This is a genomic window from Serratia plymuthica (assembly GCF_018336935.1).
GTDB lineage: Bacteria > Pseudomonadota > Gammaproteobacteria > Enterobacterales > Enterobacteriaceae > Serratia > Serratia plymuthica_B.
The window spans coordinates 5238337-5353171 of record NZ_CP068771.1 but is presented as its reverse complement, the minus strand read 5'-3'; the positions used below and the strand labels follow the sequence as shown (position 1 = coordinate 5353171).

Below are 114835 nucleotides of genomic sequence, written 5' to 3'. Positions count from 1 at the left end.
ACGATTACAAGAAGTATTCCCAGGCCGATTTCGAGTTCCATCTCGCAATCGCCAAAGCGTCGCAGAACAAGGTGTTCTACAACGTGATGCACTCGATCAAAGACACCTATTATTACTATCTGGAAGAACTGAATCGGGCACTGGGCATTTCGCTGGAAAGCGTCGAGGCGCACATCAAGGTGTTTATGGCGATTAAAAACCGCGACTCTTCTACCGCCGTTGCGGTGCTCAATGAGGCGATGGCGGAGAACGTCATCGCCATCGAAAAACTCAAGCAGACCGCAGCGGGCAGCGAATGACTCGCTTTTAAAGGGCGCAATAAATGCGCCCCCAAGCAAGGTTAAGGCCGGGATGCCGTGCCGTCCGGCGTACGCGCCAGCGTCCAGGACGGGATCCCGCCGATGCACGGATACTGCGCCGCTTTTTTCTCATCGATATCGATGCCCAACCCCGGGCGATCGCTCAGGTAGGCGTAACCCCGCTCAATCTCCGGGCAGCCGGCGAACACCTCGCGCAGCGCGTCATTCATCGGCGTGTACTCTTGAATACCGAAATTGGTGAGGCTCATGTCCAGGTGCAGGTTAGCCGCTACGCCAACCGGAGAAATATCCCCCGGCCCGTGCCATGCGGTGCGTACCCCGTGGATTTCACTCAGCGTCGCCAGCTTTTTCGCCGGGGTTATGCCGCCGATGGTGCTGACGTGACAGCGGATGTAATCGATCAGATTGTGGGTAATCAGCGTCCGCCAGTCATTGACGTTGGTAAACAACTCCCCCATTGAGATCGGCGTAGAAGACTGCTGACGCAGCATTTTCAACCAATCGATATTTTCCGGCGCCACCGGATCTTCCAGATAAAACAGCTGGTACTGTTCCAGCGTTTTCGCCAGTTGAATGGCCGCGATCGGCGTCACCCGCTCATGCACATCGTGGATAAACTCGATGCCGAATCCCAGCTTGTCGCGCAAGTGTTCAAACAGACGCGGCACGCTTCTCACGTAGGCGTCCGGATCGAAATAAATGCCCGGCGTGCTGCTGCGCGGCGAACGTTTGGGTTGAATGTTTTTTGCCCGCGCCAACTGAGTGGCGATCAGCTTCAGGTCATCCGTCCCCGCCCCGCCGTACATCCCCATCTGGCAACGCACGTATTGATAACCCTCTTCCATACGCGCACGAATGTTGTCTTCCACCTCGAACTCATCGCTGCCGTCGGTGTGGCAATACAGCGGAATGCCATCGCGACACTGGCCCCCCAGCAGTTCATACACCGGTAAACCGGCGACCTTGCCCTTGATATCCCACAACGCCATGTCGACGCCGGACAGCGCATTATTCATGATCGGCCCGCTGCGCCAGTAACCGCTTACGCAGGCGGATTGCCAGATATCCTCGATCCGCGCCGGATCCTTACCGATTAAAAACGGTGCCATGTAGTCATCAATTGCTGTTTTCACCGCATGTATGCGTTGCGTGAAAGTCGCGCACCCCAACCCATACAGCCCCGGTTGGTTGGTCTCTACCTTCACGACCGCCAGATCGATGCCGCCCGGGGCGGTGAGAATGGTTTTCACGCCGGTGATTTTTAGATTGCCCACTGGAAACTCCTTTGATCGCAAACTTATAAGTTGTCCTACAAGATAAGGGAACTTATATCACCGATGACGCAAGCCCTGAAGCGCCAATTAAAAATTATGTGCGCTGTGTCATACTGTAAAACAGAACTCATTTATCTCATTGTTTTATATTAAATTTAAAAACATCGATTCTCATATGGAAATTTTCTTTTGTGATCGAAGTTTCAAAAACCGTTTAACCGCATTGATTTCCATCAAGGCTTACCGCAATTTTAATATGAATGATGTCATACAAGCTGTTGGCGCTGAATCTCGCATGATGCCCCTAACGGCCCGTCAGGCATCAGCATCATTTAACCAACCATAAGGGGTTGATATGTCTGCTCTGTTTGATTTAACGGGGAAAACGGCGCTGGTGACCGGTTCTACCCGCGGATTAGGTTTTTCCTACGCCGAGGGGCTGGCGGCAGCCGGTGCCGCCGTTATCCTTAACGGCACCCAACCCGCGACGGTACAGGCCGCGGTCGAACGCTTGCAATCGCAAGGCCATCGGGCACGCGGTTTTGCTTTTGACGTGACCGATGAGCAAGCCATTGAAGCGGTATTCAACCAGCTCGATCGGGAGCAGGTCGCCGTCGACATCGTGATCAACAATGCCGGCATTCAATATCGTAAACCGCTGGTCGATCTGGAATTGGCGCAGTGGCAACGCGTGCTCGATACCAACCTGACCAGCGCCTTTATCGTTGCCCGTGCCGCCGCAAAGCGGATGATCGCCCGCGGCAAGGGCGGAAAAATCATTAATATCGGCTCGCTGACCAGCCAGGCGGCCCGCGCGACGGTAGCGCCTTATACCGCCGCCAAAGGCGGCATCAAGATGCTGACCTGCTCAATGGCGGCCGAATGGGCCGAATTTAACATTCAGTCCAATGCCATTGGCCCAGGTTATATTCTGACCGATATGAACGCCGCGCTGGTCGACAACCCCGCCTTCGACAGCTGGGTGAAAGCCAGCAATCCCTCGAAGCGCTGGGGCAAGCCGGAGGAGTTGATCGGCACCGCCGTCTATCTGGCTTCCGACGCATCCAATTACGTTAACGGGCAAATCATTTACGTCGATGGCGGTTGGCTTGCCGTGTTGTAATTTCCCCACAGCCTCTGAATGCGTATTTGCCCATGGCGGGTATACCGCCCCTGTACCCCAAAAACCTATAAAAACAAGTCACTCACCAGGACAAAAAAAATGAAAGCAACAAAGTCGCGATTCTTTATTCTGTCGCTGTTGTTTATCGTCACGGCAATAAATTATATGGACCGGGCCAACCTGTCCGTCGCCGGCAGTAAGATTCAATCCGAATTCGATCTCAGCGCCACCCAGTTGGGATTGCTGTTTTCCATGTTTACCTGGTTTTACGCCGCCAGCCAGATCCCGGTCGGTTACGTGCTGGATCGCATCGGTTCGCGGATCCTGTACGGCAGCGCCATTATTTTATGGAGCCTGTTTACCTTCATGATGGGGTTTGCCTCGCACCATTTATTCGCCACCGCAACCGCGTCATTCCTGATGCTGCTGGCCTGCCGGGCGCTGATTGGCGTTGCCGAAGCCCCTTCCTTCCCGTCCAACACCAAGATCATCGCCAGTTGGTTTCCCGACCATGAGCGTGCGCGCGCCACGGCCATTTACTCCAGTGCGCAGTATATCGGTCTGGCGCTGTTAACCCCGGCGCTGTCCTACATAGTGGCGGAGTACGGTTGGGAGATGTCGTTCTATCTGTCCGGCGGCGTCGGCATTCTGTTCGGCATCTATTGGTTGATCGCCTACCGCGATCCGCAGCACAGCAGCAAAACCAATCGGCAGGAGCTGGATTATATTCGCGAAGGCGGCGGCTACGGCTCCAAAAACCAGGCTAACGTCAGCGAAAAAGTACGCTGGAGCGATATCGCCTTTTTCCTCAAGCAGCGCACCGTCTGGGGATTGTTCATCGCCCAGTTCGCCTGTTCCTCCACGCTCTATTTCTTCCTGACCTGGTTTATCGTGTACCTGGAAAAAGGGCTGCACCTGCCGATAGCCAAAGCCGGGCTGGGCGCGTCCTTCCCCTATCTGATGGCGATGGCCGGCGTGCTGTGCGGCGGCACGCTGAGCGATATGCTGCTGAAAAAGGGCAAATCCCGCACCTTTGCCCGCAAACTGCCGGTCATGTCGGGCCTGTTCCTGACCATGATTATCTGCCTGGTCAACTTTTTCGAAGACCAACCGGTGATCGCCATCGCCATTTTGTCCATCGCCTTCTTCGCCAACGCCTTCTCCAATTTGGGTTGGGTGGTCTGGAGCGATGTGATCCCGCGCAATTTCATCGGCACCATGGGCGGCTGCCTGAACATCTGCGGCAACCTTTCCGGCATCGTCAGCCCTATCGTCATTGGCGTCATTTTGCAACGCACCAATAACTTCCACTACGCGATGTGGTATATCGCCGCCGTCGCGTTAATGGGCCTGCTGGCGTACACCTTCCTGGTCGGCAAGATTGAGGTGATCGTTCCCCCGAAACCGGAGACACCTTTACCGCCGCACTCCAGCGCGGACCTCCACAACATTGAGGCAAAATAATGAGCAAAAAAACCCTAAGCTGCAAAGCCTGCTTCGCCTACGGTGAAAAAGACGTGCGCGTTGAGCTGCGCGAACTGGAATACGATGAGAATGACGTGTTGGTGAAGGTGGAGCGCGGCGGCATCTGCGGCTCCGATATCCATTATTACCAGCACGGCCGCGCCGGCATGTCGGTCCTCAAACACCCTATGGTAGTCGGGCATGAATTCGTCGGCACCGTCAGCCAGGCCCCCACCGGATCGGCACTGCGGGTGGGGCAGCGGGTGGCGGTCAATCCATCTCAACCCTGCAATCATTGCGAATACTGTCTGGCGGGCAAACAAAACCTGTGCGCCACCATGCGCTTTATGGGCAGCGCGCAGTTTAATCCGCACGTTAACGGCGGTTTTTCCGAATACGTGGTGGCAACGGAGCAACAATGCATTCCCTACCGCGATAACGTCGCGCCGCAGGTGATGGCCTTTGCCGAACCGCTGGCGGTTGCCATTCATGCAGTCAATGTTGCCGGCACGCTGGTGGGGAAACGCGTGCTGGTGATAGGCGCAGGCCCCATCGGCTGCCTGATCCTGGCCGCCGCACGCAGCGCCGGCGCGTCCGAACTGGTCGCCTCCGATGTCAGCGACCGTTGCCTGACGCTGGCCCGGCAAATGGGCGCCACCGCCACCTTCAATCCGCTGAATGAGGGCAGCGCTGCGCCTTATCAGGAAAATAAAGGCTATTTCGACGTGGTGTTTGAAGCCTCCGGCAGCCCGGCGGCCATAGCCTCAACCGTGGCCCTGGCCCGGCCCGCCGGCACCGTGGTGCAAGTTGGCATGGGCGCCAACAGCGTCGATTATCCGGTCATGCCGATGCTGGTGAAGGAGATCCGTTGGGTCGGTTCGTTCCGCTTTGTCGACGAGTTTACTACCGCCGTTAAATGGTTGCAGGACGGCCGCATCGACCCGCTGCCCCTGCTCAGCGGTGAATATCCACCGGAAGCGATTGAAAATGCGCTGATCGCCGCCGCCGACAAAAACCTGTCTTCCAAGGTGCAAATTCGATTCTGATCGATTTACCGCCAGGGCTGAGCCTGCTCAGCCCATTTCATACTGCACAATCAACTGCCCTTTTTTCATCTTCACCGCCGTGATGGTCACCGCGCCCAACTCGCTCAGCGAAGCCACGTGGGTGCCGCCGCAGCCGTAAACCGGCAGATCGCCGAAACCCACCTGACGCACGCCTTCAACGTCCAACTGCCTGCGCGGTAAATTGGCCGCGATCAGCCGTTGCAGCTCTGCCTGCAAGGCATCTTGCTCCAGCGTTTGCGGGTCTGCGCCCGGCGCAAAAGTAATGCGCCCTTCGCCCGGCCAATGGTGCGCCTTCACCGGTTGCCAGCCGTGGTTTTCCCCTACCCAGCCAATCAGGTGGCCGGCGGAATGCCAGCGGGCGTGCAACCGGCGCCGCTCGCCATCCACTTGCAGGCTCACCGGCCCGGCGTTCACGGGTTCGGCAGTGAAATGCAGCACCTTATCGCCTTGCTGCGCCACACGCAGTACCGGGATGGCGCCGAGAGCGCCGGTATCGGCCGGTTGCCCGCCGCCCTGCGGGTGGAACAGCGTCGCGCTCAGTTCCACGGCATAGCCGCCGTCTTCGACCGGGGTGCAGGCCAGCACCTGCGCTTCGCCCTGCAGCGCGTCGCTGTAATAATAAAGTCGTTCGGTCATCGCTTTCTCCTGGTTACGAAACTCTGCCTAGTATATTCATGCCATAATCAAAGGATAATCCGTCTTCTTTACAATGGACCTTTGCGCTGTGAGCACAAATCTATCCCATTCGCTGTTGGCCGAAATGGCCGTTTTCGTTCAAGTGGTGGAGAGCGGCAGTTTCTCCGCCGCCGCCCGCCTGCTGGGCACCTCGCCCTCGGCCACCAGCCGCAGCGTGGCGAAACTCGAACAGGCGCTGGCGCTGCAACTGCTGCACCGCACTACCCGCAAGCTGCGCCTGAGCGAACAGGGCGAAGAAGCCTTCCTGCGCTGCCGCAGCATGCTGGACGCCGCGCATTCGGTGATGGAAATCAGCGGCCAGGGCGCCGTAGAACCGGAAGGCCTGATCAGCGTCAGCGTCCCCAAAGCGGTAGGCCGCTTCGTGCTGCACCCGCATATCCCGGCATTTTTGCGCCGCTACCCCAAGGTGGACGTGCGTCTGCGGCTGGAAGACCGCTATATGGACCTGATTGACGATCGGGTCGATCTGGCGTTACGCATTACCGATCGCCCGTCGCCCGGGCTTATCGGCCGCCAACTGATGACGATAGAACATCTGTTGTGCGCCACGCCGGAGTATCTGGCGCAGCACGGCACGCCACAGCAGCCGCAGGATTTGGCACAACACAGCTGCATTTATCTGGGGGAAACGCCCAACGACGCCCGCTGGAAATTCCGCCGCGCCGGCAAAACGATCGCGGTGAACGTGCGCGGCCGCTATGCCGCCAACCATACCGGCGTACGGCTGGATGCGGTGAAACAGCACCTCGGCATTGGCAGCCTGCCCTATTTTACCGCCCGGCAGGCGCTGGACAGCGGTGAAGTGGTGCAGGTGCTGCCGGAATGGGATTTCCTCAGCAGCTATCACGGCGGCCTATGGTTACTATATGCGCCCAACCAGCATCTGCCGCCCAAACTGCGGGTGTTTATCGATTATCTGGTCGCCTGTCTGGCCAAAGAACCGCAGCTAAAGCGCCTTGCGTAAGGTGATGTTGATCCTGTGCGGCCCCACCAGCGAATGGTAGCCCTCTTTGACCGGCATAATGCCGTGAAAGCACAGCCGTGACGGGCCGCCCCACACGACCACGTCGCCGTGCGCCAAAGGAATGCGCTGGGCCCGGTCACTGCGCTGCATGCCGCCGAACTGGAACACCGCCGGTAACCCCAGTGAGACCGACACGATCGGTGAGCCGAAATCGTGCTCGTCTTTATCCTGATGCAGCGACAGCTTGCTGCCGGGATCGTAGCGGTTAATCAGGCACGAATCCGGCACGAACGGCGCAAAGCCCGCCTGCTGTGCCGCTTCGTCCGCCAGCGCCATAAAAATAACCGGGATGGGCGGCCAACGTTTGCCGCTGCGCGAATCGCGCTCGGAGTAACGGTAACCGCGGCTATCGCTGCTCCAGCCGTTGCCGCACCAGCTCATCGCCACCGACATCACATGGCCACCCGGCGTAATCATATGCCGCCACGGCACCTGCGCGATCACCCCCTTTACCGCCGCCAACAGCTCCGGCCCGTGATCGCGCACAAAACCGTGCATCACCACCGCGCCCGGAGCGATCTGCTCGCGCCACGGCGGCGGCACGGCGTCTTCGAAAAGATCGAGAGTCATTGCTTAATGCCTGTATGAATACCCAGTATTTATTTTAACTCGCCGCCGAGGATTGTCCAGTGTGATGCTCGCCATTGTTGTGCGCGCCAAACTTCTCTAGAGTACCCGCAATAAAATCAATAACCTTTCGGGATCGCACGTGATTAAAGGGATCGTTCTTTCGGTTGTCGCCTCGGTATTGTTCGCCGTGATGTATTACTACACCTCCACGCTGGCCCCGCTCGACGGCGAACAGGTCTTCGGTTGGCGCACCCTGCTGACGGTGCCGTTCCTGACGCTGTTTATGATTTTTTCCGCCGACTGGCGCCGGGTCAGCGAGACGCTGCGCTGGATCAAACAGCGGCCGCGCCGCCTGCTGTTTCTGCCGCTGAGCTCCGCGCTGCTGGGGGTTCAGCTGTGGCTGTTTCTGTGGGCGCCGCTGCACGGCAAGGCGTTGGAGGTGTCGCTCGGTTATTTTCTGCTGCCGCTGACCATGGTGCTGGCGGGACGCGTGATTTTCCGCGATCGTCTTTCGCTGCTGCAAAAGCTGGCGGTGGGTTGCGCCATTATCGGCGTCGGCAATGAGCTGTATCAGGTCGGCGGCGTCTCCTGGGCGACGCTGGTAGTGGCGCTGGGTTATCCGGTTTACTTTATTCTTCGTCGGCATTTCGGTACCGATAACCTTGGCGGGCTGTGGTGCGAACTGGCGCTGATGCTGCCGGTCGCCGGCGGGTTCGCCTTTGGCGGAGATGGGCCGCAGGCCGCATTGGCCACTCATCCGCTGCTGTACGTGCAGATCCCGCTGTTGGGCATTCTCAGCGCCTCCGCGCTGGTGTGTTATATCCTGGCCAGCCGCCTGTTGCCGTTCAGCCTGTTTGGCCTGCTGAGCTACGTGGAACCGGTGCTGTTGGTGGTGGTGGCGCTGTTGCTGGGCGAGAGTATCGGCCGCGACGAATGGCTGACCTATATTCCGATCTGGCTGGCGGTGCTGTTGTTGGTGGCGGAAGGTACGCGTCATCTGTTGCGCCGCCGACAGATGCAGTGACAGCGTAACGAGATTTACTTAATTGATTTATAAATAAATAAACGTAGTTACGGCGTCACCTCGGTGCCAGTAACGCCCGGTAAACCGGCGGCCGGCGTGGCAATGCGCGGTGAGTGGCTTAAGCAGTTCCAGTTCAAAGATCTGTTGCCGCGTATCTATCGCCACTGTGCGCGCATCGAGAAAATCAAAGTAGCGCCCCACCTGCGGGTACAGCGTTTTGAACAGGCTCTCTTTGGCGGAAAAGGCTATCGTCAGCAGTTGGTTAAACGCCTGCGGCTGCCGGCGCAGCGTTGCGCACTCTTCCTCGCCGACAATGACGGTCCACAGTTCTTCGGCTCGCTCGGTCGGGATCAGCGTTTCAACGTCCAGCCCCACGCCCCCCAGCCCGCTTTCCCAATGTACCGCACACAGCGCGGTATCCACATTATGGCTGAGCGCGCCGGCAATCCCCTGCGGCCACTGCGGCGCGCGGTCTTCTCCCCGCGGCAAGGTAAAATCGGCAAACCCCAACGGCGCCAGCAATGCCCGCGCCAGATAACGCCCGGCCAGGTACTCCGCCCGCCGCTTTGGCACCGCGCGCGCCAGATGATCGGGGAGCACCATGCCTATGGCATCGAAGCAACTATCCTGGTAGTTGGCCAGCGAAAAGCGGCAACGGGCGACCTGCCCCGGATAGCCGTCCAGGTTCAACCATTCGATGCCGGGGATAAAAGAAGAGAACACGGGTTGTCCATTGTGGGTGTGCAAGCCGCTAATTTTAGACGCCGGATCGACCGGCCACAACGATTATTCCTCTCCCCCGCAACGAGGGAGAGGAGCGGCAGAATTACAGAATGCCTTTCATGGTTTTTTCGAAATCGCTCCAGGCGCAGAAGCCCTGTTTATCCACCGGGCAGCCTTCCAGCGCCAGCGTCACGCGCTGCGGCGGCGTTTTCAGCGTCAGCGGGGTGGCATTGCGCAGTTGCTCCGCGGATTGGTAAACGTACTCAATCTTCAGCAGGTCGCGATCGTTTTTCTTATCGTGCCAGCGCTGGAACACCAGTTTGCCGCCAATCGGCGTTTTCTCATACTGGTGCGGCAACTGATAAGGCTTGAAGCGCATCGCCGACAGCAGCGAAGCGATGTTGGAATCATGGCCCACCAGCACCGTCAGCTTAGGCGCATCCGGTTTGCGTTCGCCAATCAAGGCACCGTTGATGTAGGTCAGCAGCGGTTTGGCGACGTTCTGCGCCACCACCGGCGAGGTGAACAGCGAGTCCTGGTAACCGTCTTTCAACTGTGCCAGCTGTTTCCACTGCTGCGGCGTGGTGATTTTGCCCCAGGCCACGTCCTTCATCGGGAAGCCTTCGTAATATTGCAGCATGAAGGCGTCCACCAGCGAGTTGCCCACCCGCAGCGGGCCGGCGACGCCCGGCTCTTTGCCCGGCACCGCGCTCATCTTGCTGGCCTCTTTGGTCAGATCGCAGTGCTTGTCGGTTTTACAGGCGCTGGACGCTTTGTAATCGATGATTTTCGCCAGTTGTTTGTAGGCCGCATCCAGCTTCAGCGAAGCCAGCTCGGTGTTCATCGCCCCCAGCGCCTGTTGATTGAAGGCTTCGCTGTTGTCGGTGATGATCGGGTTAAAGGTGGGATCCATCTCCCCCATTTTGTCCTGGTGGTGCACGCTGATGTCGCAGCCGGGGAATGCGCCGTTGGTAAAGAACTGCGCGGTCGCGACCGTGCGTTGCAGGCTGTTGGCATAAACATAAACGCTGCCGGCGGTCGGGCAGCCTTCCTGCGGCAATACGCCAGTCTGCCTGAGCCACTGGTTGAAATAGTGGCCCATATACACTTCCAGCACCCCGCCCTTGGTGGTCAGCAGGCCCCCCGGCGTGTCCCAGGCCGGCCAGGCTTTGGGGGTAGATTGCGCCAACACGCTGCCGTTATTGGCCAGCGGCGCACGCAGGTTGTGGCGGCTCATCATCAGCACCTGTTCCAACTGATAGTCGTTGGTTTCCGCCAGGGCATTCCCGGTCAATAATAAGGGCAAGCACAGCAATAACGTTTTTCTTCTCATCCGCAGAGGCTCCAGGAAAGTGATTATTTTGAATATGTTAGCTTTCGCCTCGCTATGATGGAGAGGTTATCCGCTGAAGTGTGTGATGGGTATCACGACTAGCGGCCATCGAGAGATGGCCGCGGACAACTCAGTACCACAAACGCAGGATAGGCCAGCCGATCAACAGCAACGCGGCGATATACACCACGCCGAGAATGCCGCCCATCCGCCAGTAATCTTTCGATTTCACGTAGCCGCAGCCGTAGATAATCACCCCCGGCCCGGTGGCGTACGGCGTCAACACGCCCATGATGCCGATCGACAACACCAGCAGCATCGCGAGTTGCTCCATCGGCACGCCAGGCAGCCCTTTGCCGACCGCCAGGATCACCGGCAGCAAAGTGGCGGTATGCGCCGACAGGCTGGCGAACAGGTAGTGGGCGAAGTAGAACACCAGTACCAGCGCCACCACCGTCATGTTCGGCGAGAAGCCGTCCAGGTGGGTGCTCATGGTCTGGGCGAACCAGTCGATAAAGCCGGAGCGCGTCAGGCCGTTGGCCATCACCACCAGCGTCGCCAGGTTAACCAGCGTGTTCCAGGCGCTGGAGTATTTGGTGATGTCCTTCCACGACACCACGTGCAGTGCCAGCATCAGCGAGACCGCCAACAGGCAGACCGTGGTGGCGTCCAGCACATTGCCGCCGAACACCCACAGGCTCAGGCTGAACAATACCAGGCCAATCAGAGTCCACTCCTTGCGCGTCAGCTTGCCCATTTCACCCAGCGCGGTGTTGGCCCAGGCAGCCACTTCGCTGCTGTGGGTCACGCCCGGTTTGTACAGGTAATAGGAAATCAACGGCGCGACAATCAGCAGCAACAGCCCGACCGGCAGGAAGGCCAGGAACCACTGCATCCAGCTGATGTGCACCCCGGCGATTTTGCCGACGAACTCAATCCCCAACACGTTGGGCGCCGCGCCGGTGACGAACATCGACGAGCTGATGCTGGTGCCGACCACCATCATCCACATCAGGTAGCCGCCAATACGCCGCGATGAAGGGTCGTTGGGGAACGAGTCAAACAGCGGCGGCAGATTTTTCACCACCGGGAACACCGTGCCGCCGGTGCGTGCGGTGTTGGACGGGGTAAACGGCGCCAGCAGGATATCGATGATCACCACCGCGTAGCCGAGCGTCAGGGTGCGCTTGCCCATAAACTTCACCAGGAACAGCGCGATACGCCGCCCCAGCCCGGTGGCCTCGTAGCCCAGCGCAAAGATGAACGCGCCGAATACCAGCCAGACGGTGGTGCTGGAGAAGCCCGCCAGCCCCCATTTCAGCGCCTCTTTACCGGCCTTGAAGCCCGGTTCCGCCAGTTCCTGCGCGCCAAACAGCACCCAGTTGGCGCTGAGCACGCTGAGAGTCACGGCGATAAAGCTGATGGCGGTAGCCGGGATCGGCTCCAGGATCATACCGACAATCATCGCCACAAAGATGGCGAAATAGCGCCAGGCCTGCGGCGGCATGTCGCCGGGCGTGGGTATCAACAGCAGGATCGCGAGCACCAGCAGCGGCGCTATCGCTTTCCAGATTTTTTCCTGGGTTTGAGACATAAGGCTCTCCTGAAAACGGGTTATTTTTTTGGCTATACCCTGTGGATTTCACGTTGCCGCCTGAATGGCCACGGGGATATCGGAATGCGGTAATTGCGCCAGCAGCCAGGTGACGATCAACAGATCGGCGCTGCCGCCAGGGCTGAGGTGGCGACGGATGCAGTCGGCGTCGAACTGCCGCAGGCGCTGCCTGCCCCGCGCGCCCTGTGCCCCGCCCTGCGCCAGCAGCTCGCCGGCACGCTGCTGCAACCAGCGCAGCCCGGCCAGGCCACCGCGCGCGGCGACGTTGGTGTCCTGGTTGTGCGCCATCAGCCACAGCAGGCTGTCCATCAGTGCCGTCTGCTCATCGCAGCCCGCCTTCAGCCGTTGTCGGTAGAACGGCAGCGCGCCGTTGATCACCCGCTCAAAGCCGGACTCAGCCTCGCCGCGTGCGCCGCTCAGGCCATGCTCGGCAAACAGGCGCTGGCCGGCGGTCTGCAATGCATTGCGGGTTTGCAGCTCGCGCGCCACCAGCCCACGACACATGGCCGCCACGTCGGCGCACAGCGTTGCGGCATCGATCCTCTTTTGCTGCCGATAACGGCGACCAAAAGCGGCGCACAGCAGGCCGAGGGAAAACACGCTGCCTTTATGGGTGTTGACGCCGCCGGTGGCCTGGAACATATGGTTTTCACAGGCCAGGCCCAGCGGGCGCAGCCGCAGCAGCCGTTCGTCGGCCGGGCGTGCGGCATCGTCGCAACCCTGCTGGATAAAACGCGGCAGCCAAATGCCGATGGCGCGGGCGCTGCGATAAAAGTGGCCGAGGTTCATATCCCGGTGAGCGCCGTTGTTATGGCGATCCACCAGCCCCGGTTTGGGCGTGAGGTTCACTTCCACCAGTAGCGCGCGGTAGGCGGTGCGGGCGAAATCCTGTACCGCCGTTTGCGGCGCACGCCCGACAGGCTTAACGGGCTGAGAGCGCATCATTGAGCATCCTCTCCATTTGCTGCAGCAGCTGTTCGCTGCCGTGCCGCCGTTGGCGGGCGCACAGTTTGGCCGGCTGGCCGCACAACAGGCAGCGACGTTCCGCCAGCCCCAGATCGCGCCGCGACAAAATACGCCCCTGGGCGTCCAGCACGTCGATATCCCACAGCCGGCCAATCGGCTGTTGCACCTCTAACTGCATGGCGCAGTCTTTCACCCGTTGGGCATCGGCCTGCAACGCCAGAAAACCTTCGCAGCCGGTGGCGAGCGCCAGCGTTTCGGCCTGCAGACAGCGCCAACCTTGCTCGCGCCATAGCTGTTGCAGCGCCTGCCAGCCGAGGTTGAAGATATTGCGCGTCAGCGCGCTGTCTTTTAGCGCGCCGGGCACCACCAGCGTCAGTACCAGCAGCGTGGATTGATGGCGCGCCAGCCATGCCCGTTGGCGCGCCTGGCGGCAATCGCGGCTGGTGAGCAGCTCCGGCAGGCTTACGGCGCGGTTGGCGGCCAGTTCGGGGGCAACGTAAGCCATAGGGTTACTCCGCCACCTGATGCACCACGTCGATCACCGAACCGTCGCGGTAACGCACCACCGCCACCACCTTATCGGTAAAGGCGATAGGCTCGGGTTCGCCGGTCAGCAACAAAGCGCGGCGGCGCAGCCAGTCGATATCGACCACCGGCAAACCGGCTTCCTGCAACCGCAGCGCCAGCTCCGGGCGTATCGGGTTGACGGCAATACCGTGATCGGTAACCAAAATGTCGATGCTGAAGCCAGGGGTCACGCAGGTGGTCACCTGCTCCACCAGCGTCGGAATGCGCCCGCGCACCAGCGGCGCCACGATGATCGCCAGCCGCGCCGCCGCGGCGGTGTCGCAGTGGCCGCCGGAAGCGCCGCGCAGCACGCCGTCGGAGCCGGTCAGCACGTTGACGTTAAAATCGGTGTCGATTTCCAGCGCGCTCAGCACCACCACGTCGAGCCTGTCGACCGTGGCCCCCTTCGAGCTGAAGTTGGCGTACTGGTTGGCGCTGATCTCAATATGGTTGGGATTGCGCGCCAAAGACATCGCCGCCACGCGGTCAAAGCTCTGCACGTCCATCAGCCGGCCGATCAGCCCTTTTTCATGCAGATCCACCATGGTCGAGGTGATGCCGCCAAGGGCGAAACCGGCGCGAATGCCGCGTGCGCGCATTTTGTCTTCCAGAAAACGCGTCACCGCCAACGAAGCGCCGCCGGTGCCGGTTTGCAGCGAGAAACCTTCGGTAAAGTAGCCGGACCCGGCAATCACCTCGGCGGCGCGGCGGGCAATCAGCAGCTCACGCGGGTTGGAGGTCATGCGCGTGGCGTCGGCACCGATCTTGTCGGCGTCCCCCACCCGCGGCAGTTGTACGATCAGATCCACCCGATCCTGCGCCAGGCTGGCCGGATGGTGCGGATAAGGCACTATCGATTCGGTTAACAGCACCACGGTGCGCGCCGTGTCGGCGTCCACTTTGGCATAGCCGAGCGAACCGCAGCAGGCTTCGCCGCTGTAACCGTTGGCATTGCCGAAATCATCGCAGGCCGGCACGCCGAGGAAGGCGACGTCAATATTCAGCTCGCCGGACTCGATCAGGTTGACCCTGCCACCGTGGGAATGAATCTGAACCGGTTCGGCCAGCAGGCCGCGTGAGACAGCTTCCGCCAAGGGGCCGCGCAGGCCCGAGGTATAGAGCCGGCTCACGACCCCGTGACGAATATGCTCGACCAGCGGCGCATGGCATTCGCTCAGCGAGCTTGAGGCCAGCGTCAGGTTGCGGAACCCCATCGCCGCCAGCGTCTCCATCACCTGATTCAGCGCCAGGTCACCGCCGCGAAACGCATGGTGGAAGGAGATGGTCATGCCGTCTTGTAACCCGCTGCGGCGCACCGCCTGCTCCAGCGTGTCGCAGCATTTACCGTCACGCGGTTTGCGTGCCTGTTGACGGGTCTTGGAGGCATCCTGATAGCAACGCAGGTCCGCCAGGACGTTCAGGGGCATCAGTCGTTGTTGACGTTTCATTATGCTTCTTCTCCCTGCTGAACCGACTCTTCGCGCATGCCGGAAAGCGCCGCGCGTTGCAATACCAGCCGCGCGCGTTCAATCACCGGGCTGTCGACCATTTTGCCGTTGAGCGACACCACCCCACGCCCTTCCTGCTCTGCCGCTGCGGCGGCGTCCACCACGCGCTGGGCATGGGCCACCTCTTTGGCGGTCGGTGCATACAGGTTGTGCAGCAGTTCGATCTGCCGGGGATTGATCAGGGATTTGCCGTCGAAACCGAGCTGTTTGATCAGCGCCGCTTCCTGGAGGAATCCGGCTTCGTTGTTGGCGTCGGAATACACGGTGTCGAATGCCTGAATGCCGGCGGCCCGTGCCGCCTGCAACAGCGAGCAGCGTGCAAACAGCAGTTCGATGCCCTCCGGCGAACGCTCGGTGCGCAGGTTGCGCACGTAGTCCTCCGCGCCCAGAGCAATGCCGATCAGGCGCGGCGAGGCATGGGCAATCGCCACCGCGTGGGTGATGCCCGCCGCCGATTCAATCGCCGCCAGCAGGCCGGTACTGCCGACCGGGCGGCCGCAGTCGGCTTCGATGGCGGCTATCTCGCGTTCCATCTCCACGACGTCCTGCGCGCTGTCGGTTTTCGGCAGGCGCACGATATCCGCCCCGCCGCGCACCACCGCCTGGAGATCCGCCAGCCCGTAGGCGGAGTCCAGCGCGTTGACCCGCACTATGGTTTCCACTTCCCGGTACAGCGGATGCTGCAGCGCGTGGTACACCAACCGCCGCGCCGCGTCTTTTTCACGCAGGATCACCGAGTCTTCCAGATCGAACATCAGCGCATCGGCCTGATAGATAAAGGCGTTGCTCACCATGGCCGCATTGGCGCCGGGAACGAACAGCATGCTGCGGCGCAGGCGGTGTTTATTCAGCGTTTTCATCACTGGCCCCCCACGGCAGTTGGCCATTGTCGCTGGCGCGCATCAGTGCGGTTTCCAGCCGGGCGCGCAGCACGCAGTCGAGCGCGCCTTTGTCGTCCACCATCACCTGCACCGGCTCCACCCGATAACGCTGCAGCACCTCGAGCAACGTGTGGCGGATGGCCTGGCCGAACTGTTTCTCCACGCTGCTGGCGATCAGCAGATCGTGCTCCGGCCCCTCGGCGGGTGCGATGCGCACCATGACATCGCTGGATTCCAGCGTGCCGGCCATTGCTTCTCGAATAATTTTCATCGTTCACCTGATTGTGCGGATACAAAGGGTTTGGCCGCCGGTTTGGCCCGGCGCTGCGTTTGCAAATCTTGCAGGTAATAAAGGGTGTCTGGCGGTACCAGCGGCGCGGCGGCGTGGAAATCCCCCGCAGCCAGCAGCTTGCGCACCCAGGAGGCGGAGATCGCCGTGCCCTGATATTGCAAACGCTCAATTTCCACCAGGGCGATCGGCGGGCTGGGCAGTTCCGGCGTTTCCAGCCAATAGCGCATATCGCGGTTGTACTTCGCCGTTACCGCGCAGAACGGCTCGTTGCCGACAAAACGGTGGGTAATGCCGAGTGCAGGCGCCAGATACTGCCGAAAGATCTTCAGATCGATTTCGGTGTAACAGTCATCGGCAATACCCTGATCTTTAATGAAATAACAAGGAAAAGTGGCGCGGGATATGACGTATTGCGACCCTTCGTGCACACTCAGGTTGGCGATATCGGCAGTGCCCGCCAGCACCAGCCGCCGCCGGTCCTCATAGCTGAAACGCGAGGTGTCTTCTTTCACCAGAAACAGGTGCAGCCAGTCGCATTTCGCCGCCGCCTGACGCACCAGGTATTGATGGCCGCGGGTAAAAGGATTGGCATTCATCACGATGCTGCCGATGCGCTCGCCTGGCCGCCTCTGGCCCGCCAACTGGGCCGCGTAGCGTTTCAGCCGGCATGGGCTGTTTTCCATCAGCACCACGATGCCCGGCACGCGGGCTATCGGGTAGAAGCCGCACTGGCGGAACAACGGCTCATTTTGCAGTTTGGTGTAGATAAACAGTTGGGTGTAGTGACGTTCATAGGCCAGGTTCACCAGTTCGGTCGCCAGCGTCAGCGCCAACCCTTCGCCACGCATTTGCGGGCTGATGGCGACGCACTTGATAATATTCTCCGCGATGCCGCCGCAGGCGACCAACTTATCGTCCTGGGTCACGGTAATAAAAACTTCTACCGTAGTATCAATATTCAGATCGTTACTGCGCAGAAAAGCATTAATCTGTGCAATGTCTTTATGATCTGATCTCTTCACCCGATTAAATACAGCACCGCCCAACATAATTGTCTCTCTGGAATAACCAATGAATAACAAAAAACCATTTTAATTAACATTAACGCCCGGAGATAAAACCTTTAAAACCATAAAGTTGAAATTAAACGTGGCGACAGACCTATTTAATGAAACTATGGTAAACAGAAAAAAAACGCGAATTATTGACCTATTTCACAAACACTCACCCGGGAATAAGTTATTTAATGTTTTTTATTTACTTAATTATTTTTATGGTGTTTATTCATAAAGCGACGTTTATTTTGAGACGCGATTAACTTACATTCACTTTGCATGTTTATTGCAAGTATGGGTTTAATTATGGAATGGCTAAATATTCTTATCGTCGAAGATGAAACGCCACTGGCGGAGATGCATGCGGAGTTCATCAAGCAGAACGGTGGCGGCCGGCAAATCTGGCTGGCCGGCACGCTGGGGCAGGCGCGCATGATGATGGAGAGATTCAAACCGGATCTGATCCTGCTGGACAACTTCCTGCCCGACGGCCAGGGCATTGAACTGTTGCGCGAGTTGACCCTGAGCGGCTACGCGGGCGGTATCGTGTTTATCACCGCCGCCAGCGATATGGATACGGTAGCCGAAGCGCTGCGTTGCGGGGTGTTCGATTACCTGATCAAACCCCTGGCCTATGACCGGTTGGCCGCTACCCTGCTGCGGTTCAGCCAGCGGCGCCAGGCGCTGAAAGATAACGCGCGCCTTAACCAGCGCCGTATTGACGAGATGTTCAATACCTATTCGCGCGGTGAACAACAGGCGGCCTTGCCGGCGGGGATTGATGAACTCACGCTGGAAAAAATACGCGCCCTGTTCGATCACCCTTCGGCCAGCCACACCGCCGAAAGCGTGGCGAAAAACATGGGGCTAAGCCGCACCACCGCGCGCCGTTATCTGGAGTTTTCCACCGCCGCCCAGCAGCTTCGCGCCGAGATCATTTACGGCAAGGTTGGCCGCCCACAGCGGGTTTACCGCGCCAAAACCGAGGATTAAGCGGTTATTCGCCTCGTCGTGCAGGATTGAAGGCAACCGATTCATTTCCCGGCACCTGCCACCGATTCGGGCATAAACGCAGACACAGCCTGAGCTATGACGAGGAAATCTGCAAAAAGCTCAACGGGTTGCGCATTCTGTAAGCAAACAGTCACAGAATGTGTAATCCGCCTTTGACATGCCGCCGACACCCCGTTAAGATTGCGGCCGTTCACACAATTCCTCTGTAGTTCAGTCGGTAGAACGGCGGACTGTTAATCCGTATGTCACTGGTTCGAGTCCAGTCAGAGGAGCCATATTAGAAAAGCCCGCTCAGGGAAACCCGAGCGGGCTTTTTGCTTTTCATGCGCCGGTGCCCATGCCTGTATGGCTTTGATGGAATCAGTGAGCGTGAAAATCTTCCCGATGCATTTTCAGTTTTCCCTCCGCGCCGGGAAAATTTGGTGGTCAGATTTGGGGTCAGGTGAGTTCGATGACGGAATGCCCCCCCAATGTCACTTAACGACTCAAAAATCCGCAAATTAAAACCACCCGCAAGACCCTTTAAAGTTTCCGACTCTCATGGCCTGTACCTTTTAGTCAATCCAGGCGGTTCGCGTCTCTGGTATCTCAAATATCGTATCAATGGTAAAGAATCCCGCCCTGTACACTCGCTGGCGTCCCCGGACCAGCTCCCCCCTGTATCCGCGCAGAAGATGGTCAAGCGTTGAGTTGCTTAGAAACTTCTGCAGCCAGCTCGGTAAAAACCCGGGCTGCAAAGCTTTGATAGGCATCCCTGCGGCGCATAAGAACTGCTGTGCGCGTCAGGCGCTCGGGTTCGAGCGCGATCGCCACCAGGTTGTCCCGGGCAAGGGCTGTCTTTTCGGGCAATAGCGTTGAGAGTGATGTGCTGCGCACAATTTCAATTACCGCACCTAGAGCATTTGCTTCCATCAGCACCTTGGGGTGAATGCCGTGTTGACGGCAATAGCCGTCAATCTGCTCTCGGGTCGCGAATTCCTTACTGAGCAGAACGAGCGACTCGGCGTTCAGGGTCTGTAAACCGACGGATTTCTCATTAGCCAGTGGATGCCCGGTGCTGACTACCAGTGCGAGAGTCTCATCCAGTAACGGGATCACATCAATGTCCGGACTGCTCACTTTCCCGAAGGCGATCCCCATATCCAGCTCTCCCGCCAGGAGCTGCTCCTCAATGCTTTCCTGTGAGATTTCACGCACGTTGAGGGTAATTTCCGGATACCGGGAGTGAAACGCCCTGACCAGCGGCCCGACAAGATAAGTGGTAAAGGTCGGCGTCACGGCTAAGCGCAGTGACCCTCGGCTCAGATCGCTCACGTCATGAATGGCGCGCGTAGCTTCCTGTAATTCCTGAGCAGCACGGCACACATACTGAAGATAAGCATCTCCGACATCAGTCAGGCGCGTAGTCCGTCCTGTCCGGTCAAACAACCGGGCGCCAAGTTCTTCTTCCAGTTGCTTTACCAACTGCGAGAGGGCCGGCTGGGATACGTGGAGGGCCGCCGCAGCTTTTGTGAAGCTGAGATGTTCCGCAACCGCCTGAAAATACCGAATGTGCCTGGCGAGCATAGCTTGCCCCATTAGATTATCTGATTAGTCGCATAATAAATGAGACTTTTACCTTATGCTATAGGCCGCTTACTCTCAGCTACACACAAACGATACTGAGATAGCAACCATGAAAGAGATTATTGAAGGTTTTCTGAAGTTCCAGAAAAACGCCTTTCCCGAGCGGGTCAATCTTTTCAAAAATTTAGCTAACCAGCAGAGCCCGAGAGCACTGTTCATCTCCTGCTCTGACAGCCGGCTGGTGCCTGAACTGATCACCCAGCGTGAACCGGGCGATTTGTTCGTGATCCGCAACGCCGGCAACATTGTGCCGTCATATGGCCCTGAGCCGGGTGGTGTTTCGGCTTCTGTTGAATATGCAGTGGCCGCGCTCAAGGTGAATGACATCGTGATCTGCGGGCACTCCGACTGCGGCGCAATGACAGCTATTGCTACCTGTAAGTGTCTTGATCATATGCCTGCAGTGTCCAGCTGGTTACGTTACGCCGACTCGGCCCGGGTGGTGAACGAGGCCCGCCATCATGTGGACCAACCGGCCAAAGTCACGGCCATGGTACGTGAAAACGTCATCGCTCAGTTGGCTAATATTCAGACTCACCCTTCCGTTCGTCTGGCTCTTGAAGAAGGGCGAGTGACTCTGCATGGCTGGATCTATGACATTGAGAGTGGTCGTATCGACGCCTTTGATGGCAGCACCGGTTCATTTGTGTCCCTTGCAGAAAACCCCGGCGTTCAGGCCGTTTCATCCCAGACCAGGCATGTTGCCTGAAACCCGAATCTATTTAGGAGTAAAGATCATGATCCAGACTCAAGTAACTCAGACTGCACGCCAGGTACTCACCGAAACCATTATCCTGGCAAAGGCCCGTAAGAACCTTTCCTTCGCCGAAATCGTTGACGGCACCGGCTTATCCGAAGCATTCGTAACCGCAGCCCTGCTGGGTCAGCACCCGCTGCCCGCCGATGCCGCTGAAGTGGTGGGTAAAAAGCTCGACCTCAATGCTGATGAGGTCACTTTGCTGCAGTCGATTCCGGTTCGCGGAAGCTTTGCGGACGGCATACCGACCGACCCTACCATTTATCGCTTTTACGAGATGATGTCAGTTTACGGCCCCACCCTTAAAGCGCTGGTTCATGAGAAGTTCGGCGACGGCATTATCAGTGCCATCAACTTTAAACTGGACATCAAAAAAGTCGAAGATCCGGACGGTGGCCATCGCGCCGTGATTACCCTTGATGGTAAGTATCTGCCGACTAAACCGTTCTGACCCCGCAGCGAATAACCCCGGCGCCCGACGGCGACCGGGTTAACGTGCTTTATGCGTCCGCGCCTTTTACGTCGCGCATCCCTTCAAAATCATCCGTGCCGCCGCTGAAGTCCGGGCGTGTCCGACAGTATCGAAACGTTATTTTCTACCGGTCCCGCCAGACTCAGTCAGCGGACGCATTGCGAGGCAATGATTACACTGAAATGAACCGTGTTTTATGCACCTTTCTCGACAAACTCGAATATCGCTGCCGTCAGTCAGGGGTATGACTTTCCTGACAGTAACGGACAGCATTATGGTCTGAGCAAATACAGATAAAAAAAGCCCCCGATCAAGCGAAGGTCGTATGCATGATGGGGGGAAGTTGGAAGCGCTAAATGGCCCGGTTCCGGGGAACTCGCACTCCGGTCCGGACGACGGCCAAAAGCCAGCCGCCAGGCAGTTACTTCAGGTGTTCTTTCAGTTCATAAGCGGCCTGGCCGAGTGCAGTCCGCACGGCAGGGACGTCGCTCAGCGCGTTCAGCAGACCATAATCATGGATCAGGCCGTTGTAACGAGTAACCGTCACGTCAACGCCGGCAGCGTCAAGCTTGCGACCATAGGCCTCGCCTTCGTCGCGCAGCACATCAAGTTCGGCAGTCTGGATCAGTGTTGGCGGCAGGCCCTTCAGCTGCTCAGGCGTAGCACGCAGCGGCGAGGCCAGGACGTTGCTACGATCGCTTTCCTTAGTGGCGTAAGCATCCCAGAACCACTTCATCATGTTACGTGACAGGAAATACCCGTTCTCGTACTGGTTATATGAACCGGTGTTGAAATGCGCATCTGTTACTGGCCATAGCATGACCTCATAACGGATTGCGGGCGCTTTATGTTGCTTAGCCTGAAGCGCAACGGCCGCAACCATGTTTCCGCCGACGCTGTTACCCACCAGAGCCAGGCGCTTGCCGTCAACGCCGATTTCGCTGCCGTGTTCAGCAACCCAGCGTGTTGCCGCATAAGCCTGATTAATTGCAACAGGGAAATGCACTTCTGGCGACGGTGTATAGTTGACAAAGACGGCCGCTGCACCGGACCCGGTCACGAGGTCACGAACGAGACGTTCGTGCGTGGCGAAATCACCCAGGATCCAGCCGCCACCGTGGAAGAACATGAATACCGGCAGGGTTCCCTGGGCATTATGGGGTTTCACGATGTTAAGTTTGATGGTGCCACCATCAACGCTGATCGTTTTTTCAGTGACGTCAGCCGCAGGCAGCTTCGCACCTTTCTGAGCGTCGATCAGTACCTGGCGTGCATCCTGAGGAGACAGCTGCTCAATGGGCTTGCCACCGCCGCCGTTCAGCGCCTTTAGGAACTCCTGAACGTGACGTTCTGGATGAGGTGCATCGGCAAAGCTGTTAGTTGAAACGGCCGCCATGGCGGCCGTCAGTAATACAGATTTCATATTCATAATACGACCCATTAATATTGAACACTATTATATAGTGCACTATTGAATTGAGCGGAATACTCACGTAATTCGCCGGGTTAGGCTGCGCACTCTCAAAAAAGAAGATTGTCCCCGCCTCAGCCAGCTCGCTTTTTTTACATCGACTGGTTGAGAAAAGCCCCGGCCGGGACAGCAGCCGTGGGCCTCACGCGGGACAATCGACTGGCTTACAGACCCAGGTCTGACAGGCTTGGGTGATCATCCGGACGACGTCCCAGCGGCCAGAAATACTTACGCTCGCTCTCTTTGATCGGCATGTCGTTAATACATGCGAAGCGACGCTCCATCAGGCCATCAGCCCCGAACTCCCAGTTTTCGTTGCCGTAAGAACGGAACCAGTTGCCTGAGTCATCGTGCCATTCGTAAGCGTAGCGGACGGCGATGCGGTTACCACCGAAAGCCCACAGCTCTTTGATCAGGCGGTATTCATGCTCTTTTTTCCACTTACGGTCCAGGAAGCCCTGAGCTTCTTCACGGTTATTGGCGAACTCGGCACGGTTACGCCACTTGGTATCCAGTGAGTAAGCCAGCGCAACCTTTGCAGCATCACGGCTGTTCCAGCCATCTTCGGCCAGGCGCACTTTTTCAATCGCCGTTTCCAGAGTGAAAGGAGGAAGCGGTGGGCGTACTTGTGAATCAGTCATGGTAAAACCCCTGTAAATTTCGGTTTAGGTTAGAAATCGTTCTTGTTACACAGGACTCAGTGAGAGGCCCGTTCCAGCAAATTCTCCTCTTCGCAACTGCACTCACCACTTTCGAGGTCTTAATCAGCAGATCCGCATCGGAGGCATGAATCCCGTTCTGATAAGTAAGCCGTCCGGCAGATCCCATGATTCCCTCCCGGTATCGCCTGGCGCCTTGTCTATGGTTTAAAGGTAGAACGATCGTTCTCCATGGTCAACGTTTTTTTTCAAAAAGAATGCCCAGCTCAGTAAGTACCAGTTTTTTTATTTACGTAATGTCTTGTATTAAAATTATAAATTTTTATTTAAATTCGCCTGTTTAAGTCATCAAGAGAGAAGGAAGAGGCAATGAAATGTCGGTTGTTAGCGAGGAATGGAAGTGCACGATTAATTTAAACGTCGACGATAACTTTGCAGGATCGGCGCTGGTTCAGCCGGACTAACCTGATTTGGTTCCCTCCATTGCCTGTTTTGGTACTTGCATGTTCATGGAACATCGTGCGGGTTATCAGTCGTTAAGCGTATCACTCGCCCTTTCTGCTGATGCTGACGGACTACTCTGGTTTGGAGATCAGCGTCTAGCCGAACCTTATGTCGACATCCATAAGCATCAGGGGTGCCGCATCTCCGCCGCAAAGCAGGCATTTATGCTAGTAGGTGGGTTACTGATTATTCTGGTGAAACGGGTTTAAGCCGTCTGGAGTTACTACGTATTCCACGGGAAAGTCAAAGCCGGCGAGGGTTGTCACTGATAGGCAAACCGGGATCCCCGTGATGAATCCTGGCATACCCGAAGGCACTCTGATCCAGAGTGCAGCCTGTCGGTAAAACTCCGGCAAATTTGGTGCAGGTTTAAAATCGTTTACGATACTCAGGTCTCGGATGAGCCTCGTTCCAACATGAGTTTCGCGATTTCCCGTGCGTTGTCGGCGGCGCTCCAGTCGCCCATCACGTATGACATTGTAATAGCGCCCTCCAACAGGATCAGCAACTGCCTGGCCAGAACTGCCGGATGCTCAACGCCCAGTTGCACGGAAAGTTCGAGGACGTAATCCAGCAGCTTTTGCTTATGCATCTTCGCTATCTGCCGTACAGGGTCTTCAGGATCGCCAACCTCTCCGGCGGTGTTGATAAAAGCGCAGCCCCGGAAGCCTTCAGACTCGAACCAGCTTTTCAGAACGGTGAACATGTTCAGAATGCGATCCTGAGGCGTCTCACCTTTGTCAGACTCTGTTCTGAACCATTGCATCCACCGTTCGTCGCGTTCAGTCAGCGCGGCCGAGGCCACATCCTCCTTGTTCGCAAAATGGCGATAAATGCTCTTCCTTGCGACACCCGAGGTCTTGACCAGAAGGTCCATGCCCATGGCGTGGATCCCGTTTTGGTAAATAAGGTGCTCAGCCGTTTTCAGGATTTTTTCCCGCGTATCAGTTGTTTTCTTGTTCATCCGTTAAAAGTAGAACTATCGTTCTCCTCAGTCAACGATTTTTTGGGAAAGAGCTTTAAGAATTAAAGAAATCCACTCCTGATGCGGGATGTAAGGGATCTCTTTTATGTACCGAAAGTGATCCGAATATTTTTGCAGACGGGAAGCGGGACGGATGGGGACAAAGGGAGGATTTATAATGCCGGAATTCTGTTTCTGAATGGCGCAGGATTTTGGGTCAGGGTCAATAAAAAACTGCACCTTACTAAGTTGGTGTCCAACTTTTGGGGTGCAGTCCACCGAGCGGGCTTTTTGCTTTTCGGCTCTATTTATCCTTTCGCAAAGTTCGCCTGAATGCGCTGTTGCAGATAGTCTTCGGCGCTGATGGCCGGATATTTCGCCTGCGGCCCCAGAATTTCGACGTCTTTGTTAGCCTGGCAGAAAAATGCCAGGCTGTAGCGCGCGCCCTGATATTCGCCGGGCAGCGGGCTTCTGACACGATGGAAATTTGACGGCAGTTGATCGTCGCTCCAGCGCATCAGCATGTCGCCGATATTGCAGGTGATCACGTCTTCACGCGGTTCGATGCTGGTCCACTGCTGGCTTTCGCGATCCTTACCCGGGCAAACCTGCAATCCACCCTGACCGGGACGCTGGAAAAGCAGCGTCAGGCAGTCGAAATCCGTATGCGCGCCCGCGCGCCACATCCCCTGCTCCGACTGTTCAGTGGCATAGTAGTGCAGCATGCGCAGCGTGCTTTGGTAGGTTTGCCGGTCCGGATTATGCGCCTGTTCGAAAAAGTGCTCAGGGAAGCCCAGTTTGAGCGCAAAACAGGAAAGCACTTTCATGCCCAATTGCCAGCACTGGGATTCAAAGCCCAGCATGGTCTGTTTAAACGCCGGCAATTCCTGTTCACTCGGCCACAGCAGCTGCATCAGCGGACGGGTGATCTGGTAAGACTCTTTCTGATCCGGCGTTCTGGTTGACGGGCGCACCTGAGACTTATTCTCCCAGCCGGCGTTACGAGCCAGCGGATATTGCGCCTTTACCGCCTCGGGCAGCGAGAAGAAATCCTCCGTCATGCTGAAAGCCTGACGGATATCGCTCAGCGCAATGCCGTGATTGCTGACCTGGAAAAAGCCAATTTCCACGGCGGCATTCCAGAGCTCATCGGCGATCTCACTTTTACGGTTTTCGAAATCCGACAGGTCTATGCAACGAACTTCACGGGCAAACGTCTCTTCACCCATTGCGCCCATTCCCGCTTCTTTTTCCAGTTCCTGCAGTGCATAGCCTTCTGTTTGAGTAGATTGCGTCATTGTTCTTATCCTTCTTGACCAATAGGGTTAGCGTGCAGCCCGCTGTTGCAGGGTGCGGACGGCGGACATCGCCTCATGGCGCATGGCGTCCAGGTCGAGGCCGGGGATGACATCGTTTTCGACGATCACGCGGCCGTTGAGCATCAGCGCCTTCAACGATGCGCGCCCCCCGCAGGCCACCGGGCCGATTGCCATGTCATGCAGGCCGAAGTAGCGCGGGTCATCCAGCCGGTAAATGGCGATATCTGCCAGCATGCCCACCTGCAGGGTGCCGCTTTGTTGCAGGCCGAGGATCTGCGCCCCGCCGGCGCTGCCCCAACGCACCACGTCTTCGATGGAGGCGGCATCGCCGCCGCCCTCAAAAGTACCGCCGTCATAGCGCGGCTTCGCCAGCATGCCTTTTCGGGCGCGTTGCAAAAGCCAGGTGGCATGCGCTTCACTTTGCATGTCGGCGGCTTCGTTCGATGCCGCACCGTCTACGCCCAGTGAAACCGGCACACCGGCCTGTTCCAGCGCCAGCAAATCGGCGATACCGCTGCCCAGACGCCCGTTACTTTGCGGGCAGTGCGCAATGCCGGTGCGGGTTTGGCCCAGCATCGTGATTTCCTGCGGCAGCAGTTTCACCAGATGCGCAAACCAGACGTCGTCGCCCAGCCAGTCGTGTTCCGCGCAAAACTGCACCGGCGTCATGTTGAATTTGGCGCGCGCCGCATCGAGATAATCCACGGTTTCCGACAGATGGCTGTGCAGCCGGATCCCCAGACTGCGCGCCAGTTTCGCCATTTCGCGCAGCTGCGCACCGGGCGCAGAATGCAGCAAGGTGGTCGGCGCCATCACCACGCGGCGCAGCGACGTCGGTTTCGGATCCTGATAACGGCCCACCAGCCGCTCCATATCCGCCATGTAATCCTCGAAGCTTTCCGGGCGCAGCGCCTGCGGCAAATCTTTCTCAATCGTCCGCCCCTGCGTTGCGCCGCCCCGGCACAGCACAATGCGCATTCCCAGCGCGTCCCCTTCGCTGAACAGGATTTCCGAGGTATCGAACGGCATATCCGGCCAGTAAAGGTAGTTGTGATCCGCCACCGTCGCGCAGCCGGAACGCAGCAGTTCGGTCAGGCCGATACGCACCGCGAGGCGAAAGGTGGATTCATCGAACGTGGCGCGAAAGCGATAAGGCGTGGCGCTTAACCACGCGGTCAGGCTTTGGTTCAGCCCCTGAGGTTCACCTTTTAACAATGACTGAAACAGGTGATGGTGCGTATTAACCCAGGCGGGATAAACCACACAATCGCGGGCGTCGATCAGCCGCTCGTCGGGCATTGCCGTCAGCGAACCGATCGCCTCGATCACGCCATTGCGCACACGAATATCCGGCCCGGCGTGGCGCGCCGCGTCTCCCGGCAAGCCGGTCAGGATCGCGTGCGCATGTTTAATCAGTAAAGAGTCAGATGACATCGCAACGCTCCTCAGGGTTTAACCTGCATTTGGTCGACAAATTCGGTGGTATACGCCTGCTTCCAGTCGGTATCCGCGTTCAGCAGTTTGGCGTTCACCATGAAATCACGGGTTTTCTGCCAGCGGGCTTCCGTCATCGCGCCCCAGCCCTTCGTCGCCGCATCGCCGCCGTCAATCAGATGATGCTCTTTGATTTGCTGCACGCCCCAGGCCAGCAGGTCGTCGGTCATCTTCGGATTATCCTTTTTGATCAGCGCGTTGCCCGCCGCCGGATTTTGCAGATAGCTCACCCAGCCTTCCATCGACGCCTGTACAAACTTCGCCATCGCCTCTTTCCGGCTGCTGATAAGCTCCGGACGGGTGATCAGAATTCCGCCGTAAGGGGGGTAGCCGTGCTCCGAAAAGAGGAAGAAATTCGATTTCACTCCGGCCTTTTGCGCCTGAAAAACCTCAGAACTGACATAGGCTTGCTGCGCCACGTTTTCGTCAGCCACAAAAGGCTGGATGTTGAAGGTGTAAGGACGAGCCTGCGAATCGCTGAGCTGATAGCGTGCCTTCAGCCACGGCCACCAGGTCGATTGCCCGGAGCTGGAGACTAAAATGGTTTTGTCTTTCAGACCGTCGAGGGAAGTGACCGAAGCGTGCGTCAGCAAACCCTGAGGATCGAACTGGAAAGGGGCTGCGATGGCTTTGGCCTGAAAACCGCGCTGCACTGATTCGAGTAGCTGGAGATCATAACCGATAATCACGTCGGCGCGTTTTGCCAGCAGCAACTGCATGCCGTTGACCTGCGGGCCGCCGGACTGAATGCTGACATCCAGCCCGTAACGCTTGTAAATGCCTGTCGCCAGCGCCTGATAATAGCCGCCCTGCTCCGCCTGCGCGTACCAGGATGTCAGCAGTGCTATTTTCTCATCGGCATGTGCCGCCAGCGAAAATGCGGCAGGGATCAGCGCGCTCAGCACGCAGCAAGACAGGGGAATGCGGGAAATCGACTTCATTGCTCCTCTCCTAATCATCGCCGGAGGGAAGATGAGCGAATGCGGCTCAGCTCCCCTGACCGGCTCAAAATGAACCGCGAAATGGTTGCTGAGCAATGTCCCGCGCAGTTGCCTGCACTGACCGCTTCTACTCACTCTTGGTTATACAAGAAAGATGCCAACTTCACGGATGCGCTTTCCCGGCGCTTTGTCGTGGGATTTATCGTCCAGGCTCTGCAACCTTTGATTCATTGCAGAGCATCAAGCACCAGAACAGTGCAAATCAGTGCCGGGCACGTCCCGGCGTCTGGATCTGGCTGAACAACATCTCCAGCTGTTTGAGCATCATCGAGGCGGCCAGTGAAAGCTGTCTTGCCGGGGCGACGCACAACGAAAGGGTGAACGTTTTTAACTGCGGATCGGTCAGCGGAATAAATTGCAGTTCATCGCTTTCCACCTCATCCATGATGTCCAGCCAGCACAGAATACCTATGCCTATTTTCTCTTTAATCAGCGAGCGGATCATGTGGATGTTATTGGATACCGCGACTTCGTTAATCATGTCGCCGTTGATATTCATCAGCGCCTGGACGGGTTCGGCCAGCATCAGCGGCGCGGCAGGCAAGATAAACGGATATTCCATGCACTGGTTAAAACGCACGCCGCTTCTGCCGCCGAGCGGATGCCCTTTCGGCACCACAATCCCCAGCTCGATTTCTGCAAAAGCGCGCACCTGCAACTCACGCGAACTTTGCGGATTAAGCATCAGCCCGAAGTCGGCATCGCCGGACATCAGCGCCTGCTGAATATCCACGTTGTTCATGGTGGTCAGCGTGAAGGAGATATTCGGGTAGTCGACATGCACCTTCCTGAGCATCGCCGAGAAAAACTGCCGGTTGATGGCGTCGATGGTGGCAATCCGCACGTGCCCGCGCCGCAAACCGCGCAGGTCGTCGAGCTGCTCGCAGACGCGGGTGAAATCCTTTTTCCAGTTGTTGGCCGAGTGCAATAACAGCTCGCCCGCGGCGGTCAGCCGCAGCCCGGTGGGGTGCCGTTCAAACAGCGGCATCGCCAGCTCTTTTTCCACCCGCAGGATCTGCCGGTCAATCGACGAAGCGGCGACATGCAAGGTTTCGGACGCCTTGCGAAACGATCCCTGGCGGGCAACCTCAGTGAAGTACAGCAGAAATCGGGAGAATGCGAACATGATGGAGTGCTCTCTTTTATGCAACGGGATGTGCGAATCAAAGCGCTGGACGCAACAGTTTTATAACAATAACGTAGCTTTCATTGCAACGGGAACAATCGTTTCATCGCTCTTAAAGCCCGCCCTGCGCTGTTTCAGGCCGGATGGCAGCATGTTATGCGGTGAATAGGTTGCTCCCCTTTTTATGAATGACTCATCAAAATGAATACGGTAAATGACGATGAAAGATGCCGGATTAATTCCTGTCACGATCAAGGCGATCGGTGAAAACGGTAAAGGGAATATTTCACTGCAACTTATTGCGCAGCAAGGAGGATTATTACCTGCCTATTTACCCGGTGCGCACATTGACGTTTTCATTCCTGAATTTGGCCCGCGCCAATATTCGCTCTGCACCGAAAGTCACGGCGGGGAATATTATGAGGTCTGCGTAAAACTGGCGGAAAACTCCACCGGCGGATCGCACTTTATTCATCATCGTTTCAATGCTGGCGACACGCTGAGCATCTCGATGCCGCGCAACCATTTTCCGCTGCCCTCTGCCGGTCGTTATCTGCTGTTTGCCGGGGGGATTGGCATCACGCCGCTGCTGACGATGGCGGAACACATGGCGCAGCAACAAATTGAATTTGAACTGCATTACTACATTGCAGGCCTGGATAAAGCGGCGTTTATACCTCGTCTGAATGCGCCCGCGCTGGCAAAACACGTCTTTTTGCATGACAGCGGCGCCAACGACTCCCTGCGGCACAATACGCCGCTGAGTTTGCGTCAGCCGGATGAAAATACGCGGGTGATGGCCTGTGGTCCGGACGGATTTATTGAGCGTCTTGAAGACATTATGCAAACGCACCACTGGCAGAAAAATCAATTATCTTTTGAGCGGTTCAGCAATGCGAATATAAACCATGACACCGACAACCAGGAATTTCACATTCAGTTGAACTCCAGCGGGAAGCGTTATTTAGTCGGTCCAAACCAAAGCATTGCGGAAGTCTTATTAAATGCCAAGGTCGATATTATGTTGTCGTGCGAACAGGGTATTTGCGGCTCCTGTATTACTGATGTCATCGACGGTATTCCCGACCACCGGGATTGCGTGCTGACAGAAGAAGAGAAAGCGGAGAACACGCAGATTACGCTGTGCTGTTCGCGCTCCAAAAGTCCCGTTCTGGTCCTCGACCTGTAATGCCAACGCGGAGCCTCAAGATGAACTTACCTCCTCCCGCCTCACCGCTTAACGGCATTGCCAACGTTCGCCTCCCCGCGTGGTTGCTTCCTGCCGGGTGGCCTGAGCATGCAGGCGAGCCGGTGACGGCAGATCTGCGCTTTGATGCAGGCAAAATTGCCTCAGTGACGCCTTGCCAGTCAGGACAAGATGATTTGTGGGACGCACAGGGCGCGCCGGCGCTGCCGGGGCTGATCGAACCTCATGCGCATCTCGATAAAACCTTCACCATCGGCCGCAGCCGTCCGTCAAAACCCGGTCTGCTGGCCGCTATCGACACCATGCATCAGGATCGCCGGCACTGGACCACGGCAGATCTTCAACAGCGCGCCAGACAGGGAATGGCATGGGCCGCCGCCAACGGCGTGACCCGCTTGCGCACCCATATTGACTGGTTCGATGTCACGCCGCCGCTGGCCTGGACGGAGCTGGCCAATATCGCGCAACCGGGCGTCCGGCTTGAGCGGGTGGCGCTGGTCCCGCTGAGTCTTTTTGCCGACGGCGAGGCGGCTGACCGCATCGCCCGTACGGTGGCGCAAAGCGGAAACCACTGCCTGCTGGGCGGATTTATCCACTCGTCCAACTGGGATCCGGCAGCGATGACCCACCTGATGCGCAGCGCCTCGCGCTGGCAACTGAATCTGGATTTGCATATCGACGAGGAGCTTTCGCCGGTGGCGCACGGCCTGAGCTGGCTGGCGCATTACCTGTCAGAAAACAAATTCAGCGGCCACATCTGTTGCAGCCACGGCTGCGCGCTGGCCTCCGGCAGTGAACGACAGGCGCAGGAGGTGCTGGGTTTGCTGGCGGCGCAGCGCGTCACGCTGATTGCGCTGCCGATGACCAACCTGCTGTTGCAGGACGCCGTCACCCACCGCACGCCGCGCCAGCGGGGGATCACCCTGCTGAAAGAGGCGCAAGCGGCAGGCATTCCGGTGCTGCTCGGTTGCGACAACGTGCAGGACGCTTTTTGTCCGGCCGGCAGTTATGACCCGCTGGATACCTTGGCCTGCGCCCTGTTCGCCCTTCAGCTGGATAACGTTTTTGATCGGCAGTCGCGACTTATCTGCGATGTCGCCGCACTGAGCGGTGAGGCGCAGCCCGGCCTGCCGCTCGTAGCCGGCAGCGATGCCAGCCTGATTCTCTTTCCGGGCAGCGACAGCCTGACCTGGCCTTTAAACAGCGCAGCCCGCCTGGTTTTCCACCACGGCAGGCTGATCCACCAACGCACCTGGAATCAGGAGTTAGCCCATGAGTCTTGAAGCCGGAGCGGGTAAACCGCTCGCCAAATACGCCGCGTGGCGTCGCGCCGGTGATTTCGTTTTTCTCTCCGGCATTATTCCCGTCAATCCGCACAGCGCGACCATCGTGCGCGGTTTTCAGGATATCCCCGCCGAAGCGCGCCTGCTGCTGGGCGAAACCGGCGAATTCTCGACCGACGCCAAACAGGGGCCGATCCTCGCCCAAAGCTGGTATGTGCTCGAAAGTATCCGCCACACCATCGAAGAGGCCGGCGGGCAGATGAGCGATGTGATCAAGCTGGTGCAGTACTTTCGCAATCTCGATCACTTCCCGTATTACAGCCGGGTCAGAAAGCTGTTTTATGCCGGGCAACCGCCGGTTTCCACCGTGGTTCAGGTCAGTGAAATGTTGCCCTGCGCCGAGGTGCTGATTGAAGTGGAAGCTACCGCCTGGTTACCCCTGTCCCGCTTAACCCAATAATGTCCGACCACGAGGCACAGCATGATTAACGGCTATATTCCCGCAGAACGTTTTCTTCCTTTCCTGAGCTGGACGGCCATCGCCGCCCTGCCCGACAAGGCCAACACCGTGATCGTATTGCCGACCGGCGCGATTGAGCAACACGGCCCGCATCTGCCGTGTTCGGTGGACAGCGTGATCTCCTCCGGCGTGGCGGGGCACGCGCTGGCGCGGCTTTCAAAAGACATTCCGGCCTTCGGTATTGCGCCTATCACCTACGGCAAATCCGACGAGCATCTGAATTTCCCCGGCACGCTGACCTTGACCGGCGACACGCTGTTGCAAACCGTTTTGGAAATTGCCGAATCCCTGTACCGCGCCGGGTTCCGCAAACTGCTGATGATCAACGGGCACGGCGGACAACCGCAGGTGCTGCAAATGGCGTCGCGGGAAATGCGTCTGCGTCATGGCGACATGATCATGATCCCGCACGACGTGTTCCGCGTGCCCAATGTCGAAAACCAGTTCCTGAGCGCGCAAGAGCAAAAAATGGCAATGCACGCCGGTCACAGCGAAACGGCGGTGATGCTGGCGCTGGCGCCGGAATGCGTTCACATCGAGCACGCGGTCGCCAATTACCCGCCGGAATTCCCGTGCCCGACGCTGTCATCAGGCCGCCCTGCCGCGGCCTGGGCTTCCTATGATTTTGGTCCGAGCGGCGTCATCGGCGATCCGACCGGTGCGACCGCCGAACAGGGCCACGCGATCCTCGATTCGCTGGCGGCAAGCTGGGCACAGGCCATCACCGAAATCCACCTGATGGAATGGAAAGTCCGCAGCGAACCGACCTGGGGCAAACACCACTGGAACGGTTTTGTGCAAACCAGCTTCACTCCTCCTTCGTCTTCTTTTGCCTCTAAATAGGAATTCTTACGATGAAACTACGGCGTTCACCGACTTACACCCTGCTGGCCCTGCTGCTGGCCGGCGTTTCTGCCCATTCTATGGCAGAAGAGAAATTTACCTTCCTGACCAACTGGTACGCGCAGGCGGAGCATGGCGGATTTTATGAAGCGCAGGCCAAAGGGTTGTACAAAACCGCCGGTCTGGATGTCAGCATCAAAATGGGCGGCCCGCAGGTTAACGTGATGCAACTGATGGCCGCCGGTCAGGCGGACTGTACGCTCGGCGACAACGGTCAGGCGCTGGAAACCTGGCAGGCCGGCGTGCATGCGGTGACCGTGGCGACGGTGTTCCAGCATTCGCCGACGGTGTTTATCAGCCACGACAAAGTAGAGGCAGGACAGCAACTGAAAGACAAAACCTTCCTGCTGGCGACCGAGGCTTACACCTCTTTCTGGCCGTGGGCGAAGAGCGAACTGGGGCTGGGGAGCGCCAAAATCCGTCCGTACACCTTCAGCGTGCAGCCGTTCCTCGCGGACAATAATCTGGTGCAGCAGGGTTATGTGACCTCCGAGCCGTTCTCCATCGAAAAAGGCGGCAAACCTTTCTACGTCTACATGCTCAGCGACTGGGGCTACCCGCCGTACGGCAACTCGATTATCTGCATGGCCGACACCGTCAAAAAACGCCCGACGGCGGTGGCGGCGTTCGTGAAAGCCTCCATGCAGGGCTGGAAAGCGTATTTGCAGGATCCGACCGCAGGCAATCAGCTTATCGCCAAAGACAATCCGCAGATGGGCGCCGACCAGATTGCCTTCGGCATCGCGCAGATGAAGAAGTATGAGCTGGTGACCGGCGGCGACGCGCAAACAGGCGGTATCGGCATCATCACTGAACCGCGTCTGAAAAAGACCTGGGACATGCTGGTGAAAAACAAACTGATCGACGCGGAGAAAGTGCCGTTTGAGCAGACTTATACCCTCGATATGATCAAAGACGCGAAGGTCATGCCATGAATTCAGCCCCGAAACTGACCGTGATGAGCGATGTCCGCTCAGTCAATCCTCCGCCGGTTCCGGCTATCGAAGTGTTGTCGGCGGAGAAAATTTACAGCAACGGCACCCGCGCCCTTCTGCCGGTCAATCTGACCATCAATCAGGGCGAATTCGTCACCCTGCTCGGCCCGTCGGGCTGCGGCAAAAGTACGCTGTTAAAAATGGTCGCCGGTCTGGTGGAACCCAGCGACGGCAAGCTGGTGCTGTGGCGGCGCGACAGTCGCGAAAAGGCGCAGGTGCCGCTGTCTTTCGTGTTTCAGGAAGCCACGCTGATGCCGTGGAGCACTGTGCGCAATAACGTCCGTCTGCCGCTGGATCTGGCGGGCGTACCCCGTGCCGAAGCCAATACCCGCGTCAGTGAAGCGCTGGAACTGGTGGGGCTTGGCAAATTTGCCGACGTCCTGCCGCGCGAACTGTCAGGCGGCATGCAGATGCGCGTTTCGATTGCCCGCGGGCTGGTGACGCGCCCGAAGCTGTTGCTGATGGATGAACCTTTCGGCGCGCTCGACGAAATCACCCGCAACAAACTCGACAGCGACCTGCTGCGCCTGTGGCGGGAACAGGGGCTGACGGTGGTGTTCGTCACCCACTCGATCCACGAAGCGGTATTTCTGTCGCAGCGGGTGATCATGATGGCCGCGCGTCCGGGGCGGGTGGTGGAAGATATCGCCATCACCGAACCCTTCCCGCGCAGCGAAGATTTCCGCGTCAGTCCGGCGTTTTCACGCTATGCGAAGCAGTTGCAAGACAGCCTGCTGCAAGCCAGCCAATCGGGTATGGAGTAACGGTATGCAAACTCAAAAAGCTTCTCCGTGGATCAATAACCCCACGTTTCGCAAAGTGCTTTATCCGGCCGTGGTCGCGGTGGTGGTGATCCTGCTATGGCAGGGATGGGTGAGCTATTTCAAAATCCCCCAGTTTCTGGTGCCGTCGCCGGTGGTGATGCTGCAAAGTCTGTGGACCCATTGCGGTTCGCTGGTGATGTCGCTGCTGTTCACGCTGAAAATCACCCTGATCTCATTTTTACTGTCGATTGTCATCGGTGCAGTCGTGGCGTTCGTGCTGGTGCAGAATCGCTTTATTGAAACCGCGCTGTTCCCGTACATCGTGTTCCTGCAAGTGACGCCGATTGTCGCCATCGCGCCGCTGATCATCATCTGGGTCAAAGACACCACGCTGTCGCTGGTGGTGTGTTCCACGCTGATGGCGGTGTTCCCTATTATTTCCAATACCACGCAGGGGCTTCGCAGCGTGTCACCTGGCCTGCTGAGCTATTTTCAGCTGAACCACGCCAGCCGCCTGCAGATTCTCATCCGCCTGCGCATTCCTTCTGCTCTGCCGTATTTTTTCGGCGCGCTGCGCATTTCCAGCGGCCTGTCGCTGATAGGTGCCGTGGTCGCTGAATTTGTGGCCGGTACCGGCGGCAATAATACCGGCCTGGCCTACCAGATATTGCAGGCAGGATACCAGCTGGACATCCCTTTGATGTTCGCCGCTCTGCTGCTCATTTCACTCACCGGTATTGCGCTGTTTGGCGTGATGTCGTGGATTTCGAGACGCGTCCTGAGCGCCTGGCATGAAAGCGAAGCCGTGCAATCTCATTAACTTCATTCATCTTTAGGCAGGAAGAATATGGACAGTGAACAACGTCAGCACGCGCTTGCCCTGATACGGCAGGCGCTTCCCGACCTCGACTGGACTTTGCAGGCAACCAAGGTCAAACGCCTTTCACGCGATTTTCACTGGTTCAGCCCGGTGCTCAAACAGCAGTTGGAAGATAAACAGGCTGATGCCGTGGTCAGGCCGCGCAACGAAGAAGAGCTGCGTCTGGTGGTTAAAGCCTGCGTTCAGCACCGGTTGCCGCTGATCCTGCGCGGCGGCGCGACCGGCAACTACGGCCAGTTGGTGCCGCTGGAGGGCGGCATTCTGGTCGATATGACCGGATTCAATCAGGTATGTGAACTGGGTAACGGCGTGGTACGCGCGCAGGCGGGGATCCGGCTGGCCGAAATCGAAACGCTGACCCGCCCCGCAGGATGGGAACTGCGCTGCATGCCTTCCACCTACCGGCTCGCCAGTCTGGGCGGCCTTTACGGCGGCGGCTTTGGCGGTATTGGTTCCATCAACTACGGTCCGCTGGGCGCGCCGGGCAATGTGCTCGGCGTCAAAGTCATGACCATGGAGGCCGAGCCGCGCGTTTTGCAGGTTCCTGCCCCGCAGGCGTTGCTGCTGCATCACGCCTATGGCAGCAACGGCATTGTGCTCGAGGTTGAGCTGGCGCTGGCACCGGTCCATCAGTGGATTGAACGGCTGGACGTGTTCGATGATTTCACCGACGCGCTGGATTACGCCAACGCCTTTGCCCGGTCGCCAGGGCTGGTAAAACGCCAGCTGGCGCTGTTCGCCGCGCCGATCCCATCCTGGTTCAGCCATCTGAACGGGCATTATCAGGCCAGCCGGCACGCGGTGATAAGCGTGATTGCGCAGGAAAGCGAAGGGTTTTGTCCCCATCTGCTGGAAAAATATCGCGGGCACAGCGCCATACGTCAACCGGCCGACGAAGCGCGCGAAGCTAACGCGTCACTGATGGAATATTGCTGGAATCACACCACGCTGCATGCGCTGAAAATCGACAGCTCCCTGACTTATTTACAGACGGCGTTTAATTATACCAATTATCGTCAGCAGATTATCGACATGGCCAATTTATTCGGCGACGAAGTTATTTCGCATATTGAATTCCTGCGTGACAATGACGGAAATATCACCGCCAGCGGTTTACAATTAGTCCGTTACTCCACCGAAGAAAGATTGAAAGAAATAATGGCCACCTTCCGCGATAATGACGTGAAAATAAATAACCCTCATGTCTTTCAGATTGAAGATGGCAAACAAGAGGAAATTAAACCTGAGGTGGTTGCGGTTAAAAAACACCTTGATCCCCACGGGTTGCTGAACCCCGGCAAGCTACGCGGCTGGGAAGTGCGTGACAGCCTGGCATTGGATAACGATCCTCTTTTATTGGCTGAAAAATAAAAATAACTATTATCCTCCCCGCTTCTTGGTGACAGAAAAACAGGCGGGGCGGCATCCGTTTACCTGCGCCCTCATAAAAACAATTACCGGCAGTTTTGCTGCCGGACAGAACCTATTACACTTCAACAGGATGGCATTAATGAAAAATAACACATTCAGCTTTGCGCTGAAGTTGAGCGCTATTGTCGTTTCAAATGCATTATTCATAAACCACGCACTGGCGGCCACTCCGGCGGCGACCGGTTGCTCCGCTGGCGTGGCAGATTCCCTCACCGAAATGTTCACCTGCGGGTCGGTCAGCGGCAGCCTGCGCACCCTGTATTATTCCACCCATAATGCGTATTTCGTACCGGGCTATTCTCAGGACACGGTCAGTTATGGCGGCAGCGTGAAATATGCCACGGCAGAATATTACGGCCTGAGCCTGGGCGTCAGCGGCATTCTCCAGCGCGGTATTTCACACAACGACGACCACCTGATTACCGAGCTGGGCCCGAACCAGACCGGCGTGGGCGAAGCCTATGCAAGCTGGCATTATCAGGACTTCCGCATCACGGCCGGCGATCAGCGCATTAATATTCCGTTCATCGGCGACTATGACTGGCGCATCACCCCCATTCTGTTCCGTGGTATCGACGCGAACTATGGCGACGGCGATAACTTCCTGCACGCCACCAAAATCACCCGTTACAAACCCTGGGGCGACGACCGGTTCCTCAACACCACGGCCTATACCGACGCCGACGGCACGACCAACGGCATGTGGAGTGTCGGTGGCGGGCGCGCCATCAAGCTGGATAATAAAAAACTGAACGGCCAGCTGTGGTATGAGGATTACGACAACTACACCAAGATGGTGTACGCCGACAGCTTCCTGTCGTGGACAGACAGCCCTTCCCAGCCGAAGATCGGCATTCAGTTTATTCGCGGCGTGAGCGATGGCAAAGCGCTGGCAGGCAATGTGAACAGCACCAGTTACGGCGCGCAGTTTGCGATGAACCTCACACAGGCATTGAAATGGTCGTTAAACTACAACCATATCACCGCCAACCGTGATGCTTACGGCAACGGTGCGCTGGTGACGCCTTACGCGCACAACACCTCCTCCGGCCCGTACTTTGCCCAGCCGTTCTTCACCAGTACGCAGGATCTGGGCAGCGGCAACGCCTACTCCACCGACCTGAACTGGAACGCGACCGAAAGCATCTCACTGGGCAGCCGTTACTCGTTTATGGATTTAACGCCGAGCAAAGGGGCATCCAGCAGCAACCAATCCGAATATCTGGTGTACGGCACCTACAAATTTGGCGGCGTACTCAAAGGCCTGAGCATCACCGACTTTGCCGGCGTGCAGACCACCTCGACGTCTAACAAAGACTTCTGGCAGAACCGCCTGGCGCTGGAATATGATTTCTAAATAAACATCCGCTTTCGCATAAAAAAAAGCCCGTCTGAGTTTCCTCAAGCGGGCTTTTTGCTTTCGAACCGTCGGTTCAGAGTGAGACGCTGTCCAGATTCATCACGTTGGTTCACGCCGCAACACATCCAACCTTCCTCCCAGACAACTCAGATGCCAGCGTTTTCCGTTACTGCGCAGCGTCGTTACACTTAATGGCAGGATATCGATCAGTTGAAAGGCGCTAACGGGCGCATCGAGCAATTGAATCACTATCGCCCGAATAACCGCAGAGGAAACAATTGCGCACTGACATTCCCGATCCGCCACTCTCTGCGGCAACCATGTTCCCGCGCGCACCATAACCTGCGCCATGCTTTCTCCCCCCGGCGGGGCCTCTCCCGAAAGCCAGCGCTGAAATGCCCCTTCATCCTGTTCGATAACCGTTTTAATCGGAATGCCCGCCCAACGGCCGTATCCGGGTTCGGCCAGTTCCGCAACGGACTCGCCGCGCAGGCCCAACTCAAATTGCGTCTGCCTTGCTGCCAACGCCGGGGCGGTCCAGATTTTATTGAATGGACCGACGCATTCCTTTAGCTGATGAACCTGCTTCAGGGAAGCTTCGCTAAGGGGATCGTCAGAAGGGAAGCGCGACTGTCTGTTTGCCAGGGTTTCCCCCTGGCAAATCAGTTGCATGATGGCGGTCATGCCTTCAGCACCCTTCCGTCTGGTAGCTGTGCCCCGGTTTGCGCAGCGTTCTTTCCGCAAATGCCCCAAACAGCAGCCCCGTTGCGCACCACATTGTCAGTTGAGTACCGAAAGCGCTCAGGCGAAAACGCCACAGAACATCGGCAGAAAATCCGTCCGGGATCTCATTCACTTCAGGCATCAGTGCGCAGACGGCAATCAGCATCGCCAGCCCCGCCAACCCTCCCCACAGCGCAGCATTCCAGCCGCCCAGTCTCGGTCTGAGCTGATGAGCGCTCCAGGCGGCGGCCACCACAATCACCGCTGCAACCAACAGCATGACGAAGTAGAGCGCAGTCCGGTAGCCTATCGTTGAAGGATCGCCCACCGCAGGCGGATTAGGCGGATATTTAAGCGCCGGTATCATGCTCATTATCAAGAATCCGCCCAGCGACAGCGCCAATGCCAGCGCTCTGGCGCCGCCCGGCCCGGTACGTTGCCAGCACAGCGACCAGACCAGCGCCAGAGCGCCGCCCATAGCCGCACTGAACAGGATCATGCCGCTCAGCAGACCTGCGCCGGACTGCGTCTTCCGGCTAAACACTTCGCCATCGGCCTCATGATCGTGATGATGAGCGCCCTCTTCACTCACCTGCTTTTGGGAAAGGATCTCTTCAAATGCAATCGCACGCTCGACCTGCGGCTCACCGAAAACATGGGCAAAGCCGAAGGCGATAATGCCCGCGAGGATCCCGGCCAGCATCCCCTGTAACAGAAGTTTTCCCGTCATGGCGTTCTCCTCAGTGGCAAGGGAATCCCAGCAGATGCCGGGCATCATGGAAATATTCGTGTATCTGGCTGCCGGAAAAAACGGCGGTTGCCCCCTGTTCTGCCCCGATAAAATAGACGGACAACAGCACCATCAGCGTGACGAATGCAAGCCATGGCAATACGGCATTAAGCGGGATGGGCGCCGGTGCGACTTCAACTTCATTAAGGGTATGGTCCATTTTTCTTCCTCATCTCTGGCTGCGGATAATATTCAGGGTTTCAGGCTGGCGAATGCCGGGCTGACCGCCACCGGGACACGAAGCGCCGGGTGGTGGTGATCATCGGCCGGTGGGCAGGTCGCGCTGTTCAGCACAACCGGCATCCCATGTGGGGTATTCAGATAAGCCTGCCGCCATTCATCGGTACGGCGGGCAATATCCTGCTCTCCAGTCAGCTCCAGCGAGAGGAGCATTTTTTCTGCGGCGGATACCCACTGCCGGTAATAGGCATCGTTGATGCTTTCATTCTCCTGTATCGGGCCGGCTTTTATTTCATCGCTGAAAACATCAACCCACGCCTTCCAGCTGAACTGCCCGGCCTGATGAAGGTAAACGATCAACGAAAAAACCTGCGCCTGCCACGGATGTTCGAATGGGGCGTTGTCCGCGGCGGGAACATCGGAGGTCATTCGGATTTCTGTACTCATAGCGCCTCCAGATAGTCATCCCACAGATCGATTCGCACCGTATCTTTAGGCGGCGCTTTATCGCCCCATAGCTCAGTCGCGGCAAAGCTGACGCTGTAAACGTGCTGAGGATGTTCGCCCTGATCATGAGCAGCCGTATCCGGGGTGATAAATACCCCATGATCAATCACAATAGTGCCGGTCTTCCCGCGAGCATAACGCGGCAGGCGGGTATGCCCTGCCGGATTGATATTTTTTGCTCTGACGCGGTCTCCGGGCCGGAAGCTGGCCGGAACATCGCTATCCACCCGTGCAGACCCCCCTGTACTGATGACCGCCTGCACCATCTCCTGCCGCAGCACCGGCGTTTCCGGCGGGGCTGACAGCGCCTCGGTCGCACCGGAAAGCTCATCGGCGGTAATAACGCCCCTCTCAAGCAGAAGCGTCTCGAAAGCATGCATCCAGTGTTCGTAGTAGCTTTCTTCGAGGTAATGCGCCGGGTTCATGCGCTCAATGGCATGCCGGAACATATCGACATTGAAGTGACCGCCGACAAACAGAGAGGCAAAAAGCGAGAATGCGCGCCGCTCCCATTCATGATGAAAAGGCGGTTCGTTTTCTTCAGTAATGACGGCGCCCATACCCTGCATGCCGCCCAGATCGTGTATCCCGTTCATTGGATTCTCCAAAAAAGTTGAATGAAATACCGGTGGTTAGTTATCGCCCGGCTGAAGCGCCACGCCGGTGCCAATCATGGCATCGCGGGTTACCAGCGCGACCAGTTGCTCTTCACTCCAGCCCTCGGTCCCGGCGGGTCTTTCCGGCAGCACCAGATAACGCAACTCGGCGCTGCTGTCCCACACCCGAATTTCCCGCTCCTCGCCGATGTTCAGACCAAACTCGGCCAGCACGCTGCGCGGCTCGATAACAATGCGCGATCGGTAAGGCGCCGATTTATACCAGGCGGGCGGAAGGCCGAGCGTGGGCCAGGGATAACAGGAGCAAAGCGTACAGACCGTCACGTTGTGAACCTCGGGGGTGTTTTCGACCACCATCATGTCTTCCCCCTGCACGCCGGAAAAACCCAGCTCGGCAATCGCCTCGGTGCCATGGGCCAGAAGACGGGCCTTGTAATCCGGGTCGCTCCAGGCTTTCGCCACGACAAGAGCGCCGTTCCGGGGGCCAATTCGGTGTTCATAGCTGTCGATAAGTTCATCCAGCGCGGCGGGGTCTACCAGCCCTTTTTCCGTCAGCAGGGACTCCAGCGCTTTCACGCGCAGTGCGATCTCCTCTGGCGGTTCGGTATGGTCATGGTGGTGTTCGTGGTCGTGAGCCATGGTATCTCTCCGAAAAATTGAATGTCATTGCCGGGCTTTTCGTCCGGCGGTATCACCCTGAACGACGGGCAGCCAACGGTTACATCTGCTCCCAGTTTCCGCTCGCTTCAAACGCGGCGGCGGCCTGATAAATCGTGCTTTCGGCGTAGTGGCGCCCAATCAGCATCATGCCGACCGGCAGCCCGTCAACCAGCCCGCAGGGCACGGACATGGCTGGATGACCGGTCACGTCCTGCGCGGCCGTATTGCCAATCATCTCGAATGCCCGGGAGATAAACTCGGTGACCGAACAATCGGGTTGCGGCAGCGGCTGAGCGGTCATCGGAACGGTTGGCATCACCAGCAGATCAAAATCGCCGAAGGCGCGGTCATAGTCTGCCCGAGCGCGGCGGGCCAGATTCTGCGCCTTGGCGTAATAACGGCCGTTGTAGCGCGTCAGGCCATACTGGCCGATGAGCATGCAGATTTTCAGCGAGGGCGAAAGGGTGTCCGCGCCGTCACGCCAGGCGGCATGTTTGTCCAGCAAGGCGACGTCGTAGAGCCCTTCCCAGTTAAACCCCATACCGTTGCCATGCATCATCTGCATGGTGAGGCCTTCACAGCCGATGGGCGACCACAACGCCGCGGCCAGCTGATGGCCGGGAACCGAGACTTCGCCGACGAGTGCGCCAAGACTTTCCAGCCGGGCAACAGCGCTACGGACCTTTTCGGCCAGTAAAGGCTGGATATTGGGCAACTGGAATCCTTCCGTTACCACCCCGATCCTCAGGCCCCTGACCCCTTTATCGAGCGCAGAGGTATAGTTTCCGCCGCGAGATGCGTACTGCCGCGGGTCAAGGCCGTCCGGCCCGGCCAGCACCTCCAGCATCAGGGCGTTGTCCCTCACGTTCGCGGTAATCGGCCCGGTATGATCGAGGGTGGCTTCAATCGGCATAATGCCGGTATAGGGAACGAGTCCGTGGGTGGGTTTCATGCCGTACGTGCCGCAAAAAGCGGACGGAATGCGGATGGAACCGCCCTGGTCGCAGCCCATCGCCATATCCGCTTCCCCGGCCGCAACCAGCGCTGCGCTGCCCGATGAAGAGCCACCGGCGCTGTAACCCTGACGCCAGGGGTTATGTACCGGAGCCGGGTCTGACGTATGGCTGCCACCGGAGAGGCAGAAATGCTCGCAGGTCGCTTTACCCAGAATGGTTGCGCCGGCATCAAGGAGGCGCGTTACCACGGTGGCGTCGAATGCCGGCACATGCCCTTCCAGCGAAGCCGCACCGTTCATCATCGGGACGCCGGCCAGAGCAATATTGTCCTTGAGCACCACGGTTTTCCCTGCGAGCTTGCCCTTTGCCGCCCCCGGTACCCGGCTTTTGTAATACCAGGCGTTCAAGGCATTCTCTTCGCTCCCAGGGCGATATCCTTTTTCGCGCGGATATTTAATCGGTGGGATTTCATCCTGTAACCCGTCAATCAGATCGTAGGCGTCAAGGTTTGGCTGCATAAGGGCAAGATATTCTGCCGCTTCGCTCTCGGAAATCTGTAGGTGAAGCTGGCGGGCAAGTTGCTGAAGTTGACCGGCATCGGGGCGTTCAATAGCCATAATGATTCCTTATAGGGAAAACGATTGATTGGATCCTGACCTGAACATAACGCGACGGCGCAACGATGACCTGGCTTAGCCGGACAGTTATTTGGTCAGGAAAGACAGCGTCAGAAAACGCGTGCATAACGGAGATTCAACCGGAAATTCTCTTCGGCGCCGTTTTCAACGCGCAGATCCCTGCCCAGCTGTATCTGGAACTGATCGCGGGGCGTCACAAATTTGGTTGCGGTAATACGCACGTTGGTGGTCTGTGTCTGGTTATCCTGCTTTTCGCCGTCAACGGTGGTTTCACCGCCCCAGCTCTGCCCGAAACCCAGCCCGAGCGCCAGGGTAGGATCGGGCATGTAACGCCCCATAATCTGGGCCGTCCAGGCATTATCCTGCTGGAGCCGGGATGAGGTGGTTCCATAATCGTTATTTTCACCGTACCAGATGGCATCGCCGACCACGTCCAGCGCCCATTTTTCAGTAAAATACTTGACCCAGGCGGCCTGCAGGTCGACCTTCCAGCGGTTCTCCCCCAAATTCAGCGCATCGTTGTGGTCATAGTTGCCGCTGGGCACGTAGAGATAAGGCGCGAAGCCAAAAATGTCGCCGCCGCTGTTGAGCTTCACTTTTAAAGGCACGGTCAGGATTAAGTCGCCGGTACCGCTGGCAGCGCCGAGCCCTGAGGCATCGCCGCCACCGGATATCCGCCCGAAAGGCAACAGAAACTGCGGGTCCAGCGTTGCCGACTCGGAAATCTGTACGGTATGCAGCAAACGCAACATGCCGATATCGGAAGTCAGATTGTAATCACGGCTGACTTTGTCGCCGCGCGAATACGCTGCGCCGGTTGAGGCGTGCTGATAATAAAGCAGCCCCACAGTGGTGCCGTCAGGAAATTGGCTATAGTCGCCGGGTGCAACCTCGACGGCGAGTGCGGGCACAGAGCAAAGCAGCATGGCAGGCAGAAAAACGCGTAATGCGTGCATAATGTAATCCCCGGAGAAATGATGGATGAATAAGTTATCGTCGTTTCGTTCAGCGCTGAGCGTCACGCAGCATCCCGGTCATGGGATGGCAGTTGATGTACTCAAATGTTTGAAAGCGGGCGTCCGAGACGGAAACTTCGTGGTAGAGCCGCAGTTTCTGCAGACCGGTCACCACCCGGAAAAAGGTGGTGAATATGCGAAGGTGTGTGGGGTGTGATTCCGCCCAGCGCTCCAGTTTGTCAAGCGAACGCCAGAAACCGATATCGTAGGCAATATCCAGCAGGTTTCCGTTGATATCCACGTTGCGGACAAAGCGGTTGCTGTAGCAGCCGAGCGCCTGCCCTTCATCCCGAAGAAAATCCATACCGGCCTGCAACGGGGGGAGCATTTCCGTGAAGTAAAGCTGGCGCTCTTCCTCTTCCGCCTCCATCCAGTCCTGCCCGGAACGGATAAGCGCGATGTTGTCATGGCCCTGCACCACCACCCTGCCCCCGGCATCAGGATCGCCTGAAATAATGCGCAGTTCATCGCCAGGCTGCAGCCAGTCATTCTGGGAAGCGGGAATACGATCGCGCACGGATCCCCAGTAGCCATGCTCCTGGATCTCGCCGCTGATATTGTCCATCACCGCGCCGACGCCCGGCAGGTCTTCTTTAAAGGCATACAGCGTCTCGAACTGTTCGGCGCGCGGGGCAATAATTTCGCGGAAATAACCGATGCCATCCTGCAGACGTTCATCGGAAGTCCACCAATTGTCGATCTCTGGCTGACGGAGCCAATGGCAGTAAGCCGCCGGATCCCGCCAGTACCCCACCACAATAAAGTTACCGTAGCCCTGGTTGTCGGTATGGAAAGAGATGTCGTGGTTGCCCGGCCCGTTGCTCAGGCTGAAGGTCGACACAATGTGCTGCATGGCTCGGACGGCGTCCTCACGATGTTCTTCACGAAACTGAACGCCCAGATAGGCCATAACGACCTGCGTCAGATCATCGCTGGCCCGCCCGGCAAACATCGGGAACGGTGGCTGGTAGTCGTCGTGAATCCGACGGGAAAGCGTGCGGGGGCATTTCAGATGTTTATCGATTGCAGATTCCATAAGGACTCCCAGGTTTATAGTTTTCAGCGATGGTTAACTCACCACTGATACTAAGGAGAAATCTGCCGAATACCTGGCTCAGTCGGACAATCGTCTGGCTGGAAAGGACACCCCCGAGATCGGTAAATCAGAGAGTGAAATGATGAAATCGCACAGTGCAGCACTGCCCTGAAATAGTGCGTATCTTCCCACTTAATGCCGCCAAAAACTTAAAATAGCCGTGAAATGCCTCGTAATGCGGTCATGGCGCAAATATTGCTTTCGGTTTGAAACAATCCATCCTGAATTGCAGTTACTGCTATGAGGTGCCGCTGTGAACAGTCATTCAACGCCACGGGAGATTCGCTATTCCACCGAACATGTTTCAGCGCCTCGCCGTTTCGAATACTGGAATGATGTCATTCTTCGTCACTGCATTCCTTCGGATGGCAAACCGCTTGCTGACGGCGGGTTTGACGGAGAACTTGCCGTGCGTGAAGTGGGACTGTTGGATGTGTGCACTCTCACTTCAACCCTTCACCACTGGGAGCGAAAATCACGACATCTGAGAACAGGGCCGGACGACGATTTGTGGCTCGGTTATATCCAGGGTGGATACGGGCAGTTGGAACAGGGAGGACGAAAGGCCTGTCTGTCATCCAATAATCTGGTTCTTTACGATGCTGCACAGACGTTTCGCTTCAGCCTCGGCGGCAGCAATAACCACCTCATTCGCATTCCCCGGCATCTGCTCACCGGAAACGTGTCGGCCAGCGATGTCCTGACCGCCACCGTCCTTGACGATACTCGTCCAGGCGTTATTCCGCTGCGCGAGATGATTTGCCAGGCGGTTCAGACGCCCATTCTGATCAGCAATCCGGATGTTGCCAGCCGCTTTTCAAAAACGATGCTGGATCTGCTAATGCTGAGTCTGGAGCTACAGGACCACAATACAGCGGCTTCAGAACGCGATTTATATGGAAGAATGAGAAACTACATCAGCAGAAATCTTACCAATCCCGAACTCAGCGTAGAGAGTATCGCTCTGGCTCATCACGTATCAGTACGCACCGTGACCCGGACTTTTGCCCGGCATCAGAAAACGCCGGCGGCCGTTATCTGGCAAGAACGGCTTCAGGCCAGCCGCGACGCACTTGAACAGGGCCGCGTGTGCAGCGTATCCGAGGCGGCACTTGACTATGGGTTTTCTGATTTTACTCACTTCAGCCATGCATTCCGTAAAGCCTTTGGCGTCACGCCGAGCTCGGTCATGAAGCAGCAACGTCAGTTTTTTATACAACCCTGATGCGTAAGGCTGTTGTCGGCATATCCGTCGCCCGGATAACAACCAGGCATGCTGAAATAAAGGGTTTTTGTTTCTATTTAAAATAATCGAAAAACACTGCCCTGGATTTTATCTGACATACTGATTATGTTCCCGCCAGATCCGCAGGAGCAAAAAACGATTTAGTCAGCGCTCTGAAGAGGGTAGTGAATCACAAACATCAAAACGCTGGGATAACCTGTTTACCGACCCTTTCAAAACAGGAGACGATCATTAGCGACTTAGTTTCCTTTGCCGTAATGCTTGCAACATTACTGATCTTTAGCTTTCACGATACGGCGTACGCAGCGGACAAGAGCGCCGTGGCATCTGTTTTTTCGCAGAATTCAACAACGACCGACCCCATCACTCTCGCGCTGCAACATTTCGAACAAATTCAATCCTACCAGGTTATGGTGCGTTCCTTGTCACCTCCTGATGACGCTAAAATCATCCGCTATAGCTATCGTAAACCGGGCTATGTACGGATGGACTTTACCAAACCACACTCAGGTGCCGTCCTAATCTATGACCCGGCCAATGGCAAAGTTAAGTTGTGGCCATTTGGCGTAGGCAACTTTCCTGTTTTGAGCCTGTCGCCCACAGATTCACTGATACAAGATGCTAACGGTCATCGGGTGGATCGATCGGACTTCAGCGTTTTGCTGAATAATATTCGTAGCCTGCAAAATGGGGGGACAACAACGCCCCTCGGGGAAGATTTCATCGCGGGGAAGCCGACATTGCATTTATCCGTGGTCGGCCCCGAAGGAAAAGCTGTCGATGCCGTTCATCGTTATGACATTTGGTTAGATAAGAAATATGGATTTCCTGCAAAGGTGGTCAGTTACGCACTGGATGGAAAAATGTTGGAAACCGTATTCATGGATGCAATGGTTATCAACATCCATTTCCCCCCTGATTTTTTCGCACCTTAATGGGAGCCTGGTTATATGGCTGACTATAAGTTCTCCACCATCTGGCGGGTTAAGGCTTCTATACAGGAAGTCTGGGATATTCTATGCCATCCGGATCTGTGGCCCGAATGGTGGGGAAGTCTGGAGCAGATCACCGAGTTAAAGAAAGGCGATATTCAGGGAATTGGCGCCTTGCATCGTTATACCTGGAAAGGCGTACTCCCTTATCGATTAACCTTTGATATCCATGTATTAAATATTAAACCTTTTTGCCTTTTAGAAGGGGAAGCCAGTGGCGACGTCGAAGGCCGAGGAGTGTGGGCGTTTTCTGACATAGAGGGGGATACTATCGTTAGGTATGATTGGAATATCCGCACTAACACCCGCTGGATGAACTACCTCGCTCCGCTGGCAACGCCCGTTTTCCGTTGGAACCACCATATGGTGATGCGCGATGGAGCAAAAGGTTTGGCCCGCAAATTAGGGACACATGTCGACGTGTATTTTAACTAAAGAGAAAGCTCTTTCCGGCCGGCAAAATCTTGCAGAGGGAGCGTCTGTGCTCTTATGCCGCCTGTCTGGAACCCTGTTGCAATTTCAGTACGTTAACCACGTCGATTACGACTTCCGCCTGATGAGCAATGCTGTAATCATAATCACGAGATTTATCACTAAAACCATATCCTGGAAGGTCAATCAGTATGGCGATGGTGCGTCCCCCGCCAAATGCCGGATCGGCACAATTCGTGGAAAAAGCGCACTCAATCCCGTGAACAAACACAATCGGGACACCCTTCCCCGGCAAATCATGCCAACGCACACAAGCACCTGCGGTTAACGAATACAAACTCTGCATACTCTATTTCTCTGCTAATTTTCTGAGCAGTCGAATTGCTCAAAACGGACCTACTGGCAGACTGCGCATTGTATCAGTATAAAATTCAATCTAACCTGGCTATGACCTGGAAGGTACTTTGCAGAAATCCAAAATGGAGCGCCATGCTATTGCATTATTTGCAACAAACGTTGACGATCAACCTTGTCTTGAGGATGATAAATGTTCAATCTGCTACTAGAGTCGCCAGTAAAATTCCACCACAACTGTTTATCTAAGGATATTTTACCCAGTTCAGCATGGTTATATACATATAACACCCCCTCAGGTTGTAGTACGGTATTATCTGTCCAGGCCTTATCAAAGAGTTGCGATAACTCTCTAAAATCATCAATTTTTTTCTTCAGTATTTCGTCGTCAGGAAGTCGGGCTAAGGTGTCTCTAAGGAAACCGGCCATTCTCGTTATTTGCAGCTCCAACTTGTCATCATCATCGATACATAATAATTTTTGCCAAGCAGAGTTTCCAATTGTCAGACAAAGGTAATTTTTTTCAGTAAGAGGAAGAGAGTCAATACTAAAACCGACCATAAGATCAAATGCGGAATTACAGGTAATAATGTCCAGGTAATCATTCATTAGTAATGAAGGCAATGGATTTAATTGCAATAGCAACTGAGACGCATGCTCAGAAACAGTACAGCAGGGATCTTTTTGAGTTATTTTTCGCGGTGACATTAAATTGCATAAATATTCATATTCCGATTTAGTCAGTCGCAAAGTTTTCGAAATAGATACAAGCACTTGCGGTGAGATCCCCGCGACTTGACCACGCTCTATTTTACTGTACCAAATCGTACTAATACCTGAAAGATAAGCCACATCATCTCTTCTTAGCCCTCTGGTTCTGGTTCTGGATGGTTTTGTCAGCCCAATCGTTTCAGGAGAAATATTTTCTCTTTTTGCCCGTAAGAAATCGCCCATCAACTTCAGGTTATCTTGCTTCATTAATTACCCTATACAATTTATACATGTCTAACCTGTTACTTGTACGGTATAAAACAAAGTTCATAATATCCATACAGAGGATAACCAGCAGGACACGACTCTGCAATCTGTATACTAAATTTTACCATAGCTCATTAAAAACAACCAACATGGGTCTAAAAATAATGTTAAGCAAGAAGAAAACCAAAGAGCTTTCTGCATTCGGGGTACTGCTCCTTGTCGTGGGGCAAGTATTACCTCAAATAGACTTCTCAATAGTTAATGTTGCACTTGACGTAATCGGCAAGGCACTAAAAACCGATGAGACAGGGCTCATTTTTATTGTTGCACTATATGGATTAAGTTTCGCTTCTCTAATTGCCACCGGGGGACGATTAGGAGATAAGTACGGAAGAAAGCGTCTGTTTTTGATTGGCATTACCGGGTTTTGTCTTGCTTCGGCAATTTGTGGGTTCGCCACTGGTATTATCTCAATGCTTGCAGGGCGCGTACTCCAAGGTTTTTTTGCCGCACTCCTATTGCCACAAATACTGGCGACAATCCACACAACATTAGAGGGAGAACGTCATCGTTACGCAGTAGGGATTTATACATCAATAGCAGGCCTCTCTGTCGTTATTGGTCAAGTGGTTGGCGGCTGGTTGGTTTCAGCAAACCTATGGGGTTTAGGATGGCGCATTGCCTTTTTTATTAACGTCCCGATTTGCATTCTCATATTTGCATTTGGTTATTTTTTAATCCCTGAAACAAAATCAGATAAAGCCCAGCAACATATGGACATTGGCGGAATCATATTATTCATTTTGTGTTTGTTATTTGTCATGACCCCGATATCTTTAGGAAAACACTGGCCTGAACTATGGTGGTTATTGTTAGGTACATTGCCTTGTGGAGCGCTATTGTGGAAGGTAGAAAAGTCACATGAACTTGCAGGCCGCAAGGCCATCTTACCGCCATCGCTGTTCAAAACACCAATGGTAATCAATGGATTCGTCAGTGAAATGATAGTAACATTCGCCTATCCTGGATACCTTTTTGTCACGGCTTTATGCTTGCAGCGTGAAATAGGATTCACACCATTTGAATCAGGAAATACATTCCTTGCACTCGGAGTCATGTTTTTTATCGGTTCATTGACAAGTAAAAAATTAAGCCAGCGGATTGGTGATCATAAATCTTATGCCCTGGGGGCAATGATTACCGTTATCGGATTCTTAGGCACCGTATTACTATTTCATGGTTTCAATAATGACTTAAAATTTTATGACTTATGGATAGTCACAGGTATAGTAGGATTCGGTAACTCTATTATGTTAACGTCAGCTTACAGGCTTGCATTGTCACGAGTTGGGAAACACCATGCCAGTGAAGCAAGTAGCGCATTAGCTACCGTACAGCAGGGCTGCTTTGCGCTAGGAACGGCATTTGCCGGTGCAATCTATTCCTTCGCGTTAGTTCAGGGCTATTTATATGCCATAACAGTATCAATCAGTATCTTATCATTGATTGTACTTTTTGTAGGCGTCCCTATTTATATCAAAACCACTCGCGAACTAGCAGAAAGATTACATAACTAACAAGTAATAAATCCCCCAAAGCGCTCCTCGTTTTTAACTACTCTCAAAAATCATGACTTAATCATTCAGGACCCCCAAGCCAGAAAATCCCGCGCAGGGAAACCGCGCGGGATTTTGCTTTGGCGTCATTAGATTGCCTGCCCTCCTCCGCCAAACTGCACGCAATGAATCGCCAGGGTTGGGTAGGCACCTGAAAGCCCTTTAAGCGGGCTTAAAAGAGCGACGCCGGTTAGCGGTAAACCAGCCCGCCGTCGGTCAAAATCGACTGGCCGGTGATATAGGCGGCATCGTCGCTGGAAAGAAAAGCGACAAGCGCCGCGACGTCGGCCGGAGTCTGTGCGCGCCCCAGGGCAATGCCATCGACGTACTTTTTATACGTTTCGCCTTTCGGGGCACCGGTAATCTCCGAGAAACGCCGGTCTATTTCCACCCACATATCGGTGCCGACCACCCCGGGGCAATAGGCGTTGACGGTAATGTTGTCGCTGGCGTATTCCTTTGCCGCAACCTGGGTCAATGCACGTACGGCGAATTTGGTGGCGGAGTACACGCCCAGCAATGCAAAACCCTCATGACCGGCGATGGAACAAGCATTGATGATCTTGCCGTTTTTGTTGAGCTGTTTAAATTTCGCCGCGGCGGCCTGGATCCCCCAGGTCACTCCCCCGATATTGATGTTCAGGATCTTATCGAGATCTTCCGGCACGACGTCTGCGATGGGTTTTACCTGCGAAATACCGGCGTTATTGATCATCACATCCAGGGTGCCCAGCGTGCTCACAACGTGCTCGATGGCCGCATACACCTCCTCGCGCTTGCTGATATCGGCGACGTAGGTTGTCGCTTTTACCCCGAAAGACTCCACCTCTTGCCTGACTGCGCCAAGCTGATCTGCGGATAAATCCAAGAGCGCAAGGTTTACCCCCTCTTGTGCCAACCGCAATGCGATCCCCCGGCCAATGCCACGCGCTGCGCCAGTAATAATGGCTACCTTTCCTTTCAAACCTGTCGACATGATTATTCCCGTTTCGTTTCGTACTACGTCTAATGGAGAGTTTTTGGTTTGTTTCCGCTACCGAAAACGCTATCGGATCGGGCTGCTATCGTTTCCCGTATTGTCCTATTGATGCAGCGGTCGTCCGGCGGCCGCGAGTATCGATTCATGCATGGCTTCAGACAGCGTCGGATGCGCAAAGATGACCGACAGCAGGCTTTCGTCCGTGGCTTCCAGATGGTGAGCGATAGCGAAGCCCTGGATCTGTTCGGTGACCTGTGCGCCAACCATGTGCGCCCCCAACAGTTCGCCGGTTTCGGCATCGAAAATCGTCTTAACGAAGCCCTCCGCCTCAGCGCTGGCCAGCGCCTTGCCATTGCCCTGATAGGCGAACTTGCCGATCATGAGTGGCCGTCCACTGGCACGCGCCGCCGCCTCGGTCAGGCCCAGGCTGGCAACCTGAGGCCGGGCATAGGTACAGCCGGGAACATAACTACGATCAAGCTTGTGCACGCCGTCGACGCCGGCCAGCATCTCGACGCAGATCGTCCCTTCGTGGCTGGCCTTGTGCGCCAGGCACGGCGGGCCGGCCACGTCGCCGATAGCGTAAAGGCCGAAGACGTTGGTGCGGCAAGCGTCATCCGTCTTGATAAAGCCGCGTTCCAGCTCGACGCCCAGCGCCTCCAGCCCGAGGCCTTCGACATTGGGCTGGACGCCGGCCGCCAACAGCACATATTCGACGTCCAATACCTGTTCGCCGCTGGCGTTTTTCAACGTGCAACGCCCCCCCGCGTCCGTGAGCTGCACCTGCGTTACCTGCGTCTGGGTATGCACCTGAATGCCGCGCCGCTCGAACGACTTGCGCACCGCCGCCGCAACTTCGGCGTCCTCAATCGGCAGTATCTGTGCGGCCACCTCCACCAGCGTCACTTCGCTGCCAAGATCGTTGTAAAGGCTGGCGAACTCGACGCCGATGGCGCCGGAGCCGATGATCAACAAGGATTTCGGCAATTTTTTGGGTTGCAGCGCCTCGAAGTAGGTCCAGATCCGCTCGCCATCCGGCGCGATCCCCGGCAACGCACGCGGGCGGGCACCGGTAGCGAGGATCACGTGGTCGGCCCGGTAGTCGCGTTCCTCCCCCTTGGCATCGACCACCGTCACCTGCCCCTTGCCACGCAGGCGGGCGGTGCCGTCGAACACCGTTACGCCATTCTTTTTCAACAGGTACTCGACCCCGCCGGTCAACTGTTGCGACACCGAGCGGCTAAACTGCACCAGTTTCTGGAGATCGAAACTCACCTCGCCGACACTGAAACCCAGTTGGTCGGCATGGGCGATGCTGTGCGCCACCTCAGCGCCGTGCAGCAGCGCCTTGGTTGGGATGCACCCCCAGTTCAGACAGATGCCCCCCAGATGCTGTTTTTCCACCAGTGCCGTACGCAGCCCGAGCTGGCCGGCACGGATGGCGGCGACATAGCCTCCCGGCCCGCCGCCGATCACCAGTACATCGTATTTGTCGTGCATAGCTCGCCTCCTAGACAAACATCAGGGTCGGTGTTTCAACCAGTCGCTTGAGTTCCTGGAGAAAAGCCGCTCCCAGCGCTCCATCGATGACCCGGTGATCGCAGGACAGCGACACCGTCAGTTGATGGCGCGCGACGATCTGCCCGTCGCGCACCACCGCCCGCGCCTCGCCGGCACCGATCGCGAGGATCGCGCCCTGGGGCGGGTTAATGATGGCGTCGAACTGGCGCACGCCGAGCATGCCCAGGTTGGACAGGCTAAAGGTGCCGCCCTGGAACTCTTCGGGCTTGAGCGTGCCTGCTTTCGCCCGGGTTACCAGGGAATGAATGTCACGCGAGATCTCGCTGACCGACTTACGGTTGGCGGCGCGCACTATGGGGGTAATCAGCCCGGCCGGCAGCGCAACGGCCACCGAGATGTCGGCATCGGTAAAGCGGCGGATGCTCTGGCCGGCTTCGTCGAACTGTACGTTGACATCCGGCACCGCTACCAGCGCTTGAGCGCAGGCCTTAACCAGCAGGTCGTTAACCGAAATCTTGACGCCGGGCGCGCCGAGGTTGATTTCCTTGCGCAACGCCAACAGGCGCTCCAGGTCGAGATCGGCGGTCAGGCGGAAGTGCGGCGAATGTTGCTTGGAAGCCTGCAAACGGGAGGCGATCGCCCTGCGCATGCCCGACATGGGCAAGTTCTCGAAGGCGGCCGGCGCCGCATTCTGCGCAGTATCGGCCTGCGGTTGCCCGTCGAGCAGCAGAGCCGCCGCCTGCACATCGTCACGAGTCACCCGCCCGCGTGAACCGCTGCTGCGGCAGTCGTGCAGGTTGATCCCCAGTTTGCCGGCCAGACGGCGCGCCAGCGGGGTCGCCGCTACCTGACTGTCGTCGGCGTGCGAGCGTGGCGCTTTGCCTGAACGCGATGGCGGCGCCGGCGATGCGATGCGGCCCCCTGCGGCAAGGATAGCGCTCTCGAGATCGGCCACGGAGATGCGTGCTTCACGTCCGCTGCCGCGCACCTTGCTCAAGTCGGCACCCAGCCTGGCGGCCAGGCGCAGCGCGTGGGGCGTGGCATTGACCTGCGCCGCGTCGGTGCTCCCCCGCAGGCCGATCGGCACCTCGGTCTGCCCACTGGTGGCCACCGATGTGGCGGGTGGGGCCGATGCCGCGGGGAGTGCGTTGTTGAGCGTCGGGGCCGCCACAGGGGGCGCAAGAGGCGCGGGAGGCGGCGCGGCCGGTGCCGTCGTAGACAGGCTGGCCGTGAAGGCGTCCAGTTCGGCATCGCTGATCGAAGCCTCAGCCACCAGTGCCAGCACCGCCCCCACCTTTAGGGTATCGCCCTGCCGGGCCAACACCCGGCGCAGGGTTCCGGCGAAGGGCGCCTCAAGCACGTTGACGATTTTGCTGGTCTCGATCTCGCAGATTTCCTGTCCCTTGGTGAAGCTGTCGCCCTCCCGGATAGACCACTGCGCGAGCAAGCCCTCCTCCATCGAAAGGCCCCACTTGGGCATTTCAAGCGTTCTGATATCACTCATGGCTCAATCCTCCAGCACTTGGCGGACGGCGGCCTCGATACGCTCGACGCTGGGGATCCAGAGCGTTTCGAGGGCGGGAGAGAACGGCACCGGGGTGTGTGGCGGTGTTACCAGCGCAATCGGCGCTTTGAGGAAATGGAACGCCTGGGAAGCGATCAGTGCCGCGACATCATGGGCAAAGCCGAAACGCGCCGCCGACTCGTCGACGATCACCACGCGGCCCGTGGACGCCACCGACTCCAGAATGCCCTCCTCGTCCAGCGGTGAAATCGTACGCGGATCGACCACCTCCACCGAGATGCCCTCTTTGGCCAGTTTGTCGGCCACCTGATTGGCTTTATGCACCATCGCCGACAACGCGATGATGGTGACGTCCTCCCCTTCGCGGGTGTAGTTGGCCACGCCCAACGGAATGGTATAAATACCTTCCGGCACCTCGCCCTTGAGGTCGTAAAGCATTTTATGTTCGCAGAACACCACCGGATCGTCGTCGCGGATCGACTGGATCAGCAGGCCCTTGACGTCATAAGGGGTAGACGGCACCACCACCTTGAGGCCCGGCGTGGTGGCGAAGATATTATAAGGCGACTGCGAATGCTGGGCCGCCGCAGAGAAGCCGGCGCCGATCATGCCACGCATCACCAGCGGCGCTTTGGCCTTGCCGCCAAACATGTAGCGGAACTTGGCGGCCTGGTTATACAGCGCATCGTGGCAGACGCCGAAAAAGTCCATGAACATCAGCTCGGCCACCGGCCGCAGACCGGTCGCCGCAGCGCCGGCAGCCATGCCGATGATCGCCGACTCGGTAATCGGCGTGTCGATCACGCGATCGGAGCCGAACTGCGTCCACAACCCTTTGGTCACCCCGAGCACGCCGCCAAAGGCCTCGATCCTCGCCTCCTCCGGCGCATTGCCGCCATGGCCGCCGCGCAAGTCTTCGCCGATCAGCACCACGCGTTCGTCACGCTCCATTTCCTGGGCCAACGCTTCCTTGACCGCTTCACGATAGGTTTTTATAGCCATTGTTATCACCCTCAATAGGAAACGTAGACGTCGGTCAGCAGGTCTTCCGGAGCCGGATAGGCGGCCGCGCGGGCTTTCGTTACGGCATCCCCGACCAGCGCTTCAACTTCCGCGTCGATCGCCGCCAGCTCTTCCTGAGTGACCTGTTTTTTGATCTTGTCGGTAAAGATCTTCAGCGGATCGTGCTGTTCACGCAGGCGCTGGACCTCACCCTCAGCGCGGTACAACGCCGGATCGCCCTCGAAGTGGCCGTGCCAGCGGAAGGCCTTAGCCTCAATCACGCTGGGGCCGCCACCCTCGCGGGCGCGCTTAACCGCCTCTGCGGCGGCTGCGTAAACGGCAAAGAAATCGGTGCCGTCGACCGTCACCGCCGGGAGGCCGAAGCCGGCGGCACGTTTGGCGATATCGCGGCCGCCGACGGCGTAGTCATGGCCAGTCCCTTCGCCATAGCCGTTGTTCTCGAAAATGAAGACGGCCGGCAATTGCAGCACCACGGCCATGTTCATGGCTTCAAATACCAGGCCCTGGTTGGAGCCGCCATCGCCGGTAAAAGACACGCCGACGTTGCCGGTCTTCAAGGTCTTGGCCGTCAGCGCAGCGCCAATGGCCAACGGAGGGGCTCCGCCAACGATGGCGTTCGCGCCCAGCATGCCTTTTGACAGGTCGGCGATGTGCATAGAGCCGCCCTTGCCGCGACACAAACCGCTGTCCTTACCGAAAATTTCGGCCATCATGCCGTGAATATCACAGCCTTTGGCAATGCAGTGGCCATGCCCACGGTGCGTAGAACCAATGAAATCGGCGTCGGTCAAATTTTCGCAGACCCCCACCGCAATGGCTTCCTCACCGGTATAAAGGTGAATGAAGCCCGGAATGTCACCGCTGGTATTTTCCTGATGCAGGCGCTCCTCGAATGTCCTGATCTCGCGCATCTTACGGTAAGCCTGCAGCAAAGCCTGTTTGCTCAGCGTCATCTGATTCTCCTCAATAAGGGTCGGACTGGCGGGGCTATTTGACAGGGTGAAAACACCCTAACCGCACCAATACAAAAAATGTACGGCTGTTTCGGGAAGCTGCGAAGCCACCCTAATGGGGGGGTAAGTGGGGGTTTTCATGCTTGAGGTCAAAGTTTATGAATTTTGTCTATCTATCCGGAACCACGGCCCCGTTTCGTCCCGGGCTCTGACGTACAATTGAAAAAACAAAAGACGGGCAGGCAACCACGGATGAAGCAATCGGATTTTGCAGGTTCCCAATCTACATCGTTGGTCTCGGGGCCTTTGCGGCTGACGAGAGGCTTGCCGCTCATCCTCACCAAATTCGTCCCGCCCCGCTCCTCTATCCTGTTGTTGCAGCGCCCGCGCCTGCTTGCATGCCTCGATCACGTGCGCCTGCGGCGTCTGGCCGTCGTTTGCGCGGGCGCGGGATTCGGCAAAACCACGCTGTTGGCGCAATGGCACCGGCAGCTGATCGACCAGGGTGAACGCGTTGCCTGGCTCAGCCTTGATGAGGATGACGATGACGTCTGGCAGTTCATTCCTTATCTGCTGCATGCTTTGCGGCCGTTGTATGCAGACTGGGACGCCGATTTTTGGCAGAACATGGAAGAGCAAACGCCATCGAGCTCCCAGCAGTTGCTGGCTGGGTTGATTAACCAATTGCACTATTGCCCGCACGACCTGTATCTGATCATCGACGATTTCCATATGATCAATGACGCCGGCGTACATGAAGCCCTGAGCTATCTGCTCAGGCATGCGCCTGCGGCGCTGCATCTGATCGTCGGCAGCCGTTTCCACCCGAGCCTGTCGTTGAGCCGATTGCAGGCCCAGGATCAGTTGGTGGAAATCTATGATCAGGACCTGCAGTTCACGCTCGAAGAAACCCGGAACTATTTCAGCCAGACGGTCGCGGTGCCGCTCAGCAATCAGGACGCCCTTCGGCTATTGTCCGCAACGGAGGGCTGGATCGCGGGCATGAAAATCGCCTCATTGTCCCCCGAATTGCGTGAAGACCCTGGGCACCTGATCCACAATCTGCGCGGGGGGACGCGCTCCATCGCCCGTTATCTGAAAGAAGTGGTGCTTGACCCGCTGCCGGCGGAAGTGCTCGATTTCCTGATGCAAACGGCGTTCCTCAATCGTTTAAACGCCGGGTTGTGCAACGCCGTCACCGGGCGCGACGACAGCGAGGCGATGCTGGAATGGATTGAGCGGCACAACCTGTTCCTGTCGGCCCTTGACGAGCAAGGCTATTGGTTCCGCTATCATCCCCTCTTGCAGGAAACCCTGGGCGTGGCATTGCGCCATCGCGCCGATATCAACCTTAAACAGTTGCACGAACGCGCCAGTCATTGGTTCGCCGAACAGCTGTTGTGGGCTGAGGCGGTGCGCCATGCGCTGGCCGCCGGCAAGCCGGTCCATAGCCCCGGCCAGGATGGCGCGAGCGCGCAATCCCTGGCGGAAGAAGGCGATATCGATACGCTGGTTTCCTGGATGCGTCACTTGCCGGCGAGCGTCGATCCGTCACGCATTGACCTGCAAATCAATCTGGCCTGGGCGCTGGCGCACTATTTCCGCTTCGATGAATCACGACAGTTGCTCGACAACCTCGACCAGATGGTGGCGGACCACCGTGACGGGATGGCCCGCAGCGCCTGGATCAAGCTGCGGGTGGTGCGCGCCATCTGCGAAGCCTTTGCCGAAAACATCCCTGAAAGCCTGGCGATTGTCGAGCCGTTGCTGGCCGAAGTGCCGTGCGGCGATACCTGGGTCGATGGCCTGATATGCAATATTCTCAGCTACTGCCACGTGGTTAACCAGCGCTATACCGAGGCCCTGGCGGTCCAACGCCATATGCCCAGCCCGGACAGCCCGCTGGACAATCTGTTCGTCTCGGTTTATCGCGCTTTTATCATCGCCCAGTGCCATCTTTGCCAAGGCGATTTGGAGAACGCCGGGCTGTATGCCGGCAATGCGCTGCGCCAGGCCGAGCGTTATACCGGCCCCCAGTCGACCAGCGGTGCGACGCTCGCGCCGCTGCTGGCGGAAATCGCCTACGAACGCAGCAGCCTTGACTCGCTCGATCCTCTGCTGGCGGATAGGCTCGAGCTCATCGACCGTTTCAGCCCACCCGACGCGCTGAGCCGTTGCTATACCTACCTTGCGCGTCAGGCCCTGCATGACGGCATGCCGCAGGAGGCGGAGCGGCTGTTGGAACATGCACAGCAACTGGCGGTATCTCGCGGGTGGCGCCGATTGCAGGCTCTGTTGTTGGCCGAGCAGGTGAGAGTGCGCCTGCAACGTGCGGATCGCCCCGGTGCAGAGCAGTTGCAGCAGCAACTGGAACAGCTGGCGCGCCATGCCAGGATTGATGCCGAACATCCTTGCCAACGTGCGATCGCTCAGCATGCGGCACTCAGCCGCAGTCGCCTGCTGCTGGCCTCCGGCCAGACGCCGCAAGCCTGCAAACTGCTGGCCGAACTGGTTAGCGAACAGGAAAACCGGCGCGACTGGCTCACCGCCGCGCGCCTGCGTGCGCTCTGGTCATTAGCCTTGTGGAAAGCCGGTAAAAACGCGGCTGCCTGCGCGACGTTGCAACCGGTTCTGCAGCTGGCTGAACACCCGCATCTGATGCGCAGCTTTCTTGATGCCGGCGACAGCTTGCAACCTTTGCTTCTCCATATGCAGGAAGACCCTGCAGCCTGCAATGAGCAAGGCGCGCAGCTTCGCCTGGCAGATACCGCTGCGCAGACCGGTGAACAACAGCGTCAGAACAACCATGACGTTTATTGGGGGCTCAGTGAACGCGAACTTCAGGTATTACGCCTGATCGCCGAAGGCCAGACGAACAAAGACATCGCTCGCTCCCTGGCTATTTCTGCACAAACCGTGAAATGGCACCTCAAGAACGCCTACGCCAAGCTCAACGTCAACAGCCGCACCCAAGCCATGAACCGTGCGCTTGAAATGAAATTGCTGGATTAACGAATTCCCCTGAGCAATACCTCTGCATGACGGCGACAATCAACGAGAAGGAAAAGCTCTGTGCATTCAGGGCTTTTATACCTATCGCGTTGACTTAACGGAACGGTGAACTGAGCGGAACTTCCGCATCCGGCTGATGCGTTATTCTGTTGCGCAGGTCACGCCGAACAAGTTCTATCGCCCAGAACCAGAATGCGTGCCCCAGTATTTCTGAAACATACTCTTCGACAGGCAGCATGGATAAAGGCGGCGTCAGGCCCAGCAACGGAAAACTGATGCCGTGAACGAACACCGTGGCAATCAAGCCGGCGAGCACGCCCTGCCAGAGTTTTACTTTCGGGAAGACTTCGGCGACCACGCAGTAACCGACGGCAAACACCAACGAGAAAATAATGTGCGTCACCATAACCGGATTGATCACATGCTCCGAAAAGGTGTAAACCGTTGCCGTGGGATCTATGCCCAAATAATCTCTCAGGAAAAGATAGGGTGGATTAAATTCCGCACGTCCATCCAGAATGGTCCTTGGCGGAAGCGGAACTTCTGCGCCCCACTTAACGAAAGCAGACAGCAGCCCGGCGATCGCACCGACAAAAAGCGCGACGCCATAACGGCGTCTTTCCCGCGGAGTTTGCACCAAAAAATCCCTAATTTTCATATCCATCCCCTAAAAATCATTAGTGTTTATCGTTCAGCAATCAGGGTATATCCTCATCAAAGTGTGACATTGATCACGATCACTTTTTGTTACCTTTGGTCGTATATTTTCGGAAAAAAGAGACGGATTCAGAAAAACCAATACCGGGAACCTGAACGTTTTTTCATTTTTTGGCCGCCATACGCCTTTCTGGCGATGCCTATCAATGCAGATAAACTCAATCGTCCGTAACTATCACAGAATTCAATCATTCCTATTTTATCTCTCGCCAAGCACTGACTAAGCTTACTACTGAGTTTCCTTCTACCCGCCGTTGGCTCAGGTGATGAAACCCAATAACGATCAGATTGACTCAAGGGTTCCCCCCATTAGCGCAACATCCGACACAAGCAGAGAGCGCATCATGACAACTGAAAGCAAATGCCCATTTTCGGGAGGCGGCAACAAGACCCTTCCCCAGCGTGGTAATTCAAACCAGGACTGGTGGCCAAACCAACTTAGCCTGGAACACCTGCATCAACACTCCTCCCTGTCCGATCCGATGGACAAAGATTTCAACTACGCCGACGCGTTCAACAGCCTGGATCTGGCGGCGGTCAAACAAGATTTGCATGCCCTGATGACCGACTCTCAGGAGTGGTGGCCGGCGGACTTCGGTCACTACGGCGGCCTGTTCATCCGCATGGCCTGGCACAGCGCCGGCACCTACCGCATCGGCGACGGCCGCGGCGGCGCGGGCTCCGGCCAGCAGCGTTTTGCCCCGCTCAACAGCTGGCCCGACAACGTGAGCCTCGACAAGGCGCGCCGGTTGCTGTGGCCTATCAAGCAGAAGTACGGCCGTAAAATTTCCTGGGCCGATCTGTTGATCCTGACCGGCAATGTGGCGCTGGAATCCATGGGCTTCAAAACCTTTGGTTACGCGGGCGGCCGCGCCGACGTTTGGGAGCCGGACGACGTTTACTGGGGCGCGGAAAAAATTTGGCTGGAACCGAGCGGCGGCGAGAACAGCCGTTACTCCGGCGACCGCAATCTCGAGAACCCTTTAGCGGCAGTGCAAATGGGCCTGATCTACGTGAACCCGGAAGGCCCGGACGGCAACCCCGATCCGATCGCCGCAGCACGCGACATCCGCGAGACCTTCGCCAGAATGGCGATGAATGACGAAGAAACCGTCGCGCTGATCGCCGGCGGCCATACCTTCGGCAAAACCCATGGCGCAGGCCCCGCTTCGCACGTCGGCCCCGATCCGGAAAGTGCAGGTTTGGAACAGCAGGGCCTCGGCTGGCAAAGCACCTTCGGTACCGGTAAGGGTAAAGATGCAATCACCAGTGGCCTGGAGGTTACCTGGACCACCACCCCGACCCAATGGAACCATGATTTCTTCCGGCACCTGTTCGAATACGAGTGGGAACTGTCGCAGAGCCCGGCCGGCGCGCACCAGTGGGTCGCCAAGGACGTCGGCGAGACCATTCCTGACGCGTTCGATCCGGCGAAGAAACATCGCCCTACCATGCTGACCACCGACCTGTCGCTGCGCTTCGATCCGGCGTATGAGCAGATCTCGCGCCGCTTCTTCGAAAACCCGGACGAGTTCGCCGACGCCTTCGCCCGCGCCTGGTTCAAACTGACCCACCGCGATATGGGCCCACGCGCACGTTATCTCGGCCCGGAAGTCCCGGCTGAAGAGCTGATTTGGCAGGATCCTGTCCCGGCGGTGAATCATAAACTGATTGATCAACAGGATATCGTCGATCTCAAAGGCAAAATCCTGGCCGCCGGCCTGCCGATTTCACAGCTGGTCTCCACCGCCTGGGCTTCAGCCTCTACCTTCCGCGGTTCCGACAAACGCGGCGGCGCTAACGGCGCCCGCATCCGCCTGGCACCGCAGAAAGACTGGGCAGTGAATCAGCCCGCTCAACTGGCGCAAACGCTGGCCACGCTGGAAGGCATTCAGCGCACCTTCAACGATGCGCAGACCGACGGCAAAAAGGTCTCGCTGGCGGATCTGATCGTGTTGGCCGGCTGTGCGGGCGTCGAACAAGCGGCGAGCAATGCCGGCCATCCGGTTACCGTGCCTTTCACGCCGGGGCGCACGGACGCTTCGCAAGAGCAAACCGATATCGAATCGTTCGCGGCCATGGAGCCGGTGGGCGACGGTTTCCGCAACTACCTTGATACCCGCTACCGCATTTCCCCCGAGGCATTGCTGGTGGACAAGGCGCAGTTGCTGACCCTGAGCGCGCCGGAAATGTCGGTGCTGTTGGGCGGGTTGCGGGTGTTGAACGCCAACGTCGGCCAAAGCCGGCACGGCGTGTTGACTCAGCGGCCTGAAACGCTCACCAACGATTTCTTCGTTAACCTGCTGGATATGGGCACAGTCTGGAAAAAGGCGGATGAGAACGGCGTGTTTGAAGGCCAGGATCGCCAGACAGGTGCGCTGAAATGGACGGCGACCCGCGCCGATCTGATCTTCGGTTCACATGCGCAACTGCGCGCGCTGGCGGAAGTTTACGGCAGTGCGGATGCCCAGGAGAGTTTTGTTCGGGACTTTGTCGCCGCCTGGAACAAGGTCATGAATCTCGATCGCTTCGATATCGCTTAAGCATCGTCAAAACGGCCCGCCTGAGAACACTCAGGCGGTTTTTTGTTGTTCAACACCCTTCACTGCAGTAAAACTTTTCGAATAAATGATTTCAGGTCAAAATCTCTGGACGTTCCATAGCGGGAACTCAGCGCCGATTGTCTTCGTCACAACACTGTGTGGCTCGATGTGATCCCTTTCTGTTGTCTCGGTTATCCGTTGATTGTATAGAAATGGAAACCGACAATATAAAAAATCCGGCACATGTCGCTCTCGAAAGTATCAAAACTGTAACCTATTGTATTTTATACTACCTCTGGGCTGTTGCATCCGCAGTGTCACAACCCGTCATTTTAGAACACGACCACCTTTCCAATCACGTATTTATAGAGAGTACTTTTAAAACAAACAAATTACCCTGATGAATAATAAAACAAGAATCATTATAAAAATAAATTTAAAATATTATTATATTACACCCAAAACCATAACCCTCGTTAATTAATAATAAAACAATTAGCCACGCTTCGTTTTTTATTGCTATAAAAAAGACAAAAAAAAGAATTATTCAACGAAAAACAATGAAATATAAAAATAACAAATTGAATTAAGAAATAATAAATCAACAACATTGAAGCAATGAGTTACACGTGATAGTTTTAAATTCCATCAAGGAAATAATTTTTTAATTATAAATATTTTGCATAACACTTGGGGGGAAACTTCAGGATCAGGAAAATCTCCCGACCCGCGGGCAATGACTGATATATATCAGTACGCAAAGTGAAAGGTCACTGCATATCTCATTTCCTATAATACGCCCAAGAAAAATTGATGTAATAAAAACATTCCTTGACTCATTAGTTAGATATGAAGATATGCGTAAGCCTATTGCTTTTGGTGGCAATGAGTCGAAAAATAATGAGTTAAAGAACATCCTTTCGGATGTGTATTAAAGGAATAGATATTGACTCATGGGAGTCTGCATTGATTGAAGAATGCAAAAACCAAAACTACGTAAAATTTAACTTACCGAATATAAGGACAAAATATGACTGAGTTAAAAATTGAAAGTGAAGATAAAGAAGTTTTGCTTACTTCACTTAAAGATTATCTCAAGGAAAACCTTGACTTTACGATAGAACAATTCGATGCTGATTTTCTATTCGATTTCATCTTGGCAACATTTGGCCCCCCTATCTATAATAAAGGGATTGATGACGCGATCTTAACTCACTCGAAGTATAGTGAGGTTATACAAGAGCAAATTGATTTGAAGAGGATAATTTGACCAAGATTGCATCGAATTTAGAGTTAATGAGAAAAGAATGGTACAACGCATTTTTTTCTCTAAATATTGATATGCTCGATTATCTTGAAGCTGAGTGGTTCTTTTCGACTAACGGCGAAATGTTGGTTTATAAAAAACACCAACTCAGAAAACTATCTCTTTTAAAATCAAAAGATCCAATGTCGATGGAGGCTATCAAACGAAAGGAAATTGATGTTCACATCATCACCTTTGATGGGTTAGCATCTATAACTGGATCGGCTGAAATAACAGAAAGAAATGGTGACATTCGAAAAATAAACTTCATTGAAAGTTGGATGAAAATTAACGACTGTTGGAAACTTCAATTCCAAACTTTTGAAGATAGAAAATAACTAAATCATCGCCCCTTTTAGGGGCGTTATTTTCAAGTAAAATCAAAATAAACCTGCAGCATATTACTGCCTGGGTTAACCATTGATAATATACCCATCGAAAAGTATCTGTACTGTACGACGATATTATAGATACATCGCCCGCATCATGGGTTATCAAAAAGGAATGCCAGGAGAAAGTAACCGTTCACCAAGAAAATCGATAAAAACGCGCAGTTTAGGCGCCAGATATTTACTGGACGGCCAAATAACCCGGAACGTCCCCTGATGATCGGTGTAGCTCTCAAGTACCCTTCGCAACTCGCCGCTTTGTAACGACTCTTGCACCATAAAATCCGGCAGGCAAGCGATACCCAGCCCGGCCTGGGCTACCTGCAACAGTGCCTCGGTGGTATTGCAGATCATCGTGGCCGGCAATTCCGGCAGGGCTTCGCCCGGCAATGGCCGCAGCGGCCAGGATTCAAACCGCCCCGTGGTGGGGAATTTATGCTGCAGGCAGGCGTGGCTGAGCAAATCCGCAGGTTTCTCCGGCACGCCGCGCCGTTTTAAATAGCCCGGCGACGCCACCAACACCAGTTCGAAAACGCCCAACCGGCGCGATACCAGCCGTGAATCGGCCGGTTCGCCGGTGCGCACCACCGCGTCAAACCCTTCTTCAACGATGTCGACCAGACGGTCGGAAAAATCCACATCCAGCTCGATATCCGGATACCGATGCATAAAAGCCGTCAGCACCGGCATCATCAAACCGCTGACCAGTGGCAGGCTGATGCGCAGCTTGCCGCGTGGCGCGGCCCGGGTGTCCGCAAGTTCAAGCTCGGCGGCGGCTATTTCCGCCAAAATACGGCGGCAGCGTTCCAGAAACAACGCGCCTTCGGCCGTCAACGTCACACTTCGGGTACTGCGGTGAAACAAGCGCACTTCCAACCGTTCCTCCATGCGCGCCACGCTTTTACCCACGGCGGAGGAGGATATGCCCAATTGCCGACCGGCATCAGAGAAACTGCGCGTTTCCGCGACCTGAACGAACGCCAGAATACCGCTGAGACTGTCCATGATGCCCTCTGTGATTTTGGACGTTTTTGTCCGATATCTATGGAAATTTAGCCTATTTTTCTTCAGTACGGGAGGGATTATGTTGGTGGCTATGCAGTGATCACGCTGCGCAGCCCCGTTTATGGGCCTTTCCATTATGTGCAAGATGAAAACATGACGCAGATAACTTCCACCGCAGACCGCATTGAGATTCGGGTATGGCTGCAATTGCTGGCCGCCTGCCTGACCGGCATTCTTATTCCTCTGAGCTTCACCGGCCCGGCGGTGGTGCTGCCTTCCATCAGCCAGTCGCTGGGCGGCACCGCCGTACAGCTGAGCTGGGTGGTCAACGGTTATATCCTCACCTATGGCAGCGCGATGATGGCCGCCGGCAGCCTGACCGACATTTATGGGCGCAAGCGCGTCTGGCTGCTCGGGCTGGGTGCGTTCACCCTCCTGACGCTGATGCTCCCTTACTCTCCCTCGGTAGTGGGGATAGATATCCTGCGGCTGGCGCAAGGTCTGGCCGGCGCGGCCGCTTTCGCCGGCGCCATGTCATCGTTGGCGCAGACCTTCCACGGGCCGGTCCGCACCCGGGTATTCAGCCTGCTGGGCACCACGTTCGGCATTGGCCTGGCTTTCGGGCCGCTGGCATCCGGCTGGCTGGTGGTTACGGCAGGCTGGCAATGGGTGTTTATCGCCACCGCGTTGATCGCCGTTGTGGGGTTTGCGCTGGTGCTGTTCGCGGCCATCGAGTCCCGCAACCCTCATGCGACGGGGCTGGACTGGCCCGGCGCGATCAGTTTCACCGCTGCGCTGACGTTATTCACCTACGCTATCCTGCTCGCGCCGGAAAACGGCTGGCGCAGCCTGTCGGTAGCCGGTTCATTGCTGTTATCCCTGGGGGTGTTTATTGGCTTCGTGCTGATTGAAAGACGGGTGGCGCGGCCGATGCTCGACCTGACCTTGTTCCGCCGCCCCCGCTTTATTGGGGTTCAGGTACTGGCCGCCTCGCCGGCATTCTTTTTTGTGGTACTGATCGTCATGCTGCCGGGGCGCTTTATCGGCATTGACGGGCAGAGCGCATTCGAGGCCGGCAAAACCATGATTGCCCTGGCGGCGCCCTTGCTGATAGTGCCCTTTATCGCAGCACTGTTGGCGCGGCGCTTTACCTCTGGCCTGCTCTCCGGCATCGGCTTGCTGCTGACTGCCGCAGGATTGGCCTGGCTCGCTCATGGGTTAACGGAAAATAGCGGTAACGGCCTGATAGTACCGATGCTGTTGATCGGCACCGGTATCGGCCTGCCCTGGGGATTGATGGATGCGATGGCGGTCAGCGTGGTGGAAAAAGAGCGGGCGGGCATGGCTACCGGCATTTTCAACGCGGTACGTGTCTCAGCCGATGGCATCGCCATCGCGATTGCCGGCGCGGTGCTCGCCTTGCTGATTCAGGGCGGCCTGCTTGACGCACTGCCCGGGGCTGCCGGTACGCACTCCATCAGCGAAGCGGCCAACCGCGCGGCGCTGGGCGATCTCAACCACGCCGCCGCATTGCTGCCCGGCCAACGCCGGCTAACACAGCATATCTATGATCAGGCGTTCAGCACTCTGCTTTATTTGCTGGCAGTTGGCGCAGCCGGCACCGCGTTACTGGTATTTATGTTATTGGGCCGTTTGCATGCGCATGACGGCGCGGCACAAGAAAGGTAAACGCAGCCGTCAGGCCCGATGCTGCAATAAACGCTCGCTGCGATAGAAGCTAAACAGGCACCAGCCCAGCGCAATCAGCGCCAGCGGTGCGCCGACAAAGCCGATGTTGCCCATGCCCAGGTGCAGGCTGACCTGATTGCCCAACAACGCACCCGCGCCGATGCCGAAATTGTACAACCCGGAGTAGATAGACATCGCGACGTCGGTGGCATCCGGCGCCAGGTTCAACACCTTGGCCTGCATCGACAGGCCAATCGCCATGATCGCCACGCCCCATACCGCAAACAACAGCGTCAGGTGGGTTTCGTCACCGGAGGCCGGCAGCAGCAACAACAGGCTCGACATCAACAATGCGATGGCACCGATGAAAAAGCCCGACGGGAAACGTTCGCTGAAACGGCTGAACAACAGGCTGCCGAAAATACCGGCGGCCCCGAACAGCAACAGCATCAGGGTGGTAAAGTTTTCCGACAGCCCGGCCACGGTCTGGATAAAGGGTTCGATATAGCTATAGGCGGTAAAATGCGCCGTCACCACGATAATGGTCAGCATATACAGGCGAACCAGCGCCGGGCGCTTAAACAGCACAGGCACGCTGGCCAGCGAACCGGAATGCTCGCTTTTCAGTACCGGTAGCAAGCGCCACAGCAGCGCCAGCGCGAAGGTGGCGCAGACCGCAATGCCGATAAAGGTCATGCGCCACCCCAGCAACTGGCCGACGATGCGCCCCAACGGCAGGCCAAGCACCATCGCCAGCGCGGTGCCGCCCGCCAGCATGCTCAACGCGTGCGCTTTCTTGCCCGCCGGCGCCACGCGAATCGCCAGCGAGGCGGTGATCGACCAGAATACCGAGTGGGCCAGCGCCACCCCGGCGCGGGAAATCACCAGCGTGGTGAAGTTCCACGCCACGGCGGTCAACACATGGCTGGCAATAAACAGCACAAACACCCCGATCAGCAGTTTGCGGCGCTCAATCTTGCTGGTCAGCAACATGCACACCAGTGAGGCGGCGGCGACGATCCAGGCGTAAATCGTGATGATCAGCCCGACCTGCTCGGTTTGCATCGAGAAACTTTGGGCGATATCGCTCAATAACCCGACCGGAATAAACTCGGTGGTATTGAAGATAAAGGCCGAGATGGCGAGGACAACCACGCGCAACCAGGCGGTCGAGCGCGAGACGTGGGTGTGTTCCATATTTAACGGGGTCCGGACAGATGCGAGCAGTAGCGATATTTTAACCAACCGCCGGTTAAAATGCGATATGCGTCACATTTTTATTGTGCTGTATTTTTCGACAACATACTCAGGCAAACACCGGGTTCGCTGCCGAACGGGAACGCCCGTTGCCGGTAAATCTGTCGAGCCGATCCCCCGCTTCTCCCTGCCGGTATCGTCACCGGCCACTACTATTCTCACATGGCGAAAGGCTATACTAATCTATTGAACCTATACCGTTTTTCTTACAGTTGTTGATCGCCCGGCAGTCGCATCTTATCTAACGAGGACACCATGTCATTTATCTATGATTGGGCAGTGCTGCGGTTACGCGGTATTTACGATCGCCGCATCTCCGGCGCGCCGGTACTCGACAGCGACCGCCTGTTCCCCGACGCACAACGTTTTACCGCAGCCTGGCCGCAGATACGTGATGAGGCGCTGAGCGTTGCCCAGGATCTGCGCAATATCCCGCGTTTTCACGAGATCATGAGCGAACAGGCGTCGATCTCCGCCAACGACGCGCGCGACTGGCGGATGTTTATCATGCAGGCCTATGGCCAGCCGATAACCCGCAATCTTGAACGCTGCCCGACGCTGGCCGGGCTGATCGCCACCTCACCGGACGTGCTTTCCGCCTCGCTGTCCTTCCTGGCGCCCGGCAAACAGGTGCCGGCGCACCGTGGCCCGTTTCGTGGCATTCTGCGCGGTTATCTGGTGCTGTCGATGCCCAAACGCGCCGACGGCGTTCCCGCGGCGGTGTTGAAGGTCGATGGGCGCGAATACCGGCTGAACGAGGGGGAATTTATGCTGTGGGATGATACCTTCGAACACGAAGTGTGGAACGACAGCGAGGAAGTGCGCACCGTGCTGCTGCTGGATATTCGTCGCCGCGATTTGCCCGCCAGCCTGCGTTGGTTGTCCAATGGCATCGTCGCGCTGGTGCGGCTGAACGTGCGCTGGATCCAACGCCAGTTTTGAACGCTGGCCGGGAGCCTCCCGGCCCCCGGCGTAACGGTTCAAATCCCGCCCAGATAGGCTTTCCTCACCTCCTGATTGCTCAACAACTCCGCACCGCTGCCGGTCAGGCGAATTTGACCGTTGACCATCACATAGCCGCGATCGGACAGCTTCAGCGCATGGTTGGCATTTTGTTCCACCAGAAACAACGTCATGCCGCCACGGGTCAGCTCGCGCAGAATGCTGAAGATCTGTTTGACGATGATCGGCGCCAGACCCAGGCTCGGCTCGTCCAACAACAGCAGCTTCGGCCGGCTCATCAGCGCACGGGCAATGGCCAACATTTGCTGCTCGCCGCCGGACATGGTCATCGCCCGCTGGTTGCGCCGCTCCTTCAGGCGCGGGAACAGATCGAACATGCGCGGCAAATCTTCATCCACATAGCGATTGCCCAGGGTAATGGTGCCCATCAGCAGGTTTTCCTCCACGCTCATATCCGGGAAAATACGCCGCCCCTCGGGAGCCTGGGCGATGCCGCTGCTGGCAACGTAGTGGGTGGAACGCCGGCTGATATCCTCGCCGCGAAACAGGATCTGCCCGCCGCTGATGCGCGGCTGGCCGAAGATTGACATCAACAGCGTGGATTTCCCCGCGCCGTTGGCGCCGATCAGCGCTACCGTTTCCCCTTCGTTCACCTGCAACGACACCTGCTGCAACGCCTGGATCGGGCCATAAAACACGTCTACGTCGCGAAACTCCAACATCGCATTGCTCATCCCGCCAGCTCCTCTTCATCCGCACCAAGGTAAGCGGCGATCACCGTATCGTTATGCTGAATTTCTTTCGGCGTACCCTCGGCGATGACGTCGCCGTGATCGAGCACGATCACCCGATCGGAAATCTCCATCACCATGCCCATGTCGTGTTCGATCAACAGCACCGTAATGCCGTGATGCTGGCGCAGAAAACGGATAATGCGGCTCAGCGTCGCCGTCTCCACCGGGTTCAGCCCGGCGGCAGGTTCGTCGAGACAAATCATCTCCGGCGTGGTGCACATGGCGCGGGCGATCTCCAGCCGCCGCTGCTGGCCGTAGGACATCTCCCCCGCCAGCCGGTTGGCGCAGTCCGTCAGCTCCACCACCTCCAGCCAGTAGAAGGCGCGGTTCAGCGCGTCGTTTTCCGCCCGGCGATAACCGGGCGTATTGAACACGCCGGCGATCAAATTGCGGTTGCTCAGCATGTGCTGGGCCACCAGCAGATTCTCCACCACCGACATCTCGCGGAACAACCGGATATTCTGGAAGGTGCGCGCCAGCCCGGCGCGATTGACCAGATGGGTACCGCCGAACATTTTATAGTAGACGCGCGAACCGAGCCGCTTTGGGTTAACCCAGTCGCCGGCGCGGAATTTCTGCCCCAACACCCGGATAACGTCGGTCGGCCGCTTATGGGTATTGAGCAGGATCGCGCCGCCGGTGGCGCGGTAGAAACCGGTCAGGCAGTTGAACACCGTGGTTTTTCCGGCGCCGTTAGGGCCAATCAATGCGGTGATGGAACCGCGTTCAACCGACAGATTCACGTCGTTCAGCGCCTTGATGCCGCCAAAATGCATCATCAGATGCTCAACCCGCAAGATAGCGTCGCTCATGGCGCCACCCCCTTACGCGGCGCAAAGCTGGTGCGGCTGATACGGACCAGCCCGCGCGGCCGCCAGATCATCATCGCCACCATCAGCACGCCGAACAGCAGCACCCGGTATTCGGCAAAGCTGCGCAGCAGTTCCGGCGCCACCGTGAGCACAAACGCCGCCAGCACCACGCCGATGGTTGACCCCATGCCGCCCAGCACCACGATAGCCAGGATCAACGCCGACTCAAAGAAGGTGAAGGATGTCGGATTGACGAACCCCTGATAGGTGGCGAAAAACACCCCGGCCAGACCGGCGGTGGAAGCGCCCATCATAAAGGCCGACAGCTTCACCAGCACGTGGTTCAGGCCAAGCGAACGGCAGGCGATTTCATCCTCGCGCAACGCCTCCCAGGCGCGGCCAATCGGCATACGCGTCAGCCGGTGTTTGATGTACAGCACCAGCAGCACCACCAGGAACAGCACCGCATAGATAAAAATAAACTTCAGGTTGGGGTTGTAGGCAATACCGAGGAATTCGTGGATCGGCACGCCGCCGTCCTTCGCCCGCCGGCCAAACTCCAGCCCGAAAAGGGTCGGTGCCGGCACCGAAATGCCGTTCGGGCCGCCGGTCAGCGACATCCAGTTATTCAGCACCAGCCGGATGATTTCCCCGAACCCCAGCGTGACGATCGCCAGATAGTCGCCGTGCATGCGCAACACCGGGAACCCCAGCAACGCCCCTGTCAGCGCCGCCATCAGCGCCCCCAACGGCAGCATCGCCCAGAACCCCAGCCCGAGATACTGGTAGCCCAGCGCCAGCCCATAGGCGCCGATGGCGTAAAACGCCACGTAGCCCAGATCCAGCAACCCGGCCAGCCCAACCACGATGTTCAGCCCCAGCCCAAGCAGCACGTAAATCAGCCCCAGTATCGCCACCGTCAGCAGATATTTGGTGGCGACGAACGGGAATAACAACGCAATCACCGCCATCAGCGGGATTATCCAGCGCAGGTTGGTCTTGGCCCCTATCGGCCGGACATACACCCCGTCATTGCCGCCGTCGAACCGCGCCAGTACCTTGCGCCCCGGCGCAGTTTGCAGGAACAGGCTCAGTAGCAGCCGCCCGGCCATCACCGCGGCAATAATCCACACCAGCCGGCGTGGCTCAAAGTTAAAGCTGTAGCCGTTCAGCACGATGCCAACGATCGGCCCGAACACGATCAGGGCGATCAGCCCCGCCAGCACGGCGTCCAGTAGGCTGCGTTTCACGTTCAGCCCTTGGTGAACCACTGTTTGCGACATAGTTTCCCCCTCAAACCTTAGCGACCATTGGCCGTCCGAGCAGGCCCTGAGGGCGGAAAATCAGGATCACCACCAGCAGCCCGAAAGAGAAAACGTCTTTGTAATCCGAGTTCACCATACCGGCGAATTGCGCCTCCGCCACGCCCAGCAGCAGGCCGCCCAGCATTGCGCCGGGCAACGAGCCGATGCCGCCCAGCACCGCAGCGGTAAAGGCTTTGATACCGATGATAAAGCCGACGTAGAAATCGAAGGTGCCGTAATTCATGGTGATCAACACCCCCGCCAGCCCGGCCATCGCGGCGCCAATCACGAACACCAGGGAAATCACCCGGTCGGTGTTGATGCCGAGAATCGACGCCATCTTGCGGTCTTGCTGCGTGGCGCGGCAGATGCGCCCCAGCCGGGTGTGCTGGATCACGTAGGTAAGAATGGCCATACCCACCAGGGACGCGACCAGAATAAACACCTTGGTGTAGGTAATCTGGAGAGCCCCGCCGTCAAAATCGATGCGGAACACGCCATCCAGCAGCGTCGGGATCCCCTGCTGCCGCGGCCCCTGACTGATTTGCGCGTAGTTTTGCAGGATCAGTGACATGCCGATGGCGGAGATCAATGGTGCCAGGCGGGTGGAATTGCGCAGCGGTTTGTAGGCGATGCGCTCGATCACCCAACCGTACACACCGGTGATCACGATAGTAAACACCAGCGTGCCGAGGATCAGCAGCGGGAACGAGTGCAAACCGAAGAAGGACAGCAGCGCCAGCCCGATGGCGCACAGATAGGCGGAGATCATATACACCTCGCCGTGGGCGAAGTTGATCATGCCGATGATGCCGTAAACCATGGTGTAGCCTATGGCGATTAGGCCATAAACCGCACCGAGCGTCAGGCCGTTAATCAGCTGTTGCAGGAAGAAAACATCCATAATTTGCAGTCTCGCCTGGAGGGGCCGCAAACGAAGTCCGACGCGGCCCAAGGAAGTATCGGAACGGATCCGCCCAATGCGCGGATCCGTAACCAGTATTTCTCCAATGGATTTCAAGTTGCAGCCAGGCGGCAAACACGTGAGTCCCCAGGAACTTAGACCCACTAAGTGACTGGGGTGAACGTGTGCAGCCAACAACGCTGCCGCTTGAAAGACGCAGGAGAAAATCAGAGTTGGTGATATTTGCCTTTGTCGTCCCACTGATAGACCACGTAATCCGATACTTTCAGGTCACCTTTCTTATCCCAGGCCTTTTTGCCCATTACGGTATCCACGTCGTGCGATTTCAGCCATTCGCTGGCCTTGGCGCTGTCTTTGCCGCCGGTCGCGTTGAAGGCGGCGGCAATCGCCTGGATGGAAGCGTAGGAATAGAGGGTGTAACCTTCCGGCTCAAAACCGCTGGCGCGGAACTTGGCGATGACCGCCTTGCCTTCCGGGATTTGGCGCGGATCGTTGCCGAAGGTCATCAGCACGCCGTTGGTGTACTGCGGCCCGCCGGCAGCGGTCACCAGCTCTTCGGTCACCACGCAGTCACCGGAGAAGAACTTGGCGGTCACGCCCTGCTCGCGCATCTGGCGCACCAGCGGCCCGGCTTCCGGATGGCAGCCGCCGAAGTAAACCACGTCCGGTTTGACCGAAGCGATCTTGGTCACCAGCGCGTTAAAGTCTTTTTCGCCGCGCGACAGCCCTTCATACAGCACCTCTTTCACGCCGCGCTTGTTCATCTCCGCCCTGGCGGCATCCGCCAGCCCCTGGCCGTAGGTGTCTTTGTCGTGGATCACCGCAATGCGTTTGGCCTTCAGGGTGTTCAGCATGTAGTTGGTGGCGATAACCCCCTGCTGATCGTCACGGCCGCACATGCGGAACATGTTGGCCATGCCGCGCTCGGTAATTTGCGGGTTGGTGGAGCCGGGGGTGATGGCGATGATGCCGGCCTCGTCATACACCTCCGAGGCAGGCATGGTGGAGGATGAGCAGAAGTGGCCGACCACCGCCGAAACCTTGTCCTGATCGACCAGACGGTTGGCGACCGCCACCGCCTGTTTCGGTTCGCAGGCGTCGTCGCCCTGCACCAGTTTGATTTTTTCCCCTTTGATCCCGCCGGCAGCGTTGATATCCGCCGCCGCCTGCGAAGCACCGCGCCAGTACTGATCGCCATAGGTCGCATTCGGCCCGGAGAACGGCCCGGCAACGCCGATGACGATATCGGCCTGAGCATAAAAAGCAGAACCTAAACAACCGATAAGCAGAGCAGCGAGCGGACTTTTAATGAATTTCGATGACATTGTTTTTTCCTCAGCACTGTTTTTATACCCTAAATAATTGGAGCTGCATCGAGGCGGCAAGAACATGAGTCCCCAGGAGCTTACTGAAGTAAGTGACTGGGGCGAGCGTTCACGGCCAACACAGATGTGGCTTCAAGTATGACGGGTATGCAGAACGCCCAAAGGCGCGGAGCAATCACTTTATGTGTAGACGGGGAAAATAATTTGCGCGAGAGCGCAGTCGCATTACCCGCATTTAGCTAAGCAAAAATCCAGCCATTGTGACGGCCAATACATATTTTCTGATTATTCATCCTACATATCAGTGGGAAAATGGGGACAATCGCTGCCATCAGGAGGCTGAGCGGGGGAACCTGTGCGCTAACCGCGCTGAGGAATTTTTTGGGCATTCTGGCCAGTCGATAATGCCCTTTCACACACTCGCACCATAAGCGTGCAATCGCCGGTGCAAGGACAATGGCAGGAATTTTCTGATGACAACCCCGCAAATGAGCGGGATGAGTGCTGAAAAACGACGCAACATGCTCATTCTGACAGCAAACGCGCTTTTTCCTCACTTTAGTGCTTTGACAAACCCACGGCACCCCGCTATTATTCGCCCCGTTCAAACGATTCCTCTGTAGTTCAGTCGGTAGAACGGCGGACTGTTAATCCGTATGTCACTGGTTCGAGTCCAGTCAGAGGAGCCATATTAGAGAAGCCCGCTCAGGGAAACCTGAGCGGGCTTTTTGCTTTTGACGCCACCTGATCTGTCTCAGGCTGAATGCTTATCCGACAATCTGATCTCAGGCCTGATTTAACACAATGCTCGCCCCATAATTTCTTAATAAAATTCAATAGATTATTATGTAGTTGTCAGTCTCAGGGAGGTTGACTGAATAACCTTGCAAAGCGGGATGCGTTCGACGAGCTTGTACCCTCATTGGCCGCTTAATGCGAAAGAACCTTTTTTAGTGCCCCCCCTTGCCATAGCTATCAAAGATGAAGGTTGTATCTGTCCTCATATCCCCGCCCGGGAACGGTAGTCGCTTTTGGGTCTGGTGACCCATGGTGAAATAGCCGTATAAAGGAGGTAATAGAAAAGTGTGAGACTGTAGTTTTTTATGCCGCTGTAGCTGACGGATATGCGAGTTACGCCGATTTGGCTATCTGGATATATGTTGCCGGAATTATACGCAATAAACCTCAAGGTGCAGGATGCACGCGCCGATGCTGCAAGATAGTCACTGAATATTCAAAGAACTCTACCTGCAATTTTAAATATCACGGATATATATCCATTATAATTTAAAAACCTTGTTTTATTCCTTGTGAAGAACGAGTGTCTCCTTAAAATGCTGCAGCAAAAAATCGACGTACAGACGGATTTTCGGCAACTGCTGGCGATCAGCAAACGTAAGAATATGCACCGGCTTCGCCAAGGGTTGATACTCCGGCAGCAGAGGTATCAGCTTACCCTGGCGCAAGTCCTCGGCCAGCAGCACCTCCGGTTGCATTAAAATTCCCAGCCCGTTTAACGCCGCGCTGCGCAGGGCCTCGCCATTATTGACCGCCATAACGATATTGACCGGCACTTTGATCAGTTTACCGCCTTGCTGCAGTGACCATTCACTGCCCGCCACTGGGTGGGCAAACCCCAGGCAGCGGTGCTCGGTCAACTCTTCAGGGTGAACAGGTGTCCCCGCGCGTTCCAGATAGGCGGGAGAGGCACAGATGACCGATCGATATGCAGCCAGCGGGCGGGCGACCAACGAATTCACATGCTCCAGTTCCCCCACGTTAATCATGACGTCGATCCCCTCCTCCGCCATGTCCATCGTCTTGTCACTCAGCACCAGATCCAGCGTCATCTCAGGCCAGGTGGCGAGAAACCGCGCGGTGACCGGGGACAGTGCATGTACCCCAAATGAAACGGGGCAAGCCACCTTCAGCCTTCCTCGTGGGCTCTGATGCAATGCCAACGCGACCGACTCGGTATCCTCAATATCGGCTAAAATTCGCCGACAACTCTGATAATAAACGCTTCCGAAGTCAGTCAGGCTCTGCCTGCGCGTCGTTCGGTTCAGCAGGCGAATGCCGAGATGTTTTTCCAGCGCTTTAATGTGCAGCCCGACCATAGTTCCGCTCAGCCGCATTTCTTCGGCAACCGCACTGAAGCTGCCACGCTCCACCACGCGCACAAACACCGACATGCTTTCCAGTTTGTTCACAATTACCAAATTTTGCTTGTTAAAGATTAAACTATAACGCTGTTTATCAACTCCTGTTAGCGAGTTTTAATAAAGCCTCACTCAGACAGGAGAATGAAAATGGTGACGAATCCAGAGCTGCGCGAACGGGGTTTAGCGTTGTTTACCACATTGTATGGTAATGGCGCCGGGGAAGCATTACGCCAGGATATGGCCGATCTGTGCCCCGACTTTACTGATATTTCAATAGAATGGGCAATGGGAGGCATCCTTTCACGACCTGGTCTGGACGCCATAACCCGGGAACTGGTCGTGATCGCTTCCTGCGTCACCCTGGGCCATACCGTTCCGCAACTGCGCGCGCATACTCAGGCGGCGCTGAATGCCGGGGCCAGTCGTGAACAAATTATTGAGGCCATCCTGCAATTGTTGTTTTATGCCGGCGGTGCTGCGGTACGTAATGCGTTGGTTAATGTGCGCGATATCCTGAACGCCCCAGCGCATAGCGGAAAATAAACGCGGCCTGAACAAGGTAGGCATGTGGAGCCCCTCAGCCTTTCCCCATCGGCGCCGGCAAGGCGCCTTCTTTAGGCATCCACAGACGACGGCTCCGCGAGAACGTTGAGCGGCGAGAACGGTCTCCAATCATTCTCGCCACTCTTACGGTTTACGCCAATGCCGGCTTGTCGGTTGGCGGCGTATTGTCCGGGCGTATCTTGAACCAGATGGCATACATCGCCGGCAGGAACACCAGCGTCACTATGGTTCCGCCAAAGGTCCCGCCAATCAGGGTGTAAGCCAGGGTGCCCCAGAACACCGAGTGGGTGAGCGGGATAAACGCCAGAATGGCCGCCATCGCCGTGAGCAACACCGGTCGGGCTCGCTGAATCGTCGCCTCGACCACCGCATGGAACGGATCCAGCCCTTCCTGCTCGTTGTGATGGATCTGCCCTATCAGGATCAAGGTGTTACGCATCAGGATGCCCGACAGCGCGATCAATCCCACAAGCGCATTGATGCCAAACGGCTGGTTGAACAGCAGCAGCGTTGGCACCACCCCAATCAGCCCCAGTGGCGCAGTGAGGAAGACCATCACCATCGCCGACATCGAACGTACCTGCAGGATGATGATCAGCAGCGTCATGGCAATCATGATGGGGAACAGCGGCACCATCGCCTCGGTCGCTTTGCCCGATTCTTCAATCGAACCCGCCTGCTCGATGCGGTACCCGGCCGGGAGTTGTTCGATAACCGGTTGCAACGCTTTCGTGATCGCCGTGGACACATCCGGCGGTTGCAGGTTTTCGGCTATGTCGCCCCGCACCGTAATGGTCGGGGTACGATCGCGCCGACGGAGAACGGGATCTTCCATGCGCACATCGACATCCCCTATTTGCGACAGCGGAATGCGCTGACCGGCAGCCCCCACCAGGGTAAAACCGGCAATTTTTTCCGGGTCAAGCCGGATATCCCCTGCGGCACGGCCCATGACCTGCACCGAACGGATATCTTCACGCACAGAAGTGATCGGCACACCCGAGAGCAGGAACTGCAGTTGCTGAGCGACCGCGGTTGACGTCAACCCCACGGCCTGCAAGCGGTCCTGATCGAGCGTGAAATGCAGCGTCGGCACCGGCGGACCCCAGTCGGAGTTGACGGTCCTCATCATCGGGCTGGCCTGCATTACCGCTTCCACCTGATCGGCGATCGCGCGCAGTAGGTCGGGGTCCGGCCCCATCACGCGATAGGCAACGGGGAATGGCGAGTACGGGCCAAATACCAGTTGCGTGACCCGGACACGCGCTTCGGGTGCCAGCCCATCGGCCACCGCCTGGCGAAGACGAAACTTGAGCGCCTCACGCGCCTCCGGGCTGTCCGTCAGTATGACAATCTTCGCGAATGACGAGTCGGGCAGCTCCGGCGCCATCGCCAGATAAAAACGCGGTGAACCCTGCCCAATATAGGACGTGACGATTTTTGCCTCTTTCTGCTTTTTCAGCCAAGCCTCGATCCTGGCCGTGGCGGCGCTGGTCCGTTCAATGGCGGTGCCATAAGGCATCTGCACTTCTACCAGCACTTCCGGGCGATCAGAGGTGGGGAAGAACTGTTTTTTCACCAGCCCCATGCCGAGAATGGCCAGAGTAAACACGGCAATCACCGTGCCCGCCACGGCCCATTTGCGGGCGACGACGCGCGTCAGCAATCGACGGAAACGGTTGTAATTGCGGGTGTTGTAGATGGCCGCGTGCCCACCCTCAACCGTTTTGATGTTCGGCAGCATCTTCACGCCCAGATAAGGCGTAAACACCACCGCCACCACCCAGGAAGCAATCAGGGCGATGCCCACGATCCAGAACATGTTGCTGGTGTACTCGCCGGCGGTGGACTGCGCGAAACCATTGGGCATAAAGCCGACGGCCGTCACCAGCGTACCCGCCAGCATCGGGGCCGCCGTGTGGCTCCAGGCATAGGCCGAGGCTTTGATGCGGTCGTATCCCTCCTCCATTTTCACCACCATCATTTCGATGGCGATGATGGCGTCATCCACCAGCAACCCGAGAGCCAGGATCAGCGAGCCGAGGGTGATGCGGTCAAAGTTCTTGCCGGTGGCCTCCATCACCACGAAGACGATAGCCAGCGTCAAGGGCACCGCCGCCGCAACCACCACGCCCACGTGCCAACCCATGCTGACGAAACAGACCACCATCACCACGAGCAATGCGACGAAGAACTTGATCATGAACTCGTCAACGGATGAGCCGATGTTCACCGACTGATCGGTGACTTTCGTCAATGTCATGCCCAACGGCATGCCTTCATTGATTTTGGCCGTCTCCGCATCCAACGCCTTGCCCAGATCCAGGCCGTTCCAGCCCTCGCGCATCACGATGCCCAGCAACAGCGCCGGTTCACCCTGATTGCGAACCAGGAAGGTCGCAGGATCTTCATAGCCACGTTCGACCTTCGCCACGTCCGAGAGTTTTAACGTCCGCCCCTGAACCACAATCGGCGTATCGCGGATCTTTTCCAGCTTGTCGAAGGCGCCATCCAGGCGCAAAAAGACCTGCGGCCCATGGGTTTCAATCGAACCGGCCGGCGTAAGCACGTTCTGGTTGTTGAGCGCGGAGAAAATGTCCTGCGGGGAGATGCCCAGCGTGGCCAGCCGGTCATGCGAGAAAGAGACGAAGATACGCTCAGCCTGCTCCCCGACGATATTGACCTTCTTTACCCCTGGGACATGCAATAAACGCTGGCGCAACGATTCGGCATCGCGCACCAGCAGGCGCTGTGGTTCCCCTTTGGCTTTCAATGCAAAGAGCGCAAAGGTCACGTCCGAGAATTCATCGTTGACCATCGGGCCGCTCACGCCCGCCGGCAGGTTCCTGGCCTCGTCGCCGAGTTTCTTGCGCGCCTGATAAAACTCCTCCGGCACCTGTGAAGGCGGCGTGCCGTCCTGTAATGACAGCATGGTGAAAGCCAGTCCGGGACGCGTGTAGGTCTCGCTGCGATCGTACCACTTGAGTTCCTGCAGGCGTTTTTCCAGCGGCTCGGCCACCTGATCCTGCATTTCCTGCGCGGTGGCCCCCGGCCAGGCAGTAACAATCGTCATCTGCTTGACCGTAAACGGCGGATCCTCCGCACGCCCCAACTCGAAGAACGAAAGAATACCGGCCACGCTAATCAGGATGATAAGGAACAAAGTGATTGAGCGCTCACGAACGGCGAGCGCAGAAAGGTTGAACCGCCCTTCGCTCATGGCCGGCCCCCGGCGTCGTTCTGATTACCAAGACGGACTGCTTCGCCGTCGTGCAGCAAATGCGCGCCCAAAGCCACCACCCGTTCACCGGGCTTGAGGCCGCCGGTCACCCTGGCCGCATCGTCGCCCAGGCCAAGCACCTGAACCGGCCGCCACGACACTTTGGCAGGCTGGCCGGAAATGCCCCAGACGCCCGGCCCTTTGCCCGGATCATAGAGGGCGGCGATGGGCACCTGGAGCACCTGCCCGGTTAACTTGCCTTCAGCGATGGCGAGGGTAACGGTGGCACCCAGCGGTGCGCTCGCCAACGCCCCCTCCAGCACATACCTTGCCTCAAAGGTGCGCGTCAGAGAATCGGCCGCATCGGAGAGCAGGCGCAATTTTGCGGGAACCGCTGCCGTATCCTTGCCGTATAACGTCGCCTGGGCCTCGCTCCCGATAGCCGGGCGCAGCGTTTCAGGCAAATGTACGATGGCTTCTCGCTGCCCCGCCCGCGCCAGCCGCACCACCGGCTGCCCGGCACTGACGACCTGCCCCGGCTCGGCCAGAGTGTCCACCACCACGCCGTCTGCGTCGGCCAGCAACACGGCATAGCCCGTCGCATTGCGCGCCACGTCGGCCTGTGCCTGCGCAGCGCTGAGGTCCGCTTTGGCGGTGTCGGCAGTGGCCTTTATCTGATCGTAAGCCGAAGCCGATATGGCCCCCGAAGCAACCAGACCGCGATAACGCGCTTCGTCATCGGTAGCCTGTCTGGCGCGCGCCCGTGCGGCGGCGACCGCCTGCTGTTGGGCTTGCGCCTGCAGGCCAAGATCGACGGGATCCAGACGCATCAGCGGCTGACCGCGTTTGACGCTTTGGCCGGTATCGACCAGGCGTTCAAGTATTTTACCTTGCACCCGAAAACCGAGATCGCTTTGAACGCGGGCGACGACGACGCCGGTAAAGGCGCGGGAGGCATCGACGGCGCTTTTCACGGTAGCCGCCCTCACCAGAGGCGGTTGGCTACGTGGATCGTCGACGCTGGACGCGTCGCCGCACGCCACCAGGGCGAAAGATAGCAGGCAGACAGCAAGGGGAGCAGATTTTAGCCGAGGCATGGGTTCCCTTAATCAATGAACAGGACGGTAACCGCATTCTCCGACTAGTGACCAATAATGTCAATGGTCACAACTTTTAAGGCGCCATGCTGCGCAGTATCAATGCCGACAGAAGCGCCGCCGCCGCCGGCGCATCCTCCAGGTTATATTGCAGTTGGACAGGGCTGATGTAGGGCAGCATGACCAGGAAGATCGCCTGTTCCGCTTCATCCAGCGGCGTTTTTCGCTCGAACTCCCCCGACTGCCTGCCCTCGAGAAGGATGTGCTGGATCAGCTGGCGCAGATTTCCTTCATAGGCTGCCGCCGAAGGCCAGCAATCGCGGGCAGCGACGGTGGCGATGTCGTAAAGCTTGCGGTCATGAAAAAACAGGTCGCTGCCTGCTTCCGTCAACACTTTGAAAAGACGCCTTAATTTTTCCGATGCCGTCGGCGCATCTGCGAGCGCCGAACTGACAATCTCCATGATTATGGCCAGCCGATTGGCACAGATCACCTCACCAATCGCCTGTTTGGAATCGAAAAACTTATAGATATAGGCCTTGGAAAAACCAATCGACTTGGCCAAATCGGACACGGTGGTTTTCTCATACCCAAAGTGCCCGAAGTGTTCTGTGGCGGCTTCCACGATCTGATCGCGAACGCTGTGATCCAATGGCCCACGCGGGGAAAGTGCATTCATGTGTTTAGTCATTTTTCTAGCTTAGCTCTATGAGCACCGATTGACAACAAGTGACCATTTGGTAATGTAGTCACACTCCTGCTTTAACTCAAGGAATCCCCATGTTTCCCCTCCGTACTCTTGCTCTGGTTGTGAGCACCGTCTTACTGACGGGTTGCGCGGTTGGACCCGATTATCACCGCCCGGACGCTCCCCTTTCGGATCGTTATCAGGCTCAATCCGCCGTCCAACAGAGGAACGCAGCCCGGCCTGCCAGTTTTGCGGTCTGGTGGGAAGGCTTTGACGATCCCTTATTAAGCGACCTCGTTTCAAGCGCACTCGCGCAAAATCTCGATCTGGCCCAGGCAACCGCCCGAATGGCGCAGGCGCGCGCCGGACTTGGCGCGGCAACCGCGGCGTTGCTGCCGTCGGGTAACATCAGCGGACAGGCCACTCGCGCCTATCAGTCAGCCGAAACCCCACAGGGCCAGATTCTCAGCTCAACACCCGATTATAATCGCTACGGCAATGCCTATGAAGCTGACCTCAACGCAAGCTGGGAGATCGACATTTTCGGTGGCCTGCGACGCGGTCGCCAGGCCGCACTGGCTGACTATCAGGCTTCCGAGGCGGGCGTCGCCGCGACACGCCTTGCCGTCGCCGCCCAGACGGCCGATATCTATATCACCCTGCGCGGCTTGCAAACCCGGCTGGCTATCGCAAACAAGCAGATCGGCACGCAGCAGGGGCTGCTGGAAAAAGTGCGGCTACTCCACAGTAAAGGGCTGGCCGCTGAATACCAGGTCCGCCAGACCGAAGGAGCCCTTGCGCAGGTTCAGGCAACGGTGCCGGTTCTCCAGACCGGGCTCGACGCCGCGATGAACGCGCTGGACGTCATGCTCGGCACCCCGCCCGGCACTCATCGCGCCCAACTGACCGCGCCGGGCGCCATCCCGCAGGCCCCGCAGATCGCCTCTACGGGCACTCCCGCCGATCTGCTGCGCCGTCGACCCGACATTATCGTGGCCGAACGCCATCTTGCCGCGTCCAGCGCGCGTATCGGGGTGGCCGTCAGCGAGTACTATCCGAAGTTTTCGCTCAGCGCATTACTCGGCAGCGCGACGGCGGTGGCGAGCAGCAACCTGTTCTCCAGCGGCGCCAACCAATCGGCAGGCGTACTGGGGCTGCGTTGGCGGCTCTTTGATTTCGGACGCATCAACGCGCAGATCGATCAGGCGAAAGGCCAGGAAGCCGAAGCGCTCGCAGCTTACCGCCTGTCGGTGTTACGCGCCACCGAAGACGTCGAAAACGCCTTCTCCGCACTGATCAATCGTGAAACGCAAACGGCAATACTGACCGGGGGTGAAACGGCCCTGGCCAGCGCCAGGCAATCGTCTTTCGTTGCCTACCGGCAAGGGACAGCCAGCCTGATTGACGTCCTGCGCAACGATGAAGCCCTGCTGCAGGCCTCCGACACCAGAGCGCAGGCCCAAACGGAATCGGCGCGCGCGGCAGTCGCCGCGTTCAGGGCGCTCGGAGGCGGTTGGCAGCCTCCCGAAGCCAGTGCAATGACGCAATGAATGCCCACAATCCTCGTCCGCAACACCTGCGGTAATAGCACTGTCGTGACGTCTCCGCACCCTAAATGCGGCTACGGAACAGAGACTCATCACCGGAGAATCAATGAAAAGAGTGGGTATTCTGGACGTTGACGAGCTGACCGAAAAACTGGCCAGAGGAATATTTCTCGCCGTTCCCGAGGCACAGGTATTTCTCGTCTCTGGCAACAATGAACGGGCGCGCAGGCTGGAGAGAGCTTCCCTGTTGGACTCTGGATAATTACCAGGATGTCATCGATGAGGTTGACGTTATTATTACCGGTGTGGACTGCCAGGCTATGAATGAAATCGCAAACCAGGTGCAGCTGCGCAGTGCGCAAACGCTGGTTTCTCTGGTCCCGGGGGTTCACTCTCAGAGCCTGCGAGATCTGTTCAGGCACGCAGACTGCGTCAGAGCGATGCTGACTTTCGCCGCTGAAATCAACAAATCGAGCGTGATCCTGACGACCGCTGACAAAGAGGTTCAGGACCTGTTTTCCCTATTGGGCCAACTGACCCTGCTGCCCGACGAATCGGACTTTGATTTGGCGACGGTAAGCCTTTGCATGAACGGGTGGTTCTACTTCTTCGCCGAAGGCTTGCAATGCTGGCTTGCCGAGAAAGGCATGGCGGATGAGGTTGCTCGCCGGCTGGTACTCGGCGGGTTGAAAGACTGTGCTGAATATGCGAACCATAACGCCGCCATCGCCCTGGGCGATCTGGGTAACGTTATGGCCTCTTCTGAGCATTTAACCCTCCAGGGGCTGGAAGTTCTGGCCAAAATGCAGGCGCTTAATCCCTGGCGCGCTGCGTCGGAAACGGTGTTGTCGATCGTGCAGAAAACCAGGCCGCCCCAATAAAACGGAGCATCCTTTTTTGGGTTGTGGGAAATGAATTCCCCTGGACGCCAAAAGTCCATCACATTGCCCGAGAGGCTTCATCCATGATCCGCTGCTTCTCCTCAGCCCAGTCGATAAGCGCCTCCATCGCAGGCCCCAACGCAATACCCATGGCGCTTAGCGCATATTCCACCCTGGGCGGCACTTGCGGATAAACCGTGCGCGTGACGATGCCATCTTTTTCCAGTTGCCTAAGCTGTTGAATCAGCATCTTTTGATTGACGCCTTCCACCAACCGTTCCAGATCCGAAAAACGTAGCGGGCCTTTGGCCGCAAACAGCTGGCAGATGATGATGATTTTCCACTTGCCCTCCAGCACCCGCAAAGCCTCGGTGGTCGCCGCTGCCCAGGCCAGCCGGCGTTGGGGATCCTCGCAATTCCAGACGCGTTCTTTTTTCATGCTTACCTTTTTGGGTGTTACTTACTTTTTGGTGTGTTCTTGCAAGATTAGCATGTACACCATAAAGTGGCCACACGCTCAATCCCCTAATTTTAGAGAGGCAAAAAACATGGAAATTGGCATCATCGGCACGGGCAATATCGGCGGTACGCTGGCTCGCAAGCTTAAAGCTGCGGGCCATCACGTACGCGTAGCGAATTCCAAAGGCATTCAGGGCGTCCAGAACTTTGCCGATGAAATCGGGGTCACTGCGGCGGATGTCTATGGTGCGGTGAAGGGAGCGGATGCGATCATTGTGTCGATCCCGCTGCCTGCACTGACGTCGCTGCCAAAGGATCTCTTTGATGGGGTACCCGATAGGGTACCGCTGATTGATACCAGCAACTATTATCCCGGCTTGCGCGACCCCCGTATTCCGGAAATCGATAACGGCATGCCTGAAAGTCTTTGGGTATCACAACAGCTCGAACGCCCGGTGATCAAGGCATTCAACAATATTCTTGCCTACTCGCTTGCGGAGCTCGGAGCGTCAAAAGGCTCACCATCGCGTTTGGCGGTTGCCGTCGCGGGCGATAACGTCCCGTTAAAACAGATTGTGATGACGTTGGTGAACGACACCGGGTTCGATCCGGTCGATGCGGGTTCTCTTGAAGCGTCCTGGCGGCAGCAGCCATCAACACCGGCCTACTGCTGCGATTACGATGTGGAGAACATGAAAAAAGGCCTGGCCGCCGCCGTAAAAGGTGAAGCGGCGCAAAAGCGCGATCGGCTGCCTGAACTGTTCGGCAAACTGGGGGCCAACCCGACTCATGAAGATATCGTGGCCATGAACCGCTCGCTCTACCCGCTTATCTCATGACAAAGACGGGGGGCCTAAACCCCACCCGCCGGATTAAAGCCGGTGGGTTTTGGACGTGGTCGTCCAGCGATGTCCTAACCCAACCCCTGCACCCAGCCAAGGGCGGTCAGCATGATTAACAAGCCGCTGGACACCACCGACCCCATCTGCTGACTGAGCGTCAGCGGCATCAACGTCACCGACGAATACAGCCCGGCGCTTGAAAGCAGCACCAAAATAATAACGGAAAGCAGGGAGCCACGCCGGAAGAATTGTAATGGAATGGGACTGCTTTCCGGCCGCTGACGCATATTCTTTCATAATTTTCCTGCTGATTAAGCGGCGTGAATCCGCGAAGCCTGAGAAAACTGCCGCACAATCGCCGCCGTTTCATCATGGCGACAGATGGCAGGAAACCCTGTCGAAAATGTATCGATATGCTGCTATTTATGCAGAAATTGATTTATTTCTTGCCTGTCTTAAGCTCAGGGGTTATCCGCGAGAAATATTAATGTATGGTTATATATTGAGGAATGTTTCGTTAAGACAAGAAATCGAATGAAACGGACAAGCAGACTGTTTTTACGTGAATGGGTGTTCATTCTTTGGATCAAGAAATGCTGTTATCTTGACGAGAATTAAACGGTAAAAACCAGATTCAAGTGAAAATGGAGAGAGTGCGTTTTATGGCAGACACATTTCATATTTTAGGATTATCCGGCAGCCTGCGCGCCGCCTCGTTGAACAGCCTTTTTTTACGTGCGATGGAGCGGATGCGCCCTGAACATGTGACCTTCGAAATCTATTCGCGTCTGGACGCGATCCCCTTATTTAACGCGGATCATGAAGATAAAAGTGATCCTGATGTCATGCACTGGCGCAACGCGCTGGCAAGGGCCGATTTAGTTCTGTTGGTCAGCCCGGAGTATGCTCACGGCGTGACCGGGGTGATGAAGAATGCCCTCGACTGGATCGTTGGCAGCGGTGAATTGACCGACAAGCCGCTGGCGTTTCCTAACCTGTCCGCCCGGGCAGAGCTGGCGCAGTCACAACTTGCGGAAACGCTGCAAATCATGGGCTGCCGTCAGATAGCGGCATGCAGCCCGCGCGCCACCCTTGAGGCCCCTTATGTGTTGCCGGATGCCACTGAGCAAACGCTGATTGACCATCCTGATATCGGCCCAAGGCTGAAAGCCTTGTGGTGCAATATTGAACACGCGTTGTCCGTATCGCGCTGACACCGCGTTGTTTCTCATCATAAAAGTAAAATCCGGACAAGTGGGTAAACCTAAATCAGGAGCCGCACCCGTTCGAAAATCCGGCGGTCTTCCTGTCGTGCCGAACGGGTTTGCAGACGCAATTGGCGTACCAGAGAGTCAATCAGGGCGTGAGCTGCCGCGCTCAGGATGCTGTTGCGCCGGGTGACGATATTCAACCGCACCGGATCGCAGCTTTCCTGCAATGCCAGTGGCGTCAGGCGCCCGGCAAGCTGCGGCAACCCGGCCAGTAGCGCCGGGCACCAGGTACACATGTCCGCCGACTCCACCATCGCCTGCAGCATGCCAAGGGAATGGGCGTGAATAATACGATGGGGATCAAGGTGGACGCCATGACGACTGAACAGTTGGCGGACCAAATCGTCATAGTTTTCCGGCGTGTAATTCAGCACCCAGTCCTGTTCCAGCAGTTGGTGGATCGAGGTGCTTTTACTCAACGGGTGCCCGTGCCGCACCATCACCGCCGTTTCGTAGTCCAGCAGCGGTTCGCAATGAAACTCCTGCGGCGCCATTGAGGCCGGCAACGGCGTGATGGCGAAATCCATCGTGCCCTCCCGCAGTTGCGATTGCGCGTTGGCCATCAGGCTTTCAAACAGCTCCAGCTTGACCTTGGGCATTTTTTTGCGAAAGGCCACTACCGCCGGCGGCAGCACCGTCAGCATCAGCCAGGGCGTTATCGCCGCTTTTACCTGATCTTCCGCCAGCCCACGCAGGCCCGCCATCTCCATGTTTGCCTGTTCAAGCTGGTTAAGCACCAACCGGGCGTGAGCCAACAGCGTTTTGCCGTAAGGGGTAAAGCCTAACCCCGCCGGCGTGCGGATCAGCAACGGCAGTTCCTGCTCCTGTTCCAGTTCGCGCAAGGCCCGCGTGACCGCGGCCTGTGAAAGCCCCAGTTGCCGTGCGGCACCGCGAATGCTGCCGCTGTCGGCGCTGGCGACCAAGGCTTGTAGCTGATGCAGTTTCATCCCGCCCCCTGACAACCAAAGATTGTCAGCATAACCGAACGGCGGCTCCCCGGCAAAAAGGTTGTTTGCTAGTCTCGAAGACACCCTGCTTTCCGGCTGTCGCCCCGCCGAAAAGCGGAAATTCACTCTGGAGACGGCGATGCAAAACCCGCTTGTTTTACCTGAAATAGCTGCTGTTAAGCACGAAATGGTCGCCATTCGCCGCCATATCCACGCTCACCCCGAATTGGGATTCAATGAATTCGCCACCAGCGACCTGGTGGCGAAGCTGCTGGCCGAGTGGGGTTATCGGGTTACGCGCCACATAGGACAAACCGGCGTTGTCGCCACTTTGCAACGCGGCTCGGGGAAATCACTCGGCTTGCGTGCCGACATGGACGCGCTTCCCATTGAAGAAACCACCGGGCTGCCCTATGCCAGCGCCCACAGCGGCGTGATGCACGCCTGCGGTCATGACGGCCACACCACCATGCTGCTGGCGGCCGCGCGCTATCTGGCACAACAGGCTTCGTTTACCGGTACCCTGCACCTGATTTTCCAACCGGCGGAAGAAGGCGGCGGCGGCGCCCGAGTGATGATTGAGGACGGGCTGTTCGAGCGCTTCCCTTGCGATGCCGTATTTGCCATGCATAACGTTCCTGGCTTCCCGGTCGGCCAACTGGGCTTTGCCAGCGGCCCCTTCATGTGCTCTGCCGATACGGTCACCATTACCCTCCACGGCCAGGGCGGCCACGGCGCAGTGCCGCAACACACGGTCGATCCGGTGGTGGTGTGTGCCGCCATAGTGATGAGCCTGCAAACCATCGTCTCGCGCAATATCGACCCGCAGGAGACGGCGATCGTCACGGTTGGCGCGATCCACGCCGGCAAGGCCGCCAACGTGATCCCCGCCAGCGCCCAAATGACGCTTAGCGTGCGCGCGCTGGATGCCGGAGTGCGCCAAAGGTTGGAAAACCGCATTACCGCGCTGGTCACGGCGCAGGCCGCCAGCTTTGGCGCCACAGCCGAAATCGACTACCAGCACGGCTATCCGGTGTTGGTGAATCATGTAGCGGAAACCGAACTGGCGCGCAGCGTGGCGCTGGATTGGGCGGGTGAGCCGCAGCTGATCCCCTCACTGCGGCCGTTTACCGCCAGCGAGGATTTTGCCTTCATGCTGGAAAAGTGCCCCGGCAGCTATATCTCCATCGGCAACGGGGAAAGTACGCCCGGAAATGCGCTGCATAACGCCGGTTACGATTTTAACGATGAGTGCCTGCCCATCGGCGCCACTTACTGGGTCAAGCTGGTTGAGCGCTTTTTGGCTTAATGCCCCGTCTTGATCGCCACAACGCTGAGGAAAATGAAATGAAGACAACCATGAGTCTGGTTTTAGTGCTGCCACTGGCGTTAAGTTTCGCGGCCTTTGGCGGGGAGTTTAGCGGGAAAGTGATTAAGTTGGGCGTAGATCCGACCTACCCGCCGCTGGAATATAAAACCCCGCAGGGTACGCTGACCGGTTTCGGCGTCGATATCGCGCAGGCGATGTGCGATCAAATGCAGGCCAAATGCGTCTGGGTCGAAAGCAGTTGGGACGGGATGATCCCGGGGTTGCTGGCGAAAAAGTTCGATGCCATCGCCTCGTCGATGACCATCACGCCGCAACGCCAGACGCAGATTGCGTTTTCAAACAAGGTTTCCAACGCCCCGGCCCGCCTGGTGGCCCGTAAAGGCAGCGTTCTGCAACCCACCGCGGCTGCGCTGAAAGGCAAGTCGGTTGGCGTGCAGCAGGGTTCCAGCCAGGAGGCTTACGCCACCGCCCTGTGGCGCCCGGCCAGCGTCAACGTGGTGTCCTATCAGAGCCAGCAGGAGGCCAATGAAGATTTGATCAACGGCCGTCTGGATGCCTCGCTGCTGGCCAGCGTCAGCGCCGGCGAGTTCTTCCATACTCCGGCGGGAAAAGACTTTGCGTTTGTCGGTGCCGAACTCAATGACAGCAAGTATTTCGGCATCGGCGACGGCATTGGGCTGCGCAAAGAGGATACCGCACTGCGCGAGGCGTTCAATTCGGCACTGCAAACCATCATTGCCAACGGCACTTACAAGAAAGTGAATGATAAATATTTTGATTTTGACGTCTACGGAGCGGGCCAATAACGCGCAAAAATGGCGCTGGGTTCGGAGCAATAACAGCGACTGACGGGGAAACGAAAAGGGCCAGGCGAATGCCTGGCCCGATAAAACCTGTTACTTCACTTCGCCCATAGCCTTCAGCTTTTTGGACAAATCACGGCGCTCTTTAGACAGATCGGCATTTTTGATGATGTAGTCATCAACGCGATCTTCATAGTCGCTGCGCATGTTGGCAATGATGCCCTGAACGTCTTCAATGCTCATGCCTGGCTTGATGTACTCACTCAGGTTGTCGAGCAGCAGCACACGCTTTTGGTTATCACGGACTTTCTTCTCGTTGTCGATAATTTCGCGCTGCAGCTTATTTTTACGGCGGAACATACGCACAAACTCCAGAACGTCCTGGAAACTCGGCTTATTTGCATTATCCATCTTCATACCCTTGCTTTAGTAATACACAGATTCATTTGCTTACGGCCACAATGACACCAAGATACAGGTTTGTGGCGGTCCGGCACAACTCTCATTGCCTTATCTTACCCACTTTAGCGGCCTGACAAAAACCCGAAGCGCCCGCTTCATGATCTGGCACCCTATTCATGCCCGGCGACAGTACACACCTTGAGCAAATCGCCCAGTTCTTCCAACTGCTGCGTCAGTTCCATGCTCAGCCATACATAGCCGTAGATAGGCGCTTCACCGTGCTGGCCGATGCTGATCTCCTGCATCAGGGTTTTCAGCTCAGCGGCAATTTCGCTTAATTGCCCCGCCGCCGTCTGCTGATGCTCCTGCGGCCCGTTGTGCATCATTTCCGCCAGCGACTCGAGCGAACGCAGCGTCAACAATTGCGCGCTGCGCAGCGTTTTGGCATTCAGCATAATAAAATGGGTTTCTCGCGAGGCCCAGTAAGCGTCCGCCAGCAACTCAAGCGTACATACCAGATTGCGGCTCAGCGTTTGCACCGCTTCAAATACCGTTGTGGGAATGCGGGTTTCTTTGCTGCTGGGGACGATCAGGCCACGTAACCTGACCACCTGGCTCAGCAGATCTTTCAACTGCGGCTCCAACCGTGGCCGTTCAATCATGTTCGGCGAGAGATAAGCGCCGTAGATTTTGCCTGCGCTCTGCAAGCAGTCGGCCAACTGCATGCGCCACAGGATATAAGCGCGCTGCGGGTAAATGCTGCTGAACAACAGCGCCAGCAGCGAACCAAAAATCACGTCGCCGCTGCGCCACAGCGCGGTATGCATATCGCCGGCGCCCGCGCCACAGACGACCGCCAACGTGATGCCCACCAGCAAGGCCATATAGGGCCGCTTGCCGAGCGTCAAATACCCGCAAAAAAACATCACTACCCCACACCACGCCAGCATCAGCGGCAGCGAGTAGAGTTCGAAATACAGGGCAATCAGGCCGGAGACGGCGCCAAATACCGTGCCTGCGATGCGCTGCAGCGCCCGCTGCAACACGTTGCCCCAAAACGAAATCGGCCCCATCACCACCACCAGGGTGATGAGCGGCCAGGTGCCTTCCGGCACCTCGAGCAGGCGGATCAGCAGGAAGGTCAGGACAAACGCCAGCCCAATGCGCAAACCATGGACGACGCGGTAATGCCGGTAGGTCAGCCGTTCAAAAGGCGATATTTTTCTGTCGAGGCGCACAATGCATCCCGTTACCGATGACGAGGAAGAAGCTCAGTTTAGCGGAGGAAAGCGGGTGGAGAAAAGGCGGATGAGGCGTCCCCCACCCGCAGGCGAACCTTAAGCGGCATATTTATCCACCAGCGCACGCAGAATGGCGGCGGTTTCCACATCCATTACGCCGCCATACTGCTGCGGGCGAAAATGCAGTTGGAAGGCGCGCACCAGTTGGCGATAGCCTTCGGCATCGGTCGCAGCCGAGGTGTCGTAACCGTATTTGGCGAACAGCGCCAGCAGTTCTCGCTGCGCGGGAACGCCCTGGCAGTGATACTCATGTTGGTGGCGCCGTTTAACCGCTTCGTCATACCAGGCGCCAACGCCGGCATTATACAGCTGATGCCACGGGAATTGCGGGCCAGGATCGCTCTTGCGGCCCGGCGCTATGTCCGAATGCGCCACCACGTTGATCGGCGTGATATCCGGATAGCGCTGCAGAATATTTTGCGCCAGCTGCGTTACCGCCGCGATCTGCTGCGGATTAAACGGCGGGAAGGTAATGTCTTCGCCATCGCCGCTCGCCAGATTCACGATCTCAATGCCAATCGCCGTATCGTTGAGATTATTGCGGTTGCCCCATTTGCTGGCTCCGGCATGCCAGGCCCGTTCATCTTCATCTACCAGATTGAAAATGTGCACGCCGCTAAAGCCGGCCGCCTGATAGGTGTGATCTTCTGGATCCGGTACCAGGTAATGGGCGCTGACCGAGTTACCGGTCAGCGATTGCACCGAATCGGCAAAGTTCTGCGCCGTGTAATGCAACACCAGAAAACGTACCCGGTGGCCAAAACCGGCCACCGAACGGTAGCTATTGTAATCAATACTGAACATCGTAGATTCCTTCTTCTCTGTTGGTCTTCATGATCAAATTATCGTCATGTAGAGGACGAACATGTTCGCCCAACTCATGCGGGCGCTGCATGCAACAGCCCCCCTACACTGTCTGCGTGAACGCCGTCCACTTCTTTATGTTTAGCTAATTGCTAAATTAAACGCAAGTTGTTTTTAGCAAAAACGATATTTACCTTTTTGCTAAAGAATGCGATCATCCGACGATGGAAACCAAAGAAATAAGACGCAATAATTTGCGCGACCTGATGGCCCGCTACGCGCGGCAGGGCGTTAACCAGAATGAGTTTGCGATACTGGTTGAATCCTCCGCGCCAACGCTCAGCCAAATCACCGGTGAAAAATCCTCCCGCAACCTGGGCGACAACCTCGCCAGGCGGATCGAAGCCAAACTGAACCTGCCCAAGGGCTGGTTCGACGTTTTCCATGAAAAACAGCTGGTGCGTCCTTTCGATAACGTGGCGGCAGAGTCGGATTTTCAACCTGCCCGTCTGAAGCCGGTGGTGTGGGAAGATACCGAACAAGACAAGGAAGAGTTTGTGGAAATTCCCCTGCTGGATATCGATTTCTCAGCCGGTGACGGCTGCTATGAAATCGTCGACCGTGAAGAGTTCTCGCTGATCTTCCGCCGCTATTATCTGCACAAGATGGGGGTGGCGGTGAATGCCGCGCGGATCATCCGCATTTCCGGCTCCAGCATGGAGCCACGCCTGCAGGACGGCGACGTGGTGGGCATCAACACGGATGACACCCGCATCCGCGAAGGTAAAACCTACGCTATCCGCCACGGCAATCTGCTGCGGGTGAAGGTGTTGATCGAGCAGCCTGACGGCGGCGTGACCATTCGTTCCCTGAACCGGGAAGAATTCCAGGATGAGCATCTGAGTTATGCGCAGCGCAAAGACCAACTGGTGGTGCTGGGCCGCGTTTTCTGGTCGTCTTCATCCTGGTAAGCGCAATGGATTTCGCCGGGTAGCCAGGCGAGCAGCTCGCCCTGGCATTATTTGAAATCCACCACCATTTGCTGCTGAATGGACAAACCCCGGGTCGACTGTACGCAGTTGCCGATGTAATCGGTAAAACGCGGCGGTTTAGGCATACCCAACTTGAGGATTTTGTCGTTGCTGAAACGAACGTTGAGCATGGCAAACGATCCGTACAGGCGCATCGCCTTCAACATTAACCGCTCGTTGCATGGCCCGAAAATATCTTTCAGCTGCCTGCGCATCTTCACCAGAACGTCGTAATTGACCTGGGCATAGGCATCGCCGACCGGCGCTTTCTCCAGCGCAACGGCCATGGCGCGATCGATATCCGCAAAACTGACGCTGCATTCTTCACCGGCAGAGATGTGATAAACGTCATTATCCAGCGTTTCTCTGTTCAGCAGCATCACCATTGCATCGGCACAGTAATCCACCGGGATCACATCGATATTGTCCTGCAACGAACACATAAATTGGCGCAACATCAGCGCCATGCTGAACACCCAAAAAATACTGCTGGAAGGTTGGCAGCCAAGACGGGTATGCCCCACCACGATGGAAGGACGGGCGATCACCAGCGGCAGTTGCGGGCAACGTTGACGCATCAACTGTTCGATGGTGGATTTGGAGCGAGTATATTCCACCAGATGTTCGGCGGTTTCTTCAAACTCCGCGCTTTCCGCCACCAGTGAACCCGGCTCCGGCGCACAAGACATCGCGGTGCCCACATGCAGAAAACGTTTTAATCCCTCCACTTGCGCCATTCTCTCGGCAAAAGCCAACGTTCCTTCAACGTTAACTTTCCAGATAAGAGGGTTATTGCCAAACGAGGCTACCGCGGCACAATTGATAACGTGCGTTACTTTATTAATGCGAGTGTCCGATAAAAAACCTTCAGGCTCACTTAAATCGCCCAACAATATATTTTCTATCGTAATTTTAGAAAATAAATCGGCATCAATATTGAACTTTTCCATATTCGTCCGAATACGGTCCAGTCCCTGCTGCGCATTTTCGGCGCGCACGAGAAAAAGATAATTAACAGACTGATTTTCATTCAGTAATTTTTCAAGAACCGCACCGCCAAGAAAGCCGGTAGCCCCAGTCAACAGTAGAGTTTTCATAATATGTACCCACATTGGCATTGAATGTTGCTGATTGTATGCGGGGATAATTAAACAAATATTAAATGGAACTCAGTGGTACTTATTTATCTTGTCTTAATATTATCTTAAGGAATATCCTGAAACACCGTTGCGGTATTTTGTAACACATTCAATAAGAAATGGGCGTATTAAACACCGTCGTTTATCGACCATTGATACAAGCTCTGATTTAATTTACCTGTCAATGTCATTCTCTTTTATCATCAGGAGTTTCTATGAGCTATAACCAAAAAGCCTGGTTGAGCATTCTGATCCTGTGCAGCGTTTTCTGGCTGGTGGTGATCGGCAGTGTTTTTTCAGTCAATGAAGTCCTCGAACGTACCCACCAGCAAAGTCTGGAGGGGCTCTCGGCGCAAACCTCGCATAGCTATCATGCCACTGCGACGTCTGCCCACGGCCTTCAGGCACGATCGCAGGCCTTGTAAGCCTCCCCCCTGAATGGGGTAGGGACAAGAGTAGCTAACGATCCTATGATGCCCTTTGGTTCACAGGGAGAAGAATATGGGTCGAAAGCTGGATAGCTTACCGCAGGCAGAACGCGAAAAAATTGAAGTCGATTTACTCGCACTTAGCGTCATTTATAATGAGCGTTATGGCATTGCTTCCAACGCAATCAACGCCGAAGATCAGGTACCCGACCACTTACGCCCCTACTTTCATCAGCGCCTGAACTACTACCGCAATGCGTAATCCTTCGCATTTGGGCGATTAACGGTAACGACCGCTTGGCATCGTGCATCCCGCCGTTACAATAGGGGCCTATTCCCTACGCCAAGTGAGAGATGCGATTTTGAGCAGCAAGGCACCGGCCACATTCTACATTCACGACTACGAAACCTTCGGCAAAAGCCCATCGATGGACCGCCCGGCGCAATTTGCCGGCGTGCGTACCGATATGGATTTCAATATCATCGAAGAACCCTTGGTCATCTACTGCAAACCGGCCGACGACTACCTGCCCGATCCTGAAGCGGTGATGATCACCGGCATCACGCCACAGGTGGCGCTAGCCAAAGGGATTAACGAGGCCGACTTCGCACGCCAAATCCATCAGGCATTCAGCGTGCCGGGCACCTGTATTCTGGGTTACAACAATATCCGCTTCGATGACGAAGTCAGTCGTAATATTTTCTATCGCAGCTTCTATGATCCCTACGCCTACAGCTGGCAAAACGGCAACTCTCGTTGGGATTTGCTTGACGTGATGCGTGCCTGCTACGCGCTGCGTCCGGAAGGCATCGTTTGGCCGGAGAACGAAGACGGGTTCCCCAGCTTCCGCCTGGAACATCTGACTCGCGCCAACGGCGTCGAGCATGAACATGCCCATGACGCCATGTCGGACGTTTACGCCACCATCGCCATGGCCAAGCTCGTGAAGCAGGCGCAACCGCGGCTGTTTGACTTCTTGCTGCAACACCGCAACAAGCACAAGCTGAACGCCTTGATCGATATCGCGGAAATGACGCCGCTGGTGCACGTTTCCGGCATGTTCGGCGCAGCGCGCGGCAACACCAGTTGGGTATCGCCGCTGGCCTGGCACCCGGACAACAAGAACGCGGTGATCATGTGCGATTTGGCCGGCGATATGACCCCGCTGCTGACCCTGAACGCCGACGAACTGCGTGAACGCTTGTATACCCGCCGTGAAGATCTGGCGGCAGATCAATCTCCGGTGCCGATCAAGCTGGTGCATATCAATAAATGCCCGGTGCTGGCGCCCGCCAAGACGCTGCTGCCGGAAAACGCCGAGCGGTTGGGTATTGACCGCCAGGCCTGCCTGCAAAATTTGCAATTGCTGCGCCAGAATCCGCAAGTCCGCGAGAAAGTGGTCGCGTTGTTCGCCGATGCAGAGCCTTTCAAAGCCGTCGACGACGTGGACGCCAGGCTGTACGACGGTTTCTTCAGCGATGCCGACAAGGCGGCGATGAGGATCATCCAGCAAACCAAACCGCAAAACCTGCCGGCGCTGGATCTGAGCTTCAGCGATGGACGCATGAAAGAGCTGTTGTTCCGCTTCCGCGCCCGCAACTACCCGAATACGCTGGATGACGCCGAGCAGCGCCGCTGGTTGCAGCACCGCCAGGAAATGCTGAGCGCCGAACGGGTGCAGAGCTACGTACTGCAACTGGAGTCGCTGTATAACCTGCACGAAGGCGACAAAGAAAAGACCGCGCTGCTGAAAGCGCTGTTTGAATACGGTAAAGAATTGGTGGGCTAATAAAAACAACAAAGGGCGCAATGCGCCCTTTTTAATAATGTCCGATTAAGGCTTATGCCACGTCTTCACTGGCCTGCGGCACCGGCAAACGGAAGCTGCGGGTTACGAAAGCCAGATAAATCAGACCAATCGCCGCCCATACCAACCCCAGCGTCATTGAGCTGGTTTCCAGATTGAGCCACAGCGCACCGACAGTCAGCGCACCCAGTACAGGCAGAATCAGGTAGTTGAAAGTGTCTTTAACGGTACGGTTCAATTTGTCGCGGATATAGAACTGCGAAATCACCGACAGGTTCACAAAGGTGAACGCCACCAGCGCACCGAAGTTAATCAACGCCGTCGCCGTCACCAGGTCAAATGACACCGCAGACAGAGCGATCGCGCCAACCAGCAACACGTTCAGCGCCGGGGTACGCCATTTCGGGTGAACATAACCGAAGAAACGCTCCGGGAATACGCCGTCGCGTCCCATCACATACATCAGGCGTGAAACACCGGCGTGCGACGCCATACCTGAAGCCAGTACGGTTACGCAGGAGAACACCAGGATCACGGACTGGAAGAACTTGCCGGCCACATACAGCATGATTTCCGGCTGCGACGCGTCAGGATCTTTGAAGCGCGAGATGTCCGGGAAATACAGCTGCACGAAGTAAGACACCACAATGAAGATGATGCCGCCGATCAAAGCCGTCAGGAAGATGGCTTTCGGGATCACTTTCTCCGCGTCTTTGGTTTCTTCGGACAGCGAGCTGATGCCGTCAAACCCGAGGAATGAGAAGCACAGAATGGTCGCACCGGTAATCATCGGCACCACGTGCGCATTCTCGGACCAGAACGGACGGCTGCTGATCAGCGTGCCCGCGCCTTCGCCGTGGGAAATACCGTTCACCACCAGGCAGAGGAACACGATCATGATCGCCACCTGCACAACCACGATGATGGAGTTCAGGTTCGCTACCAGCTTGATGCCGCGCAGGTTGAAAAGGGTCATCAGCGCAACCAGCGCCGCCACGAAAATCCATGAAGGCACGCCCGGGAAGATGGCTTCCAGGTAAATTTTGGCCAGCAGGATGTTGATCATCGGCATGAACAGGTAGTCCAGCAACGATGACCAGCCCACCATAAAGCCGACGTGCGGGCTGATGGCTTTCTGGGCATAGGTATAGGCAGAACCGGCGGACGGGAATTTCCGCACCAGTTTGCCGTAGCTCAATGCGGTAAACAGAACCGCCAGCAGAGCAAAGGCGTACGCAGTGGCGACGTGACCATCGGTCAGGCCGGATACGATGCCGAAGGTATCGAAGATGGTCATTGGCTGCAGGTAAGCCAGCCCCATCATCACTACCGGAACTAAAGTCAGGGTTTTACGCAGTTGCGCGCGTTGGGCTGGAGCAGCGCTGATGATGTTATCGGACATGACGCAGCCCCCCCTTACCTTCTGCCTTGCGGAGCGTAGACACGCCAAGACTTAAGGTTGCGGGGAAACTTCGCAACGTGCGACTGAATTCAAAAAGAAGGGGATTGGAAGCTGGATAACGGGTCAAGGTGGCCTTGACTGCTCCATAATCGCTGCGGCCGCAGCGGAAACCGGCGGGCACCGGCGCTAAAGTGAAAAATTGCCCCATCTTTCTTATCCTCATGAGTCACGACCATAAAGTTTTGTTTGATCGCGCACGAAACTATTTATCTATCCGGATCGGTGTCCGGCCTCGCTTGGTGTATGAAACGCACAGTTGTTAGAACACAAATGCAAAAAAATAACCGACGCGTTAAAACGTCGGTTATCTGCATTAACTATATTTTGCACCAGAAAGCGGCCGGATGACAAGATCCCGAAAGCTTCTTACACAAATTCTTTTGGCGATCGTGCGGAAAACCTACCTGCAAGGCGAATTATTCCGCTATTAATCCGCCTGTCGCCAGCAGATTAACATTCGGTTTACCCAGCCTCAGGCGTTTTTCAGCATCCAGTCAATCTCGGTTTCCGTTACCAGCCGCTCAAACTGCATCAGCTCATCCATCTTGCAAGCATGATAAACCTGCGCAAAACGTTCGCCCAGATACTGCGTCAGCTCATGCTGGTGTTCAAACTCATACAACGCATCGCTTTGGCGGATCGGGAACGGCAGCCCTTCCTGCTCCAGCCCGTTGCCGGTCACCGGCTCAGGCAGCGGCAGTTCGTTGTCCAGCCCATACAAAATCCCGGCCAGGATCGCCGCCACCACCAGATAGGGATTGGCATCGGCGCCGGCGACACGGTATTCCACCCGGTGATTCTCCGGCTCGCTGCAGGGAATGCGCAGCGCGACGGTGCGGTTATTGTGGCCCCAGGAAGCCTGGGTAGGCACATACATCCCCGGTTGGAAACGGCGGAAGGCGTTAATGTTTGGTGCCAACAGCGCCATGGAGGCCGGCATCAAGGTGATCATGCCGGCCAGTGCGCGGTGCAACAGCGACGAGTCTTCGCCGTCCGCATCCGTGAACAGGTTCTTGCCGTCGCCGTCCAGCATGCTGATATGCACGTGCATGCCGCTACCGGCGTATTCCTCATAGGGTTTCGCCATAAAGGTCGCGTGCAGGTGATGATTTTCCGCCACCAGCCGCACCAGGCGTTTCAGCGCCAACGCGTGATCGCAGGCCAGCAGCACGTTATCGGTATGGTTCAGGTTCACCTCGAACTGGCCGGGCGACGCCTCAGCCACCGCGCCGTCCGCCGGCAAGCCCTGCATCTGCGCCAGGGTGTCGATATCGTTCAGCACCTCAGCGAAATGGTTCAGGTTATCCAGCGAGTAGACCTGGCTTTGCATGTTTCGCTCCTGGGTGCCGGGCGAACAAGGGGGCTGCAAATAACCTTCAGAGTCTCGCTGTCGATCAATGAGATAGAACTCCAACTCTACCGCTACCACCGGGAACATGCCGCGCTGGCGCAATGCCTGCCACACTCGATTCAGGACATTACGGGGTTCAACGTCAAAGGGAGTACCATCTTCATCCAACATGGTCAGCAATACCTGGCCGATATTGTCCGGGTCCGCCGCCGACGGGGTCAGCGATCCGGCCACCGGCATGCACACGCGATCCGGCTCACCCAGCTCCTGGCCCAGGCCCGCCTCTTCCACCACATTGCCCAGAATATCCATAGCAAATACCGAGGCGGGGAAGTAACAGCCTTTTTCCAATTTTTTCAGTCCGGAGACGGGAATACGTTTACCGCGGAAGGAACCATTCAGATCTGTGAGAAGAATATCGATATACTGCGTTGAGGGATGGCGTTCCAGATAGTGAGCAACCTCACGTTGGAACGCGCTACTTCGCCTCTCTTCATTATGCTGTGCAAAATTTTCAACTGCTGCGATATTGGTTTGCATACATCACCCGCCATTATGCTCTAAGGACGCTTGCGCATCCGTCTGCCGATCGGTTCAACACATGGTCTGATTTCTCTGTAGACTGCGCCCTGACTGGCGCTCAAAATAACATCCATAATATGAAACATAGCCTTAACACAAATGGTTTGCAAATGTTACAATCCCGTTTGATTATTCGCCACCGGCTGCTAAATTGATAAAATATTGACCGAAAAGGCGTTAGCTGCCTTTTAACATACAGAATTTCGTCCGCCAGAACGGGGGAGACGATGGGCAATATATTTTCCAAAGCCACCTTAACTACCGATATCATGCTGTGCCGATATCCGCCAGACAGGCACCCGACGCTGCCGTTCATTTCTGCCTGTCGCCCCTATCAGAAGGAAGTACCGCTATGAGCGAAGCCAGCTTGGCGCCGGGTAAGCGCCTGTCACAGATCCGTCTGCAATTGGGTTTGTCGCAGCGCCGTGTCGCCGAACTGTCCGGGTTAACCCACAGCGCAATCAGCACCATCGAACAGGACAAGGTCAGCCCGGCCATCAGTACGCTGCAAAAGCTGCTGAAGGTGTATGGGCTGTCGCTGTCCGCCTTTTTTGCCGAACCGGAAGCCGCCAATGAGCCCAAAGTGGTGATCGAGGCGGAGGATCTGATCGAAATCGGTAGCCAGGGCGTGTCGATGAAGCTGGTGCACAACGGCAATCCGGCGCGCAATCTGGCAATGATGCTGGAAACCTATCAACCCGGCACCACCACCGGCGAGAAGATCAAACATCAGGGCGAAGAGATAGGCACCCTGCTGGAAGGCGAAATAATGCTGACCATCAACGGTCAGACTTATTGCCTGACCGCCGGCCAGAGTTACGCCATCAACACCGGCATTCCCCACAGCTTTAGCAATACGTCGGCGCGCGTCTGCCGAATCGTCAGCGCGCATACGCCCACCACCTTCTGACCGATTTTGGCGGAGGAGTCATGACGGAACATGTTGCCAGCTATTATGCCGCCACCGCCAATCCGTTCGCACCCTACCCGGCTCTGAACGAAGATATCCGCTGCGACGTCTGCATCGTTGGCGGCGGCTTTACCGGCCTGTCGTCGGCGTTGCATCTGGTTGAAGCCGGTTTTGATGTGGCGGTGCTGGAGGCCGCACGCATCGGTTGGGGCGCCAGCGGCCGCAACGGCGGCCAGGTGGTCAACTCTTACAGTCGCGATATCGATGTGATCGAGGCGCGTTACGGCGCCGATACCGCCGCCATGCTTGGCGGCATGATGTTCGAAGGCGCAGAGATTATCCGCAACCGCATCGAACAATACGCCATCGCCTGCGACTACCGCTCCGGCGGCATCTTCGCCGCGCTGAACCCTAAACAACTGCGTACGCTGGAACACCAGCAGGCCAACTGGCGGCGCTACGGCAATACCCGGCTGGAACTGCTGGACCAGCAGGCAATCAGGCGCGAGATAGCCAGCGATCGTTACGTGGGCGGTTTGTTGGACCGCAACGGCGGCCACTTGCACCCGCTCAATCTGGCATTGGGCGAAGCCGACGCGATACGCCGTCACGGCGGGCGGCTGTACGAACAGTCGGCGGCCACCCGCATCGATTACGGTGAACCGGCCAAAGTGCACACGGCACAGGGCTCGGTCACCGCCGGTTTTGTGATTATTGCCGGTAATGCCTACCTGGGCGACACACTGGAGCCGCGCCTCAGCCGGCTGAGCATGCCGTGCGGCTCGCAAATTCTTGCCACCGAACCGCTGTCAAAAGACATGGCGCTGTCGTTGCTGCCCAATAATTTTTGCGTCGAAGACTGCAATTACCTGCTGGATTACTTTCGCCTGACCGCCGATAACCGGCTGCTGTACGGCGGCGGCGTGGTTTACGGTGCGCGCGATCCGGCCGATATCGATCCCTTGATCCTGCCCAAGCTCTTGAAAACCTTTCCGCAATTGAAACAGGTGCGTATCGATTACCGCTGGAGCGGCAATTTCCTGCTGACGCTGTCGCGCATGCCGCAGTTCGGCCGGCTGGAGAATAACCTCTATTACATGCAGGGCGACAGCGGCCATGGCGTCACCAGCACCCATCTGGCGGGCAAGCTGATTGCCGAAGTGCTGCGCGGCGATGCCGAACGTTTCGACGCCTTCGCCCGTCTGCCGCATCTGCCCTTTTTCGGTGGACGCCAGTTCCGCGTTCCCTTCACCGCCTTTGGCGCGGCGTACTATGCGCTGCGGGACCGCTTGGGATTCTAGCGCGCCTCTCCAGGAATTTTTTCGTCTCAGTTATGCCATTTAGTTTGTTGCCAAAATCGCAATCTGTGTTAAAAAAGAGGTTCTTTAGCCATCTAAACACCTAAACGTCTTTTAATCACACTATGCCAACCGCAACGCCCTCGCGCCTCGAGATGCGCAATATCTCGATCGCCTTTGCCGGATTCAACGCGCTGCAAAACGTCGACTTCACCCTGCATGGCGGTTCCACGCATGCGCTGGTCGGCGCCAACGGCGCGGGGAAATCAACGCTGATGGCGATCCTCTCCGGCGCGCACGAAAGTTACCGCGGCGAGATCTTTATCGACGGCCAAAGCGTCGACATTCACTCACCGCAGCAGGCGCGCCGACACGGCATCCACGTGGTGCAGCAGGAAGTGGACGTGGCGTTGATCCCCACGCTGTCGGTGGCGGAAAACATCATGCTGGACTGGCTGAACGAACCGGGCCATCTGCTCAACTGGGCGCAGATGTACCGCCAGGCCGCGCAACTGCTTCAGCAACTGGATTTATCCCTCAACCTGCGCCAACGCCTGGCAGAGTGCACGCTGGCGGAGAAACAACAGGTTTTGCTGGCGCGCGCGCTGTCGCATCGCTGCCGCTTCCTGGTACTCGATGAACCCACCGCCCCGCTCGATCGCGCCGAAAGCGAGCGCCTGTTCCGCGTCGTTCGCCGCCTGCAGTCCGAAGGTATCGGCATTGTATTTATCTCCCACCGCATTCACGAGCTGAGTGAAATTTGCGATCGGCTGACGGTGCTGCGCGATGGTCGCCACGTCAGCGAAGATGTCATGCAGGGGCTGGGCGGCGAGCAGATTGTCGAGAAAATGCTTGGCCACCGGCTGGACGATATCTTCCCGCCGCCGCGCCCGCCGCACGGCTCGCGCACGCTGCTGCAGGTAGAAGGCCTGCACGATCGTCACAAGCTGCGCGACGTCTCCCTGCGGCTGCATCAGGGGGAAATTTTGGGTATCGCCGGGCTGGCCGGCGCGGGTAAAACCGAACTGTGCAAAGCGCTGTTCGGCGCCTCACCGGCCCGGGTGGAACGCGGCGAACTGCGCGGCAAGCCCTGGGCGCCGCGTGCGCCGCATCTGTCCGTTGAACAGGGGCTGGCGCTGGTGCCGGAAGAGCGCCGCAAAGAAGGCATATTCATTGACGAAGCCATCCCGATGAACCTGAGCGTCAGCGCCGACGACAGTTTCTCGCGCTGGAGCCTGTTCAGCCGCCGACAGGAGCTGCGCTGGGCGCGCGATATCATGCAGAGCCTGAACATTCGCGCCTCCGGCCCGCAGCAGCGGCTAAAAAGGCTTTCCGGCGGCAACCAGCAAAAAGTGGCCATCGGCAAATGGTTGCGCGGTGATGCCGACGTGCTGATTTTCGATGAGCCGACCAAGGGCGTGGATATCAAAGCCAAACAGGAACTGTTCACTCTGATCGACGGCCTGGCGCGCGACGGCAAAGGCATTATCTACGCCTCCGGCGAGTTCTCGGAGCTGCTCGGCCTGTGCGATCGCATCTGCGTGCTGTGGGACGGCCAGGTGGTGGCGGAGCTGAACGCCGCCGATATTGATGAAGAAACATTATTATTGTATTCCACCGGAGGAACCCCTGCGTGAGTAAAGAATTATCCCTGCCCAATGCACAGCCCTGGCGTCATCAGCTGTTTGAGTTTCTCTACAAATGGGGGATGTTGCTCACCGTCGTGGCGCTGATCGCCCTGTTCGGGCTGGCGTCGGACAACTTCCTCGATCCCAACAATATCATCAACATCCTGCGCTCCATCGCCATCGTTACGGTGATCGCCATTGGGGTGTCTATCTCGCTGTCGGTGGGCGGTTTCGATCTTTCCGTCGGCTCCACCGCCTCGCTGGCCAACGCTCTGGTGGTCTCGCTGTTCGTTTGGTACGGCTTCGGCACCACCGGCGCGATTGTGCTGACGCTGCTGATTTGTACGCTGGTTGGCCTGTTCAACGCCTTCCTGATTGTGGTGCTGAAGATCCCCGACATGCTGGCGACGCTGGCCAGCCTGTTTGTGATCCAGGGCGTTGCCATGACCTACAGCTACGGCGGGTCAATCACCCAAAATATGCTGTTGCCGAATGGCGACATGGCCGAGGGGCTCATCCCGGACATTTTCTCCGCGCTGGGCCAGGTGCCGGTGATTGTGCTGATTATGCTGGCGGTCACGATTGTGGTGCAATTGTTCCTGTCGCTAACCAAACACGGCCGCCGTATGTACGCCATCGGCGGCAACCCGGAGGCGGCTCGCCTTTCAGGGATCCGCACGGTACGTTACAAGGTCGCCGCGTATGTGATTTCCTCGCTGCTGGCCTCGCTTGGCGGCATATTGCTCGCGTCACGTATCGGCTCTTCGCAGGTTAACGCCGGAGGCGGTTATCTGATGGATGCCGTCGCCGCCGCCTACATCGGTTTCTCTCTGGCCGGCTCCGGCAAACCCAACGCGCTCGGCACGCTGGTCGGTGCGGTGATCCTCGGCGTATTACAAAACGGGCTGGTGATGCTTTCAGTCCCCTACTATGCGATGGATATTATCAAAGGGCTGGTACTGGCTCTGGCGCTGGCTATCACCTACATCCAGAAACGCTGACCTTCCCCGGCGCGCCTTGCCGCGCCGGTTTTCCCTTTAATTCATCCGGTTATCCCTTCCTGCTTACCCTTCAATCATACAAATGATACGAATTATCATTTGCATTTACATTCTGTTTTAAATCCTTACAATGGCCTGACGAAATACTGACGGAATGATGTCCCCTGCCACGACAGGGAACCGTTTCTACCTATTATTCAACCCGTTAAATCGACGCCTTTGTCGATTTACAACAGACCAGGAAGGTTGCCTCATGGACAAACCACGCTATAACAAGCTCACCGCACTGATTGTCGCCTCACTCGCCAGCACCGGCGTACTGGCGGCGCAAGAGGATACCCAGGACACCATGGTGGTTACCGCTTCCGGTTTCCAGCAAAAAATCCAGGATTCAGCCGCCTCTATTTCAGTGATCCCGCGCCAGCAGATTGAAGACAAAGCCTACCGAGACATCACCGACGCCCTGAAAGACGTGCCGGGCGTGGTGGTCACCGGCGGTGCCAGCAGCAGCGATATCAGCATCCGCGGCATGTCCTCCAAATACACCTTGATACTGGTGGACGGCAAACGCGTGGACACCCGCGGCACCCGCCCGAACAGCGACAACTCAGGTATCGAACAAGGCTGGTTGCCGCCGCTGGAAGCGATTGAGCGCATCGAAGTGGTGCGCGGGCCGATGTCTTCGCTGTACGGCTCCGACGCCATGGGCGGCGTCATCAACGTCATCACCCGCAAAACCTCCAGAACCGAGTGGAAAGGCTCGCTGCACGGCGACGCCACCTTCCAGGAACGCAGCGATTCCGGCGATATTTTCCAGACCAACGCCTACGCCTCCGGCCCGCTGATTGAAGGCCTGCTCGGCCTGAGGGTCAACGGCCTGCTGTCGCGCCGCGCCGAGGACCAAATCCTTAACGGCTTCAATGAACAGCGTATGCGCAGCGGCACCGCCGTGTTCAGCCTGACACCGAACGAGCAGAACGATTTTGATTTCGAAATCGGCCGTTCCTTGCAAGACCGCAACAGCACGCCGGGCAAATCCATAGCGACCGAGAACTGCCGCAACGGCAAGTGCACGCCAAACAGCGCCAGCGACAGCCTCTACACTCGCACCAACTATGCCGTGACGCACAACGGTTATTACGATTTCGGCAATACCACCAGCTATATTCAGCGCGAAGAGACGAATAATCCGGGCCGTAACATGAAGATGTATAACACCATCTTCAATACCCAGACCCAGTTTGATCTCGGTGATCATAGGCTGAACCTGGGGGGGCAGTATCGCTACGAAAAACTGAGCGACCAGGGCAATCAGTTGGATGCGGCCGACGGTTTGAATAAATTGACCCGCTGGAGCTGGGCGCTGTTTGCCGAAGACGAATGGGCGCTGACCAACGACTTCAGCCTGACCAGCGGCATCCGCATGGACCAGGATCAGAACTACGGCAACCACTGGACGCCACGCATGTACGGCGTCTGGCACCTGACCGAACAGTGGACACTGAAAGGCGGCGTATCCGCCGGCTACCGCTCGCCGGATCTGCGCCAATCCTCAGCCAACTGGGGGCAAATTACCGGTGGCGGGCGCAAATCGATCATTATCGGTAATCCGGATCTGCAGCCGGAGAAGAGCCTGAGCGAAGAGATCGGCGTGATGTGGGATAACCAGAAAAACCTGAACGCCGGCGTGACCTTGTTCAACACCGATTTCAAAGACAAGATCACCGAAGTGCGCCGCTGCGACAGCGGGAATGGCGATGCGCAATGCATGATTGGCACCACACCTTATTACTTTATCAGCGATCGCACTAACGTCGATAAAGCCAATATGCGCGGCATAGAAACCACCTTTGGTTGGCAAATCAGCAAAGACTGGAAGTGGAACACCAACTACACCTTCACCTCGTCGGAGCAAAAAAGCGGTGAATTCCAGGGCAAAGCGCTGAATCAGATGCCGAAGCACATGCTCAATACCGTACTGGACTGGCAGGCCACCCATGACGTCAGCCTGTGGTCACGCGTCAACTTCCGCAGCAAGACATCGGAATACCTGAACCGCACCTCAATGGCCAAGAACACGCCGTCCTATACCTTTGTTGACGCCGGCCTCAGCTACCAGGCGAATAAAGACCTGACGGTCACCGGCGGTGTTTACAACATTCTCGACAAAACCGTCGATTACGATAACTACAACACCACGCTGGACGGCCGCCGCTACACCCTCGGCATGACATACAACTTCTGATGCCAATAAGGGCGCGCGCTGCGCGCTCAAAACGCTAAAACCAAAAGGCCCGGTATCTGTATGACACCGGGCCTTTCTGTTTTCACCATGCCTTGCTTTCAAAACGCCGTAATCTGTCAGATCACCGGCTGGTTAACCAAACCGTCGATCAGTACCTGCGGCGTTCCCTGCGAGCAGCGCTCGATGCGCCCACGCACGCCGTAGACCCGCGCCAGGCTCTGCGGCGTAATCACCTCTTCCGGCGTACCGTCGGCAATCAATTCGCCATCCTGCAACATCAGCACGTGGTCGCCATGCCGCAAAGCAATATTGATGTCATGCACCACCACCACCGTGATGATATTGCGTTTACGCGTCTCTTTACGCACCAAATCCATCACGTGGAATTGGTAGTTGAGATCGAGCGCGCTCAGCGGTTCGTCCAGCAGCAGCAGCGAAGGCTGGCGGATCAGCGATTGCGCCAACCCCACCAGTTGTTTCTGGCCGCCGGATAGCTGATCGAGATAGCTCAACGCCAAATGGGCGATACCGAGCTGTTCCAGCAGCGCCATGACCTCCGCCTCGCTGCCGGCGTTGCTGCGGCCGCCCGAGGCGCGTTGCGCCACGATGATCGACTCCAGCACGTGCAGATGCACCCCGGCGGGCAAAGACTGCGGCAGATACACCACCTTTTCCGCACGACGGGCAAAGGGCATCTGCATCAAATCGATGTCATCGAGCCACAATTGCCCCTGCGCCGGGTTCAGCCCGGCCAGCGAGCGCAGCAGCGTCGATTTACCGCTGCCGTTCGGCCCCAGCAGCACGGTGATTTGCCCGCGCGGCAACATCGGCACGGCAAGATCGCGGATAACCTGCCGCTTTGGGTAACCGGCGGAAAAATGTTCAATACGCAATCCCTGACTCATACATTCCCCCGATGACGCAGAATAATGCTCAGGAAGAACGGCACGCCCACCAGCGACGTCACTATGCCGACCGGAATGATAATGCCCGGGATCAGGTTTTTCGAGGCGACTGAAGCCATCGACAGCACCAGCGCGCCAATCAAGGCGCTGGCCGGCAGATAGAAGCGGTGATCCTCGCCGAAAATCATGCGGGCGATGTGCGGCGCCACCAGGCCGATAAAACCGATAGGGCCGACAAACGCCACCGCCAGCGCGGACAGAATACTGATACGCAGCAGGGTCGTCAGGCGCAGACGACGCACGTCGATACCGAAGCTCACCGCCCGATCCTCACCCAACCGCAGCGCGGTCAGCTTCCAGGAGCTCATCATCGACAACGGCAACAGTACGGCGAACACCCCGAGCAGGATACCCAACTTGTCCCATGACGCGCGCGCCAGGCTGCCCATGGTCCAGAACACCAAACCCTGTAACGTGTCTTCGCTGGCGATGAACTGCATCATTGAAACCAGCGCGTTAAAGGTGAACACCAGTGCAATGCCGAACAGCACGACGCCGGAGGTGGCAACCCGCGTCCAGCGCGTGATGCCGTCGAGCATCAGTGCGGCAAACAGGGCGAAAATAAAGGCGTTGGCGGAAATAAACCACTGGTCCGGGATGCCCGGCACGCCAATGCCCAGCACGATGGCCAACGCCGCGCCGAAAGCCGCAGCGGAAGAAACGCCGAGGGTGAACGGGCTGGCTAGCGGGTTATTCAGGATGGTCTGCATTTCTGCGCCGGCCAAGCCCAGCGCAAACCCTACCACCACCGCCATCAGCGCGTAAGGCAGGCGGATATCCCACACGATCACTCGCGTTCCGGCATCTGCCGCCGCAGGGTCAATCAGCGTTTGCCACAGGGAGGACAAAGAGAGCCCGGATGGCCCCATGGTAAAATCCAGCAATAGCGAACCAACAATCGCCAGTGCCAATACCCCCATCATCAATAAACGGTGGCGCAGAATATGTTGATAACGCCCCATGACGTTGACGTCGGGTTGCCCCTTGGCGTCAGACATAGGATCGGTGGATACGCTCATTATTTCGGATACCTGTTACGACGATGACCATAGCGGCATGCAAACGGCCGCACTACCCTGGCAAGCAGCCGCTAACAATAAAGCAAACGATAATACTTATCAATCATATCAATAGCTATAACCAGCCATGTTGATATGTAACACTTTATTCTTAAAGGTTATTCGCTAAACGCCTCCCATCGCCTCAACTTGCCGGAAAGGGTTAACAATTCCGAAAATTTCATCGCTCCACGCAGCACTGTGACAAATTGCGACGAAACCACCTAGAATCCAAATCCTGACCGGCAAACGGCGCGCCAACACGCCTGGCCGGATATTTGGGGCCTACTGTTTAGGCTCTTATTGAAGAGGCAGCCATGAGAAGTCGACCATCCACGTTAACGCCTAAAAGACCTGCCCTGCTCCACTGGCTGGTGCAAGGCCCGCAACAGACTGATGACGCCCAGTTTCAACGTCGGCTCCGGCTTACGCTTGTGCCTTCTCCCCGAACCCCTTGGTTGAACACCGCCGGTGTGGCAGTACTGCTGCTGGCCTACGCCTGGCTGAGCAATATGGCGATCGGCCTCGCTCTTCTGGGGCTGCTGTTCGCGCTGACCGCTATGCGTTGGCGGCTGGCTCGCATCACCCCACCCGTCTGGCCGAACGCCATGCTGGTGACGGTGCTGCTGTGGTCTGGCCTGGTGGGTGCCATTGCGCTGCTGGCCATGCTTTCCGGCCGCATGGTGTTGATCCTGTTCGCCGGCCTGCTGATTACTGCGCTGGCCTTCTGGCTGATGCAGCGCCACGCCGCGGCTCCGCGCTTCGCCCTGCTGGAAATCATGCTGCTGACGCTGCCCTACCTGCTGGCCGCGCCTGTGTCGCGCGTACAAAATCTGTTTGCACTGGCGAGTCTTATCCCGCTGTGGCTACTGCTGGCTCATGGGCTGATCGCGCTTTACCATCGCCAGTTGGTGCAGTACGTCACGCTGGCAGAAGAAAAACAAAAGGCGGCTCATCGCGATCATCTGACCGGTTTTCTCAACCGTGCGGGCGGCGAGGCCGTGATGCAAGACATTTGCCGGCCCTCGGCGACGGTATATCCGCTTTCACACCTGTTTATTCTTGAATTCACCCCGCTGGCGGCGCTGTATCAAAGCCACGGCGTGCTGATCGGCGATGACGTGCTGCGCACCATCGGCGAGCGTCTGAAAATGCTGATCCGTCCAAGCGATTTTGTCTGCCGTTACACCGGCGGCCAGTTTCTGATCCTGGTGCACGATTTGCCTTACGGTTCCGAAGGGGAGTTTCTGGCGCGCATCATGCCGCCGCTGGAGGCGCCGTATGTCTTTGGCGCTTTCGGTGAGGTAACCCTGCAACTGAATGCCGGGGTGCTGGCGTTAACCCAGGATTATCAAACGGTGGACAGCCTGATGGCGGCAGCGCAACAAGCGCTGGCGATCAATACGAAGGAATAACGCGGTAAGAGTGCGCCGCGTTTCATACCCACTTCCTGTCCGGTTGCAACGCTGTTGCTGCAACCGGACATTCACCAGGTATCGGCAGGCGTTACTTCACGTCCATTTTCGGGAATTCCATCTCGCTGTACTTCACGACACGGGTGCCACGCGCCAGCTTGTAGCCGAACCAGATCACCAGGAACAGCGGAAGGCCGATATAGGTCGCGGTCACGCCGTACCAGTCGATCCGGTCTTGCAGGAACGCCTGGTAGTTCTGCCCCAACGTAATGATCAGGCACAGGACAAACGCAAAGATCGGGCCCAGCGGGAAGAAGCCGGAACGGTAAGGCAGATCGTTCAGGTCACGCCCCTGAATCATATAGCCGCGGCGGAACCGGTAGTGGCTGATGGCAATCCCCAACCAGGCGATAAAACCGGTCATGCCGGAGGTGTTCAGCAGCCACAGATAAACCGACTGGTTACCGAACATCGAGCTCAGGAAGCACAGCCCCGCCACCACGGTGGTCGCGTACAGCGCATTGCGCGGCACCCCGCCCTTCGACAGTTTGGCGAAGATGCGCGGCGCTTTGCCTTCCGATGCCAGAGTAAACAACATGCGGGTGGAGGCGTACATCCCGGAGTTACCGGCGGACAACACCGCCGTCAGGATCACCGCGTTCATTACCGCCGCCGCCGACAACAGACCGGCATGCTGGAATACCAGCGTGAACGGGCTGACGCTGATGTCTTTCACATCGTTACGCAGCAGGCTCGGATCGGTATAAGGAATGATCAGGCTGATGATCAGGATCGCGAAGATGTAGAACAGCAGAATACGCCAGAACACCTGGCGCACTGCGCGCGGGATGTTTTTACCCGGGTTTTCCGATTCGCCGGCCGCGATGCCGATAAGCTCGGTCCCCTGGAACGAGAAGCCGACGATCATCGCCACGCCTATCATCGCCGAGAAACCGCCGGCAAACGGCGCATCGCCGATGGTCCAGTTCTGCCAGCCCGCGTGTTCGCCGCCCTTGAGGATGCCGAAGATCATCAGCACGCCAATGGCGATAAAGATAATGACGGTGGTGACTTTGATCAGCGAGAACCAGTATTCCGCTTCGCCGAAGCCTTTGACCGAAATGTAGTTCAACAGGAACATCAGGCCGAGGAACAGCGCGCTCCAGATCCAGCCCGGCGCATCCGGGAACCAGTAGGTCATCACCAGTTGCGAAGCCACCAGGTCAACGGCGATGGTCACCGCCCAGTTGTACCAGTAGTTCCAGCCCAGCGCGAAACCAAAGCCTTCTTCTACGTATTTGGCGCCGTAGGTGGAGAACGAACCGGACACCGGCATAAAGGCCGCCAGTTCGCCCAGGCTAGTCATCAGGAAGTAGACCATCAGCCCGATCAACGCATAAGACAACAAAGCCCCGCCCGGGCCGGCCTGAGAGACAGTAGCACCGGAGGCGACGAACAGGCCGGTGCCGATAGAGCCGCCAATGGCGATCATGGTTAAGTGCCGCGCTTTCAGCTCGCGGCGCAATCCGGGTGCTTGCTGCCCCGATGTTTTTATATCCTGCTGAGCCATTCTTACCCTATCTGCTCGTCAAAAAATGAGGGCGGATTGTAACAAATACCCACCGGCGAACTAGTAACATTGCGCTGATATAAGATAGCTTCATAACTCAGCGCTAATTATTAGCGGCAGCCCATTTTTCCTTACTTACTGTCATTAATGTGACAGGGTGCAGGTTTTTATGCTTCATTTCTCCGTATGGAGGCGTTATTGGCGCAGTTCGCCGCCTCAGACCGGCAACGTGCAGTAGCTGAGGAAACGCTGCAGGGCGTTGGAGATGTGTTTTTGCCGATGGTGGATCAGATACAAGGTGCGCATCAGCGGCGGCAGCGGAATTTTCAGCTCCACCAGCACACCGCTCGCCAGCTGTTCTTCAATCACCCGCCGCGACAGGCAACTGATGCCGATCCCGTGACGCACCGCGTGTTTGATCGCCTCCGAGTTGCCCAACTCCATCACCAGTTGGAAGTGCGGCAGGTGCGCCAGCAACAGGTGATCCAGCACCTCTCGCGTGCCCGACCCGCGCTCGCGCAGGATCCAGGG

The 114835-nt window shown here is 56.9% G+C and carries 107 protein-coding genes, 2 tRNA genes and 1 pseudogene (2 of these 110 running past the window's edge); 49 read left to right on the top strand and 61 right to left on the bottom strand.

Annotation, left to right across the window (positions count from 1 at the left end):
• A protein-coding gene (locus JK621_RS24805) for a FadR/GntR family transcriptional regulator (RefSeq protein WP_212558078.1) crosses the window boundary here: on the top strand, positions 1 to 299 show its final stretch. The gene continues 418 nt to the left of window position 1, outside the view; only the last 299 of its 717 coding nucleotides appear in the window; its start codon lies beyond the left edge, outside the window; it ends in the stop codon at positions 297 to 299.
• 41 nt (positions 300 to 340) lie between these two features.
• On the opposite strand, the gene JK621_RS24800 is transcribed toward JK621_RS24805, so the two are convergent.
• Positions 341 to 1594, bottom strand: coding sequence for an enolase C-terminal domain-like protein (locus tag JK621_RS24800; protein ID WP_212558077.1), 1254 nt, complete (start codon positions 1592 to 1594; stop codon positions 341 to 343).
• Between the two features lie 355 nt (positions 1595 to 1949).
• On the opposite strand from JK621_RS24800, the gene JK621_RS24795 reads away from it, so the two are divergent.
• The 3 genes from JK621_RS24795 to idnD all read left to right on the top strand — a co-directional run bounded on the left by JK621_RS24795 (position 1950) and on the right by idnD (position 5227).
• Positions 1950 to 2717 carry an SDR family oxidoreductase gene (locus tag JK621_RS24795; RefSeq protein WP_212558076.1) on the top strand — a complete coding sequence of 256 codons (768 nt, stop codon included), beginning with the start codon at positions 1950 to 1952 and terminating at the stop codon, positions 2715 to 2717.
• A gap of 99 nt (positions 2718 to 2816) precedes the next feature.
• Positions 2817 to 4181 carry an MFS transporter gene (locus JK621_RS24790; protein ID WP_212558075.1) on the top strand — a complete coding sequence of 455 codons (1365 nt, stop codon included), beginning with the start codon at positions 2817 to 2819 and terminating at the stop codon, positions 4179 to 4181.
• On the top strand, positions 4181 to 5227 hold the full coding sequence (idnD, locus tag JK621_RS24785; RefSeq protein ID WP_212558074.1) for an L-idonate 5-dehydrogenase: 1047 nt from the start codon (positions 4181 to 4183) through the stop codon (positions 5225 to 5227). The genes JK621_RS24790 and idnD overlap by 1 nt, the downstream gene beginning before the upstream one ends.
• 27 nt (positions 5228 to 5254) lie before the next feature.
• On the opposite strand, the gene JK621_RS24780 is transcribed toward idnD, so the two are convergent.
• Complete coding sequence (locus JK621_RS24780; protein WP_212558073.1) at positions 5255 to 5884, bottom strand: alanyl-tRNA editing protein; 630 nt, start codon at positions 5882 to 5884, stop codon at positions 5255 to 5257.
• Between the two features lie 88 nt (positions 5885 to 5972).
• On the opposite strand from JK621_RS24780, the gene JK621_RS24775 reads away from it, so the two are divergent.
• The gene (locus tag JK621_RS24775) at positions 5973 to 6908 is read left to right on the top strand and encodes a LysR family transcriptional regulator (RefSeq protein WP_212558072.1); all 936 of its coding nucleotides are present in this window, start codon (positions 5973 to 5975) and stop codon (positions 6906 to 6908) included.
• Here the strand turns inward: JK621_RS24775 and alkB are convergent.
• Positions 6891 to 7538 carry a DNA oxidative demethylase AlkB gene (gene alkB, locus JK621_RS24770; protein ID WP_212558071.1) on the bottom strand — a complete coding sequence of 216 codons (648 nt, stop codon included), beginning with the start codon at positions 7536 to 7538 and terminating at the stop codon, positions 6891 to 6893. The two genes, JK621_RS24775 and alkB, sit on opposite strands and share 18 nt — an antisense overlap.
• A 139-nt stretch (positions 7539 to 7677) precedes the next feature.
• Here alkB and rarD point away from each other — a divergent pair, with 139 nt between their 5' ends.
• Positions 7678 to 8562: an EamA family transporter RarD gene (rarD, locus tag JK621_RS24765; RefSeq protein WP_212558070.1), complete on the top strand. Its 885-nt coding sequence runs from the start codon at positions 7678 to 7680 to the stop codon at positions 8560 to 8562.
• 27 nt (positions 8563 to 8589) lie between these two features.
• Here the strand turns inward: rarD and JK621_RS24760 are convergent, their stop codons facing one another.
• The 9 genes from JK621_RS24760 to citC form a co-directional block, all read right to left on the bottom strand.
• Positions 8590 to 9285, bottom strand: a complete 696-nt coding sequence (locus JK621_RS24760; protein ID WP_212558069.1) for a 4'-phosphopantetheinyl transferase family protein — start codon at positions 9283 to 9285, stop codon at positions 8590 to 8592.
• Between the two features lie 103 nt (positions 9286 to 9388).
• A complete protein-coding gene (gene agp, locus JK621_RS24755) occupies positions 9389 to 10618 on the bottom strand; it encodes a bifunctional glucose-1-phosphatase/inositol phosphatase (protein WP_212558068.1) in 1230 nt (409 codons plus the stop codon).
• 130 nt (positions 10619 to 10748) lie between these two features.
• Complete coding sequence (locus JK621_RS24750) at positions 10749 to 12212, bottom strand: anion permease (RefSeq protein ID WP_212558067.1); 1464 nt, start codon at positions 12210 to 12212, stop codon at positions 10749 to 10751.
• Between the two features lie 48 nt (positions 12213 to 12260).
• Complete coding sequence (gene citG / locus JK621_RS24745) at positions 12261 to 13175, bottom strand: triphosphoribosyl-dephospho-CoA synthase CitG (RefSeq protein ID WP_432761937.1); 915 nt, start codon at positions 13173 to 13175, stop codon at positions 12261 to 12263.
• Positions 13156 to 13704, bottom strand: a complete 549-nt coding sequence (gene citX, locus JK621_RS24740; RefSeq protein ID WP_212558065.1) for a citrate lyase holo-[acyl-carrier protein] synthase — start codon at positions 13702 to 13704, stop codon at positions 13156 to 13158. Before citX ends, citG begins: the two co-directional genes overlap by 20 nt.
• A 4-nt stretch (positions 13705 to 13708) precedes the next feature.
• The gene (gene citF / locus JK621_RS24735) at positions 13709 to 15214 is read right to left on the bottom strand and encodes a citrate lyase subunit alpha (RefSeq protein WP_212558064.1); all 1506 of its coding nucleotides are present in this window, start codon (positions 15212 to 15214) and stop codon (positions 13709 to 13711) included.
• Positions 15214 to 16134, bottom strand: coding sequence for a citrate (pro-3S)-lyase subunit beta (citE, locus tag JK621_RS24730; RefSeq protein ID WP_212558063.1), 921 nt, complete (start codon positions 16132 to 16134; stop codon positions 15214 to 15216). Before citE ends, citF begins: the two co-directional genes overlap by 1 nt.
• A complete protein-coding gene (gene citD / locus JK621_RS24725) occupies positions 16118 to 16426 on the bottom strand; it encodes a citrate lyase acyl carrier protein (RefSeq protein WP_212558062.1) in 309 nt (102 codons plus the stop codon). Before citD ends, citE begins: the two co-directional genes overlap by 17 nt.
• Positions 16423 to 17496, bottom strand: a complete 1074-nt coding sequence (citC, locus tag JK621_RS24720; protein WP_212558061.1) for a [citrate (pro-3S)-lyase] ligase — start codon at positions 17494 to 17496, stop codon at positions 16423 to 16425. Before citC ends, citD begins: the two co-directional genes overlap by 4 nt.
• A 312-nt stretch (positions 17497 to 17808) precedes the next feature.
• Here citC and dpiA point away from each other — a divergent pair, with 312 nt between their 5' ends.
• From dpiA to JK621_RS24705, 3 genes and pseudogenes are all read left to right on the top strand, one after another.
• Positions 17809 to 18495, top strand: a complete 687-nt coding sequence (dpiA, locus tag JK621_RS24715; RefSeq protein WP_212558060.1) for a two-component response regulator DpiA — start codon at positions 17809 to 17811, stop codon at positions 18493 to 18495.
• A gap of 220 nt (positions 18496 to 18715) precedes the next feature.
• A tRNA-Asn gene (locus JK621_RS24710) sits at positions 18716 to 18791 on the top strand.
• A 195-nt stretch (positions 18792 to 18986) separates the two neighbouring features.
• Positions 18987 to 19136: pseudogene (locus tag JK621_RS24705) on the top strand (Arm DNA-binding domain-containing protein); the annotation flags it as partial.
• Between the two features lie 58 nt (positions 19137 to 19194).
• Here JK621_RS24705 and cynR read toward each other — a convergent pair.
• On the bottom strand, positions 19195 to 20082 hold the full coding sequence (gene cynR, locus JK621_RS24700; protein WP_212558059.1) for a transcriptional regulator CynR: 888 nt from the start codon (positions 20080 to 20082) through the stop codon (positions 19195 to 19197).
• Positions 20083 to 20191: 109 nt separating this feature from the next.
• Here cynR and JK621_RS24695 point away from each other — a divergent pair, with 109 nt between their 5' ends.
• Together JK621_RS24695 and cynS are read left to right on the top strand one after the other, a co-directional pair.
• The gene (locus JK621_RS24695) at positions 20192 to 20851 is read left to right on the top strand and encodes a carbonic anhydrase (protein WP_212558058.1); all 660 of its coding nucleotides are present in this window, start codon (positions 20192 to 20194) and stop codon (positions 20849 to 20851) included.
• A 28-nt stretch (positions 20852 to 20879) separates the two neighbouring features.
• Positions 20880 to 21350, top strand: coding sequence for a cyanase (cynS, locus tag JK621_RS24690; protein ID WP_212558057.1), 471 nt, complete (start codon positions 20880 to 20882; stop codon positions 21348 to 21350).
• Positions 21351 to 21792: 442 nt separating this feature from the next.
• On the opposite strand, the gene JK621_RS24685 is transcribed toward cynS, so the two are convergent.
• The 7 genes from JK621_RS24685 to JK621_RS24655 all read right to left on the bottom strand — a co-directional run bounded on the left by JK621_RS24685 (position 21793) and on the right by JK621_RS24655 (position 29909).
• Positions 21793 to 22800, bottom strand: coding sequence for an alpha/beta hydrolase (locus JK621_RS24685; RefSeq protein ID WP_212558056.1), 1008 nt, complete (start codon positions 22798 to 22800; stop codon positions 21793 to 21795).
• 206 nt (positions 22801 to 23006) lie between these two features.
• The gene (locus tag JK621_RS24680) at positions 23007 to 23483 is read right to left on the bottom strand and encodes a DUF1348 family protein (RefSeq protein ID WP_212558055.1); all 477 of its coding nucleotides are present in this window, start codon (positions 23481 to 23483) and stop codon (positions 23007 to 23009) included.
• Between the two features lie 910 nt (positions 23484 to 24393).
• Positions 24394 to 24969, bottom strand: coding sequence for a TetR/AcrR family transcriptional regulator (locus JK621_RS24675; RefSeq protein ID WP_212558054.1), 576 nt, complete (start codon positions 24967 to 24969; stop codon positions 24394 to 24396).
• Between the two features lie 308 nt (positions 24970 to 25277).
• On the bottom strand, positions 25278 to 26267 hold the full coding sequence (locus JK621_RS24670) for an isopenicillin N synthase family dioxygenase (RefSeq protein ID WP_212558053.1): 990 nt from the start codon (positions 26265 to 26267) through the stop codon (positions 25278 to 25280).
• 27 nt (positions 26268 to 26294) lie between these two features.
• On the bottom strand, positions 26295 to 27722 hold the full coding sequence (locus tag JK621_RS24665) for an amidohydrolase family protein (RefSeq protein WP_212558052.1): 1428 nt from the start codon (positions 27720 to 27722) through the stop codon (positions 26295 to 26297).
• A gap of 11 nt (positions 27723 to 27733) precedes the next feature.
• Complete coding sequence (locus tag JK621_RS24660; protein ID WP_212558051.1) at positions 27734 to 28723, bottom strand: ABC transporter substrate-binding protein; 990 nt, start codon at positions 28721 to 28723, stop codon at positions 27734 to 27736.
• 262 nt (positions 28724 to 28985) lie between these two features.
• Entirely contained in the window at positions 28986 to 29909 is a 924-nt protein-coding gene (locus tag JK621_RS24655) for a LysR family transcriptional regulator (protein ID WP_212558050.1), read from the bottom strand.
• Positions 29910 to 30123: 214 nt separating this feature from the next.
• On the opposite strand from JK621_RS24655, the gene JK621_RS24650 reads away from it, so the two are divergent.
• The 9 genes from JK621_RS24650 to JK621_RS24610 all read left to right on the top strand — a co-directional run bounded on the left by JK621_RS24650 (position 30124) and on the right by JK621_RS24610 (position 39249).
• Entirely contained in the window at positions 30124 to 31098 is a 975-nt protein-coding gene (locus JK621_RS24650) for a PDR/VanB family oxidoreductase (protein ID WP_212558049.1), read from the top strand.
• A 20-nt stretch (positions 31099 to 31118) separates the two neighbouring features.
• Positions 31119 to 32399, top strand: coding sequence for an amidohydrolase family protein (locus JK621_RS24645; protein ID WP_212558048.1), 1281 nt, complete (start codon positions 31119 to 31121; stop codon positions 32397 to 32399).
• Positions 32389 to 32859, top strand: coding sequence for a RidA family protein (locus JK621_RS24640; protein WP_212558047.1), 471 nt, complete (start codon positions 32389 to 32391; stop codon positions 32857 to 32859). The genes JK621_RS24645 and JK621_RS24640 overlap by 11 nt, the downstream gene beginning before the upstream one ends.
• A 21-nt stretch (positions 32860 to 32880) precedes the next feature.
• Positions 32881 to 33762: a creatininase family protein gene (locus JK621_RS24635; RefSeq protein WP_212558046.1), complete on the top strand. Its 882-nt coding sequence runs from the start codon at positions 32881 to 32883 to the stop codon at positions 33760 to 33762.
• Between the two features lie 11 nt (positions 33763 to 33773).
• Complete coding sequence (locus tag JK621_RS24630; RefSeq protein ID WP_212558045.1) at positions 33774 to 34757, top strand: ABC transporter substrate-binding protein; 984 nt, start codon at positions 33774 to 33776, stop codon at positions 34755 to 34757.
• Positions 34754 to 35581, top strand: coding sequence for an ABC transporter ATP-binding protein (locus JK621_RS24625; protein ID WP_212558044.1), 828 nt, complete (start codon positions 34754 to 34756; stop codon positions 35579 to 35581). The genes JK621_RS24630 and JK621_RS24625 overlap by 4 nt, the downstream gene beginning before the upstream one ends.
• 4 nt (positions 35582 to 35585) lie before the next feature.
• A complete protein-coding gene (locus tag JK621_RS24620; RefSeq protein WP_212558043.1) occupies positions 35586 to 36401 on the top strand; it encodes an ABC transporter permease in 816 nt (271 codons plus the stop codon).
• A gap of 27 nt (positions 36402 to 36428) precedes the next feature.
• On the top strand, positions 36429 to 37832 hold the full coding sequence (locus JK621_RS24615; protein ID WP_212558042.1) for an FAD-binding oxidoreductase: 1404 nt from the start codon (positions 36429 to 36431) through the stop codon (positions 37830 to 37832).
• A 139-nt stretch (positions 37833 to 37971) separates the two neighbouring features.
• The gene (locus JK621_RS24610; RefSeq protein ID WP_212558041.1) at positions 37972 to 39249 is read left to right on the top strand and encodes a TonB-dependent receptor; all 1278 of its coding nucleotides are present in this window, start codon (positions 37972 to 37974) and stop codon (positions 39247 to 39249) included.
• 102 nt (positions 39250 to 39351) lie between these two features.
• Here the strand turns inward: JK621_RS24610 and JK621_RS24605 are convergent, their stop codons facing one another.
• From JK621_RS24605 to oxdA, 9 genes are all read right to left on the bottom strand, one after another.
• The gene (locus tag JK621_RS24605) at positions 39352 to 39936 is read right to left on the bottom strand and encodes a histidine phosphatase family protein (RefSeq protein ID WP_212558040.1); all 585 of its coding nucleotides are present in this window, start codon (positions 39934 to 39936) and stop codon (positions 39352 to 39354) included.
• Positions 39937 to 39940: 4 nt separating this feature from the next.
• The gene (locus tag JK621_RS24600; RefSeq protein WP_212558039.1) at positions 39941 to 40705 is read right to left on the bottom strand and encodes a CbtA family protein; all 765 of its coding nucleotides are present in this window, start codon (positions 40703 to 40705) and stop codon (positions 39941 to 39943) included.
• 10 nt (positions 40706 to 40715) lie between these two features.
• Positions 40716 to 40925 carry a CbtB domain-containing protein gene (locus tag JK621_RS24595; protein ID WP_212558038.1) on the bottom strand — a complete coding sequence of 70 codons (210 nt, stop codon included), beginning with the start codon at positions 40923 to 40925 and terminating at the stop codon, positions 40716 to 40718.
• Positions 40926 to 40957: 32 nt separating this feature from the next.
• Positions 40958 to 41392: a nitrile hydratase accessory protein gene (locus JK621_RS24590; RefSeq protein WP_212558037.1), complete on the bottom strand. Its 435-nt coding sequence runs from the start codon at positions 41390 to 41392 to the stop codon at positions 40958 to 40960.
• Entirely contained in the window at positions 41389 to 42048 is a 660-nt protein-coding gene (gene nthB / locus JK621_RS24585; RefSeq protein ID WP_212558036.1) for a nitrile hydratase subunit beta, read from the bottom strand. Before nthB ends, JK621_RS24590 begins: the two co-directional genes overlap by 4 nt.
• 36 nt (positions 42049 to 42084) lie before the next feature.
• On the bottom strand, positions 42085 to 42708 hold the full coding sequence (gene nthA / locus JK621_RS24580) for a nitrile hydratase subunit alpha (protein WP_212558035.1): 624 nt from the start codon (positions 42706 to 42708) through the stop codon (positions 42085 to 42087).
• 79 nt (positions 42709 to 42787) lie between these two features.
• The gene (locus JK621_RS24575; protein WP_212558034.1) at positions 42788 to 44302 is read right to left on the bottom strand and encodes an amidase; all 1515 of its coding nucleotides are present in this window, start codon (positions 44300 to 44302) and stop codon (positions 42788 to 42790) included.
• A gap of 110 nt (positions 44303 to 44412) precedes the next feature.
• Positions 44413 to 45279: a transporter gene (locus tag JK621_RS24570; RefSeq protein ID WP_212558033.1), complete on the bottom strand. Its 867-nt coding sequence runs from the start codon at positions 45277 to 45279 to the stop codon at positions 44413 to 44415.
• Positions 45280 to 45328: 49 nt separating this feature from the next.
• Positions 45329 to 46375 carry an aliphatic aldoxime dehydratase gene (gene oxdA, locus JK621_RS24565; protein WP_212558032.1) on the bottom strand — a complete coding sequence of 349 codons (1047 nt, stop codon included), beginning with the start codon at positions 46373 to 46375 and terminating at the stop codon, positions 45329 to 45331.
• Positions 46376 to 46688: 313 nt separating this feature from the next.
• Here oxdA and JK621_RS24560 point away from each other — a divergent pair, with 313 nt between their 5' ends.
• From JK621_RS24560 to JK621_RS24550, 3 genes are all read left to right on the top strand, one after another.
• Entirely contained in the window at positions 46689 to 47660 is a 972-nt protein-coding gene (locus tag JK621_RS24560; protein ID WP_212558031.1) for a helix-turn-helix domain-containing protein, read from the top strand.
• A gap of 278 nt (positions 47661 to 47938) precedes the next feature.
• A complete protein-coding gene (locus JK621_RS24555; protein ID WP_212560285.1) occupies positions 47939 to 48616 on the top strand; it encodes a LolA family protein in 678 nt (225 codons plus the stop codon).
• A gap of 15 nt (positions 48617 to 48631) precedes the next feature.
• Positions 48632 to 49108 (top strand): SRPBCC family protein, encoded by a 477-nt coding sequence (locus JK621_RS24550; protein ID WP_212558030.1) that lies wholly within the window; start codon positions 48632 to 48634, stop codon positions 49106 to 49108.
• A gap of 52 nt (positions 49109 to 49160) precedes the next feature.
• On the opposite strand, the gene JK621_RS24545 is transcribed toward JK621_RS24550, so the two are convergent.
• Both JK621_RS24545 and JK621_RS24540 read right to left on the bottom strand, forming a co-directional pair.
• A complete protein-coding gene (locus JK621_RS24545) occupies positions 49161 to 49451 on the bottom strand; it encodes an alpha/beta fold hydrolase (protein ID WP_249337121.1) in 291 nt (96 codons plus the stop codon).
• 146 nt (positions 49452 to 49597) lie between these two features.
• Positions 49598 to 50437, bottom strand: a complete 840-nt coding sequence (locus JK621_RS24540) for a helix-turn-helix domain-containing protein (protein WP_212558029.1) — start codon at positions 50435 to 50437, stop codon at positions 49598 to 49600.
• Between the two features lie 164 nt (positions 50438 to 50601).
• On the opposite strand from JK621_RS24540, the gene JK621_RS24535 reads away from it, so the two are divergent.
• Positions 50602 to 52014 carry an MFS transporter gene (locus JK621_RS24535; protein WP_212558028.1) on the top strand — a complete coding sequence of 471 codons (1413 nt, stop codon included), beginning with the start codon at positions 50602 to 50604 and terminating at the stop codon, positions 52012 to 52014.
• Positions 52015 to 52243: 229 nt separating this feature from the next.
• Here the strand turns inward: JK621_RS24535 and JK621_RS24530 are convergent, their stop codons facing one another.
• The 5 genes from JK621_RS24530 to JK621_RS24510 all read right to left on the bottom strand — a co-directional run bounded on the left by JK621_RS24530 (position 52244) and on the right by JK621_RS24510 (position 58054).
• Positions 52244 to 53029, bottom strand: coding sequence for an acetoin reductase (locus JK621_RS24530; RefSeq protein WP_212558027.1), 786 nt, complete (start codon positions 53027 to 53029; stop codon positions 52244 to 52246).
• A gap of 105 nt (positions 53030 to 53134) precedes the next feature.
• Positions 53135 to 54532, bottom strand: a complete 1398-nt coding sequence (gene lpdA, locus JK621_RS24525; RefSeq protein WP_212558026.1) for a dihydrolipoyl dehydrogenase — start codon at positions 54530 to 54532, stop codon at positions 53135 to 53137.
• A gap of 10 nt (positions 54533 to 54542) precedes the next feature.
• On the bottom strand, positions 54543 to 56057 hold the full coding sequence (locus tag JK621_RS24520) for a 2-oxo acid dehydrogenase subunit E2 (RefSeq protein ID WP_212558025.1): 1515 nt from the start codon (positions 56055 to 56057) through the stop codon (positions 54543 to 54545).
• A gap of 3 nt (positions 56058 to 56060) precedes the next feature.
• Entirely contained in the window at positions 56061 to 57080 is a 1020-nt protein-coding gene (locus tag JK621_RS24515; RefSeq protein ID WP_212558024.1) for an alpha-ketoacid dehydrogenase subunit beta, read from the bottom strand.
• Positions 57081 to 57091: 11 nt separating this feature from the next.
• The gene (locus JK621_RS24510; RefSeq protein WP_212558023.1) at positions 57092 to 58054 is read right to left on the bottom strand and encodes a thiamine pyrophosphate-dependent dehydrogenase E1 component subunit alpha; all 963 of its coding nucleotides are present in this window, start codon (positions 58052 to 58054) and stop codon (positions 57092 to 57094) included.
• Positions 58055 to 58306: 252 nt separating this feature from the next.
• Here JK621_RS24510 and JK621_RS24505 point away from each other — a divergent pair, with 252 nt between their 5' ends.
• Positions 58307 to 61066 (top strand): LuxR C-terminal-related transcriptional regulator, encoded by a 2760-nt coding sequence (locus tag JK621_RS24505; protein WP_349305384.1) that lies wholly within the window; start codon positions 58307 to 58309, stop codon positions 61064 to 61066.
• 94 nt (positions 61067 to 61160) lie between these two features.
• On the opposite strand, the gene JK621_RS24500 is transcribed toward JK621_RS24505, so the two are convergent.
• A complete protein-coding gene (locus tag JK621_RS24500; protein WP_212558022.1) occupies positions 61161 to 61724 on the bottom strand; it encodes a YagU family protein in 564 nt (187 codons plus the stop codon).
• Between the two features lie 403 nt (positions 61725 to 62127).
• Here JK621_RS24500 and katG point away from each other — a divergent pair, with 403 nt between their 5' ends.
• The 3 genes from katG to JK621_RS24485 all read left to right on the top strand — a co-directional run bounded on the left by katG (position 62128) and on the right by JK621_RS24485 (position 65970).
• Positions 62128 to 64326 carry a catalase/peroxidase HPI gene (gene katG / locus JK621_RS24495; RefSeq protein ID WP_212558021.1) on the top strand — a complete coding sequence of 733 codons (2199 nt, stop codon included), beginning with the start codon at positions 62128 to 62130 and terminating at the stop codon, positions 64324 to 64326.
• 1030 nt (positions 64327 to 65356) lie between these two features.
• Positions 65357 to 65596 carry a DUF2164 domain-containing protein gene (locus JK621_RS24490; protein WP_212558020.1) on the top strand — a complete coding sequence of 80 codons (240 nt, stop codon included), beginning with the start codon at positions 65357 to 65359 and terminating at the stop codon, positions 65594 to 65596.
• A complete protein-coding gene (locus JK621_RS24485; RefSeq protein ID WP_212558019.1) occupies positions 65593 to 65970 on the top strand; it encodes a nuclear transport factor 2 family protein in 378 nt (125 codons plus the stop codon). Before JK621_RS24490 ends, JK621_RS24485 begins: the two co-directional genes overlap by 4 nt.
• Positions 65971 to 66126: 156 nt before the next feature.
• Here JK621_RS24485 and JK621_RS24480 read toward each other — a convergent pair whose 3' ends face one another.
• Positions 66127 to 67026: a LysR family transcriptional regulator gene (locus tag JK621_RS24480; protein WP_212558018.1), complete on the bottom strand. Its 900-nt coding sequence runs from the start codon at positions 67024 to 67026 to the stop codon at positions 66127 to 66129.
• A 153-nt stretch (positions 67027 to 67179) separates the two neighbouring features.
• On the opposite strand from JK621_RS24480, the gene JK621_RS24475 reads away from it, so the two are divergent.
• Positions 67180 to 68715 carry an MFS transporter gene (locus JK621_RS24475; protein ID WP_212558017.1) on the top strand — a complete coding sequence of 512 codons (1536 nt, stop codon included), beginning with the start codon at positions 67180 to 67182 and terminating at the stop codon, positions 68713 to 68715.
• 9 nt (positions 68716 to 68724) lie between these two features.
• Here JK621_RS24475 and JK621_RS24470 read toward each other — a convergent pair whose 3' ends face one another.
• Positions 68725 to 69912 (bottom strand): sugar transporter, encoded by a 1188-nt coding sequence (locus tag JK621_RS24470; RefSeq protein WP_212558016.1) that lies wholly within the window; start codon positions 69910 to 69912, stop codon positions 68725 to 68727.
• Between the two features lie 315 nt (positions 69913 to 70227).
• Between JK621_RS24470 and JK621_RS24465 the strand changes: the two genes are divergently transcribed.
• Positions 70228 to 70914 carry an aspartyl/asparaginyl beta-hydroxylase domain-containing protein gene (locus JK621_RS24465; protein WP_212558015.1) on the top strand — a complete coding sequence of 229 codons (687 nt, stop codon included), beginning with the start codon at positions 70228 to 70230 and terminating at the stop codon, positions 70912 to 70914.
• Between the two features lie 38 nt (positions 70915 to 70952).
• Here JK621_RS24465 and JK621_RS24460 read toward each other — a convergent pair whose 3' ends face one another.
• The 5 genes from JK621_RS24460 to JK621_RS24440 form a co-directional block, all read right to left on the bottom strand.
• Entirely contained in the window at positions 70953 to 71669 is a 717-nt protein-coding gene (locus tag JK621_RS24460) for an ABC transporter ATP-binding protein (protein WP_212558014.1), read from the bottom strand.
• Positions 71666 to 72541, bottom strand: coding sequence for an ABC transporter ATP-binding protein (locus tag JK621_RS24455; protein ID WP_212558013.1), 876 nt, complete (start codon positions 72539 to 72541; stop codon positions 71666 to 71668). The genes JK621_RS24460 and JK621_RS24455 overlap by 4 nt, the downstream gene beginning before the upstream one ends.
• Entirely contained in the window at positions 72538 to 73824 is a 1287-nt protein-coding gene (livM, locus tag JK621_RS24450) for a high-affinity branched-chain amino acid ABC transporter permease LivM (protein WP_212558012.1), read from the bottom strand. The genes JK621_RS24455 and livM overlap by 4 nt, the downstream gene beginning before the upstream one ends.
• Positions 73825 to 73834: 10 nt before the next feature.
• Positions 73835 to 74749, bottom strand: coding sequence for an ABC transporter permease subunit (locus JK621_RS24445; RefSeq protein WP_212558011.1), 915 nt, complete (start codon positions 74747 to 74749; stop codon positions 73835 to 73837).
• Between the two features lie 227 nt (positions 74750 to 74976).
• The gene (locus JK621_RS24440) at positions 74977 to 76095 is read right to left on the bottom strand and encodes a branched-chain amino acid ABC transporter substrate-binding protein (RefSeq protein WP_004946915.1); all 1119 of its coding nucleotides are present in this window, start codon (positions 76093 to 76095) and stop codon (positions 74977 to 74979) included.
• 613 nt (positions 76096 to 76708) lie between these two features.
• Between JK621_RS24440 and JK621_RS24435 the strand changes: the two genes are divergently transcribed.
• Positions 76709 to 76784: transfer RNA gene (locus tag JK621_RS24435), tRNA-Asn, on the top strand.
• 612 nt (positions 76785 to 77396) lie between these two features.
• Here JK621_RS24435 and JK621_RS24430 read toward each other — a convergent pair.
• Positions 77397 to 78305 carry a LysR family transcriptional regulator gene (locus JK621_RS24430; protein ID WP_212558010.1) on the bottom strand — a complete coding sequence of 303 codons (909 nt, stop codon included), beginning with the start codon at positions 78303 to 78305 and terminating at the stop codon, positions 77397 to 77399.
• Positions 78306 to 78404: 99 nt separating this feature from the next.
• Between JK621_RS24430 and JK621_RS24425 the strand changes: the two genes are divergently transcribed.
• Positions 78405 to 78800 carry a carboxymuconolactone decarboxylase family protein gene (locus JK621_RS24425; RefSeq protein ID WP_212560283.1) on the top strand — a complete coding sequence of 132 codons (396 nt, stop codon included), beginning with the start codon at positions 78405 to 78407 and terminating at the stop codon, positions 78798 to 78800.
• 151 nt (positions 78801 to 78951) lie between these two features.
• Here JK621_RS24425 and JK621_RS24420 read toward each other — a convergent pair whose 3' ends face one another.
• From JK621_RS24420 to JK621_RS24410, 3 genes are all read right to left on the bottom strand, one after another.
• Entirely contained in the window at positions 78952 to 82041 is a 3090-nt protein-coding gene (locus JK621_RS24420; RefSeq protein WP_212558009.1) for an efflux RND transporter permease subunit, read from the bottom strand.
• A complete protein-coding gene (locus JK621_RS24415) occupies positions 82038 to 83138 on the bottom strand; it encodes an efflux RND transporter periplasmic adaptor subunit (protein WP_212558008.1) in 1101 nt (366 codons plus the stop codon). The genes JK621_RS24420 and JK621_RS24415 overlap by 4 nt, the downstream gene beginning before the upstream one ends.
• Positions 83139 to 83214: 76 nt before the next feature.
• Positions 83215 to 83829, bottom strand: coding sequence for a TetR/AcrR family transcriptional regulator (locus JK621_RS24410; RefSeq protein WP_212558007.1), 615 nt, complete (start codon positions 83827 to 83829; stop codon positions 83215 to 83217).
• Between the two features lie 89 nt (positions 83830 to 83918).
• Here JK621_RS24410 and JK621_RS24405 point away from each other — a divergent pair, with 89 nt between their 5' ends.
• From JK621_RS24405 to JK621_RS24400, 3 genes are all read left to right on the top strand, one after another.
• The gene (locus JK621_RS24405; protein WP_212558006.1) at positions 83919 to 85376 is read left to right on the top strand and encodes an efflux transporter outer membrane subunit; all 1458 of its coding nucleotides are present in this window, start codon (positions 83919 to 83921) and stop codon (positions 85374 to 85376) included.
• A gap of 103 nt (positions 85377 to 85479) precedes the next feature.
• Positions 85480 to 85635: a hypothetical protein gene (locus JK621_RS25440; RefSeq protein WP_249337120.1), complete on the top strand. Its 156-nt coding sequence runs from the start codon at positions 85480 to 85482 to the stop codon at positions 85633 to 85635.
• Positions 85636 to 85693: 58 nt separating this feature from the next.
• A complete protein-coding gene (locus JK621_RS24400) occupies positions 85694 to 86254 on the top strand; it encodes a pyrroline-5-carboxylate reductase (protein ID WP_249337119.1) in 561 nt (186 codons plus the stop codon).
• Positions 86255 to 86312: 58 nt separating this feature from the next.
• Here the strand turns inward: JK621_RS24400 and JK621_RS24395 are convergent, their stop codons facing one another.
• Complete coding sequence (locus JK621_RS24395) at positions 86313 to 86693, bottom strand: winged helix-turn-helix transcriptional regulator (protein WP_212558005.1); 381 nt, start codon at positions 86691 to 86693, stop codon at positions 86313 to 86315.
• 52 nt (positions 86694 to 86745) lie between these two features.
• On the opposite strand from JK621_RS24395, the gene JK621_RS24390 reads away from it, so the two are divergent.
• The gene (locus tag JK621_RS24390; RefSeq protein ID WP_212558004.1) at positions 86746 to 87552 is read left to right on the top strand and encodes an NADPH-dependent F420 reductase; all 807 of its coding nucleotides are present in this window, start codon (positions 86746 to 86748) and stop codon (positions 87550 to 87552) included.
• 74 nt (positions 87553 to 87626) lie between these two features.
• On the opposite strand, the gene JK621_RS24385 is transcribed toward JK621_RS24390, so the two are convergent.
• Positions 87627 to 87842 carry a hypothetical protein gene (locus tag JK621_RS24385; protein ID WP_212558003.1) on the bottom strand — a complete coding sequence of 72 codons (216 nt, stop codon included), beginning with the start codon at positions 87840 to 87842 and terminating at the stop codon, positions 87627 to 87629.
• A 375-nt stretch (positions 87843 to 88217) separates the two neighbouring features.
• Between JK621_RS24385 and JK621_RS24380 the strand changes: the two genes are divergently transcribed.
• Positions 88218 to 88769 carry an NADPH-dependent FMN reductase gene (locus tag JK621_RS24380; RefSeq protein ID WP_212558002.1) on the top strand — a complete coding sequence of 184 codons (552 nt, stop codon included), beginning with the start codon at positions 88218 to 88220 and terminating at the stop codon, positions 88767 to 88769.
• Between the two features lie 50 nt (positions 88770 to 88819).
• On the opposite strand, the gene JK621_RS24375 is transcribed toward JK621_RS24380, so the two are convergent.
• On the bottom strand, positions 88820 to 89773 hold the full coding sequence (locus tag JK621_RS24375; protein ID WP_212558001.1) for a LysR family transcriptional regulator: 954 nt from the start codon (positions 89771 to 89773) through the stop codon (positions 88820 to 88822).
• A gap of 139 nt (positions 89774 to 89912) precedes the next feature.
• Here JK621_RS24375 and JK621_RS24370 point away from each other — a divergent pair, with 139 nt between their 5' ends.
• Together JK621_RS24370 and JK621_RS24365 are read left to right on the top strand one after the other, a co-directional pair.
• The gene (locus tag JK621_RS24370) at positions 89913 to 91082 is read left to right on the top strand and encodes a M20 aminoacylase family protein (protein ID WP_212558000.1); all 1170 of its coding nucleotides are present in this window, start codon (positions 89913 to 89915) and stop codon (positions 91080 to 91082) included.
• 38 nt (positions 91083 to 91120) lie between these two features.
• On the top strand, positions 91121 to 91909 hold the full coding sequence (locus JK621_RS24365; RefSeq protein WP_212557999.1) for an ABC transporter substrate-binding protein: 789 nt from the start codon (positions 91121 to 91123) through the stop codon (positions 91907 to 91909).
• 90 nt (positions 91910 to 91999) lie between these two features.
• Here the strand turns inward: JK621_RS24365 and tmaR are convergent, their stop codons facing one another.
• The 3 genes from tmaR to JK621_RS24350 all read right to left on the bottom strand — a co-directional run bounded on the left by tmaR (position 92000) and on the right by JK621_RS24350 (position 94413).
• On the bottom strand, positions 92000 to 92317 hold the full coding sequence (gene tmaR, locus JK621_RS24360; protein WP_006318052.1) for a PTS system regulator TmaR: 318 nt from the start codon (positions 92315 to 92317) through the stop codon (positions 92000 to 92002).
• Positions 92318 to 92478: 161 nt separating this feature from the next.
• On the bottom strand, positions 92479 to 93546 hold the full coding sequence (locus JK621_RS24355; RefSeq protein WP_212557998.1) for an FUSC family protein: 1068 nt from the start codon (positions 93544 to 93546) through the stop codon (positions 92479 to 92481).
• Positions 93547 to 93645: 99 nt separating this feature from the next.
• Positions 93646 to 94413, bottom strand: a complete 768-nt coding sequence (locus JK621_RS24350; RefSeq protein ID WP_212557997.1) for an N-acetylmuramoyl-L-alanine amidase — start codon at positions 94411 to 94413, stop codon at positions 93646 to 93648.
• Between the two features lie 224 nt (positions 94414 to 94637).
• Between JK621_RS24350 and JK621_RS24345 the strand changes: the two genes are divergently transcribed.
• Positions 94638 to 95384 (top strand): S24 family peptidase, encoded by a 747-nt coding sequence (locus tag JK621_RS24345; protein ID WP_212557996.1) that lies wholly within the window; start codon positions 94638 to 94640, stop codon positions 95382 to 95384.
• Between the two features lie 47 nt (positions 95385 to 95431).
• Here the strand turns inward: JK621_RS24345 and JK621_RS24340 are convergent, their stop codons facing one another.
• A complete protein-coding gene (locus JK621_RS24340) occupies positions 95432 to 96541 on the bottom strand; it encodes an SDR family oxidoreductase (protein ID WP_212557995.1) in 1110 nt (369 codons plus the stop codon).
• A 257-nt stretch (positions 96542 to 96798) separates the two neighbouring features.
• Between JK621_RS24340 and JK621_RS24335 the strand changes: the two genes are divergently transcribed.
• The 3 genes from JK621_RS24335 (at position 96799) to sbcB (ending at position 98801) form a co-directional block, all read left to right on the top strand.
• On the top strand, positions 96799 to 97008 hold the full coding sequence (locus JK621_RS24335) for a hypothetical protein (protein WP_212557994.1): 210 nt from the start codon (positions 96799 to 96801) through the stop codon (positions 97006 to 97008).
• A gap of 76 nt (positions 97009 to 97084) precedes the next feature.
• Positions 97085 to 97273, top strand: coding sequence for a DNA polymerase III subunit theta (locus JK621_RS24330; RefSeq protein ID WP_212557993.1), 189 nt, complete (start codon positions 97085 to 97087; stop codon positions 97271 to 97273).
• A gap of 100 nt (positions 97274 to 97373) precedes the next feature.
• On the top strand, positions 97374 to 98801 hold the full coding sequence (gene sbcB / locus JK621_RS24325) for an exodeoxyribonuclease I (protein ID WP_212557992.1): 1428 nt from the start codon (positions 97374 to 97376) through the stop codon (positions 98799 to 98801).
• Positions 98802 to 98853: 52 nt separating this feature from the next.
• On the opposite strand, the gene JK621_RS24320 is transcribed toward sbcB, so the two are convergent.
• On the bottom strand, positions 98854 to 100221 hold the full coding sequence (locus JK621_RS24320; protein ID WP_004946987.1) for an APC family permease: 1368 nt from the start codon (positions 100219 to 100221) through the stop codon (positions 98854 to 98856).
• A gap of 532 nt (positions 100222 to 100753) precedes the next feature.
• Positions 100754 to 102172, bottom strand: coding sequence for a glutamine synthetase family protein (locus tag JK621_RS24315; protein WP_212557991.1), 1419 nt, complete (start codon positions 102170 to 102172; stop codon positions 100754 to 100756).
• 394 nt (positions 102173 to 102566) lie between these two features.
• Between JK621_RS24315 and puuR the strand changes: the two genes are divergently transcribed.
• The 5 genes from puuR to JK621_RS24290 all read left to right on the top strand — a co-directional run bounded on the left by puuR (position 102567) and on the right by JK621_RS24290 (position 109296).
• Positions 102567 to 103124, top strand: coding sequence for an HTH-type transcriptional regulator PuuR (gene puuR / locus JK621_RS24310; protein WP_212557990.1), 558 nt, complete (start codon positions 102567 to 102569; stop codon positions 103122 to 103124).
• A gap of 20 nt (positions 103125 to 103144) precedes the next feature.
• Positions 103145 to 104425, top strand: coding sequence for an NAD(P)/FAD-dependent oxidoreductase (locus tag JK621_RS24305; RefSeq protein WP_212557989.1), 1281 nt, complete (start codon positions 103145 to 103147; stop codon positions 104423 to 104425).
• 122 nt (positions 104426 to 104547) lie between these two features.
• The gene (locus JK621_RS24300; protein ID WP_212557988.1) at positions 104548 to 106059 is read left to right on the top strand and encodes a sugar ABC transporter ATP-binding protein; all 1512 of its coding nucleotides are present in this window, start codon (positions 104548 to 104550) and stop codon (positions 106057 to 106059) included.
• Positions 106056 to 107051 carry an ABC transporter permease gene (locus JK621_RS24295; protein WP_004947008.1) on the top strand — a complete coding sequence of 332 codons (996 nt, stop codon included), beginning with the start codon at positions 106056 to 106058 and terminating at the stop codon, positions 107049 to 107051. The genes JK621_RS24300 and JK621_RS24295 overlap by 4 nt, the downstream gene beginning before the upstream one ends.
• Positions 107052 to 107304: 253 nt before the next feature.
• Entirely contained in the window at positions 107305 to 109296 is a 1992-nt protein-coding gene (locus JK621_RS24290; protein ID WP_212557987.1) for a ligand-gated channel protein, read from the top strand.
• A gap of 116 nt (positions 109297 to 109412) precedes the next feature.
• Here JK621_RS24290 and JK621_RS24285 read toward each other — a convergent pair whose 3' ends face one another.
• A complete protein-coding gene (locus tag JK621_RS24285; RefSeq protein ID WP_212557986.1) occupies positions 109413 to 110201 on the bottom strand; it encodes an ABC transporter ATP-binding protein in 789 nt (262 codons plus the stop codon).
• On the bottom strand, positions 110198 to 111280 hold the full coding sequence (locus JK621_RS24280) for a FecCD family ABC transporter permease (RefSeq protein WP_212557985.1): 1083 nt from the start codon (positions 111278 to 111280) through the stop codon (positions 110198 to 110200). Before JK621_RS24280 ends, JK621_RS24285 begins: the two co-directional genes overlap by 4 nt.
• Positions 111281 to 111636: 356 nt before the next feature.
• Here JK621_RS24280 and JK621_RS24275 point away from each other — a divergent pair, with 356 nt between their 5' ends.
• Positions 111637 to 112734, top strand: a complete 1098-nt coding sequence (locus JK621_RS24275) for a GGDEF domain-containing protein (protein ID WP_212557984.1) — start codon at positions 111637 to 111639, stop codon at positions 112732 to 112734.
• Positions 112735 to 112825: 91 nt separating this feature from the next.
• Here the strand turns inward: JK621_RS24275 and JK621_RS24270 are convergent, their stop codons facing one another.
• Positions 112826 to 114304 carry an amino acid permease gene (locus JK621_RS24270; protein WP_212557983.1) on the bottom strand — a complete coding sequence of 493 codons (1479 nt, stop codon included), beginning with the start codon at positions 114302 to 114304 and terminating at the stop codon, positions 112826 to 112828.
• A 216-nt stretch (positions 114305 to 114520) separates the two neighbouring features.
• Positions 114521 to 114835 carry the 3' portion of a DNA-binding transcriptional regulator YeiE gene (yieE, locus tag JK621_RS24265; RefSeq protein WP_212557982.1) on the bottom strand. 558 nt of this gene lie beyond the right edge of the window, so the window shows 315 of its 873 coding nt (coding positions 559–873); its start codon lies off the right edge, out of view — the gene reads right to left on this strand; the stop codon is at positions 114521 to 114523.

What these genes read in the sequence shown, in the direction of transcription:
- JK621_RS24395 (WP_212558005.1), bottom strand. Translation starts at nt 86,693, where the DNA reads ATGAAAAAAGAACGCGTCTGGAATTGCGAGGATCCCCAACGCCGGCTG.
- JK621_RS24655 (WP_212558050.1), bottom strand. Translation starts at nt 29,909, where the DNA reads ATGTTCGCATTCTCCCGATTTCTGCTGTACTTCACTGAGGTTGCCCGC.
- JK621_RS24470 (WP_212558016.1), bottom strand. Translation starts at nt 69,912, where the DNA reads ATGGAACACACCCACGTCTCGCGCTCGACCGCCTGGTTGCGCGTGGTT.
- JK621_RS24545 (WP_249337121.1), bottom strand. Translation starts at nt 49,451, where the DNA reads ATGCAGAGTTTGTATTCGTTAACCGCAGGTGCTTGTGTGCGTTGGCAT.
- JK621_RS24535 (WP_212558028.1), top strand. Translation starts at nt 50,602, where the DNA reads ATGTTAAGCAAGAAGAAAACCAAAGAGCTTTCTGCATTCGGGGTACTG.
- JK621_RS24695 (WP_212558058.1), top strand. Translation starts at nt 20,192, where the DNA reads ATGAAAGAGATTATTGAAGGTTTTCTGAAGTTCCAGAAAAACGCCTTT.
- lpdA (WP_212558026.1), bottom strand. Translation starts at nt 54,532, where the DNA reads ATGCACGACAAATACGATGTACTGGTGATCGGCGGCGGGCCGGGAGGC.
- JK621_RS24595 (WP_212558038.1), bottom strand. Translation starts at nt 40,925, where the DNA reads ATGGACCATACCCTTAATGAAGTTGAAGTCGCACCGGCGCCCATCCCG.
- JK621_RS24795 (WP_212558076.1), top strand. Translation starts at nt 1,950, where the DNA reads ATGTCTGCTCTGTTTGATTTAACGGGGAAAACGGCGCTGGTGACCGGT.
- JK621_RS24550 (WP_212558030.1), top strand. Translation starts at nt 48,632, where the DNA reads ATGGCTGACTATAAGTTCTCCACCATCTGGCGGGTTAAGGCTTCTATA.
- nthA (WP_212558035.1), bottom strand. Translation starts at nt 42,708, where the DNA reads ATGGCTCACGACCACGAACACCACCATGACCATACCGAACCGCCAGAG.
- JK621_RS24530 (WP_212558027.1), bottom strand. Translation starts at nt 53,029, where the DNA reads ATGTCGACAGGTTTGAAAGGAAAGGTAGCCATTATTACTGGCGCAGCG.
- JK621_RS24555 (WP_212560285.1), top strand. Translation starts at nt 47,939, where the DNA reads ATGCTTGCAACATTACTGATCTTTAGCTTTCACGATACGGCGTACGCA.
- JK621_RS24300 (WP_212557988.1), top strand. Translation starts at nt 104,548, where the DNA reads ATGCCAACCGCAACGCCCTCGCGCCTCGAGATGCGCAATATCTCGATC.
- JK621_RS24590 (WP_212558037.1), bottom strand. Translation starts at nt 41,392, where the DNA reads ATGAGTACAGAAATCCGAATGACCTCCGATGTTCCCGCCGCGGACAAC.
- JK621_RS24425 (WP_212560283.1), top strand. Translation starts at nt 78,405, where the DNA reads ATGGTGACGAATCCAGAGCTGCGCGAACGGGGTTTAGCGTTGTTTACC.
- JK621_RS25440 (WP_249337120.1), top strand. Translation starts at nt 85,480, where the DNA reads ATGAAAAGAGTGGGTATTCTGGACGTTGACGAGCTGACCGAAAAACTG.
- JK621_RS24620 (WP_212558043.1), top strand. Translation starts at nt 35,586, where the DNA reads ATGCAAACTCAAAAAGCTTCTCCGTGGATCAATAACCCCACGTTTCGC.
- JK621_RS24475 (WP_212558017.1), top strand. Translation starts at nt 67,180, where the DNA reads ATGACGCAGATAACTTCCACCGCAGACCGCATTGAGATTCGGGTATGG.
- JK621_RS24630 (WP_212558045.1), top strand. Translation starts at nt 33,774, where the DNA reads ATGAAACTACGGCGTTCACCGACTTACACCCTGCTGGCCCTGCTGCTG.
- JK621_RS24420 (WP_212558009.1), bottom strand. Translation starts at nt 82,041, where the DNA reads ATGAGCGAAGGGCGGTTCAACCTTTCTGCGCTCGCCGTTCGTGAGCGC.
- JK621_RS24520 (WP_212558025.1), bottom strand. Translation starts at nt 56,057, where the DNA reads ATGAGTGATATCAGAACGCTTGAAATGCCCAAGTGGGGCCTTTCGATG.
- cynR (WP_212558059.1), bottom strand. Translation starts at nt 20,082, where the DNA reads ATGCTCGCCAGGCACATTCGGTATTTTCAGGCGGTTGCGGAACATCTC.
- oxdA (WP_212558032.1), bottom strand. Translation starts at nt 46,375, where the DNA reads ATGGAATCTGCAATCGATAAACATCTGAAATGCCCCCGCACGCTTTCC.
- JK621_RS24610 (WP_212558041.1), top strand. Translation starts at nt 37,972, where the DNA reads ATGAAAAATAACACATTCAGCTTTGCGCTGAAGTTGAGCGCTATTGTC.
- agp (WP_212558068.1), bottom strand. Translation starts at nt 10,618, where the DNA reads ATGAGAAGAAAAACGTTATTGCTGTGCTTGCCCTTATTATTGACCGGG.
- idnD (WP_212558074.1), top strand. Translation starts at nt 4,181, where the DNA reads ATGAGCAAAAAAACCCTAAGCTGCAAAGCCTGCTTCGCCTACGGTGAA.
- JK621_RS24380 (WP_212558002.1), top strand. Translation starts at nt 88,218, where the DNA reads ATGGCAGACACATTTCATATTTTAGGATTATCCGGCAGCCTGCGCGCC.
- JK621_RS24305 (WP_212557989.1), top strand. Translation starts at nt 103,145, where the DNA reads ATGACGGAACATGTTGCCAGCTATTATGCCGCCACCGCCAATCCGTTC.
- JK621_RS24440 (WP_004946915.1), bottom strand. Translation starts at nt 76,095, where the DNA reads ATGTCATCGAAATTCATTAAAAGTCCGCTCGCTGCTCTGCTTATCGGT.
- JK621_RS24370 (WP_212558000.1), top strand. Translation starts at nt 89,913, where the DNA reads ATGCAAAACCCGCTTGTTTTACCTGAAATAGCTGCTGTTAAGCACGAA.
- JK621_RS24290 (WP_212557987.1), top strand. Translation starts at nt 107,305, where the DNA reads ATGGACAAACCACGCTATAACAAGCTCACCGCACTGATTGTCGCCTCA.
- JK621_RS24335 (WP_212557994.1), top strand. Translation starts at nt 96,799, where the DNA reads ATGAGCTATAACCAAAAAGCCTGGTTGAGCATTCTGATCCTGTGCAGC.
- JK621_RS24445 (WP_212558011.1), bottom strand. Translation starts at nt 74,749, where the DNA reads ATGGATGTTTTCTTCCTGCAACAGCTGATTAACGGCCTGACGCTCGGT.
- JK621_RS24480 (WP_212558018.1), bottom strand. Translation starts at nt 67,026, where the DNA reads ATGGACAGTCTCAGCGGTATTCTGGCGTTCGTTCAGGTCGCGGAAACG.
- JK621_RS24315 (WP_212557991.1), bottom strand. Translation starts at nt 102,172, where the DNA reads ATGCAAACCAATATCGCAGCAGTTGAAAATTTTGCACAGCATAATGAA.
- JK621_RS24365 (WP_212557999.1), top strand. Translation starts at nt 91,121, where the DNA reads ATGAAGACAACCATGAGTCTGGTTTTAGTGCTGCCACTGGCGTTAAGT.
- JK621_RS24660 (WP_212558051.1), bottom strand. Translation starts at nt 28,723, where the DNA reads ATGAAGTCGATTTCCCGCATTCCCCTGTCTTGCTGCGTGCTGAGCGCG.
- JK621_RS24675 (WP_212558054.1), bottom strand. Translation starts at nt 24,969, where the DNA reads ATGAACAAGAAAACAACTGATACGCGGGAAAAAATCCTGAAAACGGCT.
- puuR (WP_212557990.1), top strand. Translation starts at nt 102,567, where the DNA reads ATGAGCGAAGCCAGCTTGGCGCCGGGTAAGCGCCTGTCACAGATCCGT.
- JK621_RS24415 (WP_212558008.1), bottom strand. Translation starts at nt 83,138, where the DNA reads ATGCCTCGGCTAAAATCTGCTCCCCTTGCTGTCTGCCTGCTATCTTTC.
- JK621_RS24375 (WP_212558001.1), bottom strand. Translation starts at nt 89,773, where the DNA reads ATGAAACTGCATCAGCTACAAGCCTTGGTCGCCAGCGCCGACAGCGGC.
- livM (WP_212558012.1), bottom strand. Translation starts at nt 73,824, where the DNA reads ATGTCGCAAACAGTGGTTCACCAAGGGCTGAACGTGAAACGCAGCCTA.
- JK621_RS24280 (WP_212557985.1), bottom strand. Translation starts at nt 111,280, where the DNA reads ATGAGCGTATCCACCGATCCTATGTCTGACGCCAAGGGGCAACCCGAC.
- JK621_RS24640 (WP_212558047.1), top strand. Translation starts at nt 32,389, where the DNA reads ATGAGTCTTGAAGCCGGAGCGGGTAAACCGCTCGCCAAATACGCCGCG.
- citE (WP_212558063.1), bottom strand. Translation starts at nt 16,134, where the DNA reads ATGAAAACGCTGAATAAACACCGCCTGCGCCGCAGCATGCTGTTCGTT.
- alkB (WP_212558071.1), bottom strand. Translation starts at nt 7,538, where the DNA reads ATGACTCTCGATCTTTTCGAAGACGCCGTGCCGCCGCCGTGGCGCGAG.
- JK621_RS24460 (WP_212558014.1), bottom strand. Translation starts at nt 71,669, where the DNA reads ATGAGCAATGCGATGTTGGAGTTTCGCGACGTAGACGTGTTTTATGGC.
- JK621_RS24790 (WP_212558075.1), top strand. Translation starts at nt 2,817, where the DNA reads ATGAAAGCAACAAAGTCGCGATTCTTTATTCTGTCGCTGTTGTTTATC.
- JK621_RS24615 (WP_212558042.1), top strand. Translation starts at nt 36,429, where the DNA reads ATGGACAGTGAACAACGTCAGCACGCGCTTGCCCTGATACGGCAGGCG.
- JK621_RS24285 (WP_212557986.1), bottom strand. Translation starts at nt 110,201, where the DNA reads ATGAGTCAGGGATTGCGTATTGAACATTTTTCCGCCGGTTACCCAAAG.
- JK621_RS24685 (WP_212558056.1), bottom strand. Translation starts at nt 22,800, where the DNA reads ATGAATATGAAATCTGTATTACTGACGGCCGCCATGGCGGCCGTTTCA.
- JK621_RS24330 (WP_212557993.1), top strand. Translation starts at nt 97,085, where the DNA reads ATGGGTCGAAAGCTGGATAGCTTACCGCAGGCAGAACGCGAAAAAATT.
- JK621_RS24350 (WP_212557997.1), bottom strand. Translation starts at nt 94,413, where the DNA reads ATGTTCAGTATTGATTACAATAGCTACCGTTCGGTGGCCGGTTTTGGC.
- JK621_RS24635 (WP_212558046.1), top strand. Translation starts at nt 32,881, where the DNA reads ATGATTAACGGCTATATTCCCGCAGAACGTTTTCTTCCTTTCCTGAGC.
- JK621_RS24605 (WP_212558040.1), bottom strand. Translation starts at nt 39,936, where the DNA reads ATGACCGCCATCATGCAACTGATTTGCCAGGGGGAAACCCTGGCAAAC.
- JK621_RS24390 (WP_212558004.1), top strand. Translation starts at nt 86,746, where the DNA reads ATGTACACCATAAAGTGGCCACACGCTCAATCCCCTAATTTTAGAGAG.
- JK621_RS24505 (WP_349305384.1), top strand. Translation starts at nt 58,307, where the DNA reads ATGAAGCAATCGGATTTTGCAGGTTCCCAATCTACATCGTTGGTCTCG.
- cynS (WP_212558057.1), top strand. Translation starts at nt 20,880, where the DNA reads ATGATCCAGACTCAAGTAACTCAGACTGCACGCCAGGTACTCACCGAA.
- JK621_RS24345 (WP_212557996.1), top strand. Translation starts at nt 94,638, where the DNA reads ATGGAAACCAAAGAAATAAGACGCAATAATTTGCGCGACCTGATGGCC.
- JK621_RS24625 (WP_212558044.1), top strand. Translation starts at nt 34,754, where the DNA reads ATGAATTCAGCCCCGAAACTGACCGTGATGAGCGATGTCCGCTCAGTC.
- JK621_RS24665 (WP_212558052.1), bottom strand. Translation starts at nt 27,722, where the DNA reads ATGTCATCTGACTCTTTACTGATTAAACATGCGCACGCGATCCTGACC.
- JK621_RS24270 (WP_212557983.1), bottom strand. Translation starts at nt 114,304, where the DNA reads ATGGCTCAGCAGGATATAAAAACATCGGGGCAGCAAGCACCCGGATTG.
- JK621_RS24275 (WP_212557984.1), top strand. Translation starts at nt 111,637, where the DNA reads ATGAGAAGTCGACCATCCACGTTAACGCCTAAAAGACCTGCCCTGCTC.
- citG (WP_432761937.1), bottom strand. Translation starts at nt 13,175, where the DNA reads ATGCGCTCTCAGCCCGTTAAGCCTGTCGGGCGTGCGCCGCAAACGGCG.
- JK621_RS24680 (WP_212558055.1), bottom strand. Translation starts at nt 23,483, where the DNA reads ATGACTGATTCACAAGTACGCCCACCGCTTCCTCCTTTCACTCTGGAA.
- JK621_RS24515 (WP_212558024.1), bottom strand. Translation starts at nt 57,080, where the DNA reads ATGGCTATAAAAACCTATCGTGAAGCGGTCAAGGAAGCGTTGGCCCAG.
- nthB (WP_212558036.1), bottom strand. Translation starts at nt 42,048, where the DNA reads ATGAACGGGATACACGATCTGGGCGGCATGCAGGGTATGGGCGCCGTC.
- JK621_RS24465 (WP_212558015.1), top strand. Translation starts at nt 70,228, where the DNA reads ATGTCATTTATCTATGATTGGGCAGTGCTGCGGTTACGCGGTATTTAC.
- JK621_RS24670 (WP_212558053.1), bottom strand. Translation starts at nt 26,267, where the DNA reads ATGACGCAATCTACTCAAACAGAAGGCTATGCACTGCAGGAACTGGAA.
- JK621_RS24510 (WP_212558023.1), bottom strand. Translation starts at nt 58,054, where the DNA reads ATGACGCTGAGCAAACAGGCTTTGCTGCAGGCTTACCGTAAGATGCGC.
- JK621_RS24570 (WP_212558033.1), bottom strand. Translation starts at nt 45,279, where the DNA reads ATGCACGCATTACGCGTTTTTCTGCCTGCCATGCTGCTTTGCTCTGTG.
- JK621_RS24780 (WP_212558073.1), bottom strand. Translation starts at nt 5,884, where the DNA reads ATGACCGAACGACTTTATTATTACAGCGACGCGCTGCAGGGCGAAGCG.
- JK621_RS24540 (WP_212558029.1), bottom strand. Translation starts at nt 50,437, where the DNA reads ATGAAGCAAGATAACCTGAAGTTGATGGGCGATTTCTTACGGGCAAAA.
- citC (WP_212558061.1), bottom strand. Translation starts at nt 17,496, where the DNA reads ATGTTGGGCGGTGCTGTATTTAATCGGGTGAAGAGATCAGATCATAAA.
- tmaR (WP_006318052.1), bottom strand. Translation starts at nt 92,317, where the DNA reads ATGGATAATGCAAATAAGCCGAGTTTCCAGGACGTTCTGGAGTTTGTG.
- JK621_RS24385 (WP_212558003.1), bottom strand. Translation starts at nt 87,842, where the DNA reads ATGCGTCAGCGGCCGGAAAGCAGTCCCATTCCATTACAATTCTTCCGG.
- JK621_RS24400 (WP_249337119.1), top strand. Translation starts at nt 85,694, where the DNA reads ATGAATGAAATCGCAAACCAGGTGCAGCTGCGCAGTGCGCAAACGCTG.
- JK621_RS24750 (WP_212558067.1), bottom strand. Translation starts at nt 12,212, where the DNA reads ATGTCTCAAACCCAGGAAAAAATCTGGAAAGCGATAGCGCCGCTGCTG.
- katG (WP_212558021.1), top strand. Translation starts at nt 62,128, where the DNA reads ATGACAACTGAAAGCAAATGCCCATTTTCGGGAGGCGGCAACAAGACC.
- JK621_RS24600 (WP_212558039.1), bottom strand. Translation starts at nt 40,705, where the DNA reads ATGACGGGAAAACTTCTGTTACAGGGGATGCTGGCCGGGATCCTCGCG.
- JK621_RS24410 (WP_212558007.1), bottom strand. Translation starts at nt 83,829, where the DNA reads ATGACTAAACACATGAATGCACTTTCCCCGCGTGGGCCATTGGATCAC.
- citX (WP_212558065.1), bottom strand. Translation starts at nt 13,704, where the DNA reads ATGGCTTACGTTGCCCCCGAACTGGCCGCCAACCGCGCCGTAAGCCTG.
- JK621_RS24405 (WP_212558006.1), top strand. Translation starts at nt 83,919, where the DNA reads ATGTTTCCCCTCCGTACTCTTGCTCTGGTTGTGAGCACCGTCTTACTG.
- JK621_RS24320 (WP_004946987.1), bottom strand. Translation starts at nt 100,221, where the DNA reads ATGTCCGATAACATCATCAGCGCTGCTCCAGCCCAACGCGCGCAACTG.
- JK621_RS24650 (WP_212558049.1), top strand. Translation starts at nt 30,124, where the DNA reads ATGACGATGAAAGATGCCGGATTAATTCCTGTCACGATCAAGGCGATC.
- JK621_RS24645 (WP_212558048.1), top strand. Translation starts at nt 31,119, where the DNA reads ATGAACTTACCTCCTCCCGCCTCACCGCTTAACGGCATTGCCAACGTT.
- citF (WP_212558064.1), bottom strand. Translation starts at nt 15,214, where the DNA reads ATGAAACGTCAACAACGACTGATGCCCCTGAACGTCCTGGCGGACCTG.
- JK621_RS24490 (WP_212558020.1), top strand. Translation starts at nt 65,357, where the DNA reads ATGACTGAGTTAAAAATTGAAAGTGAAGATAAAGAAGTTTTGCTTACT.
- dpiA (WP_212558060.1), top strand. Translation starts at nt 17,809, where the DNA reads ATGGAATGGCTAAATATTCTTATCGTCGAAGATGAAACGCCACTGGCG.
- JK621_RS24455 (WP_212558013.1), bottom strand. Translation starts at nt 72,541, where the DNA reads ATGAGCGACGCTATCTTGCGGGTTGAGCATCTGATGATGCATTTTGGC.
- JK621_RS24575 (WP_212558034.1), bottom strand. Translation starts at nt 44,302, where the DNA reads ATGGCTATTGAACGCCCCGATGCCGGTCAACTTCAGCAACTTGCCCGC.
- JK621_RS24500 (WP_212558022.1), bottom strand. Translation starts at nt 61,724, where the DNA reads ATGAAAATTAGGGATTTTTTGGTGCAAACTCCGCGGGAAAGACGCCGT.
- JK621_RS24340 (WP_212557995.1), bottom strand. Translation starts at nt 96,541, where the DNA reads ATGAAAACTCTACTGTTGACTGGGGCTACCGGCTTTCTTGGCGGTGCG.
- citD (WP_212558062.1), bottom strand. Translation starts at nt 16,426, where the DNA reads ATGAAAATTATTCGAGAAGCAATGGCCGGCACGCTGGAATCCAGCGAT.